This is a genomic window from Candidatus Melainabacteria bacterium (assembly GCA_003963305.1).
Taxonomy (GTDB): Bacteria; Cyanobacteriota; Vampirovibrionia; order Obscuribacterales; family Obscuribacteraceae; genus PALSA-1081.
The window spans coordinates 305,821-421,163 of the sequence record RXJR01000009.1 but is presented as its reverse complement, the minus strand read 5'-3'; the positions used below and the strand labels follow the sequence as shown (position 1 = coordinate 421,163).

Here is a 115,343-nt window from a genome sequence, read left to right as displayed (position 1 = left end):
GCATCCAGCCATGGCATTGCAAGCTCCGGGTCTACAGTACATCCAGACGATCAAAGAGCATCCAGACACCAAAATTGCCCTGCACAAAGATTTTGGCACTACTGTTGATTGGTTCGACGTCACTCTTTTCCATACAGACCGAGTGCCCACTCAGTTAGATAACGGTGAACAAATGACAGAGTTCTTGCTACAAAAAGACCCGGTCTACGTTATCGTTCCAGAAAACCGATTTGACGAATTGCCAGACGCCGTTCGCCAAAAGGTAACAGTCATTGCGAACAAACCTTACATGTATGAGAAAAACGATGTTGGCTTCCTGTTCAGACGCAAAGGACACCTGATGGGCAAAGTGCACCTCTTGCTGGTGACGAACATGTCTAAAGAGCAGTCCGACAAGACCGCCAGTCGATAAAGAACATTCTCCACGGAACATTCGAGCACTTGTGATGACTGAACATTGCTCAATGAACGGATTGGATCTGAGCATGCACTACTACCAGGAAGTAGTGAAACCGCTGTTTCAAAACCGCTTTCCCGGGATGCCACTTTCGGCCGCCCTGTTAGGCGACGGTTCGGAAGTGCTAGGCTTTGACACGGTCATGTCGCAGGACCATGATTGGGGTCCCCGCGTGCTGATCTTTTTGCGCGAATCGGACTACACAGATCTGGCGGGACAAATAAATGCGACTCTGCAAAGCGATTTGCCTGTTGAGTTTATGGGATTGCCAACCAAATTCACCACACCAAATCAGGTAGCTGAGGCTCGCACCGCCGCAGATAAAACGAATGCAGAAGGAACAGAGATCAGCCACACAGTCGAACTCCTGACGATTCAAAAATTCTTCCTGCGACAGCTAAACTTCTCTCTTGCTCAAAACATCGAACCGTCGGACTGGCTTACCTTCTCGGAGCAGAAGCTGGCCACTATAGTCCGTGGTCGCATATTTGACGACGAAGTAGGCTTACAAGCGGCGCGCGACCGGTTCAGCTACTATCCAAAAGATATTTGGCTCTATCTACTTGCCTGTCAGTGGACACGCATAGAACAAGAAGGTCATCTAATGGGACGGGCAGGCTATGTCGGTGATGAAATCGGTTCAGCAATAATTGCAGCCCGCCTGGTGCGCGATCTGATGCGTCTCTGTTTTCTCATGGAGAAAGAATACGCGCCTTATGCAAAATGGTTCGGCAGCGCTTTTTCACAACTCGAATGCGCACCACATATAACACCATCATTGCAGCAGTCTCTGCAGTCTTCAACCTGGGAGGAACGACAATCACACCTGTCTGCGGCTTACAAAATCGTCTCGGAGCTACATAATAATCTGGGAATAACTGCACCTTTGCCGACATCGGTTCGTCTCTTTCACGATCGACCATTCCTCGTCATTAGCACAGGTGAATTCTCCCAGGCACTATTCGCGCAGATCGAAACAGCTGCGGTACAAGAAATTGCGAAAAAACGCCCAATTGGAAGCATTGACCAGTGGAGCGATAATACAGACCTTTTGTCTGATTCTCGCTGGCGCCCAGCTCTTTGCCAGCTATACCAGTAAATACAGCCGCCCTCAGGGTGCTGCGGAATTATTCTGAGCCTTCAATTTCAACTCGCCAATGGTTGGATAATGAAACTGGGGAAGCAAACCATTCCATTCTATTGTGTCTTCCGTCAAAGCATCTTTACCGATAGCGAAAATCCAGTACTTGCCGGAATAACCAACCACTCTCGGCGATCGCTTGGTCCAGCTCAGCAAACTCAGGACTTCCTCTGGAATGAAGATCCAGCGCTTACCTGGTTGATCGGAATACGCCTGCAGATCCTCCTGATTTTTCAGAAGTGGGATCTTTTGGTGATATCGATACATGAGTGACGGATACTCGAACTGCACAGCCGCTAAATGCGCGCCAGAAGACAGACAGTAGGTAACAGCATTATCGATATTAGCTTGATACTTGTCGTGATATAAACAGAACAGCAAGGGCAGAAAGACTCCACAGCCAATCATTGTGCCACTATATATAGTACTGAGCAGACGACAGGAGTTTCCGCGATTGGCGATGACCGAGACTATCAATCCCAAAACCAGCACAACGGCAGTGCCGTAGCCGAGCAGACTCATAAAACCAGGACCTTGAGGTGCTTTCATGGTTGTCTGAGGATTCGTTGACTGAGGATTCGTTGACTGAGGATCGGTTGCCCGGGGATTAGTTGACTGCGAATTAGCTGACTGCGGATTCTTTGCCTGGGGATCAGTTGACTGCGAATTGGCTGACTGCGGATTCTTTGCCTGGGGATCAGTTGACTGCGAATTGGCTGACTGCGGATTCTTTGCCTGGGGATCGGTTGACTGCGGATTGGCTGAAGGAACAGGAAATGCAGAATGGAACTGATTTCCCAGTGTCTCGAGTGCGGCTTGAGTTGAACCGACATGAGAGACGTAAGACGAACCGTGCACAGGCTGACGCACTACGTCTGTATGATCGTTGAGGAAATACACAAAGAATGGAGCGCCGCAACTAATTATCAGCAGCGAAATCGCGGAAACGATAAATGCAGTTGTTCGCCTCAATCTCAGCAAAACATCGAGGTAAATTCCCGTGACAATGGCAAGCGCAGGAAAAATCGGCACTATGTAAGTTTGCAGCTTGGTTGGAATTGCACTGAAGAAGAGGAAACCGATTGTCGCCCAGCAGATACAGAAAAATGCCAACTTCTGACGAGGCGTAAATAGCTTTCCACGAAGCTTAAAGCACTTGATCAAAAATGATTTCGAGCTCAACAAGATAAGAGACCACGGAAAAAATCCGCCTAAAACAACAGGAATGTACCACCAGAATGGATTGACGTGATTGACCACACCGACCATGCGTCCTAAGTTTTGACGCAAGAAGAACGCATTCGTAAACTGACCGTCTGTTCCGATATGTGCCCAAACATAATATGGAACAGTTACTACCAGCAAAAAGGCGAGTGCCAATAAGGGTTGCAGCGACAATATGGAAGACAAAATTTTCCGCGGCGCCGTAAGCACTAGATAACCAAGAGTGATCAGACCGACAATAACGAGGGCCAGAGGTCCCTTACAAAGAGCAGCCATAGCCAGAGAAAAATAGCCGATCAGCAGAAACAGCGTTTTCTTGCGCACAATGAAGTTGATGATTGAGAGCAGCGAAATTGTCAAAAACAGAGCCAGAGGCTCGTCAGTCAAAGCGACATGACCGACAATCAAGAACAAAGGTGACGCCGCTAAAGTGAGGGCACCGAGAAAAGCCTGTCTGCGTCCAAGAAGCTGCCTTGTCAAAACGAAAGTAGACAGGACAATCAAAATTCCGCTCAACGCCGATGGAAATCTTCCGGCGAACTCATTCACACCAAACGTCTTGAAACTCTGCACTATAAACCAGAAGGCCAGGGCCGGTTTATCAAGCCAGGGCTCATAGTTCATCAGAGGTACGATCAGATTGTTAGTCTCGAACATCTCCCGCCCAGATTCTATGAAGAAGCTGTCTGTGGGATCGAACAATCCGGCAGCGCCTAAGTAAGGCAGAAACATTAACGAGGCAATCAACGCCAGAAGCCCAATCAGTTGCCAATCTTTAGCACAGAATGGTTCTACGGCAGAGCCCTGACCATTCGTAGCAGTGCCACCATATGTAGTTTCAGTAGTTCCAGAGGAACTCATTCTAGCTGCCAACTTTTTCGACAAAGAATTTGTTGTACCACCACTGGAACATGAGCAAGGTCCACAACTCCTTCCGCCTATCCTTCTGTCCACGCTCATGTTCTGTGCGCAATTGACTTATATAGCGCCACTGGAAAATATCTTGCTTATCCACAAAAGATTGGCAAAGCAATTCATCCAGGAGCGGCTTGAAGTCGTTATTCAGCCATTTAGCCACCGGAATACCGAAGCCCTTCTTCGGTCGATTTATTGTGCGCGCTGGCAAGTACGGGGCTGCCGCCTTCTTGAGCAGATACTTGGTGGTCGCGCCTTTGACTTTGAAATTCGACGGTAATGAAAGCGCAAATTCAACCAGTGGATAAGCTAGAAACGGCAGGCGAACCTCCAGGGAAGCAGCCATGGAAGCTCGATCAGACTTGACGAGAAGATCGTCGGGCAGGTATGTCCCGAGATCGAGTCGCATAATCGAATCGAGTAAATCACTCTTGCGGCGAACTTCTCCAAAAGAACGAACCTGGAGATCGTTAAGCAAATCCTCTCCGGTTTTCCAGTCTTTTCCAATACCTGACCGAATCCGAGCATTTATGAGTTGCTCGTGTTCCTTAACAGGGAAAGCTCCCATCCATTGAAGGTGGCGACTTCTCGGTGATTCCGAAGCGGCAGAGATGAAGCGCTTAACTTTATAGTCGAAGCTCAGGTTATTGTGAGATACAGGCAAGCTGTTTAATGTAGGTTCGAGAACATGTTGACGCAACACCGCCGGAAGCGTATTCCATATGCCGGCCAACTTGTGAGCCTGATAAGTAGGATAACCTCCGAAGAGCTCATCGCCGCCTTCTCCAGCCAGTGCGACGGTGACGGAACGCTTGGTCATTTTCGACAGGTAAAATGTCGGAATAATCGAAGCATCGGCCATGGGCTCATCGAGGACTTCCCAGAGCTCTTGCATCGTCTGCAAAGCAAGATCAGGCTGAAATGTGATCACTTCGTGCTCAGTGCCGAGATATGTTGCTACAGCCTGTGCATGTGCACTTTCGTCAAACGAGGCATCCGCGAACCCAACCGAGAATGTACGCAGCGGTTTGCTGGAATGACGAGAGGCAAGAGCTGCAATGGTGGATGAATCGATGCCGCCAGAAAGAAAAATCCCAAGTGGAACATCGGCAATCAATCGTCTCTTAATCGAATCGTCCAAAAGCGTTATCAGTTTGTCTTTGGCATCACCTTCAGAGAGAGTGGTCACACTTATTTCTGGCTGCCAGTAAGGCGCAATCTTCACTTCGCCGCGCTCGACGAGCATGAAGTGCCCTGGCATTAACTTGTTGATGCCTTTGAAAATAGAATTCGGAGCTGGCACATATTCCAGAGCCAGATACTTCTGCAGTGCTGCTGGCTCAAGCTCTCGCCTGGAATTCGGGTGCCTGAGAATGCCTTTCAGCTCGGAGGCAAATAGTAGTTGTCCATCGAAAATGCCCCAATGCAGAGGCTTCTCGCCCATACGATCGCGAGCGATAAAGAGTCGTTCCTTCGTGGTATCCCAGATGGCAAAAGAGAACATTCCTTCAAGAAAATTCAGGCAGTCTACGCCGTACTCTTCATAAAGATGAACAATAGTTTCTGTGTCGCTTTGTGTAGCGAGTCTATGACCTCGCTCAAGCAGATGCTTCTGATTATCCTGGTAGTTGTAGATTTCGCCGTTGAAGACGATCCAAATCGTCTTGTCCTCGTTGGGAATCGGTTGCTGGCCACTGACCAGATCGATGATCGCCAGACGCGTCATTCCGAGCGCCGCCGGGCCGATAATCATCATCCCTTCTTCGTCCGGTCCTCGATGCGTAATGCTCTTACACATGCTCTTGATCAGACTTTGGTCAGGATCAAGCGGTTTGCCGTTCAGGTTCAGATATCCGACTATTCCACACACAGGCTCATCCCCAGAGTTATGAACAACGCCTCATACAAGGCTAGCCGGTCCCAGACACGCTTACACGGAAATCAGAAGCGGCTCCGCTATAACTTATCAGCTCAGGAGCGGCTCTATCAATGCGGTTTAGTTAAGCGCAACTCTCCCTTCAAGCAGCGATTGTGTCGATTATTAAGCAATTAATCAACAACTGAAATACCAGACGAATTACCAAAAGAGTCCCGAAATATATGCAGTATCTATAACAAACGCCTACCAGATGCCACTTTCGGCTGTGTAAACTAATCCACTCGAAACCATGTCGAAAAGAGTCTTCATTAAGCAAACTGCCAGAGGGCGCGGTATCTGAATTAAGTTTCTTTCGATGAACCAGCTCAATCAGGCTCCGGCACTATAAACAGACCGCAACTTAAAAAGCATTCACCCGTGCTCCCGGTAATTCATGACTACTCCGAGGTAGACTAGGCACGTGCGTTAACAGGCTTTTTCTCGCCAACGCAAATTGCCATCACAGCTGGTGAAAATTCCTCCGGAGACAGCTCAAACTTATGCGCAGCATTCGCCATAAAACCAAACCAATCGATCTCGACTCGACAGACTGGTTAGACGACGAAAAATTCGGACGAAACCATCGCACGACGCCCAAACCAGAACTGTCGGTAGTGATACCTGTCTATAACGAATCGGGCAACATCGAACTGCTCTACGACAAACTGATCGTCGCTCTGACCGGGACCGGTCTGACCTGGGAAGTAATTTTTGTAGATGACGGTTCCATCGACAAATCCTACGAAGAACTGGAATCTGTCTCGAGAGAAGATAAGCGGATCAAAGTCGTAAAGTTCGTACGAAACTTCGGTCAAACCGCTGCTCTGGCAGCAGGAATCGACCACGCCAGCGGAAAAATCATCATTCCGATGGACGCTGATCTGCAAAACGATCCAGCCGACATCAAACTGCTTTTAGCAAAGATGGAAGAGGGTTACGACGTAGTCAGCGGATGGCGCAAAGACCGCCAGGACGCACTCCTGAATCGACTCATCCCATCCTGGATCGCCAACAAAATCATTTCTGTTATCAGTGGAGTTCGCCTGCACGATTATGGTTGCTCCTTGAAGGCTTATCGGCGAGAAGTGATCAAGAACATCCGCCTCTACGGCGAGATGCACAGATTCGTACCGATTTACGCCAGCTGGCAAGGTGCCCGCGTTACTGAAATCCCTGTAAATCATTATGCGCGCCAGATCGGCCAGTCAAAATACGGAATTTCGAGAACCTTCAAAGTGGTTCTGGACTTAATCACAGTCAAGTTCATGTCGTCATACTTCACCAAGCCAATTTATGTGTTTGGAACAGCTGGCATCGTCGCGCTGGGCATCTCATTTGCGGCATTCATCTGGATGGTCGCTCTCAAGTATGTTTTCCACACACATACTTTCATCGAAACGCCGCTGCCTGTGCTGATTGCTATGTTCTTCATGGTGGGAATCCAGTTCATCATGATGGGCTTGCTGGCGGAAATTCTCATGCGCACATACCATGAGTCGCAAGGCAAGCGCATCTACATCGTCGAAGAACGCCTGAATACACTTGCAGATGACGCGACGGACTAATACAACAGCTCCGGAATAATTGAACCGATCAATGGCGCTCCAGATTCCATCGAAAGAAAATGCCACCGAATTGCATTCGGACCGATTAACAGATGGAAATAGCAAGATCAGCGAAAACCAGTGGCTTTTCCTGGCAACCTTCGGATTCGTTTTTGCCTGCGCTTCTTTACTGATTTTCAGCAACCTGGGCAGCTTTCCGCTGTTCAATCCCGACGAGGCACTTTACGCAGAACCAGCACGTGAAATGCTTGAGACGGGCGAATATATAACGACCTTTTTGAACTACGCTGTGCGATTTACCAAGCCACCCCTTGTGATTTGGGCAATGGCTGCAGGTTACAGCATTTTTGGAGTGACCGAATTCGCAGCGCGCTATTTCGGAGCAGCTTGCGGTGCCATCCTCGTTGCCGTTACTTACCTTTTCACAAGGGCCCAGATCAACGGCAGAGCAGCACTGATAGCGGCTTTTGCACTTTTGACCGCACCACTTTTTCTTGGAGTTTCAAGAGAGGCTATTACAGATATACCTCTTTCACTGTTTGTGACAGGGAGCATGATGTGCGTGTTCCACAGCTACGAACAGCACAGACAAAGTGGCAAAAAGCAAGGCAATTTACTGGCGCTCTTCGCTGCCTACACGTCGATCGGATTAGCCGTGATGACCAAAGGACCGATAGGTATAATCCTGCCGGTCGCGATTCTGGGAGTCTACCACCTGCTCAAGTGGGATGTTCGTGCCGCTTTGCGCTTCTACAAACCATGGTTTGGACTGCCGCTGGTAGCACTGATTTCGATACCCTGGTTTGCTATCGAAATCAGTGTCACGAAAGGAGCCTACTATCGCGAATTTATCCTGCGCGAAAACTTTCAGCGCTTCACCGGCGTAGTCGATCATAAAGCCGCCTGGTGGTACCACATTGCTGCCATGTTCGGAGGCTTTTTCCCCTGGACACTTTTTCTACCGGGTGCCGTTCTAACCGTTCTCAAACCAGGCGATGCAGCAGGCGCTGACACGAAAAGCACAAACCCGATTACTCGCCTGAGAGATCTTTCAACACGTCAATCAACGATGCTCTTCGCCACTATAGGTAGTGCCATTATTCTGGCATTTTTCAGCGCCGGGGTGTCAAAACTGATCCCTTACACGCTGCCGGCTTTTCCGCTATTAGCGGTGCTGGTCGGCGGATACCTCGATCACCTGTGGACCGAAGGACGCAACAAAACGGGAGCTGTGATTTTCGCGGTACTGGCAATTGTTTACGGCGGAGCACTGGCTGCCGTTCCGATAATAGGCGCCAGACTGCATGATTGCCCGCCATCTCTTCTCAGCGCAGCTACTGCCATCCTCATTGTGCACGCGGCCGGAGCAGCAGTTGCAGCGATATTATGGCTAAAACGAAAATTTGGTGCGTCGCTGATCACCTTCATGTTGGCCACATACGTAGCATTGCTGACAATTGGAAACCAGGGAATGGAGGCAGTCTCAAATCAATGGGAGATACCGATTCAGAGCTTCGCTGAATATGCCGGGCCCACAAAAGCAACCATCATTGTTTATCAAATGCGCAAGCCATCGGTAACCTTCTACGCCAAAAGAAGGTTCCTGCTGCCAAAAAATCCGAAAGAACTTACTTACATCTTGAGCAAAACCGAAAGAGCTTATATAATTTCGCGTTCGCGCAGCGAGTCAGACTTTAAAGCCCTGCCTGGAATCAAACATCTTTGCCAGATGGGACAGTACGTTCTGAGCTCCTACATCAGTCCAGTCGCCTTGCAGTCAAGCAGATCCGAGCTGGAGAGTCCACGTTTAGACGACAGGGAACAGCTTCACAGTGACGAATAAAGCAAATTCGATTTTAGTTACCGGCGGGGCCGGATTCATCGGCAGCCATCTCGTCGATCGACTTTTGCGAGAAGGGAAACGAGTCACAGTTATAGACAATTTCAATTCGTTCTATTCGCCAGATAGAAAGCGAGAGAACGTCTCCGCCCATCTGGGCAATCCATCCTACGAACTGATCGAAGGTGATCTGCGAAATGTTGATGACGTTGCCAGAGCCTTTTCAAAAGGTCCGTTCGATGTCGTCGTACACCTGGCGGCCATGGCGGGCGTTCTACCTTCACTCCAAAATCCATCGCTGTACATGGATGTAAACGTACTCGGAACTCAACGAATCTTAGATGCAGCAACAGCTCAAGAAACTCTTCCTTACATGGTATTTTGCTCGTCCAGTTCTGTTTATGGAGAGCGTTCTACCGAAAAGTTTTCGGAAACCGATTTGACTGACAGACCATTGTCACCATATGCGGCATCAAAAATTGCCGGCGAGGTTGCCTGCTTTGCCGCTCATAAAACAAAAGGTCTCAATGTGATCTGCGTGAGACCGTTCACGGTATTCGGTCCAAGACAGCGACCAGATCTGGCTATTCATAAATTTAGCCAGCGTATTGAAAAGGGCGAGCCGATAGAACTTTACGGTGACGGCACGACAAAACGCGACTATACATTTGTTCTGGATATAGTCGCAGGCATTGACAGTGCTATTGAAATTCAGCCCGCCGGATTCGAAATCGTGAACCTCGGGCGCTCCAACCCAGTTACCTTACTTGAGATGATTGATACGATTCAGTCTGCACTTGGCAAAAAGGCTCAAATAGTCAGAAAACCGATGCAAAACGGGGATGTGCCATACACGTACGCAGACATCGAGAAGGCACGCAAAATGCTCAACTATACCCCTGCCACATCTTTTGAGGAGGGGATCAATGAATTTGTGCAATGGTTCCGCAAACACGAGCTGACTCTGTCAACAAAGTGATTTGTGCGCAACCAGGATTACTGAGCAGACCGATCAAAGTCAAAGCTCTTCACTTTTAATGTGGAGCGAGCTTACTGGCGTTCGCATTGCCAAAATCTCCTTCGAGAACCTGAATTTTTTCCGATATCGGAAAAAATTCAAGTCCGGACTTAGAAATTTTTTCCGATATCGGAAAAAATTCAAAACCTAAAAACCCTTGCAGTAAAAGCATTTTCGGTCGCCCCGAACCTGAAGACGACCTTCCTGTACACCTGCCCGCCAAAATTTTATAAACTCAATTCACACAAATGCAACTTTTTATGCATAATAGGTCGTAGCCCCATATTAATAAACGCCAGAGCATATGTTTGCCGTCCAGCAGTAACTAGCTGCAGAGACTCGGACTTAAACATTTCGCGAGGCATACGGATTTTACTAAGATGAACAAAACAATTCTCTTACTAATAGCCATGACGTTTTTCGCTCCTGCCTGCAATGCTCAGAGCGCTGCCCAACCTGATCGTCTCGTTAGAGTGACGACTGGTTATCATCAAGTATCAGGTTGGGAAAAGCCGCTTGTGGATGGAAACCCGAACCTCGCTCACTACCACTGGACTCCACAAGGAGGATACGACCAGGGATATCTGCACATCAGAAGTCCACAACGCCCTCAAGGTTCTGTTTATACCAAACCAATTCACATTTCTCCTGATGCCTACGTTCCAAAAACAAAGGAATCTCAACCCCTTGCAAATCACGTAAGCAGTCCCGACACAGCTCGCCGCGACAATCTGTTGGCTGGTCAGCTTTTGCCTGAACAGCGTGTCCAGGCGATGGTTGCACAGCCCCCTCGCGTTGCGACATATGCAGATTACGAAACGCGCGGACGCTTAGTGCCCAGAGCAAAGCACCACCAACAAGATGGTTTTGCCAACGAATCGGTTTCTGGCCAACTACTCTCGCGTGGATACAGGCGGGCGATGTAACAACTCGGACCAGTTTTACTCACTAATTGCTAATCGACAATTGACTTAGGAGCAATTTTCAAGCTACGACCACACTAAAGTACTCACCGAATCTCTGGGGAGTAAAACCTCTGCCACTCTGGCCCCTTGCTGGATTGTCACCTTACGCTCTGTCAGAGCATTGGCGATAACAAGAATCTTTTCGCCGTCCGGATTTTGAAAACAGACGTGATTCAACTCAGCGACAGTAGCCTTTGCATCCGAACCGATTCTTCTTGCTCCTCGTTTGATGAATTTGGACAGGTGTGCAAGAGCCCAATACTGACCACTCCTTGTAACAGCATTTGTTTTGGAATCGACGGTAACCATGCCGCCACATGAGAAGGGTCCGATGTTAGGCTTACCAGCTTCATCAAGCGCCAGGTTCCAGGCTGTAATTGAGCGGCTCCAATTTCGCAAAATACCGATAAAATTCCTAGCCCAAACAACATAATCAGTACTGTAATCTTTGGCCGTGTATTCTGGTCCACCCTCCGTCCAATACATATTCAAAGATGGATACGCATCGTGAACACGAGTCATCATCTCAGGTTGACCAACGTATCCGTGCCAGGCTATTCCATCTACGTATTTGCGCACGCCGGGCAAATCCATTTCGGATAGAGCTCTTCCCCACAAATTGTAATTGTGATCAATGATCCAGATTTTTGTTTTGAGGCCGGCCTTTTCAAGCGTCGGGCCCAGAAATCCCTGAACAAAATCGGCTTCATACTCCTGAGGCCAGATACAAGCCGGCATCTTTCCATCTTGATCAGTGTCTACTTCATTTTGAATCGTCACCGCCCGAATCGGAACACCACTATCTGAGTAAGACTGCAAAAACTTGGCGAAGTACTGCGCGTATGACGCCATAGCCCGCCTTTGCATGTTTCCACCCAACATGGAATTATTTGACTTCATCCATCCAGGAGGTGTCCACGGGCTCGAAAAAAGAAAGAGATCAGGATTGACTTTCAAACTCTGTTGCAAAATCGGAATTATGTATTCCTGATCGTGACTGATGGAGAAGCGCTTCAATTCTGGATCCGGCTCGCCCTCGTCGTATGTGTAAGCACTGGTTGAATAATCACTTGAGCCAATGCAGGTTCTACACATACTCAAATTCATTTCAGTTGGCGAGAAAAACTCGGTCAACAATTTCGACCGTAGCGCTTGAGGCATTCGTTGCATCGTATAACAGGCAGCATCGGTAAAAGCCGCTCCGAATCCCAATATTTCTTGATAGACAGACTGCACATCCACGACAATGTTTATAGAACTCGGAGAGGCATTCCAGCTGACGGAAGAAGCCTCAAGCGCAAATCTGAGTTCATCATGTGTACTCCACATTTTAATGGGACCGTCGTCACGCAGAATCTGGCTCTTTGAAGTGAGATGAAAACTGCTCGGCATCCAGGGAATTACCAATCCAGTTCCAAAAGCTTTCAAGAAATTTCGTCTTGTTTCCAATGAATGCATCATCTCTTCTCCAAAATTATGGAAATCTCGAATTTTATAGCCAGTAGTTCACTTGAGAAATTGCAGCATAACCGCCATTGTATTTAGTACCATGACTGCATGCGACATCCACAGCAAACCATCTGAATGCCGTGGTCACACTCCGATAGCAAACTTTAGCAGTTTAGAAATGGATAAGACAATGTTATTCATAAACCCCAGTATAGCCAGCGCCGTCTGTTGACAGCCTGATATAATCACTGTCTACGAATCAGAGACGTCCTAAATGCAACCGCAAAGCAGACTTACTTTTGTTTTCATTGTCGCAGTGCTCGTCAGCCTCTTCGCAACGTTCTCGGCATCGGCGCAAGACGACTCACAGGGTGGTGGTGGAAGCAGCCCGAACACCGGTACAGACGCCAGTGCGAACTCCAGCACAGACCCCAGTGCGAATGCGAACTTCAGCACAGATTCCAGTGCAAACCCCAGTACAAACAATGGTTCAAACACTAGCGCCGACAACAGTGCAGGCGCAAATGCAGACGCACCGATGGCGACAACTGCTGATTCGGCTTCGTCTGCACTCACTGTTCCAACTCTTAATCCAGACATAGCCTCGCTGGAGACCAGATTTTTCGACCACACGTATCCCGACGAGCCAATGGCTACTAGATTAGACCGACTTGAGCGCATGGTGTTTGGGGAACAGAAGACAGGTTCCGACCAGTCACGCCTGACGGCGCTGTTGTTGGCCGTGCCGGCTGAGCCTGCCGCCAGTACAACTCAAACCTCGCAAAACGGTACCGGAATACCCCGGGCAAGTACCCCTGACAGCCAGGCAGCTCAGCAGAATCCATCTGGCAGCGATCAAAACAGCACAGACAACACCGCATCTGGGATTGATTCTGGAGATGTTGGCGACTATCCACGCATAACCCAACTCGAACAGGAGATTCTTGGCAAAACATTCACCAACGAGCCAATTCAAAATCGTTTAGAACAACTGGAGCTCAAAGCTTTTGGAAAGGCCAATACCAGAGCCGACTTGAGCGATCGCACCGAGAAATTAGAAGATTACGCGGACAAGCACTTTCCGCAACAGCAGCAAAATTATGCCGACACCGCATATAGTGGCTACCCAGGCGGCGGTTATCAAAGTAACAACTATCCGGCAGTCGCGCCTCAATACCCTCAGCAACCAGGATATGGCTATCCTCAAGCGACTCAAAACGCAAATTTGCTACCACCGAATTCTACCCTGGACCAGAAAGTGACATGGTTGGAACAGCAAGTTTTCGGTGCCACCTATCCAACGCAACCTTTGTTGGATCGGGTTAACAAGCTTGCTAGCAACATCTTTCCGGCTGATTCACCACAACGTTCGCAGTCACTTGCCGATCAAGTCAACAGCATGATTGGTTCTATTGAATTGAATCCGAGACGGGGAGCACCGCAGATGGCACCGGCGTTAGCACCGACAATGGCTCAAGCACCAAACTACGGACAGTCAACTCAGTATTCTCCACCACCGTTCAGCCAATATCCGCAGGAACAGTACGGTGCAGCGCCAAACTATTCCTCCCAATACAATCAGTCAAGCGGCGGACTTTCAGGCACACAAGCAACGCAAGCCCCCTCGCAAAACCACAAACACTCATTTATTCATGGCTTAGAACACGTTCTCGGTACAGTCGGATCTATGGCGGCAGGTTCCATGATGATGAGCGGCATGGGCGGCGGCGGATACGGTTACGGCATGCCGTTCGGTCTGTAGAGAGCACCACATTCAGTGTCTTTCGAGAAGCTGGACAACGCCCGGGCAAATCGGCGACAGGAACCATATCCAACAAAAACTTTCAGCAAGCTTTAAACACAACAATTTAACGTCAATGCGTCGCTCCAGACGCGTAGAAAAATGCCTCGGACCATAAAGAAATTCGGTTTATAGCACCTTTTAATTTGCCGAGTCGTTATGATGAGATTGCTTGGATTATATGGATAATCACAGCGGTGAGCTATTCGACTTATTGATTCCGAAAGGAACGGAGGAACAATGAAACAGGTGCAAGCAGGCTTAATGGTTGCGTTATTGGCCATAAGCATTAGCCTGGGTGGCTGCTCAAGCCATAGCAACCGAGTCGAGCACTACAGATCTAGATCGGCGCAAGTAGAAGGCGAATCGGCCAAAATCAACTTAGACGAAGTACAAAAAGCATTCTGGGAGTCGAAAGGCAAAGACAGTAAAGATTTCGACGGCTGGATGCAAAATTTCGAAAAGCGCGTAAACGAGATATATGACGGAAACGATGTGGTCTCGATAGACGCTACACGCGAAAACGGTAAGCTGGTAGTGACCGGATACATCGACAAGCTGAAACAGGAAGGCTATAAGCCGGGCGACGAAAAACTCTTCTCAATCGAACAAACCGGAGACCCGGTTAACAACGAAGTGCCATACACGGTCAACACAGGCTATGGCACTCCATACTACGTCGGGCATCACAGTTTGCTTGACAGCCCGATCGTCCAGTACATGCTCCTCTCGCACATGATGGGCGGTTGGGGTGGTCGCTATTACACGCCGTACCCTCGCATCACAGTGCTTGGTGGATACCGCGACACGTTCCGGAGCTCTCCAACTTACAGCAGTCAAAGAGCCAGCAACAACGATTTCATGTCGCGCTTCAAGCAGAAATCTCTGGGCGGAGGATTCGCCAGTAAAACCGGATTCGGTGGCGGAAGCTTTTCATCTGACACTTCCAAGCGCCGATCGTTTGGATTCGGCACGAGCTCGACAGAGAGTTCCAGTTCATCGGCCTGGGGCGGTCGCAGGTCGTCCGGCGGCATTTTCGGAAGTTCATCAGGCGGATTCAGATCCCGGGGCGGTTGGGGCGGACGGAGGCGCTAGTACATGGAATACCTACTCAGCCTGAGTGACGATGCCCACAAACACATGGTCATCTTCACTTTGCCGGAAAACATCGTGCGCCATAACGCCATCGACGTAGTTATTGATGTGATAGGCGACGAAAACATCGACGAACTAGTGAGCAAGAACTTACTGGCACCAGGTTACATCGACGACTTGCAGGCGCTGCAACGCATCATCTTCGACAAAGACGAGCAGGGCATCTTTATAAGAGAAACTGTATCGTTCGCAGCCAACAATGATGAGTTAAACCCGGATGCTCCATTGATGCAAGCCTTCATTCCTGCCATGAGAGACGGCGTCAAATATTTCCGCACCGACATCATCGTTTCGGGTGGTTTAAAAACTGGAAGTTCCAGCACCTCCAGAGATGTAAGCGCCGGCGGTCTCGGACAGGGCGGAAGTGCAGCATCTGGGGGCTTAGACGCAAAAGATTTCAGCGACGCCTTTTTCTTGCATCAAATCTGCGTTGGACGGCAGCTCGATGTAACTAAAGACCACATCGAACTTGATCAGACTCTAAAGCATGCTGAAAAAGAGGGACTAGTGGAAGTGGACGTCAAACAAGCATCCTATCGCTCCACGCCCAAAGGTAAAGCCAAACATGATGCAATCATGGCGGAAGCACAGGACCTGATACGCCGCTACGATATTTTTTGCGACGTTGACGTAGACTCAACAGGCACAGCCCGATTCGACACCGGGTTGGGTCGCGACCTGCGCGTCCCTGTTTACGAGATGGAAGGAGTAAATCCTTTTAGAGCAAGGTTTTTACTTGGTCTAAACGATGGTGAATGGGACAAGATGGATGATTGGACAGACGTGGTCGAAAATCCAGACTGGTTCGCATCCATCATGGAGCCAATAGAACGTGCGCCGTCTGTCGATGAAATCGGACGCACGAAATTGCAGTCGATCATTGAACAGGGAAAAACAAAGCTGAGGCAGGAGTCTCAATTCCGGTAAGGTTTTGAACTCGGTAAATTCAACTTCGGTAAGTGCAACTTCTCTTAGCACGACTTCGTGATCGCCACTTGGGCAAGCACAACTCCGTGTTCGCTAATTGGGCGAGCACAACTCCGTGTTCGCTAATTGGACGAGCACAACTCCGTATTCGCCATTTGGGCAAGTACAACTCCGTGTTCGCCACTTGGGCGAGCCGACTTTGGCAAACGCAACTCGAATGCTTCTGATAATAATCCCACTCAACTGTATACAGCACTGGGCTGCGTACAATCTCTTCTGAAGACGGAAGGCGAAAAATAAGGTTGCTGAAAGGGAGTTTTAGAAGATTAGAATCGGGGTTTATATCTACTCGTCACCGCAACGCTTACTGGATTCCATGACCGAAACATTTTCGCTCTATATCATCGACGAAGAGAAACTGCCCAGCGAATTCACCGGGCACACCGACCAGGAGGTCTACGACCAGCTGGTGCGCGCCATCGAATCAGATGGGGTGCTGTGCACTTCAATCGAATTAACAGCCGATGATTTCATCGATGCCCTGGAGAGTATCGACAATCACATCGGGGGAAGCCGATTCCTGCCCAACAACGCGTTCAACAACTCACCGTACAATGTTCTCGGCAGCAACGGCGACTGTCCATTTATGGGCTACTTCAGCCCAGCTCAGGTACAGGAAATGTTCGCGCTATTTGAATCGCTGCCACCAGATACACGCGACACCATTGATAGTGTCTATAGTCATGGCGAAGTATTCGAGGCACTATTTACGGCATCCGAAGATGCTATGCAGGATAGCTTCGCTGTAGCAGTGCTGCATACTTGACCTTGGGTCAGTGACACAGAGATCGGCATCAACAATGCATTGTGTTAAGTCGGCAGCTGTGCAAACTGGACTGGAAAGCACCGGGAACTATTTGCAGAGTTTTCCGCCTATACGGGCAGTCAAGAGAAGCGTCGCCAGATAAGACGCACGAAGACAGCTAACAGCTGGCTTCGCTGTCCTGCGGAAACGAGCATGCATAAAAACTTCTGCCAACTAATTATAAGCATAATCAGCTACTTCCTCATCGCGCTGTATGCAGTTCCATCACTAGCAGCGGTGCAATTTACCGAAGAGTGCATGGAAGGCAAAGAGCTAAATCTGCCGGTCTGCAAATGGGAAGACACGGCTACCGGAGACACATCGCAGTCCAGAGCATTTTCTAACCGTGGCACTGTGCTCCTGATCCACGGTATCACCCAGCGCGCCTACAGTCTAAACTGTCTGGCCAAAAAGCTGGCCGAGGATGGTTTCACTGTATACGGGATCGACCAGAGAGGGCACGGGCGGTGGCACTTTCAGTCCACGAAAGAGCATGCCGGCTACAAATGTAATTTCAAACGGACTGTCAAAGATGTGGATCTACTGCTCCCAGTCCTGAAACAGACCAATCCAGATCAGCCAATCTTCTTGATCGGGGAAAGTGCGGGAGCAGGTGTGGCAATCCGGTCCGCAGGCGATATGCCAGAGTTAGTCCGGGGCTTGGTTCTGGCCGGAACGGGTTGCAAAACCGGTCATGTAAAACTCACCTGGTTCCTTGGAGATCTGCTCAGCAACTTCTATAGACTTGATCATCAAATCAACGTGGTGCGATACCAAAAGAGATACGGAACCGATGACCTGCCAGCTCTGGAAGAAAGTCTCAAGGATAGTTGGCAGAGACCGACAATGAGCGCCAGAGAGATGTTCAGAGCCGCAAAATTCATGAAGAAGAATGCGAAGTTCGCTCGCCGCATTTCGCCTGAGACCTCCGTGTTAGTTGTACAAGGTTGTGACGACAAAGTTTTGAAACCTCAGTCGGCGCAGAAAGTACTGGCAAACATACCATCTGCAGATAAGCGCATCGTCAATATTGCAAAATGCGGTCACATTCTGCTCGGAACCAATCGCCTCAAGCCCGCCGTCGTCAACTCGATTACAGCATGGTTAGAACGTGGAGTTGATGAAACAGCAGTTGCCAGTCTGGATGGCGTAGTCACACATTGAGCTGCCGTACTACATGATAGTTCGCACACGGATCAGCAGTAGATCAGGGAATCAAGTCGTCTCGTCCTGTTACATGGAGAAAATCAGCAAAACTTTTTCGCAAATTATGCTCCTTGAAGGTGTCTGTAGATTTGAAAGCTTCTATACGTTTATCTGCAGCAATATTCCTCTGAACCGTATATGGTGTGCCGTCTTCATTGAAGACCTTTACGGACATTGAAGTTTTAATCAGTCCATCATGCAACGGTCGGTATTTAGTAATCGATTCCGCCTGCGATGAGTGCATAATCACGTTCGTTTCCTTATTCACCTGCACCTCAACGAAAACATCACGAATTACGACCAGGTCTTCTGCGACGTGGAGGGGCTCTTGCGATTGAACGAAGGCAACAGCCAGATAGCTGCCACAGTCTGAGACACCTTTCGAAGCGAGCCTGTAGTGCCAAATCTTTCCTTGTTTGTCTCGCTGAAAACCAAACTCAGCTATCTCTCTTTCTGCGATAGTGCGCGGCTCATTCTGCTGGACTTTACTCTCAAAAAAATAAGTCGAGAGAATGGTTTCCTCCTCTCGCAACCACTTGCCCGCTAACCAGTCAGGAATCTGATACCAACCAACATCGTCGGCAGTTTTCGGTATGGATTTTTCATCAAAAATGGCTCCTGATTGCAGATTGGACGGCAAAGGACGCAACTCGTCAGAATGTTGCACACCACCTTGCAACGGAGCCCGTGCTCCCGTTGCAGAACCTTTAGGCACCAAATTCGATGCCGGCTGACTATCTTCTATCCAACCGGAAGGCGCAATTCTCTGTTGACTGAAAGCGGGTTGGGGAAAACAGCCAGGTGCAAAAGTCAGCAGAATAAGCAGACCAGCGCAGTGGGAAGTCCAATCATACAAAAAAGAGAATCGAATAATTCGCTTCAACTAGATTTTCCTGAACACCACTTGCCTGTTTTGAGCACGCCCCTGCGCAGTTTTGTTATCAGCGATTGGCTTGCTAAAACCATACCCTTCGGGCCTTAATCTCGCTGCTGCAACACCTTTCAAAACGAGATAATCACGCACGGCATTAGCTCGTTTCTGGGAAAGGACCTTATTGTATTGAGCCGAACCGACAATATCGCAATGCCCTTCCACTGCCAATTTCACGTCTACGCTCTTTGTGAGGTAAGTCGCAATGCCGTTAAGTATTTGCTTCGAGCTACTCTGCAATTTGGCTGAATTGAAAGCAAATAGAATTGCGTGTGACGTGGCAACACCATTTTTCTCAAGGTCCTTGATCAATCGTTGTGACTCGGCATCGGGATTGATGCCACTGCCCGCACCACCGCCTATTTGAAATCGAGGCTCACTCCACTTAAAAGGACCATCGCCCTGCACGATAATCGGGAACGAGGACTTGTCCATAATCCAGTAGTGCCATTGATTGTCGGTTTCGGTCTTGATTGCACGCACTCGTGCCTTTTTACCGTTGACGAAAATACCGACGTATTCGCGACCAATCATCCGAATTTTGCTCGGCACATCCTTCGGATCTTCCAAATCAATCTGAAATGGCAAGGAGCGCCCGGACTTCAAGCCCTTAAAAAGAGCATCTGAGATTCTTACCGTGTTCGTATACCCGCTCATAGTGAAGCTCTGACCATCTTGATAAAAGAGACTGACTAGAAGCGCACCTTTCTCGTCTTCAGGGGCTACAGCCCTGAATCCCTGGGCTTCTGCCGGTTTCGACATAGTCCACTTGTATCCGAAGCCCTCGGCATTGTTATCGTGAATCGTGGCAGTAAAGTCGTAGTTACCAATCTTATTTCTGCGAGTGTCAATGCCGTCGACAATTGGAAAAGTTATGACAACGCCAGGAACCATCTTGAGCTTGTCTGTGTAATCTTGAAGACCGTTTGCAGGTTTCGGAACTGCTTTCGGCGCCGGTCCTGGAACCGGAGCACCGGAAGGTGGCGGATCCTGTCCGTAAGACGGCATAGCCGCCAAACTTATCAGCGACAGTAACAATTGAATGAAAAGCTTTCTCACAGGGACACCATCTAACGTATATACATTTGAACCACTTTGCTCGCCTAAATTATGCCAGAAGCTTACCAACGGCGCTGAAGCGCGGCATGACTGGATAATAAACATCTTTCAATGAGTGAAAAAGTCCCTTGTGGCTTTGTATCATTTGACTCATGGCTGTTTCAGATTTTTTACTCGACTCGGTTTTACACGAAAGGTTCGGTCTGAAGGAATTTCGACCGAAACAACGTGAAGTCATCGACCATGTCATGAACGGGCGGCACACGCTGGCTTTGTTGCCGACTGGTTACGGTAAATCACTGTGCTACCAGGTGCCCAGCCAGATACTTCCAGGTGCGACTATAGTTGTGTCGCCACTCATCGCATTAATGCAAGATCAGCTTAACGGTCTGATGCGCCGCGGAATAACAAACGCTACGTTGCTCAACAGTAGCGTCTCACCAGATGAACTGGATATTCGTTTTGGCGGTATCAAAGCCGGTGTCTTCAAACTGGTTTTTGTGGCTCCCGAACGATTCGAATCACCTCGTTTCAGAAATCTGCTTGAACAAATCGATGTTTCGCTGCTAGTTATTGATGAAGCGCATTGCATTAGCCAGTGGGGGCATGATTTCCGTCCCCAATACAGAAATTTGAGCAGCTATATTCTAAGTCATTTAAAAGCAGCTTCAGTACTGGCATTAACGGCAACCGCCACACCGCAGGTGCAGCGAGATATTATTCAGTCACTAAACTTGTCCAACATGAATGTTGTAACCGGGTCGTTCGACCGTCCCAATATTCGCTTCGAAGTTGAACCTGTCACCAACGCAGTCAGCAAAGACAATTTTGTTTTTTCGGCGTTAAAGAGCACAAACGCACCGGCAATCGTTTATACGAGCAGCCGTAAAGAAGCAGAAGCGCTGAGCGAACGCATGAGGCAATCAGGTCTGACAGCAGCTTGCTACCACGCCGGGCTGTCGAGTGAACAACGCCAGAGAGCCCAGAAACTTTTCGAAGGCGACAAGGTATCGACAATTGTTTCCACTGTCGCATTCGGCATGGGCGTCGACAAAGCAAACATTCGCAGAGTGATTCACTACAATCTGCCAGGCTCACTGGAGAGTTACTATCAGGAAGCGGGAAGAGCAGGACGTGATGGAGAGTCCGCCACATGTACACTGCTCTACCAATCCAAAGATGTGCATACGCAACGTTGGTTGATGGATCGGAACTTTCCGACTGCACATCAAGTTGAAATCGCTTACAAACTTATAGTGTCATCGGGCTTGCAGCCGATGCGAATCAGCACGCTCCTCGATGACATGGACATTGCTGATTCTGCTCTAAACAGCGCGCTTGATCTACTGAAGCAGCTGCAGCTGATTGATACCACTCCTGACGGTTCATTTTTGGCCAGGGTCTCTGACGGCACAATCGAGATGAACTCACTCAATCAGCGCAAACTGCGGCACTCACAGCGCTTAGATCAAATGATTCGCTATGCACAGGATGCCATTTGCAGACGTCGGCAAATTCTCGGGTACTTCGGACAAGTCACAGAAGCATGCAGTGGCTGCGATGTCTGTGACCCGCAAGAGCGCACTCACCTCGAAAAACACAGACAGACTGGCCAGAGCGTTTTGGAAGATGGGAAAACAAGCAATCTTGCCGAGGCCATTCTGCAGATCGTAACTGATCTGAATGGAACCGTTGGTCGCACCACTATCGCTCAAATTTTGTCTGGCAGCGGCAACAAAAAGCTTAAGGAGAAAGGTCTGGATCGCGTGCCATTGTTTGGCAGGTTCAGTGTGTTCAAGCAAGATCAACTGTTAGCATCTATTGACGAATTAATTGGAAAAGGTGACTTACAGTCGATACCTGGCATGTATCCCAAAGTAGTCATCACCGCAAACGGTGCTCAAAAATTGGGTAACGCCAAGGCAGTCATCTCATCATCAGTGGTGGACCTGCGATGACGGACTCGGCTAAATATGATGACAGCGACATTATTTCGATGGCTCTAGAGGCACTGAGCACAAGCGATCCCAGCACATCGGAAGAAGCCTACAATCAGATCGTCCTGAAAGTTCAAAAGGCATTCAATAACAATCAACGCGATGTTGCCTCTGAACTGCAACGCTTATCGAAGTGTATTGAAGCCTCAAGAAACACAGAAGACTCATTGACATTTAAACAACGTACTTGCGAAAGCATGTTGAAAATCAGCATGGCTGAGAGACACAAAGGCAAACCTGCACCGGTGCTTGCTGTAGCGAAGCCTGCCCCCACTTTCCAAAGTCTCGATTATCTAATTCTTGAAAGCAACAATTTCGACGGTGACGTCAGATTCTATCGAGACACACTTAAATCCGAACTGCTATGGGCATTCAATAAAGCAGGAACGAAGCTGGCGGCGTTCAAGATGGCTTACGGTCCTGCGATTGTGCTTTCCGATAAGAAAGGAGCAAGCGCCTGTGAACAGGTCTACTCAGTCACTAATTTGGAATTGGCTGTAAAGGAGCTCAGGGAACGGGGCATTGAAGAAATCGCTGGACCAGTCGAAACTCCACTAGGACGTACCTACACCTTCAAAGATATGAGCGGAAATAGCTACTCTATTTTGCAAAACGGCACTGGGAATAGTCTCGAGCGCGCCTACCAAGATAGAAACAACACAGAGGCGATCCGGCTCGACTGAGATCAGGTCCCGACTGAAATGGCGGTCTTCTAATCAGGCGAGAGACCGTTTAACTATTGAATTTTTTCCGATATCGGAAAAAATTCAGATGCCGGGGAGTTCGACTGCAACTTACAAACGCCGCTTGCTGCAAGATTAAATCGTGCCTTTGACTGTAAAAAATACAGCGACCCAATGCAGTGCCAGGCACCCCAAAAATCCCAAAACCGCCAACCGTCGCGGCTTTAACGTGATTCTTACACAATCCATGCACACCTGGCAGGGTTTTCCAGATTGTGTTTCAATGTTTTTTACGTACACTTAACAGACCGCTAACAAACGAAAGAATCCCAGTTTGGCGCCACGGGGCGTTAAACCTAACCGTTCTCAACTGAGGTTGCCATGCTGTTCAATCGCAGCGTCATTGCGGCGCTAAGCCTGATTACAATCGCCGCCAGTGCTATGACTCCCGCCCATGCCATTGTCGGGCGTCTGGGCAGTCACTCAATTGGTGCGATACGTCGCATGCAGCAGAGCTCGTTGAGGTTGTCCCGTACTCATCGACATAGCCAGAGAACCGCGCGTAAAAATCATGGCACAGGACTGAGACTAGTTTCTCTCAAGCACAAACGCAAACATGGCAAAAGCGGCAAAATCAGCATCCACAGTCCTTCTTATTTATGGAATGCGCCCTCTCAGCCTGACGATGATGATTCATTTCTGGACGAAGAATCCAGAGCTGCAATTAGTCAACAATTTCGTAACGGCAACTCAGAAGCTTATTCACCCTCGAGCTTAATCCAGTCAGGTGTTTTTGCATATTGCCCACTTCATGGTGGTGTCTTCCAAAGACGTAACAGCGTTAAAAACATTATTCTGCACTCCACAGAAACAGCCCGAGAGGCTGATGCCCAGAGAGTAATCACAAGCTGGAATAACAAAGGGCTTCGTCACGCCGGAGCACAATTTGTAGTTGACCGAGACGGCACCATTTACTGCACAGCAGATCCGCAATATGGCACGACTCATGTCGACAATAGACGAACTCGTCAGGGAGTTAATAACGATAATTCTATTGGCATTGAAATAGTGCGCACCGGCTCTCAGGAATATTCTCAAGCTCAACTAGCGTCGGTTGTCTGCCTGGTGCGATACTTACAAGACCGGTTTAAAGTGACAGATAATCATATTTTTGGACATGGGCAGATCCAACCAAGCGACAGATCTGATCCTGTTAATTTTGACTGGCAGTCCTTTAAAGCCGATAAACAGACTCTGACGCGCACACCCGTCGCAACAAAACTCGACGAATAGGCTTCCTCGTTGCAAAACGGATTATTATGTTTTTGCGTCACGTTTAGCACAGTGCCGCCTCGGGAAAATTTCATAAAGCAACTTACTTAATGAGGTCCTTTTATGAGCGCTGGAGATGGTGAAGACATGTCCGTAGAAACCGCTGCGGATCCTAAGGCTCTGCGTGCTTCTTACATAGAAAACGTTAGCCACTCCATGAAGCACATTCAAGACGCCATCAACTCGGAAGGCAAGAAACTTCGCGGTTCTGACTACATCTCCGTTTTTATGGTACCGATAGCGTCTGTGATGCTGGCAATTTGTTCGGCAATTCCGGGAGGACTCGCCGTCCGACCGTTCCTTGTCACAGCCTTTGCACTGGCGCTTCTCTACTTTATTGGTGCACGCATCGGAATTTTACGTGCGCTGACTCATCGGCAAACACATCTGATAATGTCCATCATAAGTGCAACGTTCATGCTTGGTGCAACGTTTGCGTTACTTATGTACGAAATCATGCGCAACATCCACTAGTCGCTCACGGTCCTAACAACATATTGAGCCTTCCGACTCAAGCAATAGCTTTGAGCAATTCTTTGAGCTAGTAATTCCGTTGCGTCACACCCCACTAACTTCGTAGTTCCGTTCCAATCAAGTTCGGCAACGCAAAACGTAACTGTTAGTGTAGCGTCCACCATCTGGAGGAATTCTTCCGTGATGATCGTTTGCGCCCATGAGGTTACCACGACTGTCGCGAGAAGTGACCACGACAATATCACCCCAATTCCGTCCACGGTTTTGAGCGATTACATTTCGATTCCAACTCCGCACGATGACGTCGCCCTCACGCGCCTCGGAGAGAGGAAGTACGTCGAACTTTCCACTGCGCGCCATTTTCGCACCCATATCCCAGGCGTTGCCTGATCCCATGAATTGACCATGTCCAATTCGCGCCAATGCCACTTGCACTCCCGCGGCACAACGACCAATAGTTTGCATACCGCGAGCCGCCAGAAGAGCGGCTTCGCGTAAAGCCATCGAGAGCGGATTCATAGGTTGGTTGGCTGCATCCTGCCCGTAACCAGGCGGACGAGCATATGGATTGGAGTCGTATGGCCCCCGCCTATAAGGATTTTGCTCGTATGGATTTCTCTCATAAGGATTGCGCCCATATGGGTTCGGACTCCGCTCATACGGATATGGCTCACCGTTTCTGTCGTAAGGAATTCGTCGCCCGTAAGGATCCGTACCGTACTCGCGGCCAGACCAGTCTCCCCGACTGTGCCTGCGTCCTCTGAACTCACCTGGTCCCTCACCGTAGGGTCTTTGATATGCACCATCACGCTGATCAAAGTATGCGTCTCCGCCATCGTATCTGGTGCGTTGCTGACGCCTATCTCCGCCGAACTGATAGAGGTCGCGAGTTCCATCTGCTCTTGAGGCATCCTGTCCACCGACAGGAATCTTTAAGTGCCATCCATCGATAATCAAATTGGGATTATTCGCCAGCGACGGATGCTCGGCTTTGTTCGCCTCAACAATACTGCGAATGGCATTCATGATATCGCGGGCACTGGCCGGTTGACCGGACTCTCTTAAAGCATTACGGGCTATCTTCCAGAGGCTGTCGCCCCTTTGCACGGTATGATCGCGCATCTGACCATCTGGTGCAAAACTCTGGGAATCCAATCTTGGGTCGCGCCCGTTACGCGGATCCAATCGCGGGTCACCCCCGTTGCGCGGATCAAGTCTGGGATCACCGCCGTTGCGCGGGTCAAACCTCGGGTCACCCCCGTTGCGCGGATCAAGTCTGGGATCACCGCCGTTGCGCGGGTCAAACCTCGGGTCGCCGTTGCGCGGATCGAAACTTCGCCGATCTGCACCATATCTAGGGTCAAACTGATTCTGTAGATTGCGAGGATCGAAATTGCGATTGTTAACTTCGGTACCATTATCGCAACGACCATAAGCTGACCCGAGCCTCTGATCGATAGTCACATTAGGCAAGTAACGCTCCGCCGTCGGAGAAATATAGCGATTAATGGAAGCGCCTTCTTTCAGCAAAGCCACCCGATCGGTCGACTGCATTGAAGCCGAGCGTTCTCCACCGTCCCGATGGTCGATGCGTTCAGATCTTTGAGGGGTACAATCGCGAGTGCTCATGGGGATAACCGAAAATCGAATTGTCAGGAAGGAAGGGGGATCTGGTAAGTTGAGACTGTTACGGCGAGTTTGAGCAAGTCAGCTCGACCAGAGCCAACTGGAGTTTTCGTGGGGTCGAACAGTCGATTTTGAGACATGTCCGCATTTCACAGATTATGGAAACGAGATTACCGAAACATTACCAAGTCAGTTCAATTCAAAATTCCATGTTGCTGGACTAGCGAAAACCTTATTCGGTCTGATTACAGACGCCTTGTCAGTAGTAAATCCATTGGGTTTGAGTTCTTGAATGCTCGCTCCTGGTCTTGAATTTTTTCCGATATCGGAAAAAATTCAAGACAAAAAACCTGGCTGTGAATCATGGAGCCGCCGAGGGTTTCCAAACTCTAGCCTATACGATGAAAAGGGCTTTAACAGATTTTTCCTGGTCCTGCATGTTTAGGCAGTTAAGAGGGTAAACTGATGATGCTGCTATTGGTTTATACCGTTCGTGGCCAAGCCCGGATTTAAGCCTATAGCCTCGATCCCACAACCTCGGTCCAAATGCCCGGTGAACTGGTTGCTCCCCGAATCCTGTCCAAAACGGTCTCAATGGCGAAGATCTTACTAGTCGAAGACGATACCGAGCTGGCTCGAAGCTTAATAGATTGGCTAGAGCTTGAGCACCATAACGTCGAATACTGCGAACGCGGCAACGACGCGCTCGAACGATTGAAGTTCTTTGAGTTTGATGTGGTGATCCTGGACTGGAATCTACCTGAAGTTACAGGTATCGAGATTCTCAAAGAATTCCGAGACCGAGGTGGCATGACGCCGATTCTCCTCCTGACGGGGCGTGATGGTGTAGCTGAAATTGAAACGGGACTGAATGCCGGCGCCGACGACTATTTGACCAAACCCTGCAATGTCCGTGAGCTGTCAGCGCGTGTCAAAGCCCTGATGCGCAGACAAAACAAGGTGTACGAACAGATTTTCAAAATTCGCGGATTAGAGGTCGATATACCAAAACACCGCGTCTCCAGAGATGGAAAGGAAATAAAACTGCAGCCCAAAGAATTTTCCCTGCTTGAGTTTCTATTGCGCAATCCTAACGATGCCTTTAGCGTAGAATCGCTGTTGTCTCGTATATGGAGTTCAGACTCAGATGCCTCACCAGATACGGTGCGCGTTTGCATAACCAGATTACGAAACAAAATCGACGTACCAGATCAACCTTCTATAATTCGCACAGTCCACAGAATTGGTTATCAGATCGATCTCTTTGGCAACCCTCCGGCTGCTACATCTTAGATCGCCGTAGAGTCGGCGCCAGATAATGCCACTGAAATTCAGGAACCCTGATGGCAAGCCCATCTTACTGCGAGCATGGCACGCAGACAGCCACCCCTTATGCGTTTCAGGTTCGACCGTACAAATTTTTTCCGATATCGGAAAAAATTCGACTTTTAGGAACCCCAAACATTATCGTTCTTGTTGGCAGCAGCGGCAGTCTTAGCCAGTTCATCCAGCGCTTTTTCCTTTTCAGCGAACGCTTTCGCTTGATGGATCATATGCTTCTGGTTGAAGAGCTCAACAAAAGCGCGCACAAGTGGCAGCAGTTGTGGCTCAGTACCGGAACAGCGTGAGATGTTAGCTAATGCATTACCTGAGACCAGTGCAGCTTCATTTGTTTTGCCTTCGTGAATCAAGGCAGCAACCGTATGATAATCCACTAGCGCATTGTTCAGATGCTCGCTGGGCTTCTGCGGAACAGCCGCGCTGGTCTTCCCAAGTATGCTGTTGAGAGTATTGGACGGCACCGCCTGAACATGACTGCCAGCCTGGATCATCTGTTTTTCCAGAGACTGTCCGGTCGACATTTGCATGGTCGTTTCGGCGTCTACGGTATTGCGCATCTTGCCCATCAGTTTTGTAGCGTCTACGGGCTTACCTGGCGCGTTAGGATCGTTCAAATGTCCCGGTTGTGCGACAACACCACCTTTTTGTTGAACATTTGGATCCATCTTCGGATCTTTCTGGTTGGGCTTTACAGTCTTCTTGCCCATAGTGATATCAGAGAAGATCGTTCCCAGACCACGCTTCGGCATAGCAGGCGAGCCTGGTCCGTGAGTCGTTCGGTGCTCGACTTTGGGCTCTCCAAGCAGATTCTGTTGCGCGTTCGAAGCTAGAGCAGCAGCAGAAGCCAATTGAGCAACTGATTCGGTGCGCGGCTGACCGTAAACTGGAGTCCCGGCATGGCTCACTTCCGGTTGCTGAGCGTTTACAGAACCCTGATTGAGGACGGTTTGATCGTTGTCATACACCACACCCGGTGGCACTACATCAACCTGGCTTGTTGTGACAGGGTTGGTGTAGGTGCTGTCGCCATACTGAGGCGCATGTGTGACATAAGTCTGGTCCGCTGGCGCAGCATCGCGCATAGCTACTTGAGGCGCATCTGCTTGAGCAATATTTTCAGTTCCGGCACTTACATTGCCGACCTGGTGCGACATCACCGTCTCAAGGGATGGTGGCACCGAGAGAGAGTCATACTGGGGGTTGGCAATCGGAGTCTGGTCAAGCACAATCGGCGGCGCGATGTCGATATTGCTGGTCGTCACCGGCGTGGTGTAAGCCACTTCAGCTGTCTGCCCCTGACTGGAATTGTTAGCGGCATATGCACCTTGAATCTGCGCATTTTGAGCCAACTCAAGGGCAGCCTTATTCTCGCCCGCACCCTGAGTGCCGGCAATATCAACTGGCAATACCGTATTGGTCTGAGGCGTATTGTTCTGAGGAACTACCGCCGCGAAGTGATTCACATCTGGTGCAGAATCTTTGGACACAAAACTGCTGGCAGGCGGTCCCTGGGCATCACCGAAGTTGAATGTATTCGCCGTAGTATCAGATGTCACACTCAGTCCACCGACTTGATGAGCCATCTGGCTTTCCAGAGATGCTTTTGGCGCATTCAATTCAGCTTGCTGGTAAGACATCGGAGTGGAATCAAGCGCGATAGGAGGAGCAACTTCGACACTGCTTGTAGTGACTGGGCTGCTATAAGCGACCTCGGCAGTTTGACCCTGGCTTGATTGATTGGCGGCGTATGCGCCCTCAATTTGTGAATTCTGCGAAAGTTCGAGTGCTGCCTTGTTGTCGTTCAACTGCGTTCCGGCGATATCGACAGGCAACACCGTATTGTTTTGCCCGGCACCAGGAACTGGCACAGTTGCCTGGATGTCGGGCGCAGCTTCCCGTGCCACAAATCCACCCGTTGGCGGTGCGTTATTGTCGTTGAACGTAAATGACGTGGCAGAGTTATCGGCCGTTACACTCAAACCGCCCACCTGGTTAGCCATCTGGCTCTCAAGTGAAGCACTCGGCGCCGCCAATTCAGCTTGCTGATAAGCCATTGGCGTCGTATCGAGCACCTGTGGAGGCATGATATCGACAGATGATGTGACCACAGGATTGCTATATGCGACTTCGGCATACTGCCCCTGGCTGGATTGATTGGCGGCGTAAGCACCATCTATCTGACTGAAGTCTTTGCTGGATGGCAACTGTGTTCCTGCTATATCGACAGGCATCACTTTCGGTGCGTCGTTGCTGCCGGAGTTGAGTGCCGGTGCCTCGACTTTTGCCCACGTTTGTGGCGCCTGAGGAGTTGCATAGTCGATCTTTTGTTCGGCCATCGTCTTTGGATCGAACATCTGAGGCGGCACCACATCGACCTTGCCCGAAGTAAATGGCGTGCTGTAGTTGTTCGCAACTTCAACTTGCTGTGCAGGCGGTCCAACGGTGTAACCATCGGCAGACCGAGATGGAGTCGAGCCGAATACGTTGCCGTCAGGCACGACGCCCTGAGAGTAGCTGTTTGAGTACTGGCTGAGTGCGCTTACATCACCGCCAATAGATTGCATCTGTCGGTAATCCAACGGCTGACTCGACAGGAACGTGCCGGAATTGTCGAACTGGCTGACGGAGGCATTGCTGACATTTCCATCGACGAAATTAGCTGTGGTCAGTGAGTAGCCATTATCATCGTAAGATGTCTGCTGCATGCTTACTGGATTGCCACTGGCATCGAAAACAGTTTCTCTGAAACCGTCGTCGGTCATTTGATACATGTTGGTGCCGACGAGCGAATTATCGTCTCTATAGAAGTTGGTGACGGAGTCGCCGTTGTCGAAATTGTGTGTGTTGCTGTAACCGAGCAACGCCTGGCTATCAGGATTGTAGTAGGCTCGCTGAGTATCTGCTCCGAACATGGTTGCGGACTCTGTGCGCTGACCATTTTCGTTGAAGAGAGACGAGTGTACGGCACCATTGGCATCGCGACTGAGGGCGAGGCTGTTGATCGGATGATGATAGGGATCGTGCGTAGCATCGCCATGCGAGACACTCAATCCGGCATTGCTGGCTGACAAAGCATACAGATCGGAGCCATTGACAGAGAGCGTGGAGTAACCGTCTGGTCCGTCTTCCATATGCAGACTTCTGCCATCGGCAAGAGTGGCATCACCATTAGCATCAAAATTGATCTGATTATGATCGATATCGTACAGGGCACCGTTGCCGTTAGCGTCAGTGCCGTAGAACAACCCAGGTTGCAGCTCTGCTACCGGTTTACCATCCATCATCGACGCATGCATACCAGCGTCGACCGCTGCAGAGGAATGTCCGCTCAGGTGACCGCCGCTGTAAGAGACCAATTCACTATGGCCATGGCTTGAAGCGTGGTAAAGCTGACCACCGTGACTACCCTGCTGAATGTCGATGGAACCACGAGGCTTACCGGTAGTTGGATCAGGGTCGAAAGATATGGACTTGGAGCCGTTCTCCGGAATGTCGCTCAAACTGATCGGACCAAGATCTTTGCCGTCCATTCCTTTAACGGCATTTCCTTCCATGTCTGTAACAGTCAAGACAGGCTTACCGTCGACCATTGAACGCGTGAACATGTGACCACCGGAACCGCCGTCGCCGACGGTGAAGCTATCGCCAGGCAGTTGACGTACGGCCTTGTCGTCACCGTCGATTGGCGGTGGTGGCTGTTTGGCAGCAAGTTCACGGAAACCGGCATCAGGATCGAGTGAAGCGACCCGAATGCGACCGCCACGTTCATCGGCATCTTTGTTGAGAGCGACTAAACGATCATTGAGTGGCAGACCGGCAAGTTCTCTCTTGCCTTCTCCAGCATCGGTAACCTTCGGCCCACCAGGAAGGGCTTCACCGGCATGATGAGGATGATGCGGCTGATGTCCGGTGCCATGACCATGACCACCCTTGTGACCGGCATGTCCTCCTTTACCGCCGCCACCGCCACCGCCGCCGCCACCGCCTTTGGCGGCGTTCATGGCTTTCTCAGCCATCTGAGCAGCTTCTTGACCAGCAGCTTTAGCCAGACCAGCAAAGTCGAAGGCATATTTTACAGACGAAGTAGCAAGGAAATTCAAGGCGGTCAAAATCAAAGTGCCGGTTTCGTCGACGCCTCTGAAACATGCCATCAGCAAAATGGAAGTATTCCAGAAAAGTGACCAGAAACCAAGCGTGATTACACCTTCACACCAGCTCGGGAAGGCGTTGCGCAAAGTTTTCATCGGCCAGGCCCAGAGGGCTGCAGTAATCGGTCCGACAAACCAGAGATAGTAAAAATAGACCATCTGGAAAGCGCACAGAATGTTCCAGGCAATCATAAATGTCGCATTGGTACTATTGAACATGGTCTTCGCCATGATTGCAGAACTAGGAAGCGCTTCATCAGCTCGATCCATTGGCGCCTGATAAATTTTGGCAACCGGATCTTCGATCTTGTTTTCGATCATCTTGCCTTCGAACAGTGCGAAAGCGGTTTTTCCTCCCAGCAGCGGAGTCATCTTGGCGGTTTGCTGATCGAGAGCGTTACGATTTTCACCAGGTTGACGCGAAGGGAAAGCGCGAATATGAAAGGATATTGCATCCCGATACATATCCGAGCCAAAAAGACGCGTGTACTCCTCGGCAATCGAATAAGTGACCGAGTTGTTCAAATCGATACTGTAGTTGAGAACAAGATAAGTGCCAGGAATCAGGAAGATAGCAATCAGGGATCTCTGGATACCTTCAAATGGATTGGTTTCTTGCCCGAGAACAGGTGTACCGGCTGAAATAATCGCTTTCACCTGGGTCAAAATAGCGCCAGGAAGCAAGAGCAGAACAGCCATCGGCATGAATATGTTGTCGCGCAGCTTGTTCCACTTGTTGCCACCGTCTGTGGTGAAGTTGTTCAAAAAGCTGGAACAGAAGTCAATCGCCGACGCAGCTTGCTGCTTCTCAAGATCAGCCATACCGTTGGCGACCTCAGTTCCTTGCGCGTCAAGATTGGCTTTAGCAGAGTGCATCTGTTTGTCTGGTGCATTGGCACCAGCAGCCAGCGTGCCTGCAAAGTTAGCCAGATAAAGTTGCATTTCGGAGTTTGTCGGCAAGCGACCATCAGTGTTGGCCATGTTGCGTTTCATGGCTTCGGCAGCACCTTTTGGCCACTTCAGCTTGATCGCTGAGGCAGGCAAACCGGTCTGAGCGTCACCGATTGTAGACTTTCCAGCGCTCGCTTTTGCCAGGTCCGAATCTTCCAGCGGTTGGGCCTGGTCTTTCGTCTCGGCGCCGCCGCCCTGGTCAACAGGTGCAAGTCCTCCAACCGGTGCACCTACGCCACGGTACATCATGCCGTTCCATTTGGTCGGACCGCCGCCAGTATCGCCGATATCGCCGGTTGTTCTGGCTGCATTGGCAGGGAGCATCATTCCACACAAGGCAGAAATTACAAATACCAGAACTAGATTCGCTGAATTCTTCATTTGTGTGCCTTCTTTCCGCCCTTCGATGCGCCGGCATCTTTGAGTTGCTCGGCTTTGGACATAATTTGAGTCACCATATCTCCCGGCTTGTACTCAAACGGAGAGAACGGAACATAAAGCAGTATCACCATAAAAGCTGTGTAGGTAGCCATTTCCCATGTCGTATTAGGGTTATACATGCCGGCTTCCATCAGCCACTCTAAACGTGTCTGCATACAAAGGATGACCACACACCACCAAAATTTCCACAGAGAAACATTGATCAGGGCGTCAAGCCAATTCGCAAACACGGCTTTGAAAAGGGTCCCGACTCCGGAAGGCCAGGCGAAGAAAGCTGCAGCGATTGGTGCCATCAAATAGAGATAGCAAATCATCACAGTTTGAAAAGCATTCATCATCAACAGACCAACAGTCATTGCGGCGTTCATCATATTGAACGCCATTTGCAGCATACGAGTACCTGAGCCCTGTTGTTCAACGGTGGAGTTCTTTTCTCCACCTTCATCGATTTTTCCATTCATCTTGCCCTGAGTTGCTTCACTCAAGGCGTTCTTGGCATTCTTGACGGGAGCATTGAAGTTCTGCTCTTGCATCCACTCCATCAGTGCGGCGGGCTGAATGTGCTGTGCAACCTCGTATGTCATCGAATTACCGACGTCGATTGTCCAACTCGTGAAAAGTTGAGTGGCCGGAATCAAAAAGATGGCAATGATACTACGCAAAATACCGCTAAACGGACTGACCGCGTCTTCATCGTTGTGCGAAGCGATGATACCGCCTGCCAGATACCCTTTCAGATTGGTAAGGATGGCTCCAGGCAGCAACAACAATATGGCGAGCGGCACATAAACGAACTTGTAAATCTGCTGCACCATCCATATCGCTTGAGAATAAGTCTTGGTGGCAGCTTCGGCATCAGTGGGAGTGCCTGCAGCTTCGTTCGCCACATTAATCAATGGTTCCATGCTGCCATCAATAGAAGTGGCAAATCCATTTTCTGCAGTGCCGGCCGATGAGTCCGATATTTCCTGTTGCTGACCTGCCAGGTTGGCTTTAGCAGCCGCAGTATGGCGTTTGGGAGCGTTCAGCAGCTGCCCGGCAGCAAACGCAGTCGCCATATAGTTGGCCTGCATGACTGTATTGGATGGCATGGCGCTGCCGTGAGTCTTTGGCAGTTGCGGCAGAAATTTAAGAACAGCCATCGCAGCGGCTGCCTGTGGCTTTGCTTGAATTTGACGCGATGGAGGAAATGAATACCAATTTGGTCCACCAGGTGGAATCGGCTTAGCTATGTTTACCCCATTACCGATGTTCCAATAGGACCATTGCGTCAAAGTGTCTTGAAAATTTTGCTCTTTCACTTTCTGAGCTTGTATCTCAGGCTTTTGCGTTTCGATGTCCCGGCTACCGCTTCCTGGTGTTACACCACCCTGCGAACTGTTTCCGTACTTTACCGAAGTAGTCTCTGCTTTGTCGTCCTTCTGCAGTGTCTCCAATTTGTCGTCTTCAGAAGCAACAGAGTTCTGTTTGTTGTACATGCGACCGTGTTCGGTCTGAGAGTAATCTCTATCTCGCGGTTGAAGCGTGCTAAACGCACTGCTGGGCAAGCCGAACGCAGCCAAATTCGACCCGAGCAACATGCTAAAACAGAGAACTGCCACTTCCACCATCAAATATTCGACTGCTCGTCTTTTCATCTGTGATGCAGCTCCGATGCGGTAGGCACCAGAGCTTCCTTAAAAATGAGAGTAGTAAGGTCTGGGACCAGACAAAGTCGTTGAAATCGTAAGTAGTAATGCTATTTGTGCGTAATGATCACATGTATGCAAATCAGCAAAATCCCGACTAGGAGGCGGAGAGCGGAGGCAAGCCAACGCCGAAGTCATTCAATGCAGTTGATACCAGGCATGGTGGATTTTGAGCCGCTGCCGACATCATTGCTTCTTGAAGTGACCCTTCTATATACCCATTTCTCGTAGGAATGCTGCTGTGCAACATTTCCAGGCTTGGTTTCTTCTCAACGTTGTTTCTGGCAGCCGAGGAGAGCTTCTCAAAAAATGCGTGCACGTTCGATGGGTTATACACTGCTGTACTCCTCGCAATCTGTCTAAGTTATTGGGCAATTGCCGAGTGGTGGAACCTCTCTTGGCATGCTTAGAGATTACTAATCGAACGTTACCAATATATTACGGTCAACAATTTTTTCGACTTAAATGGGAATTTCACCATTGCCAAATTCTCTATCGATATTCAACCAGGCGCCAGAATCAGGTTGAAAGCCTTCCCTGTATTGCCAAAAGAGCCTTTTGCGATTGAATTTCTTCCGATATCGGAAAAAATTCAAAGCCTGAAAAGCGTTTTCACACAAAGAAAAACCCCAGGGCAGCGGCGCTCCGGGGTTTTTCGAGACCGAAATCGTCAAATCACTTTAGCAGCGTGCCAGGGGAGGGAGACCAACACCGAAATCATGCAACTCTGTGGCTACGAACACTGGTTTCGTCAGGGCAGCGGTTACAACATCTTCGAGGGAACGAGCCGCGACATGCGCAACGGATGCGGGCTGCTTGCGATGAAGCATTGTCAGCGAAGGTTGAACATCTGAATTACCGCGAGCGGCTGTTGCTAATTTGGCGAAGAAAGCATGCACATTCGAAGGATTATTCACCGCAGTGTCCTCGGCTTGGAAGGGTTTGGGGGTGGGGCAAGCCTTAAGGAACGTTTCCCCTTGGCATGATTGAAGAATACTTTTCAAAAGTTACCAAGACGTTACGAAAACAAATTTCTTGCCTTAATTGGGAATTTCACCATTGCCACGCACTAAAAATCACGTTCAAAACCCACCCGACGGCGCTTTAATGTCCAGCTCCGCCCAACAAATTAAAGCCGGACCGATCAAGTCAAGTCGGTCCAGAGCTGAAGTGCTGGGACGCCGGGTCTGGACCCACCAGGGGCACAGGTCCACGGGGCGCGTCGTCCCCCTCTGAGAGCATCACTTCTTAAAAGGCGCAATCAAAAAGTGCCTGGAAAAGAAGAAGACTGGATCGAAATCCAGCCCTCTGCCCCTTTTCCATAAATTTCGGTCTTGCCTCAGCTGCCGTTCCCTTCAGCACAGTTGCGGTGTCGACCGTGCTTACAAAGTAGTCAAGAGAACTTACCGAGTTGTTACTAAAAAGCAGAATCGACAAAATTCAAAAAATGTGTGGAGCTGGTTCTATATATAGGTGCTCGCGACGATAACAAAAAACAGTCCATCCTCTCCACGTCGATTCGCCACTACTGGTGGTGCGAGTACGACTCATCGTGATGTAAACGTTTGCATAGCGCAACACTCACCCCCGCTCTCTCACCTGAGCCGGAGTGGATAAATGCGGACCAAGCGCAATCAAGCTGGATCAGTCAGCAGCGAGCTCATGCGCCCACCATCGTTCAGCAGCTTAAGCACTGGAATGCCGCCTATCAATAACAGCAGCGCTATCGAGCACAACACAGCGTGAATCCGATCAATGTTTGAATTAAGACCTTATGTAGCGATTGCAGGCTCAGCCATATACCGAGCTGAAGCAGCTTGGTAAAATTGGCTTCCGCGCTTCAAACCCATTCACTAATTATTTGTTGAGTTGGGCGGCAAACAACACTCAGTGTTGTATGTAGAAGTTAGTAAAGGAAATTAGGAGTAGAAAATGGCAAAGGCAGTCGGCATAGATTTAGGTACGACAAACTCAGTAGTAGCAGTCATGGAAGGTGGAAAACCGGCTGTGATAGCCAATGCTGAGGGACTCCGAACTACGCCTTCAGTAGTGGCATACTCGAAAACCGGCGAAAGGTTGGTTGGGCAGCTGGCAAGACGTCAAGCAGTTGTTAATCCGCAGAACACCATATACTCCATCAAACGATTCGTAGGACGCCGCTTCGACGAGGTCCAGGGTGAACGCGACATCGTTTCCTACAAAGTTAAAGAAACAGCCGACGGTGGCTGCAAAGTTGTCATTCAAGACAAAGATTACACGCCTGAAGAAATCTCAGCAGTCATCTTGCGCAAACTGAAAGATGATGCGGAAAAATATCTCGGAGAAAAGGTAACAGGAGCAGTCATCACAGTTCCAGCTTACTTCAATGACTCGCAACGTCAATCGACAAAAAACGCCGGTGTAATCGCAGGTCTCGACGTGCTGCGTATCATCAACGAACCGACAGCAGCAGCACTCGCCTACGGCATTGACAAAAAGGCGAACGAAACCATCCTCGTGTTCGACCTGGGTGGTGGCACATTCGACGTCTCGATTTTAGAAGTAGGTGACGGAGTATTCGAAGTACACGCAACTTCAGGTGACACACACCTCGGCGGCGATGACTTCGACCACGTCATCGTTGACTGGTTGGCAGAAGAATTCAAACGTCTTGAGGGCATCGATCTTCGCAAAGACGCACAAGCTCTTCAAAGACTTACTGAAGCTGCTGAAAAGGCAAAAATAGAATTGTCACAGGTGAATGAAACCAGCATTTCGCTGCCATTCATAACAGCCAATGAGTCCGGACCAAAACATCTGGATATGCGCATAACCCGCGCCAAGTTCAATGAATTGACCCGACACCTGGTTGAGCGCTGCCGCAAGCCAGTCGAGCAAGCACTGAAAGATGCCAATTTGACTACAGCAGATATCAATGAAGTTGTGCTTGTCGGAGGTTCGTCACGCATTCCAGCAGTTCAAGAATTGGTGAAGAGTTTGACCGGCGGCAAAGAGCCGAATCAAACCGTCAATCCTGATGAAGTTGTAGCCATCGGAGCTGCGATTCAAGCTGGCGTTCTGGGCGGCGAAGTAAAAGACGTTGTACTCCTCGACGTCACTCCGCTCTCGCTCGGAATCGAGACTATGGGTGGTGTATTCACAAAACTGGTTGAACGCAACACAACAATCCCGACTCACAAGTCGCAAACCTTCTCGACCGCTGAAGATAATCAACCTGCTGTCGACATCCAGGTCTTTCAGGGTGAAAGACAAATGGCTAAAGACAACAAAATGCTGGGTAATTTCCGCCTCGACGGAATCAAGCCCGCACCACGCGCGGTGCCAAGAATCGAAGTGTCGTTCGATATTGATGCAAACGGCATTTTGAGTGTCACTGCCCGCGATGAACAGAGCGGCAAAGAGCAGAAAATCACCATAACTGCCAGCACCAACTTGTCAAAAGATGACGTCGGCAGACTCGTAAAAGAAGCAGAAAGCCATGCCAATGAAGACGCGAAGGTGCGAGAAGCCGCGGATCTTCGGAATGAGGCTGATAACCTCTGCTACTCGGTTGAACGGCAGATTCGGGACGGCGGTAATAAAGTAACCGAGACGAACAGACACAAGGCAGAGCAACTAATCGGCGATATCAGAACTCGTATAGAAAATCGCGCTGACTCTGACACAGACAAACTAAAGGGTCTCATGAATGAATTGCGCGGTGCGCTGGTCAATATCCAACAAGATGTTACGGCCAACGCCAGCTCCAGTTCGACAACTAACGAAAGCAATGGAGAAAGCAGCAGTTCATCGAGTTCGACTGCCGAGAGCGACGACATAGTTGACGCTGACGTGACTTAATTTGAATCGATCTGAATCCAAATCGATCTGAGTCCGAATAGAAACGGCGTCATAAAGCCCGGTCATCTAAAAACCGAATTGCATCTGCTATGGTAGTTCCATTAACTGGAATTGCCATATGCCTTTTTATACATACGTAATTGAATGTTCTAATGGATCCCTCTACACAGGGTGGACCAATGACGTTCAGCAGCGCATTGAGAACCATAACTCAGGCAAAGGAGCTAAATACACTCGCGCCAATCGCCCCGTAAAGCTTCTGTTTGCATGGAAATTAGACACGAAAGTTGATGCTATGAAGTTGGAATGGAAAATTAAGCGAATGAACCGCGCCGCTAAGCTCAGACTAATCGAAAATCCTGAGTCAATAGCCTTAATAAGCGAATCGAGCAATTGACGTAAGTAGCCAATACCGTGCCAGACGAAACAACTCAGCCCGAACAAAGTCAAGCGGAACCGGAATTTACCAGCGGTGGGCTGACGGCCGCGGCCAGGCGATTTCTCAAACCTGAAGATATTGACCCAATCGGAACCTTTGCAGATTGGCCAATCTGGCTTGTTTCCGGCACGACTCTGCTCGCCGGTCTGATTGGCACAGTGCAACCGCTATTGGTGCGCTTCGAAAAACATCCGAAACTCTTTTCCGCACTAGTTCCATTCGAACTTTATCACCTGAGCAAAACTGTAGAACTTGGTTTTGCTCTTCTATTGATCTACCTCTCGTTCAACCTTTGGCGCCGCAAGCGGACAGCCTGGTGGATGGCCGTACTGATCAACGGCTTGTCGGCGACATTGCAACTTCTGCGTATCGGCGGCGAACATTCAATTTGGCTAGCACGAAAAATCAGTGAAATAGACTTACCAAGCTATTCTGCCGTACCACCGATTTTAGGGTGTGGATTCCTTCTGATCTTGCGTAATCACTTTCGCGTAAAAAGCGAATCAAACTCCATACGGTTTGCGGTCCTAGTCAGCTCTGTGCTGATTGTAGTTGCGATTGGTTACGGCACACTCGGTTTCTGGCTGTTAGACAAAATCGACTTTGGAGTCAGTTTCAGCCTTCGAAGTTGTTTCGAACGTGCCATAAGTGGTATCACTCAGCTCGGAAATACTGATCTTACAGCGCATACCAGATATGCTCGCTGGTTCATCGAGTCATTACAAGTTGTCGGATACATCGTTCCAGTTTTTGTGATTGCCAGTCTGTTCAGACCAATCAATTATCAACTCAATACTCATCCCCGAGAGCGCCACCTGGCGGAAGAAATTCTCAACAAACATGGGCGCACATCACTGGATCGATACAAATTACTGCCCGACAAATCGTACCTGTTTTCACCTGATAGACAATCGTTTGTCGCATATAAAACAGAAAATGCAATCGCAATCAGCCTGGGAGATCCCGTCGGTCCGCCCGAAAAGATATTAGAGATGACCAGACAGTTTCTAAATTATTGCCACGAGAACGGCTGGTCTTGCGCATTTATGCAGGTGCCGGCAGAATTCTTACCGATATACGAAGAGCTAAAACTAGACGTATTGAAGATTGGCGAAGACGGTGTAGTTGATTTGGCTTCTTTTTGCAACGAAACTGTTAACAAGAAGACCTTCAAAAGCCCTATCAAAAAACTGGAACGCGACGGCTACAAAGTTGTTCAATCGCTGGCGCCCCACTCGGAGGAAGAACTAGCTGAATTGAAGGCAGTATCCGATGAATGGCTATCATTACCCGGAAGACGAGAACGCGGATTCAGCCTGGGACAATTTGATAAGTCCGAACTTCAACATGACACCACCTACAATCTTGTCGATCCAAACGGAAAAATCATTGCCTTCGCAAACCAGGTCAGGTCGTATCAGCCAGGAGAGGTGACCATTGATTTGATGCGACATCGCGTGGAAGTACCAAACGGTGCAATGGACTTTCTGTTCGCAAAAATGCTACTGATGCTGCATCAAGCCGGATTTACTCACTTCAGCCTGGGTCTGGCTGCCCTCTCCGGAGTTGGCACTGAAAGTGATGCAACACTGCAAGAACGTGCTGTTCACCAGATATATGAACATATGAACCGCTTCTTTTCTTATAAGGGATTGCGGAACTATAAAGCCAAATTCGCTCCAGCCTGGGTCTCCAGGTATCTAGTGTACGAAGGAGGTACACCTGGTCTGGTGCGTACGACAATCGCAATTGCAAAAGCAACGGAAGATTAGTCTTAAGAAGAGCTGAGTCTCAAATGATTTCAAACGGAGCTGAGTCTTAGACGGTTTCAAACGGAACCGAGTCTCAAACGGTTTCAAACGGAACCGAGTCTCAAACGGTTTCAAACGGAATCGAGTCTCAAACGGTTTCAAACGGAGCTGATTTCCCCAATCAACGTCGGCCCGGGATAGTTTCCTGATCTCCGACAACTGTCTTGAAACCGATTTGCTGTCCGTAATTTTGAGTGAATTGACCAACCTTTTCAACGCTCATACGTCGCGAGTTCGGTGGGAATTGCAAAATAGCCATGTTTCCGTTGAGAGATTGAATTGCCATAATCACACAGGCGTTATAGAGCGCGTTAGGGCTTTTCTGATTCAAATGCACATTGGAAATCCTTCCGTCACGCGAGACTGTATAGGCCGCAATTGCGCCAATAGGCGGACTGTTCGCGAATCCAGCGTTAGCCATAGTAGAGTATCGAATGAATACAGCCTCAGCCACACGATGATGCCAGGCATCCCACAACAGTTTCATTTCTGGCGAGCTGTCAGGGTCGTTCGGATTCGACATTTGACGCGGTTGTTGATCTTGCTGAGCGCTCAAGGCGTGAGGCGCATACTGCTGCTGGTCTAAACCCGGCACACCTTGCTGACCCTGAAAATCACTCTCACTCTCTGACTGCGCGTTTAGTCCAAAAGCCGGATTCGCAGGAGGTGCTGGGGGAGGTGCCATCAACGGAACCGAGAAACTAGCAGGCGCGAACACAGGCTCACCGACGTCGCCTTGCGGAGCAAACGAATCAGGCGCATTCGACGAAGGACGAACATCGCTGCGTTTCAACGAAGTATTCGCTCCGCCGGAATTGAGATCGCTGTACTGCGCACTGCCCCGAAGGACGTTTTGTGCGAAGACCGGATTTGCCAGGGTTAAACAAGCTACGAGAGCTACCAGGGTCTCAAGTCGTCTAACTTTCATATCTTTGCCCTTTAGTTCTGAACAGATCAATGATACTTACTGCTTCATTGATGTAAATTCGTGGTTGTACGTAGTTGGCAGCCAAATGCTCCAAGAAGAACATATTTTTCAGTTACTAGCGAGACTCATAAGCACGGCGACGAGCCCACCGGTGACTCTGCAGAGCCTGTCGGCATCTACCCGGCTAGAAACATCCTCAGCGGAATGGATAACGGGGTCCCGATCCGCCCCGGTGTCGGTAAACATGACGGCCGGATAGCCAGCCTTCCAGAACTCCACATGATCGACCCCTTCCATGCCCTGAGGATTTACCGAATCACGACAAATGATTCCCTCACTCGGAAATTTTGTGCTATTCCTGAATGACTCGACGGCGCCTCGACAAAACGATGCTGACTCAGCATTTCCGACCGCCATAACGAAATCACCAACAGCTGGATAGTAAGAAAAAATGTTCACCGGCAATTTCTCCGACTCTGGCGAATCGGAGTAATAGCCGAGTTCGTCCAGTGAAATCATGCCTTTGATTTTTGCACCGTAGCCCTTTGCTAATTGAGCATAGCGATGGCTACCTGAATCCGGAGTATTTGCATAAGGCGGCTCACCATTGGCAAAGGCGACAATTTTGATTTTGCGGTCAAACTGTTTGCCCCACAGCGCCCGCGACAATTCAAGCAAAGATGCGACGCCGGAGGCATTGTCATCAGCGCCTGGCGAATTCAAGGCAGAATCATAATGTGCGCCCACAATCAAAATAGCTGCATTTGGATCTTTACCTGCAATTTCTACCTCAATATTTTTGTAGGTTTTCCCATTCAGCTCATATGCCTGAAACCTCGGCTGATAGCCAATAATCTTGAACTCTTGAATTATGTATTCAGCCGCTTTATTCAAGTGCTCAAATTGAGTTGAATTGCGCTCTCCAATATCTTCCGCAAGAACATGGACGTGCTTAGCCAATGCATCACGGATGGTGACTTCTTTCTCACTCAGTGGCGGTAATGGACCATTGAATGTTTGACCTGGCATCGAATGCCATGTAACACGCCAATAGAACGCTACCGCCGTTGTCAGCACGATGGCTGCGCAAATGATCGAGTAAGTTCTCTTTTGGCTCATCAACGTGCTGGACTGGTTTGTTCTGTCGGCGTTGAGGCTCATCACGGTACTACGAATTGCGCTATTTATCTGATGGGCTCGAACCTGACTTGCCCGCTGAACTGGATCCCGCCTTGCTTGATGGACCTGAACCAGACTTGCCTGACGAACCAGATCCTGACTTGCCAGTTGGGGTCGCTCCCGGCATCACTTCACCATGAACTTTGACCTTTGCGTTTGGCATCAGCTGAGCGTCGGTCGAAGCCTCGCCAGTAAACTTCTGCTTGAACTCAGCCAGGAATTCATCACCCGGCTTGATAATAGCTTCATCACCTCGAATTATCGAGTCTGCCACCAGGAATCCACCCGGTAGACCGGAAACGACACCAAGTCCAAATCCCTTCAGCCTGCGGTGACGAACATTTTTTCCGACCGGATGCATAAAAGCGAAACTCGGGCTGATTGCGCCTGCGACTCCATATGCTACCGGAACGATCCCGAAACTAAACGGCCCCGCGGCTGAAGCGGCTGCGCGAATACCCAGGTGAGCGGCCTGCGACTTAACTTGACTGGATAAAGGTGAGACTATCTCCCCCTTGTGATTGACGCCGAGGACTCTTCCCTCTGCCATATTTTTGACGATTCGAGGCTGTCGTGCGGGTGTTGCCACAAGCGGTATGTGGTCACCACTGGCAGTGAGTATTTCGTCAAATTGCACACCTAAAGAACCGCTTGGCCGCATCCAACGTTTTGTGCTGAACTCAGCCTGAATCATTTTTCTTGCCTTTTCGCAAGTAGCAATGTGACCGATCACTTTGGCACCCTTTGGCGCGATCAATCTGCCACCAATTTTGATATCAACTTTCAGGCGAGCCTCAACGGGATCTCCAACCTTAGCTGTTTTGCTCGTGTGTGAAGTAACGACAGTGACGGGAAAGCGGCCGCCCGCATCGATGTGCATTTTTCCTTCACTATCAGGAATCTCTTTCCAGACGTATTCTGTTACCTGAATCTCTTTTTCGAGATCGTTGTCTATTACTACAGGACCATCACCAGTGCCAGCTGTTTGTGATTCCGATGCCTTGTCAGATTGATTGGAATTATCGCCAGCCTTAACGTCAGAATTGGTATTGGAAGTGGTGTCAGAAGTTGTATCGCTAGATTCGGATGCTTTCGCTTCGCCCTTCAACAAATTAGCGGGATCAGCTATTGGAAGCAAATATGCAGCATTCAACGGCATGTCCGGCGTCAAGTAAAACAACGGAGCAGACAGTCCGTCTCTCATTAACTCGATCGACACCAGGTCAGCGGGCGATGAGCCCTGTGACGAACTGGACATCGCCGCACTGTTCGATGGGTCAGACGCATTGGAGCTGTCAGAAGTACCGGTATTAACAGTATTTGCAGGATTAGGAGGACTTGCAGCATTTGCAGTACTCGCAGTACTCGCAGTACTTGCAGAATTGCCAGAAGTCCCAGAGGCACCAGCGTCACTGGCAAAAACAGGAACAACAAGTTGCACAAGTACAGTTGTCGCACAAGCAAAAGCGAGTTTTCTTCTACTCATTCCGTCTTCTCCAAAGCAAACGTTAGCCTGCAGATTGTCGATTATAAGACACAACAAGAACGCGCATTGTAAAACTTAGTTCCCGGCTCAGCTACCTTCACCAGAATTGCCTTTCTGGCTTTGGTTAACAATACCGCGACTGGCTGAATTTTTCACCGATAAAACCCCTTTTGCATCAACTCTGTGACCATTTTCCACTTGGCAAGTCAATTGCAAGCGAATTCATCCAGGAACGTCTTGACTTAAGCTAATTCCGGTACTACCATACATACCAATGGTATAAAAGTCGTTTTAATCCCCCACCACATACGGTGCCGACGACAGATGAAAAAGATAAACATTGGAGTGCGAGACTTCGCACTGCCATTGCCACGCACTGGCAGCATAGAAGTCAATTCGGGCTACGGCTCGTTACCGACCAATGGACAAGAACTACATGTCGCCTTGCAAAAGAAACGCCAGAGCGAGTTCTACAACTATCGTTGTGAAGTCAAAGTAAGTCACACCTTCGAGCGTGGCGGTTTCAAATTTATAGTCAGTGGACAAATTGACGGCATTCTGGACGGCACCGTCACTATAGTCGAGGAAATCAAGTCATCGTTCGATATCCAGGACTTGTTGCAGAAGCTCAAGGAAAATGCCGATCATCCCTACGCAATGCAACTCAAAACGTATATGTATCTGCTCATGCTTACCGAGAGAGTAAAGCCTCTCGGTCGCTTCGTACTTGTCTCGGCACGCACTGGCGAAGAGATAGAGCTACCGATACATTTCGACCAGACCAGCTACGAAACCTGGCTGGATAAACGGTTGGATGAATTGGTAGCTGAAGCAGAACTGCGCGAAGCTGACGCAGCACGCAGAAAGATGATTGCCCGCAATGTGACGTTTCCTTTTGCTACGCCTCGGCAAAGTCAACTCGAGCTCATCGATCACGTCGAGGCCGGTCTGATTAATAATGAACCGATGCTGATTCAGGCGCCAACCGGACTGGGAAAGACGATCGGGGTCATGTTTCCGGTTATAAAGGAAGCGTTTGCACGCGGGCAAACCGTTGTCTACGTAACGCCAAAAAACAGCCAGCATTCAGTCGCTGAAGACGCAATAAAAAGGCTGCAAAAAAAACAGCCCAAATTACGCTCACTGACTATCACAGCCAAAGCCAGGCTGTGCCCAAAAGCTGAACAAATCTGCAATCCACACTATTGCGAATATGCCAAAGATTACTATCAAAAGGTCTATGAAAACGACCTGGTCAACAAGGCAGCAAAACACAAACATCTCTCAGCACAGACTTTTCGCGATCTGGGCGAGAATTACAAAGTCTGCCCATTCGAACTTAGTGTCGATTGCATCGAACGTGCTGATGTAGTTATTGGAGACTACAATTACGTCTTTTCACCGCGCTCATTGCTAGGGCGTCTCACCAATCAGACCGCCGCGAAAAAGGACAGACCTAATCTGATCATCGACGAGGCGCACAATCTGCCGAGCCGAGCCACTGATTATTATTCAGGCAGCCTTTCAACATACGCTTTGCAATTGCTAAAAAATGATTTGACCACACAAAATCATAATTTCGTCTCCGAAGCGCTAACGCTCATTAACAAAGGCATCGAAATCATATATTCGTGCAAGCCCAATGGTACGAGACAGGCAAAACTTGAAGTAATACCGGATTCATTCAAGGACCATAACGAGCGCCTGAAAGATTTCGTCATGCGTTACCTTGGTGCAAAAATAGACATTGAGCAGAAAGACCCAATTTTAAAACTCTGTGGAGATTGGGCAGACTTCACAGCTGCCCTGGATTTCGAAGGTGACAATTTTTTCGCCACCTATAGCGAAAATTCACTCGGTGCTAGCATCAAAATAACTTGCTGCGATGCTTCAGAAAAGCTGAAGGCAGCGCATGACGCATTCTCAAACGTGGTGGCATTTTCAGCTACCCTGAAACCGTTTGAATACTACGCAAAATTATCCGGTTTCAAGTCGGCAAAAACAAAAACAATGGAATTTCAGACACCGTTTCCAAAACTAAATCGCAAACTTGTTGTAATCCCACAAGTGTCGACGAAGTATTCGGATCGGGACAAAAATTACCAGAAGATCGCTCAAGCAATCATGAAAATTACAGAGGTTCGCCGGGGCAACTATTTTGTCTTTTTCCCTAGCTTTGGTTTCCTCGATGAGGTCGCAAAACTATGTACATTTGACAAATTTGTTCTCATCAAACAGTCCCCTGAGATGCGCCCAACCGAAGTCAATCGTTACATCGAACAGCTGAAAGCGCAACAGGAGCCAACTTTAATCTTCGCCGTACAGGGAGGTGTTTTTTCCGAAGGAGTCGACTATCCCGGAGATTCGGTGATCGGCGCCATTATAGTTGGACCAGCCCTGCCGAACTACAATCTTGAACGCGAACTATTGCGCGGTTACTATGAAAAGTACTACGGCTCTGGCTTCGAATATGCATATACATATCCGGCAATGGCCAAGGTAATCCAGTCTGCAGGCAGAGTAATTCGCTCAGAAAACGATCGCGGTTTGATAGTGCTTATGGATAGAAGATTTGTCGAAACAAGTTATGTGGACACAATGCCAGACGACTGGTTCGACACTTCAGTCAACGAGTTAGTTTCGAGCAGCATTTTGTCAGATATCCAACAGTTCTGGAAAGAAAGCGAGCAACAAATTGAGCCAGCACATGAATCTATTGCGTGACCGCTTTTTGTTTCTGGATTGTCAGACAACAGCTGCAAATCCCGTATTGGGCAGCATCCTTGAAATCGCCTGGTGCGACTCAAGCGCAAGCGAACAGCAGCCGGGAAAGATTCAATGCAAACTAGTCAGTCAACCCGACAAAAAGGAAATTCCATTTCGAATTCAGGTAATTACAGGAATATCAGATGAGGAGATGGTCAATGCGGTGCATGAACGCGAAATATATTTCTCGCTGAAGAAACATTGTGCCGAAAACCAAATAAATGCGGCAGTGGTGCATTATGCATCATTTGAAAAGCCCTTTCTCCATGAACTCTTTGAAAAGCACGGTGACGAGCCGTTTCCGCTTGATCTGATATGCACGTATCAAATTGCCAGACGGCTGTTTCCTAATCTACCCACACGCGGAATACGCGGTCTTGGTGGCTTCTTTGGTGCATCAAACTGTGAATTGAAACGCTCTTCTCACCACGTCGAAATGACTTTTTCAATCTGGCAGGGACTTGTAGCCGAACTCGCCAAACAGGGCATCTACAGTGTCGAGGAGCTCCGCGATTGGCTTAAGGAACCGGTAAAAACCAAGCGCACAAAATATCAATACCCACTCGAAAGCGAAAAGCGCCTTTCACTACCAGATAAACCTGGCGTATACAAAATGATGAACGCCAGGGGTGAAATTCTCTATGTAGGCAAGGCAACATCATTGAAAAGTCGAGTCAACAGCTACTTTCGCGGACAACGCAATAAGGATCCACGAAAGCTTGAGATGCTCACTCAAACGCACAATATTGACCACATCGAATGCGGCTCAGCACTAGAGGCAGCGATACTGGAAACGGACGAGATAAAAAGACACGACCCACCTTACAACTACAGCTTGAAGCGGAAGCAACGGCAACTGGCTTTTTTCGATGAAAACTTATCCTCCATGTCTTACATACAATCTATAGATCACCCGATCGGTCCATTTTCGGGTCACTTTGCTCTTGAACAGTTCACGCGTGTACACACCTGGCTTACCACGGGTGAAGATGACCCGTTGATATTTTTCGATGAAGTGCCCACAGATCTAATTTCCAGTGGCTTTGAACTATTCTGCGCTGAGCACAATCTCGATCCAACTTTGCTTGCTACTCCCCGAGATCTGATGGCTTTCTGTATAAGATTTATCCGTAAGTCAGCCAGACTGTCACAGCAGTCCAATGGTGAAGCTACAAATCCCCTGGACACAGGCGAACCCGACGACGATGATCTCGAGGACGAAGATTCAGACGATTCACTGGTCGAATACACCCCCGAGGATGTGTCTGGGAAGTTTGGCAGGCTCTTCAAACGCATTGCCAAATCATATTTACGCGGAAAAGTTCTGACACGACTTCTCAATTCACGAATAATTTTCCAGGAGAAATCAAAAATCCGCAGACTAGAGGTGCGCAGTGGCGAAATCGTACACTCAGACGATTCCCTCGAACTGAAAAATGCAGCGAAAGAGCAGCTCTGGCAAAATCTGGACGTCATGACATACGACCGAATTAGCGTGCTTCTTTCGGAAATTATCAGAATGAGAGCTGCCGGTCAGAACGTCATCATCGAACCGGACATGCCTCTTTCGATAGTCAGTCACCAGATAATTTAATGCGATGCAAACCTAATGATGGTCGCCCGTCCAATGAGTGGCACGATACTTCTGCTCCTCTTTACGCGCCTCTTTGTTCGCCTGAGCGCGCATGCGTCGCCAGTAAGCTCTTCGTCCGCCTCTCCGCCCCCGCCCGGGCGTGCCAGCCTCCAACCCTGCCTCTGATCCAGCTGATGAGCTAGCCTCTGATTCGGCATGAGCGGGCAGCAGACAGCTTGTCAGCGGCCCGACAATCAGTGCTGCCAGCAGTAATATAATCGGCACCAGTCGCTTCGGTATAGATTTCATCGTCGTCACCTCATTGCTGACCTATGTCTTATATAACGTCATCCAGGGCAAAAAAGTTCAAATAATTTTGAAAATTCTTTTTTCCAATCTGTTGAGGATTACTGACCACAAGCTCAACTATCTCAACATCCCCGGAAGTCACACGCAGTCGCGTTCATGCGATACTTGAGACGGTACGTTTAGAAGTGCCTGAGAACACTCGATAAACTATGCTCAAGTCAAGACTCAGCACAGAACAACAGTTATTTGCCGGTTTCGCAGTTCTTTTCCTGGTCACCGGCACTATCTATTTGAGCGCCTACCTGACGATCTTTGACATAGTCAAACTCGAAAAATTTCTCGACCTCACCCATCAATATCGCGTCAGAATCGTCGACGTAATTTCGCTACTGCGGGACTCTGAAAACGGAGCACGCGGCTATGTGCTGACCGGTAAAACATCCTACCTGAAGCCATACAACGAAGCACTGAATAAGCTACCTGAGGCCATTGCTAAAATCGATATTTCGGCACAGACCGATCCCGCTCAGCAGGCGGCCGTTGCCGCTGTTAAAAAGGCCATCGATGCTGAGCAGATTTCGCTCAAGAAACTTGTGCAATTACGTGCTGATAAGGCATCCGCCGCAGAGATAGAAGAAGCACTGGATCGCCAAAAAGACAATATGGATAAAATCCATGAACTCTATGACCCGATAGACATCGCCAGTCTGAACAAACTCGATCAGTACCTGAGTCGTTCAAACAGCAAGACACTTTTCGCTAGAGGTTTATTCCCCACACTGGGTTTAGCAATGCTGGCACTGTTTATCGTTGTGTTTCGGCAACTGGTGGCAAACTTGAGATCGCAAAAGTTATTGCTCGAATCAGAGCAACAATTGAAAGACGCTCGCGACAAAGCACTTGAAGGTTCTCGGCTGAAGTCAGAGTTCGTTACGAATATGAGCCACGAAATTCGTACTCCACTAAGCGGCATCCTGGGGATGTCTGAATTGCTAAATCTGAAAGAGCTTGACTCAGAGGGGCAAGAAATAGCACAACACCTCCATGAATCTACCAAGCACCTCTTGGTCATCGTCAATGACCTTCTGGATTTTTCAAAATTGGAAGCCGGCAAAATGGTGCTGGAACATCATGAATTCTCTCCGCGCGAACTGTTGCAAGAAGTCCTCACGATAACCAACAACGATGCCAGCCGCAAAGGCTTGTTCATGAATACAGTTGTGGAACCGTCGGTAAGTGAAAGTCTCATCGGAGACAAAATTCGCATCAAGCAAGTAATACTAAATCTTGTCTACAACGCCATAAAATTCACCGCTCATGGTGGCATCACCATTTCCATAAAGTCAGAAAACGATCGCACTCGCATCCAGGTCACTGATACCGGCATCGGTATTGCGCCAGACGTCCAGGAGAAGTTATTTCAACCGTTTGTACAAGCCGACGGGTCCACCACACGCGTCTACGGGGGAACTGGACTGGGCTTGTCGATTTGCAAGAGCCTCGTCTCCCTCATGAGCGGCACCATGGGCGTCAGCAGCACTCTCGGAAACGGTGCCACCTTCTGGGTCTTACTACCGCTTGCGAAGCCACATAGCGAAACAGGTGCACCTGACAGAACGCTATTGACACATAGCTGAGTTATTCCAAACGAACAGGTGAGTGGTCAGGATCCATAGTCGAGTCATTGTAAACCTTATGTTTAGCGGCTCAAGCCGCTCGCTAAGCCATTTTGAAGAAAACATTTGTTCAGACTTTTGGAACACACATTCTTCACTCTCCGTCAGGTTTCCCACCGAGAGCAAGAGAAGAGGTGAGGACATGAAAACCAGACGCAACATTTTAACGTTGCTGGCACTTGTAGGCGGAGTAACTTCGCTTACCCCAGCAAACGCTGACTGCATCACGAAAACTACAACTTACGTCGAACCGGCAACTAACACGACAACTTATGTCGCGCCCGCACCAATGATGCAAATCGTGCCGGCGTCAAAAGTGATAGTAGCACCCACGACAGCCATAGTCGAACCTGCATATATCGCACCAGCAGCAGTTTTGCCGGCTCAGACAGTGAAAACGACTAAGACGACTGTGACGACTACAACACCTAATATCCAACCGACCATCGTTAGCGAACCTGAAACAATTCGCCGCAGTGTCATCATGATGGGCTCTAAACCAGCCAGCGTTTCGTCTGAGACGACTTCGGCGGCGATGATCAGTCCATTTCCCGTCTATGGCAACAGATTGGCGGCCATGAACGAACAAATCGATCGCTCGGTTGCAAATGGCTGGATAACCGCATATCAAGCCGAGAACTTGCGAGCGGACAGTTCACGACTGGGTCAGATGATCCTCAACCGCACTGAATCGAAGTCGGATATTGATACCATCGAACGGGGATTGACCGGACTCAACATCTCGATTCAAGAAGCAATGCGAGCCAACGGGCAGACGGCTGGTCTATCCAGTCCTACGTTCTAGCCGAAAGTCCGACAGTCCCAGTCGAATGTCCCAGTAGATAGTCCCAGTAGAAAGTCGAAGACTGCCGAAATAGGGTAATGCTTCCTGCGACGTAAAAAAAACAACCTGGTTCCCCAGGTTGTTTTTTGTTCCCACATTGACTGTTCGATGATCAGGCGACTTCTACATCGATGACATCATCACCTCCCGCTCCGGAATGCGCCTGATTGAACCCGCTTTTGTTGACGTTTCCGTTATGGAAGCGGACATTGTCGTTCGGACTGCAGTCATTATTCGACTGTTGTTGCTGTTGCGCATTGAAGGAAGACTGACTGGCTGCCTCCTGTTGCAGTTGCGTTGCAACACTTTGCAGTTCGTCCAAGAGCGGCTTCAATGTTGAAGCATCAGCACGAGCAGCTGTTTTTTCCCGAATTTCTGCAATCAGGGTCTCCGCTCTGGAACGATTCGGCGAGCTGGAAAGACCTGACTCTTGCACCTGCTTCTCGATCATGTAACACATCTGGTCGGCACGGTTGCGAGCATCCGCGTCTTCCTTCGTCTTAGAATCTTCAGCAGCATGCTCCTGCGCTTCCTTAACCATGCGAGCAATATCATCTTTTGACAAATTCGTGCTCGCTGTGATCGTAATCTTCTGCTCACTGCCGCTGCCTTTATCTTTCGCAGTCACATGCAGGATACCGTTGGCATCAATGTCGAACGAGACTTCAATTTGAGGCACTCCCCGCGGTGCAGGGCGAATGCCCTCCAGCTTGAAGTTTCCAAGCAATTTGTTCGCCCGAGCCATAGCTCGCTCACCCTGGAAGATCTGCACATCTACTCCCGGCTGATTATCTTCTGCGGTAGAGAAGACCTCAGATTTATGAGTTGGAATAGTGGTGTTGCGTTCAACCAATTTGGTGAAGACTCCTCCCATGGTTTCGATTCCCAGGGAAAGCGGTGTCACATCGAGCAAGACGACATCTTTCACATCGCCCGCCAGCACACCGGCCTGAATCGCGGCACCGATCGCTACGACCTCGTCAGGGTTCACACTCTGGTTCGGCTCCTTACCACCGGTCAGATTTTTGACCAGTTCTTGCACTGCCGGAATACGAGTGGAACCTCCTACAAGAACCACTTCTTGAAGGTCCTTCAAACTCAATTTCGCATCTTCCAGCGCCTGAAGCACGGGCTTGCGGCACCGTTCCACAAGATGCCTGGTCAATTCATTAAACTTCGCTCTCGTCAATCGCGTGTCCAGATGCTTAGGTCCGTCTGCATTTGCTGTAATGAAGGGCAACGAAATCGTTGTTTCGGTCACAGATGAAAGTTCAATCTTGGCTTTCTCCGCAGCTTCTGTCAGACGCTGTAGCGCCTGCGAGTCGTTGCGCAAATCGATACCCTCTGCCTTTTTGAATTCATCGGCCAACCAGGCGACGATGCAGTGGTCAAAGTCGTCTCCGCCCAAGTGAGAGTCACCCGCGGTTGACCGTACTTCGAAGACTCCGTCCCCGACCTCTAGAATAGACACGTCGAACGTGCCGCCACCGAGGTCAAATACAAGCACCGTCTCATTGCTTTTCTTCTCAATTCCGTATGCAAGAGCGGCTGCTGTCGGCTCGTTGATGATGCGCAAAACATCGAGACCGGCAATCGCACCCGCGTTTTTAGTTGCCTGTCTTTGCGAATCATTAAAGTATGCAGGCACAGTTATGACTGCAGATGTCACTTTCTCACCCAGGTACTTTTCTGCATCTTCCTTTAGCTTCCGCAGTACCATCGCAGAAATCTCTTCCGGGGTATACTCCTTGCCTTGAATCGAGACTTTGCAACCGCCATCGTTGCCATTGCGTACTTTATAAGAGACAGTCTTCATCTCTTCGCCGACTTCGTCGAAACGTCGACCAATGAAGCGCTTAATTGAATAAATCGTGCTTTCGGGATTTAGAACTGATTGGCGTCTTGCCAGCTGTCCGACCAATCTTTCGCCTGTTTTGGTGAATGCGACGATGGACGGTGTTGTTCTAGCACCCTCAGTATTGGCGATGACAATCGGCTTGCCGCCTTCCATTACAGCTACCACCGAGTTTGTCGTGCCCAAATCAATACCTACTGCCTTAGTCATCTACATCCCTCCTGGGGCGATTCTTAGGTGCCCCAAATAGTGCCCGAGAGCCACACGAACCCTCACAAATTCAATCTACAAAAACTTCAAAAGGCTCCCTGGCAAAATATATTTTTTCTTCAAACTTGAGTTTTATATGCCGCCTACACATTAATTCGTTCAGTTGAAAGACGTTTGAAAGACCAAATCGCTCGCAAAGTATATTAAAGACGACACGCCTTCCTTCACCGGACAGAGCGAAATCCGCTAAACGCAAGGCTAATCAGCTCTTCAGCAACTTACTGTCGAGATTTGCCAATTTGGCGGCATAAGTGTAGACTATGAGGTACTCAAGGTAGGACCTTAAAAAAACACTATCCAGATCTGGGAACTAATTCCATTTCGCCAGCATCTCTGGAACTCTACAAGACCACTGTGAAAAATCGAATTCGATCGAGAAAGCAGTTTAGTTACTATTTTTCGACACGTTCATCAATAAGGTTTTTTACGCTCCATCAAATTCTGGTTACCAAGCACCGCATGTGGTGCATAAGCCTGCGGAACGACGTACGGAAGATGACATAAACATTCGACGAGGTTCAAAAAAATGTCTTACGAAACAGAAAAACCAAAGAAGAGCAATCGCGGATTCGCTTCCATGAATAAAGACGAACAACGCCAGATTGCTTCCATGGGAGGAAAAGCCGCACACGCGCGCGGCACCGCTCACGAATTCACCTCCGCCGAAGCGGCTGAAGCGGGGCGCAAAGGCGGTCAGAGTAGAGGACGTAGCAGGGCAGCGCGCCTGGCATCTGAATCAGAACAAGTGCAGCAACAGCAAGCTTCTATTCAACAGCAAGCAGGCATGCAGGCAAGTCTGAACAGCTAAAACCTGAGCAGGTCTGAACTAGAACTAAGAGCTGCCGCTCGGTGCTTCTATCGCCTTTAAGGTGGTTTGAGTGCACTTCAAACACGTATCACCGACGTATGTTCGCTCGCAAACAGGGCAAACAGACGTCGGTTTTGCTGTGCGCTGACTGAACGGCGTCGATATCTTCGGCTGCGTACCGCTGTTGGTCTGTTCCTTAATTTCCAGCGCTCTCTGATAAAAAATCTGGGCCTGTTCGACATTTTTTTGCTTGTGGTACAGGGCAGCCAGATTCATCGCAATTTCCCCTACATCGGCATGATGAGGACCGTGAATCTGCTCGAATATGTTCAGTACGCGTTTACCGAGCGCTTCAGCCTCGGTATACTTGCCCTGCTCGTAATAGACGCCGGCCAGGCCTCTCAGGCTTATAGCCGTATTTAAACTGTCATAGCCGTCATATTTTTCTTTGATCTTTATGGCATCCCAGTATAGGTTTTGTGCCTGTCCGTATTTGCGCTGGCCGGAACAGGCAGCAGCCAGTCCGTCCAGTGTGGTAGCCAGGCGAGGGTCGCCTTCTCCATCAAATTCGACAATCTGCAGCGCCGCAAACCACAGAGACTCTGCATCAGGATAGTCTCCCGCCTGCATTGCCCTCTCAGCCAGTTCCTTATAGTGATCCCAGTCGCTATCCACTCGCAAGCCGCCGCCATCACGGTCCCATGACAATTTATCCCCATCGCGCAGCCCTCTCAAACGTCTAAAGGGCTTTGCTCAGTTTGAAAAAAGTAACACACTTCTAACTACGCAACGAACTTATTAATCATCCGCGGGTTGCTGTAAAGTAGTAAGTATGGCGAACCCCTCTTCAGTATCTGTGCGTGAACTGCCACTTTTTCCGTTACCGGAGGTGGTTCTTTTTCCTGACAGACCAATGCCGTTGCACATTTTTGAGCCCCGATATCGGCTCATGGTCAATACCATCCTGGATGGCGATAAGAGCTTCGGCATTCAGCTCTGGGACCCTGTCAATCACGAGCCGGCTCGTGTCGGATGCAGCGCCGAAATTACGGATTTCAGAAGACTAAATGATGGACGCCTGAACATTATGACGGTTGGTAGAAAGCGCTTTAGAGTGCTCGAATACATTCAGGAAACGCCCTACAAGATAGGTCTGGTGGAATGGTTGGAAGATACTGCACCAGGTCCTGAGGTGAATACGCTGGCAACCGAAGTATCACAACTTTTAAAAGACATAGCCTACCTGCTGGCAAAATTGACTGATAAAACAGTCGAACTCCCCGAGAACCTTCCGGAAACGGCAGAGAAACTATCGTTTTGGGTTGCCAGCAATCTGTACGACCTGGCCTCGGAGCAACAGAAATTGCTGGAATTGCAAGATACCTCTCTGCGACTAAAACGTGAAGTAGAGATTCTTACAGGCAGCCGAAATCAACTGGCTGCAAGAACAGCCTTAAAAGACGCAGTCGGTTAAACATCTTATTTAAAGCCGCACCCCTCCGCACTGCATATGGTGCGGACGTGATTACGGCACAGTCGCGTGCGGACGTGGTCAATGCGAACTAACGATACTAACCTAATGAGCAATGGGTACAGGATCTGAAGCAGCCGGTTTAGCTGCAGGAGCCATCGCCGGAGGTGCTCCGGGCGATGGCGATGCTGATGATGATGACATAGACGCCGCTGGAACTGATGTCGACGCTGCTCCCCTGGGAGCCGCCGAGCCCGAAGCGGCAGCACCGACTTCAGAAGACGTATCTTTTGCTACAGCCGTCTGTGCCTCTTCCACCTTCATAGCATTCAGGTTTTGCATTATCAAAGTTTTTTTGTTGGCTGGAGGATTATATTGCAGCGCCTTTGAGAATGCGTCTACTGCTTCTTTCGCCTTCTTCTGATGTTTATACACGCTGCCAAGATTACTCCAGCTCTCCCAGACATTCGGCTTCAATTCAATTGATTTCTTCAACGCTTCGGCAGCCAGATCAAGCTCGTTGTTCTTTTTGTAGGTCAAACCGAGATTGTTATAGAAGTCATAATCGTGCGGATATATGGCAATTGCCTCTTTATATTTCTCGATTGCCTTAGGGTAGTTGCCGGCACGATAGAAAGTAATACCTTGATTGAACGGAACACAAGCCTGTGACCATTTTGCCTCTTCACCTTTGCCGGGAAATGGACGGCCTTCGGCAAGAACCGGAACACTGAAAAGTGCGATCGCCGTAAGCGCAGCTAACATCTGCAGCAATTTCATGGTCTAACTCCTGTAGCGCTCGTCATTGCTTTGTACCACAAAAGGTTTGGCTCCCTTTGCCGAGAAATTTGGTTTAAGCGCAATCTTTTGTTAAACTACTGGCGGCCGATTATTTTCCTGAGGCGCAAGATCATGACAAATGCAATCACTATCATTGAACGATTGCTCGGCGAGTCCTCGGTGCAATCAAACGAACACGTGATTGAAACAGCCTCGCGCCACGTTTCGAACGTCGAAAGAAGATTTAGCGAGAGCTTCGACCTGCTCGTAAAAGAGATAACCAACGTCTGGGGCAAGCCGCAGTTCAACAGCACTGTGCCTGGAATGGACGACCCGGTAGAGGAAGAAGAGGAAGAAGAAGAATCGGCCGAAGAGCAATCTACAACTCAAGGTGGAGATGCGGTTCGGAAAAAGAAAAAGCTCAGGAACGTCGTACCACCATGGAGCAACGGCAAAAGCAAAACACCCGGTTGTACTTGCAAAGCCCTGAGACTGGCTTACTGGCGACGTACGACCATGGTGGCATACGTCGTTCTGAGAGCGGAGTTTGACAAGGAAAAAAACGTCGCCATCACATACGACCTGTGCCTCGGCGCCCGGCGACGCGGACAAGAACAAAGCAAGAGCTTCCAGCAACTCAAACACACTAACAAAGGCTGGTTTCGCCCCTTCATCAACTGGCTCTTCGGCAAAACTTGAACCAGACTCATGGCAGGTTGTGCGATATCACATGCGATACCAGTCACATACTAGTGACGTACCAGTCACGTACAAGTGAAGTACAAGTGACGTACCATTGACGCGCCAGTGACTGATTAGTCGCCCTTCTTAACCCATTCGTCCTGCTTTTCCAGAGGCTTAGCAGCAGGCTTTTTATCGGCTTCCGCAGCACTGCTTGAAGATTTATTCTCTGCGGTTCCGGCTTTCAGATCAGGAGTCTTAGCGTCTGCAGTTTTTGTCGCATCGACGCTGCTTGTTGCCGATTTGGACCCATCAGTGCTGCCTGAATTTCCGCTTGCCGTCTCCGGATTACTCTCAGACTTGGCTATTGGTGCAGGTTTCATGGTATTCAGCTTTGATTCTATGCGAGTGAATTCTTCCTGCTTGTTTTGTTTCTTCAGCACTGCCATGTATGCTTCCAGCAACTTAATCATCTGGGGCGAGCCAGCATCGTTCAACTTCGCATCAACTGTCTTGCCCAATAAATCTGCGGCACTACTTAAATCTCCTGACTCTGAATAGGCTCGCGCCAGCTCCAGAGCACTGGCAACGGTTTCGGCATTGTCTTTACCGAATTTGCGGGCGCGCTGAGTGTAGACTTGCTGCAAATAATTCTGGGCATCAGAATATTTCTTCTGAGCCAGCGATACCTGACCCATCTTCTCCAGAATCGGAACCAGCTCATAAGTACCAGCACCGTAATGTTTCAGCTCCGCCGTCAAAACCACACGATACCATTGTTCGGCACCGGCAAAGTCGCCCCGCTTGGTTTTGAGGGCGCCAATCTGTTCCATAATTTTCCAGACTGCCGGATCTTTATTTCCCCAGATAGTCTGCCGAATCGCTGCAGAACGCAGGAAAAGTTGTTCTGCCTCGGCGTTTTTGCCAGCCTTTTGCTTTTGTACCGCCAGATCATAAAGCCGATTTGATTCCTTGCCGGCTGTCACTACAGTCAAACGAGGATCAACAGGCACATTTGGAAAGTCACCAGTGCTGCCCAGTGCCATATTAGCGCCGGAGCCGCCGGCAGAGCCGCCGGAACCAGAAGCAGCCGCACCAAGTTGTTTGTTAAGGGAGCCGTACACGCTATTCAGCCCGCCTGAAGCAGCACCACTTTGAGAGTGCAGACCGGCACCCATAGTGGCGCTCATAGAATGAACAGCGCCCATCTCGGAAATGCCTTGCGCCATGGCAGGTAACGTTGTCACAAGCGAGATAGACATGCATAAAAGGGCTGCACGCAACGCTTTCCATTCACTCATGGCAGAAACTCCTATCCGATAGTAAAGGGGGGCACCCAACTCTAGTGTACCCTCTGCAGCTAAAGTAGTACCTCTAAGACCTAACTACGACCGGCAAAATTAACCGCATTGCCGCCCTGCTGCATGGCTGACATCAGTGCTTCAACACAGGCGGCAAACAGCTCTTCAACCACGTCGCCATCCTCAGGATACGATGCAGCACCCACGCTGACCGTTATCACAAGGGTCGCTTGCCACTGTTGTTGCACAGTCATCTGCTCCATCTTAGTGCGGATGCGTTCAGCCGCCACCTCAGCACCCGACACGGGAGTCTCAGGAAGGATTACGCCGAAACAATCTTCGCGACAGCGACCTGGCACATCGACATCCCGGATTGAGGCGAGCAACATTTTTGCAACCGACTCGACGACTGCATTTTTTGTTTCACTGCTGCACTTGAGACCGATCTTCTCCAGGTCGTCTATACCGACGAGGATGATGGAAAGAGGACGCTTGTAACGCCGGGCACGCTGGATTTCGTAATTAAGACGTTTATAAAATTGATTGAAACTGGAGGACAGTGAAGTCAAGTCTAAAAGCGCACGCCGCTCCAGTTCCGCGTCAGACACACCGGGCCCTTCAACCTCGCGATTGGCGAGCAACTTTGATTCCTCTTTAGGAATATCGAATTGAGGCAATTCGCCTGGAGTTGACCAGGGGAACTGAGCATTCTGGCTGCGCAAATCAGCCAGCCGTTGGTGAAACAAAGCCTCCTTGGCTTTGTTTTGAAACTGGTTTTTCTTTGGGTCGTTGTACATAAGTAGATGAGTTGCCCATGTAAAAGACGATCTCGACCTTCATGCCCTCTCCTGAACTGCCTTTAACGACCGCAGTCTAACTTTGTAATCAAGCAAACCAAATTGTTTCTAAGGCAGACACACCACCAAATACGATACTAGAGAGGAAGCGTCTATGACCAATTCGGAACATAACGTTATTCAATAAACATTGATCCCTGACCTGAGGCGCTTGATATGATTCACAGGTTAAGTAGCACATAGGCGTCCCGCGCGTGGTTTCGTCCACTAAGAAACTCAAACATCGACTAACGGCCTGGTTCCTGGAAGGAATGAGAGACCTTCCGCGCCGAACCGAATTTAGAAAAGAGCAAGACAGCTGGTACAAAGTCATGTGCTTGACCGGGGTCGACTACTTTTCTTCTCTCGGTTATGCACCGGCAATCGCCTTCATTGCTGCCGGAGTCCTGTCACCGATTGCCACGATTTTCCTGGTGCTGCTCACACTACTGGGCGCATTGCCGGTCTACAGCAAAGTCGCAGATAAAAGCCCGCAAGGATTGGGCAGCATCTTTATGCTCGAAAACCTGATTCCAGGCTGGCCTGGCAAGGTGTTCGTACTCTGCCTGTTAGGTTTTGCCTGCACAGACTTCATTATCACAATCACTTTGTCGGCAGCAGACGCCACCACACATCTTGTGCAAAATCCATTGATGCCCGTTTATTTGGAGCATCGTTTGATTCTTACCTTCACTTTGTTGGCCGTCTTGTGCGGCATGTACATGAAAGGCTTCAGAGAAGCGATCGGGCTTTCAGTCGTGCTGGTCGGACTCTATCTAGTCATGAATGCAATTGTAGTGGGAGTCGCCTTTGCTGAAGTAGCCAAACAACCCTGGCTGCTACTTAACTGGCAAAACCTCGTCTGGACGGACTATCGCGTTCACGGCTCAATTCTCAGCATGCTCGGATTTTCCTGTTTATGCTTCCCGAAACTAGCTCTTGGTATGTCAGGCTTCGAAACTGGTGTTGCAGTTATGCCTTACATCAAGGGAGACAAGGATGATGACCCGGAACATCCAAGAGGAAGAATTCGGTACACTCGCTGGCTTCTGCGAACAGCTGCGGCGATCATGAGTCTGTTCTTAATTTCGTCCAGTTTCGTCACAACGGTTTTAATACCTCAGGTCCTCTTTTTGCCGGGTGAAGCAGCCAACGGACGGGCACTCGCCTACCTGGCGCACATCTATCTCGGGCATCAGTTCGGCACGGCGTACGACATCAGCACCGTTTTGATTCTCTGGTTCGCCGGCGCATCAGCCATGGAAGGATTGCTCGTTTTAGTACCGAGATATCTGCCGCGCTTCGGTATGGCACCAGATTGGGCCCGCGCCACTCGCCCGCTGGTACTGTTTTTCACATGCGTTGCATTCGTCTTTACATGGATGTTCAACGCCGACGTTGATGCTCAAGCGGGTGCTTATGCAACCGGAGTGCTGGTGCTCATGTCATCGGCAGCAGTAGCCTGCACACTGAGCGTCTGGAAAAAGAAAAAAACTCAACGAGTACTCTTTTCCTGCATCACACTTGTGTTTCTTTACACCACTGTAGTCAACGTTTTTGAAAGGCCTGACGGGATACGAATCGCCTCCTTCTTTATAGCAGTGATGCTGCTTACATCACTTGTATCTCGTGTCAGACGCTCGACTGAATTGCGTGTCAAACAAGTAATGCTTGATAATGTCGCGGAAGAATTCATCAACGAGGCAAGCAAAAAAGCTATCCGGCTGGTTGCCCACCGACCAGGCGGCCCCTCCGATTACGCTACCAAAGCAGCCGAGTGTGTAAAGCTGCACAACATTCCGCAAGACCAGATCATCTTCCTGGAAATCAAAGTCAGCGACGCCTCCGATTTCGACGACGAGATTCTTTCTGTCAGCGGATATATCCAGGATTCATACAGAATCTTGCGCTGCGAAAGTCCGGCAGTACCAAATGCGATGGCAGCACTGCTGCTTTATCTAAGAGACAAGACCCACAAACAGCCGCATGTTTACCTGGGTTGGACAGAGGGAAACCCGATCATGTACATACTCAAATATTTGTTTGTCGGCGAGGGAGAAACGGCCCCTCTGACTCGCGAAATTCTGCGAGAAGTCGAACACGACCCGAGCAAAAGACCAAGAGTACACGTTGGTTAGCGCTGGTCTCACGCTACCTTTTCGCCTGAAACAAAAACGTGCTTGATCTTCAATGTCTCTCTGTCCCAGACCACTATGTCTGCACACTTGCCCTCGGACAGCTCACCAATTCTGTCGAGCCAACCCATGATGCGAGCTGGATTGTAAGTAGCCATGCGGATCGCTTCTGCAAATGTGGCAACCCTCCAGTCAACAACATTCCGAACTGCTTCACTCAAAACGATTGACGAGCCAACCAGCCCGCCCCCGGTCGTTCCTATCTGTGCCGCATCGGTCACCAGAATCATCTTTTCCGCGCCCTTCAACTTAAACAAAATTTTGACTGCCGCCGCGTCAACGTGCAATCCATCACAAATGACACAACAGGTGACTCTCTCGTCGAGCATCGCTGCTGTCACCGCCCCCGGTGCACGATGATGCAAGGGCGGAAGAGCATTGTAAGTGTGTGTCATTAATCGAACGCCCCGATCAAAAGCCAGATTCGCTTCCTCAAAAGTAGCATTGGAATGCCCCAGGGAGGGAACGACATTATTGGACAAAAGAAACTTCACCCCCTCGTCTGAACTATCCGATTCGGGAGCGATGGTCATCAAACGCACCGAGGGCGAATTCAACTGTTCGGCAATCGACCGGGAAAACGGTTTTATCCACTCGGGAGGGTGCACTCCAGGACGCTGAGGCGAAAGGCAGGGACCTTCCAGGTGAATGCCAGGCATACGAGAATCACATGCGGCCACACGACCGAAATCTTTGCCGATACCGCTCTCGCCCACTCCAAGCGACTCGAGGAACTTGACGTTCTTCATAATATGTTTGACGTCGTCAGTAATTATCGTAGGCAAAAATGCTGTTACCCCGGCTGCAACCTGAGCACGACAGAAAGCCGATAGTTCTTTGTCGGTCGGGTCGGTCCAGAAGTTACAAGCCGGTCCGCCATTGAGTTGCAGATCGATCAGACCCGGCGTCACATAACAGCCGCTCACATCTAAAGTTTCAAGTTTTGTTGAACCATGGTCCAAAGTGCCAACATTTACGACGAGGCCGTCGTCTACAATCAAATCAGTAACGCGCTCCTCGAGTGGAGTGATTACGGTGCCGCCAATAAGTGCCAGTGGTTTCATGTGTGTGATTTCTGCTTGCGCGTTCGATGAAATTTCTATAATATTTCATCGATAGAGGTGCTAGATGTAGGTAACCTGTGTCAATTCGATTGGTTAATTTGAACTCTGGGAATATTACTGTCTGAAATGGCGTGATCACAAGGCCTCAGGAGCCAATGCCCGAAGAAGATAAAAAAGCAGCCGGAAACGGAAATCTCATGGAGCGCGTGGTTGAGCTCCAGGACGAGCTCTTGCAGGCGCAAGAGAAAAACCTGCTTTTGTCGGCTCAAACCCGCGAGCTTGAACGAGTCGCTCGCGATGCAGAGGACATGAAGGCCGAACTCACCGCACAAACGCTTTTACTGACTGATAAAAGTCGCGAAAACAAACACTTACATCAGGAACTATCCCGCGTTACAACCGTGCTGGATACCAAGCTCAACGAAGTGGAAGAGTTGCGAGCAGCCGTAATGGAGTTGCAGCAACAACTGAAGATGCGCGAGTCGGAACGCGACTTGCTGGCAGTTATGCTCAATGAAGCAGAGAATGCTCAACGTCGGGCTGAAGAAACTTACATCAATGAGAAAGATCAACAGCAAAACAACGCCGGCTGGTTGCGTCCATTCAAGCCCAAGAAATAGTCCACCATACGGCTCGAATCGCCACCACATTTAGTGACATCAGAGAGTTTGCAAAGAGTCTGACTGAGTGTTTAAGGAGTGCTGAACGGTGCCGCTGTTGCACCTGTTGCAGCCGAGGCAGCTCCGCCCGTTGCAGACGAACCCGCACCTTGATTGCCGCCCAGGTTGAAAGCTGGATCAACAGCAAAATCGGCCGGGTTTGTTGTGCTCGAAGTTTGCGCACTCAGACTGTTGGGGTCGACCGAACCAAGAGTACCGCGACTGCCGCCGCCCATCTTACCGCCGACAAATGACTGCACAATTCCGCCCACACCGCTGAGGTTAACATTGGTTTGACGCCGTCCCAGACCAAACCAGGTCTTGCGGGACTGTATGCTGTCGCCCAACATGTCAGCCATTCCGACCTGAGTGCCACCGATCAACCCGTGCTTCCTTTGATACTTGTTGCCAAGAAAGTTGACATCGGTCTTATTGCTGAAAAGACCCTTTTCTTTCACATAGTGGTCGCCAAGTCTGTCTTGCACGCCCTTCTGCTCAGTTAAGCCGAACAATCCATGGTGAATGACAAATCCATCGCCGTAACCATCTGTGATGTTGTAATTACCGCCGCCTTTGGCCACAGCTGCTGACTGCAGGGCAACCAGTGCCGCCAGACTCAATGCGATCCTTAAACCTTTCATCACAGCATGTACCTCAATTTGGCTCTAGATCTGTGGACAGCCTGTGATTCCAATTGTTCCCTACTTACCCGGGCTTGCTAAGATCATGACCTTATAGTCAGGCAATATTGGAAATGGACTTGGATACCTTATCAACCGACCTTTTGTCCGGAAATCGGCGCGCCCTTGCACGAGCCATCAGTGTCGTCGAAGACGGCGGACCGGAGGCTACAAAACTTGTCAAAACACTCTTTCCGCACTCAGGCAAAGCGCACCTGATTGGCATTACAGGGTCGCCGGGAGTCGGCAAATCGACTCTGGTCGACGCTCTGATCAGCGAAATCCGTAAAGATGGACTGAAAGTCGGGGTTCTTGCCATCGACCCTTCGAGTCCATTCACGGGCGGCGCCATTCTGGGCGACAGAATCAGAATGCAAGGACATACGCTGGACAAGAACGTTTTCATCCGCTCGATGGCCAACCACAACCATGCCGGAGGGGTCGCCCTGGCAACATACGACGCAGTACGCATGCTGGAAGCGTCCGGATACGACGTAGTGCTAATTGAAACTGTCGGTGTAGGGCAGTCCGAGCTTGCCATTACACAAACCGCGGATACAACCATTCTCGTACTCATGCCGGGCTCAGGCGACGACATTCAGGCAATCAAATCAGGCATCATGGAAGTGGGCGACATATTCGTCGTCAACAAAGGCGACCTGCCTGGTGCAGACAAATCAGCAAGCGAAATCTCAAGCAGTTTGGAATTGACCACGTTCGCCACCGCATGGCGACCACCTGTGATTACGGCAGTGTCAGAGTCAGGCAAAGGCGTTGACCAGATCTGGAAGTCAGCAAAAGCTCACAAAGCCTTCCTTGACGAATCAGGTTTGATTCTCGAAAGACGCAAGTTCAAAGTGCAGGCTGAGCTCTCGGAACTGGTGGCCGCTATCGCCAGAGACAACCTGCGCACATCTATGGAAAAATCCCAGGAAGTGCAAAAAATTCTCCACCAGGTGGCATCACACGAACTCGATCCGCACACTGCCGCACAAGGGCTGGTGCACGATCTCTTCGGTCAACCTGCTACTTGAGCACCATGGGCGATACCGGCGCGACTGTTTTTTGAATTAAGGTATAACCGCCCGGAACAGCATAATTGCCAGGCTTATTCTGACTTGCCTTCTGCAGCGATTCGATAAACGCAAATGCAGTTTCAGTCAATTTACCTTTTAACTGCCCCAGATCCAAACCGCGCAATAGCGCGTTGGCATCAAATGTTGTAACTGCAGGCGCCTCCGTTTCAGCGACTGTCGAGTCGTTGACCGACTGAGTATCCAGACCTTGAGGTCCAATCGTCCCGCATGTTGCACCCTGCAATTTGGGCGCATTCGGCGCCTCAACCAGGGTAGCTGAATCAGCCGATGGTGGCTGATAAGCAGGCAGCACTGCAGCAGATTCTTGTGCCATGGACTGGAGGCAACTAATCGAGACAATTGATGTCATAGCAAAACTAACAGCCGGAGCTGCGATTCTTGAAATTCTCATTTTGGTAGCCCTGTTTGAATGAATTCGAAAGGTGAATTCGCAAATAGTAAGTATCGATATTTTGCGCCAAGCCGGCGCCAAACAACATGGTGTTTACCCTGAATGACAACCGCGGTATCTGCTCGTTTGCTTTCTGTCAGTACTCGTAAACCCCGGCCCTGTTTGTGGGTCGGATGATGCCGTAAGAAACGCCGCCAAGCAAGTCGATCCAGGAGAATCAAACCAGGTGCACACCGCCGTCTACTTTGATTTCAGCACCAGTAATCCAGCCATTGCGAGGATCGGCTAAAAAACAGATTGTCTTTGCCACGTCGTCCGGTTCACCGGCGCGACCAAGTGGGTAAATCTTTTTGCTCTTCTCCAAAATACGATCAGCGTTATCATGCCCCATCAAATTTTCCAGCATTGGCGTGTTCACGAGCGCCGGCAAAACTGCATTACAGCGCACCTTATGCGGTGCAAGCTCGACTGCCAGCTCGCGCGTCAGAGCCAGAACCCCGCCTTTAGCTGCCGAATAGGCACTGGAGGGCAAGCCGTGAAAACTTTGCATGGCCAGAAGCGATGACACATTGACGATCGAACCGGCAGTTTCTATTAGCGGGCGAGCGGCAAACTTGCACATGAACCATGTGCCTTTCAAATTGATATCGACGACATAGTCGAAATCTTCCTCGCTCATGTCAAGCAAACTTTGAGACTGGAAAACACCGGCATTGTTGACCAAAATATCAAGCCGACCAAACGCAGCGATAGTATCCCTGACAATTTTATTGGCGTAACCTTCGCTGGAAACATCACCGGCGGTAATACGCAATTTCTCGGCAGGATAACCGAGAGCCTCGGCAGCCTTTTTCAGTTTCCCCAGTTCGCGCCCGACAATCATGACGCGCGCGCCCATCTCCAGTAGACACCTGGCAGTGGCAAAACCGATACCCGAACCACCGCCCGTTACAAGGGCTACCAAATCGTCCATTGAGAACTTCCTTATTACTGCGCTTTATCCGTGCCGACACTAATTTTACGGCGCCAGAAGAGATATGCAGGAAGTCCGGAGAGGATTATTAATAGACCGAAGCCACTGTACTGAGGCGACGAGTAAATCTGTCCGATCATGACTACGCTAGCAAAGAGCACGTAAACAACCGGCAGGAGCGGATAAGCAGGCACTTTAAAAGGTCGCTCTCTGGTGGGTTCTTTCTTCCGCAAAACCATCAGCGCAGCAACCGTCAGAATGTAGAAAAGCACAGCCGCGAAAACAACGTATTCAAGTAGATTGCTGTAGGTGCCGGTGGTAGTCAATATCGCCGCCCAGACACCTTGAATGATCAAGCCAAATGTCGGCACTCCTTTTTCCACATGCAAAATCGACGCGGCTTTGAAAAACAGTCCGTCTTTGGCCATCGCGTAATAAGCGCGCGGACCAGACAAGATGCAGCCGTTCAATGCACCAAATGTAGAGATCATGATGGCACCTGCCATGATCTGCGCACCACTTGGTCCGAACAACATCTGGGCGACGGCAGTACCGACTCTATCTTCGGCAGCATATTGAATGCCTCTGCCAATCAGCGAAGAGACGATATCACCGCCGGCACCTGGATCAGAGTTACCATGCAGAGGCAGCACCAGAAGATATACAACGTTGCACAAAGCATATAGCAAGCCGACAAGCAAAGTGCCGTACATCAAACTGCGGGGCAAAACCTTCTCAGCGTTTTTCACTTCTTCTCCGGCGAATGTGACGTTGTTCCATGCGTCACTGGAAAAAAGCGGTCCAACCATAGCCAGTGAGAAGACTGCAACAAGAGGCAGCCCGGTCAACGCCTCTCCTTTGACATTTTGAGCCGACCAGAAATCGGCTCCGAAGTTGTGTGAGATTCCCTGCCATGCTCCCGCCATGCAGAGCCCGCACGCAATCAACAAAAATACCGCCGTCACTTTGGTGACTGTAAATACAGTTTGTATCTTCTTAGCAGTGCTGACACCCTGACAGTTGATATACGTTAGCAATGCAATTACCAGCAATGCCACCATTTGCAGTGCAGTAAAATGCCAACCACCAACCTCTAAGAGGATGGTTTTGGCAGAAACAAAAGGCACAAAAACACCAAGGAACTTGGCGAAAGCGACAGCCACGGCCGCAATCGTTCCACATTGAATAACGGCAAATAAAGTCCATCCATATAAAAAACCGAAGAGTGGACCATAAGCTTGACGGAGAAATATATACTGTCCGCCCGCTTGCGGATACATCGCTGCCAGTTCGCCATAGCAGACAGCCGCAGAGAAAGTCATCAGGGAAGCGGCTATCCAAGCCATTAACAGCCATCCTGGTGCACCGAGCAGCCGGGAAGTTTCAGCAGAAACAATAAAAATTCCAGAGCCTATCATTGAGCCGACAACCACCGCGGTGGCGTCCAGGAGCCCTATTTCACGCTTGAAATGTCCGGTCGTCATTCGCAGCACCTCTCAAAACAAAATCAATCACTAGTTTCTCTGAATACTCTTATCTTTCCGAAACACGGCATAGTACCAAGCAAAACACTACCTTACTGTTATGTCATCAAATTAGTATGCCGTTATATATCCGTTCTCTATCTGGATTGGCTTGACGTGCGGGTTTCCAGCTCATACGATGTGGCAATGGTGAAATTGCCTGAGCAGTTCGCCGACTATACAAGATTCTGGGCGGAGTTGATATCTGCATGTCTAAAATCGCTATTATCAGTCAACCGGATCAAGGCGTTCTGATCGACGTCGGCGGCTGCGGAAGCTTGCAAGAAGCCGTCTCGCATCTATCAAATACGTTGCAAGTTTCCAACCAGTTTTGGAAGGGTGTTGACGTCGCGCTCAATCTCGGAACACTGGAACTAACACCACCGCAGGTGGCACAGATCCTGGCCATCGCCAAAGGCGTGGGGGCCGCGCCGCGACACGTTTTTTCTGAAAACGAGCCGACCAGAGCATCGCTTCGCTCATTGCAAGTGAAAATTGGTCGAGGCAAGCCAATGAGGCTTCCTGAGATTAAAATTGATGCTCTTACTCAGCATGAGCTCGTGGAAGAGGAAGAGTCATCATCCATGCAAATGGGTTCGGCAAAGAAAGCAGAATCCGTAACTGTATACGAGACGGACGAAGCTGTTGAATTCGCGTCGACTTTAACTCATGAAAGCATCCCTGCGGAAGTTTCAGTAGGGGTCACAGCTGAAGCAGCTGCCGCCACTGCAGGCGATACTAAAAAACTGGTGAAGGTAACCCGGCAATCGTTCAATGAAACTGAAGACGGTGTTGCTGACGCAGCGGCTGAGGCTGTGACAGATACAGATGCTGTCGTAGATGCTCTTGCAGACGCTGATCAATCAGCCGACTCGCAAGTGGAGTCAGCTGCGGACAGCAGTGCAGACGATATCGACGATGAAGACGAGGAACGTCAATCTCCACCCAAACCGGCAGTGCCACCGGTACCGGCGGTCCTCTATTTGAGACAGCATTTGCGTTCCGGACAAACCGTCAGCCATAAAGGTCACCTCGTGATCATAGGCGACGTCAATCCGGGAGCAGAAGTGATGGCAGAAGGAGATGTCACCGTATGGGGTGCCTTAAGAGGCATCGCACACGCTGGAATCGGCGGCAACACTGACGCTGAAATAAGAGCGCTCAAGTTGCAACCAATCCAGATTCGCATCGCCAATGCCATCGCCCGGTCACCAGACAAACCACGGTACAAGTTCTCTCGCTTCGCTAATTCGGGTCCCGAAACGGCCAGAATCATCGATGGCAAAATCAAAATTGCGAAAAGCAGCATTGATTGATATTCCCCACCGATCGACTGGCAGCGATGTTGGAAGATCAACGGAAACCGGCGGCACTGCCACTGGTCCCCCTAGAAAGTCAGTAATCACACTCCAGCCAAACGGGTAAATTGAATGAGTGGTCGAGTAATAGTAATCACTTCCGGAAAAGGCGGCGTTGGCAAAACCACCGCCTCTGCCAACCTCGGTGTGGCTCTCGCCAACACCGGAGCGAGCGTATGCCTTGTCGACATGGACATAGGTCTGCGCAATTTGGACATTCTCATGGGTCTGGAAAATCGAGTCGTTTACAACCTTGTAGACGTCATCGAGGAGCGCTGCAAATTGCGCCAGGCTCTGGTCAAAGACAAAAAATTGCCTAATTTGAGTCTTCTGCCGGCCGCCCAGACTCGCGACAAAACTGCCGTAAACTCAGACCAGATGAAAGCTCTATGCAATGAGCTGAAAGCGATATTCGATTTCGTTCTGGTTGACAGTCCTGCCGGTATCGAAAGCGGCTTCCAGAACGCTGTCGCAGGTGCTGAAGAAGCAATCGTGATCACCACTCCCGAGATGTCGGCAGTCAGAGACGCAGACCGCATCATCGGCTTGCTCGAAGCACGCAAAGACGAAATCTCTCAATATCGCCTGGTGATCAACCGCCTTCGCCCGAACATGGTGAAGAACAGCGACATGATGAGCGTCGAAGACGTACTGGAAATTCTCTCGGTCAAGCTCCTTGGAGTCGTGCCGGAAGACGAAGACATCATCATCTCGACCAACAAAGGCGAACCGGTATCAGGAACGGAGAATGTTCGCTCCGGTCTGGCCTATCGCAACATCGCCAGAAGAATTCGCGGTGAAGATGTGCCCCTCATGGATCTGGATGCTCTCAACGGCACCTGGATGACACGTCTCGTCAAGTTCTTCAATCCCTCAGTGCGCGTTTAAGGAGGGCTAGGAAATTGCAAAAAGTAATTAACTGGTTCTTCCGAACCCAGACAGACACTGCTCGCGATACAGCCAAAGACCGCATGCGCAATATGCTCACGCATGACCGCCTGGAACTTCCCGCCGGCAGATTAGAATCTCTTGAAGAAGAGTTGATCGCAGTAGTATCTCGCTACTTCGAACTCGACAAAGACACAACCAAATTCGACCTCGAGCACTACGAACGCCGCGCCTCACTGGTAGCCAACTTCCGCTTGCTCCGTTCGAAATGTTGACCTACTGATTTTCACCTGACCATACAACAACTCTGCTTTGCGCATCCTCTCGGGGGTGCGCATTCGCATTTAACAGCGCCCTGAGAAGCGCAACCGGCTGAGCTTTTGTCAAAGATGTTTTAGCAAGCCCGATTGCGAGGCAACAAAAGGCTCACAAGTGCTACCATAAAGCCGTTCGGGGCGCGTATCGGAACTAATTTGAACTCGATCTTGCAAGCCTCTCCGGCTGGCTATTACATTCGAACAATTTACAACTTCCTGTCGGCAGTAGATTGGTATCTGGTTGGCGCGACAGCTTTTCTCGTATTCACCGGGCTGAACATCCTTCACTACTCACAACACACGCTTGATTATTACAACAAGCAGATGGAATTCATGTGGGCGGGAGTGGCGCTGGCTATCATTTTCGCCCGCATTCCTTACTATTTTTGGACCTCAAAATGGGTTGTGCCGGTAATTTACGTAGCCAATCTGGGTCTGCTTCTTGCGGTCATGATTAAAGGACATAGCGCCCAGGGCGCCCAGCGCTGGCTGGCGCTTGGTCCAATCACTCTCCAACCTTCAGAAATTGCCAAAATCGTCGTCATTTTTACAATCTCAGCCTGGCTGAAAAAATTTCCGATCAAAAGCTTTTTCGATATCTTCAAAGTTATCGGAATCATCATTCCGCCTGCCGTGCTCGTTTTTAAACAGCCTGACCTTGGCACATCGTTGACATTCGGCGCCGTCTTCTTGGGAACTGTTTTCTGGTCTGGTGGCACCATAACCGATATCTTGATTCTGATAAGCCCCCTGATTAGCCTCGTTCTTGATGCGGTCAATCCCCAGTGGTGGTTGTATTTCCTGCCCACACTGGGAGTGATTCTGCTGCTCTTCTGGCGACATAAAAACTGGCACTGGGCAGTAAGAATTCTGCTCATAGCCGTGGTGGTCGCTGCAAATTACGGCGCCGGGCTGGCCAGACCACACATGTGGAATCTGCTCAAAGAGTATCAGCAGAAGCGACTGACTAGTTTCGTCAATCCTTACGAAGACCCGAGAGGATCCGGTTATCACATTCTGCAGAGCCTGATTGCCATCGGCAGTGGTGGCATAAACGGCACCGGGCTCGGTAAAGGCAATCAATCGCAAGGAGCATTCATTCCCGAGCGGCACACCGACTTTATTTTTGCTGTTCTGGGCGAAGAGCTGGGATTCAAAATTGCATTTTTCGTTGTGCTGGCCTACGCAGTAATCTGCGCCAGAGGACTGATTATCGCCTACCAGAGCCGCGGTGATCCGGCCGGCAGTGTCATGGCTATCGGTCTGATGTGCATGTTTTTGTTTCACGTCTTCATCAACATCGGCATGACCATAGGCATCATGCCTGTTGCCGGAGTGCCCCTGCCCTTCCTCAGCTACGGGGGCACAGCTTTGCTTGTCGATCTCGTTTCGATTGGACTGATGGAGTCAGTCTATGCCTACAGCCGCAACGGGCGAGCTGAGAGCCGCAGATAGCCATGACTCACACCCGAGTCAGCCGGCTTCTGCTTGCCGAGGCAGTGTGAAAGCAAATTTGGTGCCCCTGGGGCTTACCCGCTCCGCCCAGATCTTTCCACCATGCAATTCGACAAAAGCCTTGCAAATGGTCAACCCTAATCCGGAGCCCTTAGCCTGATCATCACCTTGCACCTGATGGAAGCGTTCAAACACTTTGTCGAGTTGGTCCGCAGGAATCCCCGGTCCCTCATCAATAATTGAAACAGTGACCTTTTCGCTGTCGGCTTCAGCCGCTACTCTCACAGAGTCACCTGAGTTGGAGTACTTTATAGCGTTGCCTACCAGATTAATGATGACACGATCGATCTTATCGGCATCACCTGAAACAACAATGGATGTTTCGTCAGCGCTCAAGTGAACACCTTTGCCCTCTGCTGCCGGCGCCAGTGCTTCCAGGCAAGCCTGAAAACACTCATCGAGATGAACAGACTCGGTCTCGAGCACCATCTTGCCTGAGCGAATTTTTTCAATGTCGAGCAAATCACTGATCAATCTAATCAGTCTCTCGACATTGCGCTCACCAAGCTGAACATAGTGCGCTCGTCGCTCTTGCAATTGCGAATTTGTACTGGACAACACTTCGAAGACATGATTCAAAGTGGTAAGCGGTGTGCGCAAATCATGACTGACCATGTACAAGACTTCTTCGCGCAGACGTTCAGCAGCGCGTCGCTCGCTGATATCGTGAACGACACAAAATGCCGTGTGCTCATCTTCAGACCACTGCACAGACCAGGAAGTATCGATCGGGCGCAGATCGCGGTGACGCAACTTGATCTCAACAGGCTCACTTTGCTTAATCTTCTGCAACTGCTCGAGAAATGACTGAGCAACTTCCGGCTCCTCAGCAATTAAATTGATCAAACGAGCGCCAATCAGCTCCTCAGGTGTAAATCCAAGCATCTCAGTGCAAGCAGGATTGATGGCTACAATTCGACCGCTCTTCTCAATTGAGCAAATAACGTCGCGTGCTCCCTCTATAACGAGATGCTCTTTCGTGGCTGTTTCTTTCAACACTTTGACCATTTCGTGAAATGTTTGATCGATGCGCGCAATTTCATCGCCACCACTCATTGGCGCAGGTAGAGGCAAATTGCTAGCCATTCTCAAATTATTGTCGTCGAGCCGCTTTAAGCGCCGGGAAATATTTGAAGCTAACAGTAAAGCCAGAGTGCCAGAGACAATCAATGTAGCTGTGCTTCCAAAGAGCGCCACACGTTGAAATTTTTCGCGCAGCGCAGACTCAGTCAGCATGCCCTTTTCGGCCATAGCTTTCAGCTCTTTCTCAGCACTGAGAAGACCTCCGAAAATCATCTCTTTGACCGAGCCCCGCAAGCTTACCCACAGCGGCTTGCGCAACTTACCATCGGGAGTCGAAACGATCATTTTAAAAGTCTGCTGCACTTGCAAGCTGGCTTTTTCGGAACGCTCTACAGCCTTTTGCAGATCCGAACCGGGCTCGATTACAGTTTTGAGTTCTTCGTAGGCACTGCGGGTGCGCGACGTTATTTCCTCAACCGCTTTCAACTGAGAATCAGGATCATCAGCTGCATGCCTGGCTACGTCATAAGCCAGCGACATCAACTTGGATATGCTCTCGGCTATCTCTCGTTGTCTGACCGCCTGATTTAACTGCTGCTCAGCCTGCGACTGCAAATCAGCCATCCACAGAAGCAGCAAAAGCTGCATCACCAGAGGAACAATGGCTAAAATTAGAACTTGCGCCGCTACGGGAATTCTGCGCATCGAACCGCTACTTTGAGATCGAAGTTATAATTATAGGCGCTTCAATCCCTCACGCATTAACCATTGGCAAAAGTTCTACTGGTCGAAGACGATAGCGATCTGTCAACAACAGTGGTCGACGCACTGCGTGATGAGAGATATGTGGTCGAGTCTGTAGACAATGGCAATGATGGTGCACAGCTCCTGAAATCTGAAGATTTCGACGTGATTATTTTGGACTGGGATCTGCCGGGCAGATCAGGTGTGGATATTTTGCGCGAGTTTCGCGCCAGGGGCAAAACGACTCCAATCATTATGCTGACCGGCCGCACACATATCGACAACAAAGAAGAGGGCATGGAATCGGGCGCAGACGACTACCTCTGCAAACCTTTTGAAATGCGTGAACTGAAAGCGCGATTGAAAGCGCTGTTACGACGTGCCAGTGGTGCTGCCAGCAATAAGATTTGCGTGGGCGACCTTGAGCTCGACCCCGGCAAATATACAATCACAAAGGGCGGCGTTGATTTACATCTGGCGCCCAAAGATTTTGCCTTGCTGGAATTTTTCATGCGTAATCCCGACCAGGTCTTCAGCGTGCCGACAATAATGTCACGCGTATGGAGCTACGACTCAGATGCGTCTTCTGAAGGGTTAAGATCTGCAATCAGAAGAATCAGAAAAGTGATCGATACTGGCGAAGATCAGTCAAACTCAATGATCGAGAACGTCGCTCGTATCGGTTACCGGCTTAAAACGCCAAAAGCCAGGGGCTGAATAGCTCAGCCGGGCTTCATCTCAGACAGCCACGAACACTTGACTACCCAAATCAGACCTTATGAATAACGCCACCGAGCCGCTCAATCAATCAACCAGCCCGCCTGCTCGCGGGCTCTTCGCCGAATGGTCTGAGATGATCAAGCTCGAGCACACTGTCTTCGCCCTGCCATTCGCCCTTTCTGGACTGCTTCTCGCGTCGGCAGCCTGGCCTTCGCTTGCCACTGTCTTCTGGACGATAGCTGCTTTCGCCGGTGCACGAGCGGCATCAATGACGCTGAACAGATTGATCGACGCCAAAATAGATGCACGCAATCCACGCACCAAAGATCGCTCTATTCCAGCCGGTCGAATTACAGTAAAACAAGCAGTTCTGTTTACTATAGGCTCATTTACGATCATGGCGATTGCCGCTACCAGGCTGCCTTCACTTTGCGTGCAACTGCTGCCCATAGCCGTTATCTGGCTGAGCTTCTATTCCTTTACCAAGAGATTCACCTGGTTCTGCCACATTGTTCTTGGTATCGCCATTGGTGGCGCTGCCCTGGGCGGTTGGGTAGCGGCGGGAGGTGGTCTCGACGCCCCTGCCGCCTGGTTGCTAATGCTGGCTGTAGCGACCTGGGTAGGCAGCTTCGACATTATCTACGCATGCCAGGATGTAGAAATCGATCGCAATGAAAAGTTGCACAGCATTCCAGCTAAATTCGGCATCGCCAACGCCCTGATTATCTCTTCGGCGCTACACGTAGTGACGGTTTTAAGTCTGATTGCCGTAGGCCTGCTCTGTCAGCTTGGTGCATTTTATTGGATTGGTTTTGCAATCGTCGTAGGCATGCTGATTTATGAACACAGCATCGTCAAACCGAATGATTTGTCTCGCGTTAACGCAGCATTCTTCACTGTAAACGGTGTGGTCAGCATCCTCATGTTTGTCGCCATCTTGCTCGACAAACTGTTCTAGAGATGTTTCAGATTGAAGATATCTTCGGAGATTTGTCTGTCAAAACTCACATCTCCAAAGATCACTTCCGCTTTGTCGCCTGATTTGAATTCAATGATCATTCGTCGAAGCTTATAGCCAAGGCTGTCGATCAATAAATCGGCTACGTAAGAAGCTTCGGGATTGGTTGACTTAATGCGATGACACGATCTGTCGGCAATGGAAGTGTGCTCGATTTGAACGTACGGTGAAGCGTTGATGAGGGCGGCAGGTCCCGCGTAATCCGGCATCAACATCATTGGCACCAGATATGATGCCTCTTGAGCGGCCGTGCCGATTTCATCAAGTAATCTGGGAATATTGTCACAGGGAAGATGATTGAAATCATTGTTGTAGCTAGTGAAAAGCTCATTCCCGTCGGACCAGATAAATTCCGACAGTCCAGTTTCCTCAGCTTGATGGCTAAATTCGAATCTGAAAAGATTAGGGCGTACAAAATACGTCTTGAACGTCATTACACCCCGTGTTGCTTCGATTTTGCCCGAGTCTGAATAAGTACCGCAATCGCCGTACTTCTGAGCCATACGTTCGAATATTTCGTCGCCGTTCAACTGACTGGTGCACTCACTTTCAAATAGATCCAATCCTTCTCTTACAATGCACACACAGTTGTGCATTGCACCTGACCTGCTGACCAGGTTTCAATCCTGGTTGGCGCTGTTTCGATGATAGCGCTGAACAATGTTGGGATCAGGAAAGAGCTGGGTTTTGGGAGTATCTTTTCCAGAATAATCTAAAGTGCTCAACACATAGCGAATACTTTCCAGTCTGGCTTTTTTCTTGTTGTTAGCTTGCACAATGATCCAGGGGCTGAATGACGTATGCGTACGACTGAACATCAGCTCTTTATAATGGCTGTACTTTTGCCAGAGATCCTGCGCTTTCTCATCAATCGGGCTCAGCTTCCATTGCTTGAGCGGATTGACACGACGCGATGTAAATCTGGCCATCTGCTCTTCTCGCGTTATAGAGAACCAGAATTTTATAATCGTAATGCCGTCTTCGTAGAGCATGTGCTCATATTCAGTCACTTGCTGCATAAACCGATCGTACTCTTCTTCAGTACAAAATCCGTTCACAGGCTCGACTACAGCTCGGTTGTACCAGCTGCGGTCGAAGAAAACAATCTCGCCTGCACTTGGCAGTTGCACACTGTAGCGCTGGAAGTACCATTGCCCCGTTTCCACTTCACTTGGCTTAGGTAGTGCTACAACCCGCATGGAACGCGGATTCAGATGCTCGGTAAATCTGCGAATAGCACCGCCTTTTCCGGCAGCATCTCTACCCTCAAACAAAATTGCAATGCGCTTGCCGTTCTTCTGTGCCCACCGCTGCAATTTGACTAACTCAATCTGTAAGAGCACCAGCTCTTCTTCATAATTCATCTCATTGAGAACAGACTTGAGTTTAATGTTCTTGGATTTCAACAATTTGAGCAGACCACGCTGGGTGTTCACCCGAGCCAGATCATCAGCGTCAATTTTTCCCGTCTCGGGCTTTTCAGACTGAATCTCGGCGTCGTTGTCCCTGATACCGTTCCGTCCGTTCTTTTCGACAGCCGTTGATTTGACAGAGCTCCTCTGCGAGCTGGCTTTGCCATTTGCAGCACCTGCATTATCAGACATCAGGTCTGCACTGGTCTGCTCAATAACAGCATCGGTAACCGCTTTCGAGTTTCTTCTCCGGCGCGCGATACCCACCGTGCCTGTCCGTCTTGTCTGAGCCGCACGAAGGGATGGTGCACGACCTCGACCATTGTTAGTAGATTTAGCCATTTAAACTAACCTCAAGCCATCAAAGTCATTGTTCACCAGTCAGCAGTAATTCTCACGCTTTAACTGATTCTTGTAATCAAAAAATTGTCAGTCGGAAGAAGCTGCCGACTTACCTAGTTTTTTCAGGAGCTTGAGAAGAGTCTGACGCTCAGCAACGCTGAGTGGAGCTGCCATTTGCTCCATATCAACTTGATGCTTTTCAAACGCTTCCCGTATCACTCTCGTCCCTTCTTCAGTCAAACTCACCACCTTGGCTCGACGATCTTCGTCTGAGCTGGAACGCTCGACAAAACCGCGACGCTCGAGACGATCAACAGCTGTGGTAATCGAACCACTGGTGAGCGACACCTTCGTTCCAATTGCGTTTATAGTTTGCGAACCGCGATGGAGAAGACACTCCATCACAGCGAAGTCAGAGTAACACATGCCGAAAGTTTCGATACTACGCTCGGCCTGACTGTGGCAGGCATCATAAGCCTTCCAGAGAACTAACCAGGTGTGCACACCGCTTGTATCCATACTGTCTATTAAACCAAAAAAACAGTCCCTAGCACGACACTTGACTTCGTTTTTTCAAATTCGAGCCTGATATCACATCAAGTATCACGCTCACTGAAATCCGAATTCTTGCCGCAAAGCATCAGTCTTCAGTTTTACTTCAAGAAGCACCTGTTTAACCGCATCTTGAGTTGCCTCGAGCAGAAGTTGCTCGAGTTGCTCTTTGTTTGCCTCGGAAACTAGCGACGGATCGATCTTTACTGATTCAAATCTGGTGCCGCCGCTTAAGACTATGCGAACCGCCCCGTCTCCGGACACCCCCTCAACCTTGATAGCATCAAGTTCACGTCTGATCTTGAGCAGAAGCTGATGCATCCGGGGCAACGGATTTTCATTGGAGAAATTAGTCATGTCAATTGCTGCATGGTTATCAGAGCCCGAGCTGACCCAATTGCTGGTTCAAAACACTCTTCTTAGTTGCTTCCATCTTTACTCGCGTTTGCTGAGCTACATCGTTGAGCGCACACAGCACCAGGTCTTCCAGCATACCGACATCTTCAGCGTTAATTGCTTCAGGAGAGAGTTTGACGCCGGTAAATTGCAAGTTACCTTTACTGGTAATAACAACGGCACCACCACCCGAAGATCCCTTCACCTCGGTTTCCATCATTGCTTTCACATAATCATCAGCACCAGCTTTTGCTTTGGCCCAGGCACGCTGGAGCAGTTCGGGATCATTAAGCATGCTTGCCACAGCATTTTTGGTCAAATGAGATCCCTCGTCCAGGTCGACGAAACCTCGACCCTTCGACGAGCTACTGCCGGATTCAGGATCAGTGTCACCGGCTTGATCATTTGGTGCAGTTTCGATCAGATCGGCAACGACAAGATCGTCTGGAGTCTCATCTCTCTCCAGATACCCGAAGCCACTACCTACGGTGCAATATGGCAAGTTCAGTTTTGCAATAATTGCATCATGACGATTGGATTCGAAAGTATAATTCTTCCGCAAGATCTCTTCTAGAGCTTCCACCTCATCAGGTGCAGAATAAACCAGGCAGAGCTTTTCAGGGTCTCCGCCCGAGCTTGGTTGATCAACGCCCGAAAAATAACCAGGGCAGGAATTGTACTGATCAAGCAGTTTGCCCGAATCAAACAGCTTGTAAATGAGCAAGTCATCGTCATGAATCATGACTGCGAAAGCAGGACACTTTAGAAGCGCCGATAACTGTTCAGCCAATTCGAATAGGACTGAGTCGTGTTTTGGAAAAACGCAGATAAAGTCATCGATGGGATAGACGAACGTATGCCGTTTCTGCTCTATCAGAAAGTTGATGACTTTATCCCGTTCACCAGTACTGAGAGTTATGTTTGAGTAGAAGTTTCCCATATCTTCCCCTGAAGCTATTCAGCGCCTAGATAGACTGACACCGACAAAAGTGGGACGGGCGGAGGGAACCTAAGGTCCGTTCACTTTATAGCCGGCCGGCACCGTCATCGAAAACAAAGACGCATCCGGAGCTTTCGCTGCAAAAGTCTTCAGTGTCATTACACTTTTGCCGTTTGGAAGTTGAGTATTTGATTGCACCAACCAATCGATGTCATTACCTATCCAGACTTGAGTGACGGTTTTGGTTGCAGGTTGGTTATATTCCCAGCCGTGGCATGGATGTCCAGCTACCACTTTATTACCGATGTCCTTGGCGCCCTTCTTTTTCATATCGGCACTCTCGGACCCCTGATAACTGTCGGCTGTTAGTTTGCTCTTGATGGCCATTTTCTGAGCGTCAAGAATAGTAATGGAGACAAGGTTCGGATAATCAGAGATGGTAACGACTCTGGCGCCTGGGGTAACGGTCTCAGTTCTCATGCGCCCCTTGCCATCAGAACACATGCGCATCGTGTTGTTCCCGGTCGGGGCGGTCAGGTCATAAGAGGCGTCAAATGCCTTTTTAGGATAGTCAACAGCTAGTGCCGCGGAGCAACAAACCAGGGCCGTCACAAGCGATACGAGCCCAGCAACGATTCTTGTCATGATTCTTCCTTGTTAGTAATAAATCGAACCGCTAATTATACGAGACGCCCATCAATTAGCTGGTTAAATACAAGGTTCTCGCAAGAATCAAACGTCATGAAAAGAGTAGGCAGCCAGTTCACCTTCAACAGAGCCCATATAGAGCTTGTCATTCACCACAAGCGGTGCAGATTCAAGGCAGCGCTCGGTATCTTTCTGCCATTTTATTTCTCCAGTCTTAGAAGAGAATGCTTGCAGCCATCCTTCATGACTGGCGCTGAGAACAAGGTCTTTGTAGACAATGAGATTGGCTATCACCTTGCCGCGCACCGCACCCTTCCACTTCAAGCTGCCGTCATACTTCTCGCAGCAGTATAGCCATTTATCGTGGCTGGCAAAAATCACCGAAGTAAAAGCAATCACAGCGCGCGAGACAACCGGCTTATCGGTTGGATACTCCCAGATCAAATTGCCGTTGTCTGCCTCAAGCGCATAAAAGACTCCGTTAGAGGTTCCGAAATAGACACTGTCAACTGAAGCAGCAGGACTGGCGACAATTGCCGACGCAGTCTCAAACGTCCAGATGCTTTTGCCATTGTCGGCAGAAACTGCGTGGAAGTAACCACTCTTGGTGCCAAAAAGCAAAAGATCGGCGTGGCGTTGTGGAGCTGAAACTATCGGCTCATTCATTTGCTGCTGCCAACGAATAATGCCACTGGCTTGATCCAGACATACGAGACGACCCTTGGCTGTTGGCACAATCAAACAATCTTTGTAACTTACAGCCGTGGTGAGCAACTCATCCTCACAAGAGAAACTCCAGGCCTTAGCGCCAGTTTTTGCTGACAAAGTGACAACTTTACCGGTGGCGTTAAAGACAGATATCCTGTCTCCGCTAATCACCGGGCTCGACAAAATTGGACCGCCGCTATCGTACTTCCAGATTAGTTCTCCAGAATTGGCGTCGAGCGCATATACATGACAGTCAGAGGAAGCACAATAAATAATCCTATTGTCTTTATCGATGACCGGAGACGAAGACCAGCCAATTGGACCGCGAGTTTTAAAGGTCCAGATCTGGTCGATCGGTGCTCGCAATGATCCAGCCGGTACAGCCTTGAGCCCAGACGAGGAAATACGCGGCTGCGTCACCGACGGTATCGTCGGTGGTGCTCCAGCAGAAACTGGCGCCGCCTGCGATGGTGTTACAGGAGGTGCCCCGCTCCTGGGAGCAGCGAGAGGAGTTTTTCCTGACGGTTGATTAAAATCAGGCTGTCCATGCGTGTTCTTGCTGGCTGAAGTCGACTCCTTCGCAGCATTGACCACAGGCGCATTCGTTCCCGGCTGGTCGACACGGCGCTGATCTATGGGTGCAGCAGAGATGTTGGAGCTGTTCGGCTGCTTAGATATTCGCTGCGATACAACAAAATCTGTCTGTTTACGAGGCTGACGAACCGGCTCCGTATGCGGCTTGCCGGTCAATTTTTCAAGTCGCGCCTGCTCGGCAACGCTGCTTTCCAGTTGAGCCATCAACTCTTCCGACTCGGATCTGGGTAGATTCGACTGACCGGTGCGCACTTCTGCCACCTCAGGCAGTCTCAAATTTTGAGACTCTGACCGAGCCACGTCGCCAGGCGAGCGCGCCCACGTGCCATCCAGAGCAGTGACCGGGCTCAAACTGGCACTTGTCTCGACTTCAGCGCTTTTAGCCTGAATAAACTGCTGCTGCAACAGGGGGTCGACTTGCACCGGTCCTGAACGCAACAAAGGTCGATTGCCCAGCCCTAACCTGGCGACACGCAATTCAAAAATCAAGTCATCAAGAATGGTCAAAACTTCCGACATGTTTGAATAGCGTTCTTCAGGCGTTTTAGCCATCATGCGACGGATTACTTTGTCTAAGATGTCGGGGATAAGCGGATTGATCCGCTTAGCGGAAGGAATCGGCGCAGACGAATGTTTAGTTGCCATCTCGATCATTCCGCCCGCACGAAACGGCAACTGCCCGGTGGCCATTTCGAAGAAAAGAACTCCCAGTGAATAAATATCCGACCGGTGATCCTGAGGCTCTCCCCTGCACAGTTCAGGTGACATGTAGGCAGGAGTGCCCATGCCTTTGGTGGCCGAGTTGTAGTGAACCCGACCAACAAGAAGTCTGGCCAGACCGAAATCTCCAATCTTCAAATCACCTTCGGTGGTTATGAAAATGTTGTCAGCTTTGATGTCCTGGTGAATCACCCCGCGCTTATGGGCGAAAGTAAGCCCCGAAGCCAATTGCTTCATCCAGTTGAGACAGTGCTCGACAGCTAGAGGTCCACTCACGACACGATTGGCGAGGTTTCCGCCCGGCAAATATTCCATTGACACGTAATGGTGTTGCTTCTTTTGCCGCTCCTCTACACCAATTTCGTACACCGTAACGATATTGGGATGTTCTAATTGCGCGGCAAGCCTGGCTTCCTGTCTGAAAATTTCAACGTTTGACTTATCGGTCATCAACTCGGGCAGCAGCATTTTGATAGCCACATCCCTCATCAGTTGCTCGTCTCGGCAATGGTAGACAACACCCATGCCGCCCACGCCGAGCTCTTTGACTACCGTGTAGTGACCGTTTTCTAGCTTGTCGCCACGCGAAAAAATGACAGCCATCAGAGTTATTCAAATTCCTTTATTTATCTTGGACACTGAAAAGGTTCACTGCTACTGGCTTCATACCCCATTATTTTGCTCAGGTACCGGCACCTCCGCCCAACCTGAATATTTGTCAAGAAAACGATGAGCCATAAAAGCTAGAATGCCCATGTTCGACAAGACGGCTTGTCAAGAATCAAAGAGACCAGGATGCCTAATTCTAAAGAGTCAGCACAGGAAATTCCAACGCCAGCGGTCAATTTCGAACCCAGCCACGCGCCGACAGAATCGGCCTTAAGAGCCCAGGGCAAAGCTGTGCTCGAGATGGAAGCACTGGCGATTGCAGCGGTAGCCCAGAGACTCGACGAACAGTTCGACCTGGCCGTTAAGCTCCTCAGCGCCTGCGCGGGCAAGGTCGTTGTTACCGGCATGGGCAAGTCTGGGCATATAGCTACGAAACTTGCCGCCACTTTCGCATCAACTGGCACTCCGGCATTTTTTGTTCATCCTGCCGAGTTGCGGCACGGTGATTTCGGCATGCTCGACGAGAAAGATATCGTCGTTGCCCTGTCTGGCTCCGGTGAAACTAGCGAAATCAAACTGGCTCTGGACCCAATTAAACGTCTCGGTATTCCCATCATTGCTCTGACCGGCAACAAAAACTCCACCCTGGCGAAACACAGTAATGCAATTCTAGATGTTGGTGTGGCTCGAGAAGCTTGCCCACTCAATCTGGCACCCACCTCTTCCACGACTGCAGCTCTGGCGATGGGAGACGCACTAGCTATGGTGCTGATGTCGCAAAAAGGTTTTAGAGCCGAAGACTTTGCTCGCAGCCATCCCGGCGGAAGTCTTGGGCAGCAACTCATTACGGTAGCCGACATCATGCGTCCGGAGCAGGAAGTTCCAACTGTGCATATATCTTCCGGCTATACAAACGTGCTTCAGGAAATTGACAAACGTCGACTGGGCTTCACTTCGGTATGTGATGACGACGGCAAACTACAAGGCATCATCACCGACGGTGATTTACGTCGGGCCTTAGTCAATCACGCTGCCGCTGCATTTGAAAAAACTGCAGAACAGATTATGACCAAAAATCCGAAAACAATCTCGACCAGGTCACTGGCAGTCGAAGCATTGCGAGTCATGGAAAAGCACGCTATTTCAGACCTGCTCATTCTAGATGAGAAAGAACGACCGACTGGTTTGATTCATTTGAAAGATTTGCTCAAGGCTGGAATCATTTAAACGCGGTAGTTATAAGCGGTTCTAAGCTCTGATTTCCAAGCTCTGATTTCTAAGCTTGTGGGTTCTCAGCCCAGCACTCCGGCATGTCCACCAGATATACAAGGACCCTACCGACCCCTGAAAATCGACAAAAAGCGGCCGCTCACCCAGTTTGTCACTAAATACTCACGACGTGCCGACTACAATCAAACCTGAGCGTCGTGCGCGATTTGAGGATTTCGAACTCGAAAGGGCACGAATCTGTCGCCACCACTTCCGGTATCGATTATTGGAAAATTTTGCGTATTTGCCGTAGTGACAAACCCTTGAAAACCCTTTAAATTAGTCTGCATCTACCCCTTGGACATAAACTAATGAGCGAAGAGCACTCGCCGGACTTTGCGATAGACGCCAGTCTTGAACAGCTCCAGCAGCGTTATCCACAACTGGCTGACCTGCAAAATTTGCGTTCCAGCAAGAATCAGGAGCGCGCCAAACGATTCAAGCTGGCCCAGGACAGCAATACACAAAGCGCAGACATAAGTGGCGAAGAACAGTCACTGGCAGGGAAGTGGCTGCAATCTTACTATGAACGCCTTGCCCAGAAGCTGCATAAGTTCGACCCAAATTTTCCTGTCTAGACTTTCAAGACTGCTTTCCCAAAACTTTCATTGCTCTCGAGAAATTTGTGCGCTGCCGCCGCATCTTCGAGCGGGAACGTTTTATCGATCACGCCTTTCAGCTTGCCTTCTTCAATCAATGGAACTAGAGAACGACTGAACGTTTGAGCTACCGCAATCTTCTCTTCGAGAGGACGAGCGCGCAATGAAGTACCACGCAGCTCAATGCGCTTGCTCAGTAACAGCCCCAGATTCAACTGACAGGAAACCCCGCCCACCAGACCTACCAGCACGATTCGACCACGAGACGCCACACACTTGAGATTTTGAGAGATGTAGTCGCCACCGACCAGCTCCAGCGCTACATCCACACCAGCACCCTTTGTCGCTTTCAGAACATCGTCTGCAAAATTGGAATCGGCGCTTACTATCACCTCTTCCAAACCTAATTCTCTGAGACGCTTGGCTTTTACTGCACTTCTTGTAGTGCCAATCGGACGTGCGCCGATGGCATTGGCAATTTGAACGGCAGCCGTGCCGACACCACTGGCGGCGGCACTAATCAACACAGTCTCCCCGGCACTCAGGCGACATTGCGACACCATGGCATCATATGCGGTGATAAAAGCCTCAGGATATGCGGCTGCTTCTTCATATGACAGATGCGCTGGTATTTTGCTCGTGGCGCGAGCATGCACGACCAGATATTCAGCATATGCGCCGCCGCCAACAAGCCCGAAGACCCTGTCTCCGACTTTGAGATCAGTCACGGCATCTCCGACATCCTCCACCTGTCCGGCATACTCCAGACCAGGGATGTTGGCCGGCACTCCTGCCGGTGCAGGATACCGCCCTTCACGCTGGACGATGTCGGCACGGTTAACGGCAGTGGCGTGTACCCTGACGAGTACTTCGCCTCTCTGGGCAACCGGCTTCTCTACGTCGGCGCATTCAAGCACGTCCGCGCCACCCCTAGCAATCACAATCGCCCGCATAGATAAGCCTCCAAAAAGATTCAGTTAACCGAACAGATCGCAAAGTTTACACGGTCTGAACGATGCAATCACTTCACACATTTACATACTTACGAATCGGCAAACGCAGCCTGCGATAGCAAAGATCAGCGATCGATAGATCGAAATTTTTGTTTGCACTGATGTCAGCAGCGTTTTATACTTTTGTGGTGACGAGTGCCCCGACATAGAGCGCAAGCCACTTTCACAGAGGTAACATTGTAATGGGCGTAGAAACGGTAACTAAAATTGCTGAGAACAACAGTCGACCTGATTCAGAAAAAAACAAACCAGCGAAACTGATAATCGACGATCGAAATCTTTCAATTAAAGAGCAGCAACCTTTACCAACCAAAACAGCCTCTGTTGCGACCACAAGCAGCGATAACAACGCTGCAAGACCGATAGTAAAAGACAACTGGGACAAGATCGCCGCTGTAGCGCCGATCATCTCAGGCATGTTGATATTCTTGATGGGAGGCTACTTCACGTACGCCTTCAACCAACAGCAGCTGCGATTGCAAGAAATTCAGACCATCGAAAAATTCATTCCCCACTTGATGGGCAGTGAGCAGAGCAAGAAAGCAGCTATTTTAGCCATGTCTCAGCTGACCAATCCGGAACTAGCCGGCAAGTTTGCCAACATTTTCGCCAGCACAGGCACTGTCTCAGCTCTGCAATCAATGGTTGAGAACGGCAACGCGCATGAACGCGGCATCGCGACGAAGGCTCTTTCAGATGCTCTCGAAAGTCTGGCGGCGCGGGAAACAAAGCTGACAGCCATTCAAGCTGAGTATCAACAAGCAATTCAAAACAAAGCTTCTGCTCCTGAAGGCGATCAGGACTACATGCACAACCTCAGCAAACTGGGTGAGGTCTACAAACTTCAGGGTCAATCAACGCTGGCTGAGCCACTTTTGAAAAAATCTCTGGCCGCGCGCGAAAAGCTCTACGGACCTGAAAACCCTCAAGTAGCTGATGCACTGCGAAGTCTGGCAGAACTTTATCAGATGAACGGCAACTCTCAAGAGGCTGCAAACTATCTGAAACGCGCTCACGCAATAGAGGCGAAATACGCACCGAAAGTTACAGCTGAAACCGAACAAACCGCATCTCACGCTCTGGCAGCGAGAGAAACAGTGCCGCTCTCCGAGCCTGAAAAATCTCGCGAAATTGCAGAGAAGGCGGTTTCATCAAATCCCGGACCCAGCGCAGCAGCTGCTGCTGCCGAGAGTCGACCTGCTGAAGAAAAGAAGATTCGCTACGTTGAAGCCGTTGAAGAATCGAAAACCAAAGCGGAATAACGCCACCTCTACTCTTCGATAAAACTCTCCCAGAATTCGGTGCGCTCTTTCCATGCGCAAGGCTTGTTGCCGCAGATCAAAGTGACTTTGGAACCTTTCGTTTCGAGCCCGGAGTCTCCGGCACCATCCCAGACTGAAGCAGTCATCTCAACAAACTTCTCAAACTCTTTGATGGGCTTCTTGCACTCGGGGCAAGTCATTTTCTTGTCCGCAATCGCTTGTTTAATAGTCTGTAGTGACATGCAACCTCCGAAACTGTACTGCCCGAAATAGCTGGGACCAACAAGCAGCCATTCGCTCCACGGGAGTCACAGACTATCGCAGTTGAAGCGGCAGAATCAATATATTGAATCTTCGCACTACATGAACGCCCCACATACCAGCTAAAATAAGGAAAGTATTGAATTTCGCGATCCACTGTTGACAAAGTCGCAACTTAGACTTATTCTAAGTACAGAAGGAGTCCAACCGGATATGACCAGTCACATAGAAGAGCTATTAACTACTCATGGCGTCAAGCCAACCGCTCAACGAGCTGTGATTGCTGAGTATCTTGTTGGCACTGATTGCCACCCGACTGCCGACGAAGTATTCCAGGCTGTATCAACAAAACTGCCTGTATCGCTTTCCAGAGCAACTGTTTACAACACACTGAACGCCCTGGTCGAGGCCGGAGTAATCAAGGAAGTCATCACTGACCCCGGTAGGGTTCGGTATGACGCGAACGTTTCCGATCACCATCACTTTGTAGATGTGAAAACCGGACAGGTGTACGACATAGACGCTCACAAAGTTTCAGCCCTGAAACTTGACCTGGCACCTGAATTTTCGGTCAACAGCTATCATGTGACGATTTTCGGCGAAGTCAAAAAGTAGCCAATTAAGTCAAAAATTTTTGCCCAGCAGTTAGATTGAATCTAACTTTGGACAGAGTTTACTGGAGTGAAATCATGAAAAAACTGGACAATTCAAAAACTGCAGACAATTTGCATTCAGCGTTTGCTGGGGAATCAATGGCAAACCGAAAATATCTCTATTTTGCAAAAGTAGCCAGAAAGTTAGGCAATGAAGAGATAGCCAGGCTATTTGAAGAAACAGCACATCAAGAAACCGGACATGCCTTTTCTCATCTTGAACTTCTCTACCCATCCAAAGACCTGACTATTGAACGCATCCTGGAACTGGCAATCGAGGGCGAGCTTTACGAAACGAATCAGATGTATCCGGAATTCGAAAGAACCGCTGTGGAAGAAGGAAAACTAGATGCAGCAGAAGAGTTCGTTGAACAAGGTGCAGAATCTGCGGAGCATGCAAAAATTTTCGAACAAGCCGCAAAACGTTTCAAGGCGCTGACCCTGGTCGAACGGTATCATGCCAACAAATATCAAAAAGCTCTGGAAAAGGTGCAGCAATCAACTGAACCAGAAGTGACAGCTAAAGCCTCGTAAGCATCAAAGGAGAGTAACTAATGAAGTCCGAATATCTGGTTATCAGTTGCAGTTTGAATCCGGAAAGTAACAGCCGAAAAATGGCCCTTTCTGCTTTCGAAATTCTCAACCAGCGCGGCGGTGCCGAATGGCTGGATTTGCGAGAATACGAGCTGCCCTTATGCGACGGTGGTTCCGCATACAGTCACAAAAATGTTGAAGTGGTGGCACAAAAAATAAGAGATGCAAAATGCATCCTGCTCGGCGTGCCAATCTATAACTTTGACGTGAACGCGGCAGCCAAAAATCTGATCGAATTGACAGGTCGAGCGTGGACAGAAAAGGTAGTAGGTTTCCTCTGCGCTGCCGGCGGTAAATCAAGCTACATGTCTGTAATGTCTCTCGGGAACAGTTTGATGCTGGATTTCAGATCGCTTATCATTCCCCGCTTCGTTTATGCCGACGGTTCTTCATTCGACGACAATGCAGTCAGTGATGCTCTGGTTAAAACTCGCATCGAAGAATTAGTGGAGACAGCAATCGGACTGACACATCAAGTGAATGAGCAAGCCAACAGAGCAAACCCGACCTCTAAGTCGATGTAACCAGGTAGAAGCAAAGGAACGTAGGCAGTTCGAACCAAATCGAACTGCCTTTTCCTTGCTTCGAGCCAACACTGCGTCGGCCAGCACTGATAGTGCCACCATTTTTCCATCAAGAATTAGCGAATGGCCGGACGGCCTTATTTCAGTTGTCCGGCATACTTGAGTTCAAGTTCATGCACTTTCGATAAGCGTCGAACATGTCTTTCGAGTCCCGAGAATTTCGCATTCAGAAAAGTTTTGACAATTTCCAGAGCGAGTTGATGACCAATTACTCTGGCGCCCAGGCACAGAACATTTACATCATCATCTTCTCGGCCCTGGTGAGCCGAAAATGTGTCATGACAGAGCCCAGCGCGAATTCCGGGCATTTTATTGATAGCAACGCAGGCACCAACCCCGCTACCACAAATCATGATACCAAGATCCGCCTTGCCATCCAGAATTGTCTGACCGACCTTCGCAGCGTAGTCAGGATAATCGACAGAATCAGCACTGAAAGTACCGACATCAATCACGTCATATTTCTGCTGTTCGAGAAAATCGCGAACGACATCTTTCAGCTCGTACCCGCCATGGTCGGCACCTATAACAATTCTGCTTGCCATTGCTCCTCCAACATCAAGATGCCCGACAATCATAACGCACCGGCTCCTCCTCATGTAGACTAAGAAGCGCCCCACACTCCAGCTTGTCGAGGGATAACAAATGGAAACTGCCGGCTACCTTGGCATTCAGATGAAAATAAAGGTGAGAACATATGACATCGACTCTGCTGGTCACGTGTCAAACATCGTCTATTTTCGCTGGCTTGAAGACCTCCGTCTCCAGCTCTTCGAAGAACACTTCTCCTTTGAAGAGTTCGTCGACCAGGGCTACACTCCTGTGATAGCCGCGTCCAGCATCGAGTACAAAAGGGCAATCAGATTGTTCGACAAGCCAGTTGGGCACATGTACTTGACCGAAATTCGCGCAGCAAGCATCAAGTTTTATGGCGAAATTTATGTTGACGACCAGCTAACCACCAGAGCAACTCACACGGGAGTCTTTGTCGACAGTGAAACGATGAAGCCGCGCCGTACCCCGACGGTAGTCATAGACAAATTCAGAAGAGCTCAAGAAGAAGAAGCTAAGAACAAAGCCTAGTGCCGATCTCATCAAAACGATTTGATAAAATCTTGCCGACGATTCGGACAGAATGTCTCGACCGTGACATACTTATTGAGAAGAATAAAAGTGCAGTAATCATTGGAAACCGTCATAACTAAGCGCCTTTCAATAGTATTTTCATTAATTCTGTTAATCGTCGGCTCAGTCCCCTGCCGAGCGACCACAGCAGCGCCACAGACTCTGGAAGGCGTGCTAGGAGGCTGGCTCAAAGCGCAGACTCTGCAGCACTCGAACGTCGGCGTAGAAGTAATGGAATTGCCATCAGGCAAAGTTCTTTATTCATATAACGGTCGCAAGCGATTCGTACCTGCATCTACAGCAAAGGTATTCACTACCGCTTGCGCCTTTGAAACACTTGGCGGTGCCTATACATACAAAACGCAGCTATTGTCAGCGGGCACCACAACTGACGGCAGGTTGCACGGTGACCTGGTGATCAATCCCTCACAGGATCCAAGTCTGTCACGTGACGACATCAGACAACTGGTGTCAAAAATTGATACGAAAAAAATACACACGGTTGACGGCCGCGTGCGGCTAGCTAAGACGCCGGGCGGCTTCGAACAATATCTGCCCGGTTGGCTGGTGGAAGATTTCGGTCAGATATACATGCCGGTGTGCTCCAACTTCGTCATCGATCACAACATCGCTCAGGGTGTTTCAGCCATGAAAGGCATGAAAGTTTTCGACATGAGCTCTACATATGAGATCAATGCCCTGACGCGCAGCCTGATGAAAGCTGACGTAGCATCGGCATGGTTGACTTATGATCCTGGCAACAAAACAATTCGCACATACTGCGGGGATGGGACCAGTCAAAAAAGCCCTCTGATGATTGCAGACCCAGATGAATATAACGTCGCCATCGTAGAGCAAGCGCTTGCCGATCGAGGCATCCATGTTGAGAAGAATGCACTCATGTCACGAGACAAGAGCAATACCAGTGATGGTGCGACAACATTGCTTGCCGAGCATGTTTCCAATCCGCTCTCCAAAATCTGCACCATCACACTGCATGAAAGCGACAATCTCTACGCGCAGCAGCTCTTAAGAACACTGGGCATGCTGACGCCGGAGCAGATGGAAAAAAGCAAAAACAAAGAAGACGACACGACTCTTGAACAACGAGGACTGTATCGACTGACGACCTGGCTGGCGTCAGTGGGCGTGCCGCCAAACGAAGCAGTCATATTGGACGGGTGTGGTTTGACACGTAAAAACGGTATCACGCCGCATGCACTTAATACGGTGCTGAAACATATGGCAGGACCGACGCTGAACGGACCGTATCTCTCATTGCTGAAGAATGGTGATAATTACAGATACAAGACGGGCTCGATGGACACGGCAAGGTCAATTACCGGTGTCGTCACGACTGCAGGCGGACAGAGCCTTGCAGTGACGATCATGGTCAATAATCACACTCCATCCATCAAAGATTTGCGCAGCGCACTGGGCGAATTGGTAAACATCGTGGGTCGCATCAAAACAATCACCATTAAAGAGCCGGGAAAACCCGAAGTTACGGAGATGCCTACTTCTGATGTAAACGGACCGGTTTTAATCACTATGGCAAGCCCGGCTCCTGCAGCACCACGTCACGCCACCCGACATTCCTCTCATAAACGGCGCAAGCACTAAATCAACAAAATCGCGCGATAAAAAAGTACGCAGAAAAAATGCGGATGATAATCCATCCGCATCTCTCAATATTCACTTAGTTCAAGACACTAGCGAATCAGCCATTGAGAATGTTTCTCCCTCAAGCAGTTCGCTGCCTGAGTTGCTTAAGCTGGGAACAACAACGGCACCTTCGGGAAATCGTTTTCTGTTTTGGCGATCAAATTGAAGTAGTTCGTGAATACATTCAGAGCGGTATTCGCTATCAATTCAGCAATTTCACCATCTGTGTAACCGGCTGCATGCAAATCTGCAATGTCTGAGTCCTGAACATCAGCTTTGCGCAAAAGAATGTTACGAACGAAGGTCAAACCGACGTCTGCTTTAGCATCAGCAGACTGTGATTGGCGAGCCTTAACCTGCTCATCGTCACTCAAGCCAACACTCTTCGCAATGGCTGTATGTGCAGACAGACAATATTCGCAGTGGTGAATTTCTGCCGCACTGATTGCAATTCTCTCGCGCATATGAGCATCAAGAGCACCGTGGGACAACGCTTCACTCATCGCCAGGTAAGCGTTGACGGCGGCTGGTGAATTTCCCATCAACGCGAAAATATTAGGCACTCTGCCCATCTTGGCCTGAATCTTGTCTAACGCTTCTTTCGTAGCACCTGACGCGGTCGCCTGGTCAACTGGTTTCAATCGAGTCATTTCATTTCTCCAAAGTAAGTACCTTCGCGGACGCGAAAGTCGATGATAGGCAGAACAAAAGCGTTCCGCACACCGTTTCGAGAACCAATAATACAAGTTCCTCAAATTGGGTTAATTAAGCGACGGCAGAAATTTCTACTTTATTCAACAAAACGTGTCCAAGCTCGGACTGAGCCGGGACTACGCATTCTGAAAAAGCTAGAGTATAATTCGACAACACTATGGAAGCAGCGAGGCACATCTGATGGCACCCGGCCCTAGAGATCAAGACCAACCCGTAATGGGCAGAGAGTCAATTTTCCGTAAGAAGCTCAATCAGCTTCGTACAGAAGGGCATTTGAATGCGCTGCCGAGCTCAGATAGCGTGCGGCGCACACGGGAGCTCGAGAAAAGTAATTACCTCGACAACCTGCATAACACCTTGATTCAGACGGATCCGGTAGAAATGGATCGCCTGACTCTGCTCGACCAGGTAACAGAACTCTACAATCACAAGTCAATTGTGAGAATTATCAAAGATGAGCTGAAGCGCTCGCGCCGTTACAAGTACGGCACGACCGTGGTCATGCTACGCGTCGATGGATTCGACGAAATTGCCGGCCGGTTCGGTAATTTGGCATCCAACGGGGTTCTCAAGGGAACGGCGAACTTCCTCATGAATACTATTCGTGACGTAGATATCCCCGGTCGCTTCGATGGCAACACTCTCGTCATCATCTGCCCCCAGACAGACTTGGCTGGCGCCTCCGTCCTTGCAGAACGTATTCGTTCGAAGATCTTCACTGAAAGAATTTCGGATATCGGGCAGAACTGGACAGTCACTGTCAGCATGGGACTGGCGGCTTATCCAGTCAGCGGTCAGAAAGAAGAAGAACTCTTCAGAGCCGCCACTAATGCTATGCATGATGCGATCCGACGCGGTGGAAACACCTATTCACTGTCTGAATTGCAGCAATAAGACCTTGCAGTAAGCCTTTCAGGCTCACCAGGGCAACCGAAGGGTTTACGTCCAGCCGAGGCTCTTCAACATTTCGTTGAAATCGCCGCGGGTCCATAGCCAGCTGTGAAGTGCGAAGATTGCCTGTTCAGCGCTCATCTTCTGCTCTCCTAGCATCTCCAGGGTGCGTTCGACGGCTGCCAGTGTGGGCTTATCGATCAAATTCTTAGATAGAAGCACCTGAGGCAAAGGGTTGCCGGTGCTGTGACTGAGTGCGCGCGCTATAGTCATTTCCTTGCCAGGAACTATGCCAACCAGCCTGATCAGCTCAGCAAACTCCAGCGTCGGTGGCGGCGCTTCCTTCTCGTCCTTTTTCTTGACTTCAGCAAGCGCCTTAGCAATCGGAATATCGTGCAATCGAAGCATTTTCACAACCTCGGCACCCTGCTTTGGCGTGATTTCGAAAGTATTGACCATGGCTTGCATTTGCAGTGCTTGATCAAGAGTAGCCTGGGTGATCAATCGAGCATCGACCAGAACCTGACCAATAGGAATGTCATCAACCAGACCCTTTTCGACCGAGGAGAGCAAATCGATGTCGGAGACCATCTCCGCCATCATCAAGAGTTCGCCCAGTCGAACTGTCTTGGCAGTCTTCTGTTGTAAGAATCCGTGGAAATCTAGAGATTCTTCAATGCTGGTATGACGTTCTGCTGCAGATTTAAGCGCGGCGACGGCCTGGTCGCGGTTGATTTTCTTATCCCGCACGAGGATCTGCGAAGAGACAGCGGCGTTTGCCACTGAATCGGAGATGATTCCCTTCAAAACCAAAATGCGACCCAGAGGCAGCCCAGTTGAAAAGCAAGTCTGTAAAGCTTCGTCGATGGTATCGCCATTGACCAAACCAGAATCTTTCAGCAGCTGCCCCAGCCTGTTTGTAAGTTCATAGTATTCTGAACGCCATCCTAAATTGGATAGAGCATCGTCCAGCGAGGCACCAGTTGTCGCAAGCGCTTGCAACGCCTTGATTGCCATATCAACGGTAAGGAAGTTATCTCGAATCAGCGACTGAGCACGAAGCGCCGACTGAAGCTTTTCGTCAGTCAAAAAGCCAGACCCTACAAGAACTCGCCCGACTGGCAGCCCAGTTTTAGTAGAAATCGGAATGGCATCAGCGAGATCTGCCAGTTCGATAAGCCCCGATTTGACCAGCAAATCGCCAATGAGAATTTTAGGAGTTCGTTTGTTTGTAACCATAACCCGTGTTCCGAACGAATTGCGTAAGCATAGCAATTCTGCGCACGAGATGCATCACTACAAAATATACTGACATCACTTGTCAATTACACCGTATTCGGTGCGCGTGGAGAGAGGTAAACTTCGCCGAAGCAACTTTATCGCACCATATGCGGTGCCTGAAAAGACAACCTCAGGGTACAGCTGGACAGACCAGCTACAGCCGTTGGAGCCGTTGCCAATATCTGCCGTCGGTTGTACGATTAGAGTGGCGATGGGAACATCATACAAACCAGGTCACGATTGCGTGATTGAACAAGAACTTCAACCGAAAACCGAGTTGGAGCGGGCGTTTGTGCAGGCCCGCAGTTGGGAACCGATGCACTCATGGCGTCGCGGAACGTCTGATTTGCGTTCCGGGCGATTGAGTGCGGCGACCGGCATCTATCTGGCTCTTGTGCGCAGTTACGCCCTAATTGGACAAACTGAAGAATGCGAAACGACTCTCAAATGCCTTGACCAGTACCTGTCATCGTTCACGGCCACAGACATTTTAAGCGCTATTCGCGTGTTGTGTAGCATCATGGTGGAGTTGCAAGATGAAACAGAAGAATCCTTCAAGCGAGAATTATTGCAAAAATGTCTGACAAAGTCTGCAGTGGCTTTTACTGCACAGATTAAAGAGAACAAGTTAGCCGTAACAGACGCCCTCTCATTAATAAAGAAATCTTCTGACCTCGACGTGATCAACGATCACTTGAATAGTCAAAAACTTGCAAAACTTTCCGAAGCAATTGAGGCATTCAAAAGCAAGAAGAGCAATAAGCGAATGCCCACCGAGGCTTGCAATTCTGAATCTGAATCTGAATCTGAATCTGAACCGGAACCGGAATCGGAATCGGACTCGGACTCTGAACCTGACTTAGAATCAATGGCAGACCTAGAAGCTATATTCAAGGCAGCACAGTTTGAGCACAGTCCAGTGGACGGTGTAAGGATTCTAAGTGATTTAGCTGTGACCTTACTGGATGAAGGAAAGATTTGGCAAGCCAAAATTGTTTGCCAACAAGTACTTAATAGTTTGCCAGCCTCTTCTAGAACAGGTACATCCAGCTCAGACGGCCTCATGATGGAACTTCTATCCGCGCTCGGTTACAAACTGTTTGTTCGAGACCTCAAAGAAGAAGCCTGCGAATTTTTCTTTGAGGCAGTTTGCGCAAGTATTCGAGCTCGGAGATTCGAAAAATCAACGAATGAAGAAATCATGGAGATGGCAATTCAAGGACTAACATCGAAACAATACGCTCTTTGGGCAGCAAAGCTAGAGGACGTTTTGAAATTACTTGCCCTACAAGCTGACGAATCGGACGCATTTGCTATTACTCACAGTCAGACGACATTGCATCATCGATTGCTTAGTGCGCTTGCCAACGGAGACGAAAAGCTTGATCTGCAGTGCATAGCAAGCATGAATACACTTGTCGAGCTCTGCCGAAATTCGATCGGTTCGCCGTTCTTTATCGACATATTGCCATACATTGCTGAATTGCTTCAGGCACGCATCAACAAACAGTATGTGCCGGGTGTACTGGATGTTCTCTGGAACGGTGCCTTCAATTCTCCACTTGTAAAAATCTATAATCACTACATACAGCCACTATTAATCATCACAGAGCAGCAGCTTGGAAGCAGCACACCAAAATCTTACAAGTACTATTCGCACATCTTCGAAGAGCTCAAAAAATCCGGACTGGAAAGTCAGCAGCTGATCGTCTTCTGGCGAATTTTAATTGGACTAAGAGAATCAGTCGATGGTCACAACTCGCCCAGTTTGCTTCCACTTTTATCAGCACTCGCGTCACAGTATGCTCGCGTTAACGCTGTCAGAGATGCGCTCGACATTATAGAGCGAGTTCAGCTCATGAATCTGAGCGATTTGAGTGGCATCAACTGCGGTGCCAGCACCATCCCAAGCTACGTCGAAGCTTTAGTAAATCTAACAGCAATCGATCTTCGAATGCCGCACGTCAATCGGGGCAGGTTGGTCTTTTATGACGAGATCAAAAATATAGTCAAAGCAAATGCGCAACACGAAAGAGTAGCAGAAGAGATAAGACTCGTTCTTTGCGAGGCAATCAGCAAATTCTCCAAACCAAACAATTTTTGGGCGCACTCAAAACTTTTACCTGCGTTAGACACAATACTGGCCGAATCAAGCAACTAGCATTACGGATTTGCTTTGCTACGAATATTTCTTGCACGTTGCTCCAGAGCAGATGCCTCAGTGCCCCGGTTTTCCTTACGCAGAAAGCGCGCATAATCGTCGAGCGCTTGCGCGACGCGTTCGTCATCAGCACCATAAGCAGACTCCTTGATTTTCAGCGCACGTTTGAAAAGTACTTCCGATTTATCAGGTCGACCATGACCAAGATACATCCAGGCGAGGTCCGGCATCCAATCTGCAAAGCGTGTGCTGTTCGGTCCAGCTAATCCTTCCATTGTTCTCATAGCTAATTCGTACAGGCGTTCTGCTTCGAAAGAGTTGTGCTTTTTATCGTTGACCAGAGCAAGCTTGCAAAGACAAGTTACCATGCCTGGCTCGACCGCCTTACTTGATTCTGCCTGCTTGAGAGCTTCCGTCCACTTAGTTTCCGCTTCATCAAAATTGCCGCTATCGTATGCCTGTTGAGCATCAGAACTGATTTGCGCCCAATCTCCATCGGCCCAGACCAACTGTGCACCGCCGACAATGGCAATGGAAAGCAAAACTGTTGTCAGTCGAAAGTCGAACATCAAAACCTCTACATAGTTTTTACCACCTCATCAGAGGTTGTGCATCCCTCACTCCTTAATCGGAACCGTCGCAGGGCGTTTAAGGCATCAAATGAAAAGGGTAAATTTTGAGAGTACCAGTGTGACCTGTATGCGCTCTGCAATTTTCATTTCTGTTGCTTTATCTCTATCCGTGGTCCTTTCGTCGGGACTGCTGGTCGGAGCACAACAGCAATTTCCAAGTAGTAGGCAACAACGGCAAGGTGTGCCGAGTTTGCCGGGTCGAAGCCAGCCCGACATACGATCTGCCAGCGCACAAGCCATGCCGGGCGGCCCTGGACTAAGCCTGTCAGGCTCATCATCTGCCGCAGGGCAAGCCGCTCGACAGGAGCTCAGCCAGATTCTCGGCAATTCGGTCCAGATGCTCAAAGCCGGTCGACCAATGGACGCTGTCACCTACTTGCAGCAAGCAAGAAGTCGATTTCCAGAATCTGCAGAAATTCAGTTCCAGATTGGCAACGGCTATTCGGATGCCAAAAACTATCCCGCAGCGATCAATGCATACACAGACGCCTTACGTCTTCAGCCGCGCTTTCCAGCAGCCGTCCTCAATGCCGCTTACGCATATGTCAACGCCGGTGAATACGACAACGCAATGCCCTGGTTTAATCGATACTTACGCGAATATCCCAACGCAACAAATTTAGCCGAAGCTAAATCGCAAATGCTGAAAGCGCAGGCAGCCCAGGCATCCAAAGCGAAACGCTTTTATGACGCTAAAAAACTTCTGGAACAAGCCTGCCAGATCAATCCAACCTCTCACACTATGCACTTCAAGCTGGCTGGGGCCTGCGACGAACTCGGCGACACACAGCGAGCCATTCGTGAATACGAAACTTGTTTGCGGTTAAAACCAGATTTTTCCCCCGCAATATTCAACATGGCGGGTTGTTATCAAACCTTAGGGCGCACCGATGACGCCGTCGCGTGGTTCCAAAAGTATCTGGTTGCCGAACCGAATGCAGCTGACCGGCCCACGATCGAACACATGATCGCCAAACTGCAAGAAAAAGGTTCGCAGCTCAGCGCAGATCCCCACACTGCCGACTACATGGAATCCATAACCGAAAACGGCAAATACTATCGCTGGCCGCTCAACCGTTTACCACTAAAGGTCTTTGTTGGGAGCGGCTCCACGGTTCCAAACTTCAAAGAGGGATATCGAAGCGGTTTTCTCGAGGCTCTCAGTTCCTGGTCCACTGCGTCCCAGAACAGATTGACATTTTTGCTGGTTCCAACGCCCGATGGTGCGGACATCACCTGCGATTGGACGGCTAACCCTTACGAGGTCAGACAGACCGGCACAGACGTAGAGCAAGGCGTTTGCTTTATGCAAGCATTTACGAACAAGCGCACACGCACGGGCGACGAGTTCATTGCAACAGCGCGGTTGAGAATCTGCACTATCGACCGGGAAACCGAAAAACCGCTCGGCGAAGACGATATGAAGAAGACCTGCCTCCATGAGCTGGGGCACGCTCTCGGTCTGAGAGGGCATTCGAGCAACAATCACGACATCATGTTTTACTCGGTCTCGCCCACGGTCTGGCCAGTCCTATCCAAGAGAGACAAAGCAACTTTGCTCAGGCTCTACGAATCCTACCCACAACAGAGCGCGGCTGCACCAGCGCAGCCAATATGACTGAGATTAGAGCCACCCTGCCGTCAGTTTGCTGTCGAGCGGTTGCTCGACCGAACTGTCGTAATGATGTCTGGGTCGCGGTCGGCTCGATTTGGAGTCACTAATCAAATCAAAATTGCCGGAGGGCATGCTCTCAGACACAAGCTCATTCCTGCCGGTAATTTCGCCCACCAGACGGGAACTGGCGGAAACAACGGCTGGAGCGGCTGCGGTTAATATCAACGCGATTGCCAGTCTTTTCATAATCAAACTCCACTTATAGCGGCACGGAAACCGCAGTTCGCCGGCATCAGCTATGTCGTCAAACGATGTCCTTTGGTTCCACAATCCTGGAGGAATGCTGAAAACCAATCCAGACAGCCTCTTCCGGCACAGACTTAATCTCGCGAAGGTTATTCACGGGGGGCAAAATGGGCAACTATTGAGCAAAGGGTACATATTTACTAGTTTGAAAAATACCAGCTCATGACCGACTGCGTTGGTCCGGCGGACGTTCGTTTACCCCTGGCAGATGTTTATGGACCACGAAGACCCAAAATCGGAACCTGAGCCTGAAAAAAACGATAACGACGCAACTATCGTCGAAAGCGACGAGGTTTGTCCGGAAACAGACACGCAAGGGCTGATAAATGAGAATAACAAACTCAAGCAACTCATCTCGGAGCTAGAAGCGCGCGTAGCCGAGCAAGAGCGCACAATCGCTATTCACAAGCGAGTCGAGAATCAGTTCACCCAGTTACATGTGCTGACGGCTGAACTGAAGGCATCCAGTCAGAGGCTGGTGAAGGCGCGCGACCAGGCAGTAGAAGCTTCGAAGTTCAAATCTCAGTTTCTCGCTAACATGAGCCATGAGATTCGCACTCCCATGAATGCCCTGATCGGAGTCAGCGATCTGATGTTGCGCACACATCTGACACGCGAGCAGCAAGAATATGCAAACATGATTCGCGACTCAGCCGCGGCTTTACTCGCTATAGTCAACGATATTCTGGATTTTTCAAAAGTCGAAGCGGGAAAAGTTCAGCTCGAATTATGTGATCTAGACCTCGTGCAACTCGTCGAAGGCGCCGCAGAATTACATGCGGAAAAAGCGCATCAGAAAAAACTATCGCTGATGACATTCATCCAGCCGCAGTTGGAGCGCTCCTTACGCGGCGATCCGACTAGACTGCGGCAGATCATCCTGAATCTAATCAGCAACGCCATCAAATTCACAGATAGTGGTGAGGTGTTCATACACGCTATGGCTGAATCAAACGACGGACATGATTTCGTCAAGATTCTCGTCCGTGATTCAGGCATCGGTATGTCGCCAGAGGTCCAAAAGCAAATATTCAGCCCCTTCACACAAGCGGATAATTCTGTCAGCCGCAAATATGGTGGCACCGGTCTGGGGCTTTCAATATGCAACAAACTGGTCGAGCTGATGGGCGGCACAATTGGTTTGGAAAGCCAGGAAGGTAAAGGCACATCAATCTGGTTTACCTTTCCTCTAGAGAAAGCAAATGAGCAGGCGAAACTGGAAATTCCAGAAAACATTGCTGAAATTCGCATGCTCATAGTAGACGGGCCGGGCAGTTCCACAAAAGTAGTTAGCGCATATGCCAAACACTGGGGCATCAAATGCGATACCGCTGAAAGTAGCGGAGTTGCACATGCCTTGCTGAAATCAGCTTTTGACAAAGGGCAGCCATACAATGTTGTATTGATTGAAAGTTCTCTGTCTGACATGAAAGCGGACGAGTTCGCCGATAGATTCGTCAATGAGAAATACGCCGGCGACACGAAAATCATCCTCTTCAATTCGACCGGACCGTCTGCAGCGCCCAACTCATTCCACAATTTCTCCGGCTACTTAACTGCACCACTGCGCCAATCAATGCTGCTCGAAAGTATTTTGAAAACGACCGTAATTGCACGCGAACCCGAGCAAAAGATTGAAAGCAACAGCACAAGCGCGCCGCAGAGGGTCGACTCATCCAGCAGACGTATTTTGATTGCCGAAGACAACCACGTCAACCAACGTGTGGCAGTGCTGCAACTGCAACAAATCGGCTTCCATGCTGATGTGGTGTCAAATGGTGAAGAAGCGCTCGCGGCAGCAGTTAACAACAAATACGACCTTATCTTCATGGATTGTCAGATGCCTGTCATGGACGGGTTCCAGGCAACACGCGAAATACGCAAAGCTGAAATTCGCACCGGACGGAAAGTTCCAATTGTTGCGATGACCGCACATGCAATGGAGGGCGATCGCGAAAAGTGCCTGGCTGAAGGCATGGACGACTATCTGAGCAAGCCCGTCAATCCAACGGTATTAAGCGAAATACTACAAAAGTGGTTGCAAGTTCCTCTGGTTCAGCCCGAGCCAGCACCGAAAGAAGAATACATTCCAAGGCGGTATTGGGATCCTGATTCTGAGCCGCCGCTCGATATCGAAAAGCTCAAAGAACTTTGTCCAGAATACGACGACACAAAACGAATGATCGAAATGTTCATGACGAGCGCCGAGCGATTGCTAAAAAACTTGAACGCGGCTATACAAGACCATGACCCCATCAAGATCCGCTCAGTCGCATACGAACTCACAGGTGCATCCAACTCTGTAGGCGCAGATGAACTGGCTGCGGTAGCTGAGTGGCTGCAAAAGGTGTGCCTGGAGAAAAACTGGACGCAATGCAAAATCCTTTTAGAAACCTTTCGTCAAGCCCTTGAAGTGATCAGCGACTATTCAGAACACCAGGAACCTGTGGAAGCACAGGTCTGATTGGAGATTTATGGCGTATATTCCGGTAGCAAAAACAGATGAAATAGCACAGGGCAAAGGCATTTGCGTTAAAGTCGGCAGGAAAAGTATTGCCCTCTTCAATGTGGACGGCAACTTTTATGCACTCGACGACTTTTGTCCACACAAAGGTGCACCGCTCGCCGGAGGATACTTGAGCGCAACAGATGTGACATGCCCGTGGCACGGCGCTTCATTCGACTTAGCCACCGGCAATGGTGTTGCCGGTCCATGCGGGGGAGGCGTGACATCGTATCCGGTGAATGTCAATGGCGACGATATCGAAATTTCCTTTGAAGAATCATCAGGAAAATTCTCGGACGACGAAGATGAATATGATTTTGAGCAAGATGAAGACGAAGAGCCGGTTGAAGACAGCTTCGAAAACGAATAGAGAATAAGGCTTAAGATTTCAGCGATGGATTTTAATAATCCGGCGAGCAGAAGAAAGCTCCGAAACGCCTACTCTCAGCACGTTCCAGATAGTTTACGGCTGTGGTTGACGAACTTAGACCGACCGGTCTAATATAGTGCCAGCGAATTCAAATGAGACGTCCAGGAGGACACATGACACTAGTTCAAACACAACCAAAAACGGCAGGAAGCAAGCGCCTGGAAGGCAAAGTAGCAATCGTTACAGGCGGCTCTCGCGGCATTGGAGCAGCAATCGCTCTTCGTCTCGCAGCAGATGGTGCAGCAGTGGCGCTCACTTATGCAAACAGCAAAGACGCCGCAGATAAACTCGTCAAACAAATCGAAGAAACAGGTGCCAGAGCCATTGCAGTGAAAGCAAATGTCGGCACCGATGCCGACAACGGCAACCTCGTCAAAGAAGTGAGCAAAGCGTTTGGCAAAATCGACATACTCGTCAACAACGCAGGCGTATTCGACGGCGGAGCAATCGATCGGGTGGAACTGGGGCAGTACGACAAAATCTTCAACGTTAATGTGAAAGGATTGATTGCCACTACAATCGCTGCGCTTCCTCAATTTAACGATGGCGGTCGCATCATCAATATTTCATCGGGTGCGGCGACAATGACCATGCCAGGCTATAGCATCTACTCAGCATCGAAAGCGGCTGTCGATACTCTTACGCGCATCTGGGCTCAAGACCTGGGCAAACGTCAGATTACCGTAAACACAGTATCTCCCGGCACCACCCAGACAGATATGTTCGAGGCTGCCATTCCAGCGGAAGCAAGAGCAGGCATGGCAGAGAAAACTGCTCTGGGCCGAATCGGCACCCCGGAAGATATCGCTGATGTGGTGGCATGGCTTGCTTCTCACGAAGCGCGATGGATCACAGGAAAAGTAATTGGCGTCGATGGTGGCATTGCTGTCTAAAACACGCTTTCAATAGCTGAGTCCTCTAAACGTCAAAACCGCAAAGCAGCCTCAAATGGGGCTGCTTTCGCATTAATGCCGCAAAGGCGAGACCTTTCTAAAGCGCATCGAAGAGCGGTAGGAGTGCCATTACGTTAGTATTATTGAAAGACCGGAAACGATTGCAGTACTGACCGGAAACGATTGCAGTACTGACCAGAAACACTGTACGATTCAGCCGCGCTTTCAAAGATGGTGACACACAAATACGCACTACACTTCAGGCAGTATCAATAAGAGATGTGGAAATCTTGAAGATCTTGAAGTCGGTTCTGAAGCGAAAATCTTGCTTGATGCTAGTTGCGCTGAGCCTCTCACTCATGCAACGGGTTTGTTACGCCGCGGATTCGCAGTGGGATGCTGAACGCTCTGCAGGACAAAAAGCCTATAACAGCAACAACTATGCAGAGGCCAGTCGAGTCTTCGAAGCAGCTCTGAAACGGTTGGAATCTTCGAATTCCGATACCGCCGAAACAGATGTGGCGACCTGCTGCATGTGGCTAGCCAACGTATATTTAGCGCAAGCTCAATACACAAAAGCTGAACCCCTGTACAAGAGGGCTCTCTCAATTGCCGAAAAGATATTCGGTGCCGGCGACCCCCGTGTTGCAACTGCGTTGAACAACCTGGCTTGGCTCTACGCCTGCGAAGGGCGCTATATAGACGCGGAACCCCTTTATGCAAGAGCTCTTTCTATAAGCGAAACGGCGCTTGGTCCAGACAACCCGCGTTTCGCAACTTCACTGAATAATCTGGCAGCGCTCTACACCAGCGAAGGGCGCTATTCCGAAGCCCAGTTCCTTTATAAAAGGGCGCTCGCCCTCCGAGAAAAAAATCTTGGTCCGGAGCACGCGGATGTCGCTGCCTCATTGAACAACCTGGCTTTGCTTTATTCGATTCAGGAGCGCTATCCGGAAGCTGAACCACTGTACAAGAAGGCTCTCGCTATACAAGAAAAGGCTCTCGGACCAGACCATCGCCATGTCGCCACCTCCCTCAACAACCTGGCTGGCATATATGCCAGTGAGGGGCGCTATGACGAGGCTGAACCTGTATACAGAAAGGCTCTCTCTATTTGCGAAAAATCCCTCGGGCTAGACCACCCCTATGTCGCCAACTGTCTTAACAACCTGGCATGGCTCTATTCGAGCGAGAGGCGCTATGCAGAGGCAGAGCCGCTTTACAAAAGGGCCCTGGCTGTTCGAGAAAAAACACTCGGTATTGCTCACCCAGATGTCGCCACAGCGCTCAATAACCTGGCCTTGCTCTATAGCAATCAGGGCCGCTATCCCGAAGCAGAACCCTTGCTAAAAAGATCTCTTACCATTCGCGAAAAGGCACTCCGTCCAGACCACCCTGATGTCGCCACCGCCCTGAATAATCTGGCTGACCTGTACGCCAGTCAGGATCAGTACCAGGAGGTTGAGCCCCTCTATGAGAGATCTCTGGCTATCCGTGAACATAGGAATGGCAGACAAAAGGCGATAGATCCTTTTCTCGTAAATGCTGGGCGAGAACGATTCAACATACTGGTGCCCCTTGCGACTCTAAATCTCGCTGATGAAGTTGAATGCCTCAAACAGTTGCACGCCAATCCGCGCGCCAGAGTAATGTCAAAGCTCGGTACTATCTTCGCAACGCGAAAAAAGAACTTCGGCAAGGACGATCCCAGAACGGCTGAAGTACTCATACAGATTGGCATCTTGAGTGAATCTCTCGGTGGAAATTCAAAGAAACAAGCTAATTCAGCATATGATTCTTTGACTAAATTCGCCGGAACACTCAATTCAAGCACCACGCCTGGTGCGCAAAAGTGGCAGCGCAAAAGAACGACAGCCGTAGATATTGAGTCAATGAAAGGAGACAAAAACGCTGAGAGTTTTGCCGCGAATGCTCTGCTGTGCCTCGGTGATCTTCTGGCAGCTAACCATGAAGTAGCAAAAGCAAAAGAATGTCTTCACCTGTCAGAGAAGTGCTTTCTCGCCCAGTCAAGCGCCGCTGAAACTGACCTCTACAAAAGGATACTCAGCCTCGCCGAGTCCTGGATAAATTTAGGAGACTATTCGAAAGCTCAAGATCTGGCAGCCAAGGCTTCGGGTTTTGCCAGAACAAGTATCGCAAAATATGACTGTGCAGTTTTTGACGCGAGAGTAAAATTGGCGGAAGCTGACTACACTGGCGCATTCACAAGTGCAAAATCAAGCCTCCAATCTGGAAACGAAGCGGTCGCTTCACTCGGATCAACCGCAGACAAAAGCGAGGCTATTCTGGAATCGTACAAAATTATCATCCAGTCGGCTTTGTCGATGGGCAAACTCAATGATGCAGCCGCATATGCAGATCAAGCCCTGAACCTGCGCGACCTGAGCAATCAGGGACGAGTTTTCCTTTTAATCGCTAAGGGCACCATCAAATTCCAGGATGGTTCATTCGAAGATGCACGAAAGATTCTGCAAGAAGTAGCTGGCATGAACAATGGTACCAACGAAATAGATCAGGCTATCTTCACACAGGCGGCTTGCATCAGAGGACTGGTTCTTGCACAAATGGGCGACTTGCCGCAGGCTCAACGTACTCTCACGTGGGCCCTGCAATGGGATCAAAACAACCCAAGTCCAGAAGGTTTGCTTGCAACAGCAAGAGACTACGATGGCCTCGCGCTTGTCGAAATCTCCGCCAAAAACAAAGATGGCGATCCAGGAAGGGCGAAATATTACACTCTTGCAGGTTCCGAGCGCATCGACAAATACCTGAAGTCCGCATTTCCAGGTTTATCCATCGGGCAGCAGTGCGCTTTCCTTGCTGTCGCAAAACAACAACGCGATGCCATTCTGACGACATGCCAGACCAGAGAATCAATTGGACCGGCCTACAGCACGATGATGCGCTGGAAAGGTCTACTGCTCGAATCGCTGCGAACCAGGGGAGCTATTAAAGCTGCTATTCAAAGCAATCCTGAACTCAAACAGAAGCAAGAGCAACTCGAAAATAAAATTCTCCTCCTCTCGTCTCTTGCAAACAGACACGCCGACACCGAAAGTGGTGCCAATACTGCCCACGGTACCGATCTAAGCGAACAGTATCGAAGAGAAACGGCAGAAAGAGAACGGCTGGAGCGTGAGATCACGGCCGCTTCAGGCGTAATATTGAAAGACCCTCTTTCTGATACAGATGTGGACTCCTTCAGAGCTTTGCTGAAACCAGACGAAGCTTTTATCGATATTCTGCCCTACAGACCGCTCAACGAGAGTTCGGAGCACTATGCAGTAGTCGCCATGAAAAACGGACTTGGCGGCGATGCGCAGTTTTTCGATCTGGGGAAACGCGACGATATTGACCAAATTATACGAAAGTGGCGATTCGGTGCGACCGGCGCAAAAGCAGAATTAGAAAGAGATATCCATCAGGACAATGAAATAACCACAACAAAAATGGAACCCAAAGAGTTTGATGACCTCACCGCAAAACTCTCGGAACTAGTGCTGAGTAACGCAAAATTGCAAGAATATTTGGGCACCAGCGTAAAACATCTCTGGCTCTCCCCAGAAGGCGAGTTCAGCAAAGTGCCCTGGTCCGCAGTAGCGACTCTACGCAACAGTATGTACCAATCCATTTCCCAGGTCGACAGTCCAAGAGAGTTCGCATTCCTTCGCATGCAAAAAAACGACACCATGGCTGCCGTCAGAGAAAAGAATCACATCACTTACCCTCAACAAAAGAATTCAAGCAAAATTTTGCTTGCCGGTCTGAGCGACTTTCGAAAAGCTGGACTGAACAATCTGGACGGCGCACTAAAAGAAATCGAGTCCTTAAAGAAACTGGCAGATGCGCTCCACAAAGACGTCGATTACCTCAGCGAATATGACGCAACCAGAGAAATTGTCACGTCTAAATTGACTAAAGTAGCCTGCGCACATATAGCCACGCATGGGTTCGCTGGAAACAACAATGCAGAATCGGAAAATACCGAGACAAACAGATCGGTCAGACTCACCACCGGCGATGGCGGAGGCATCAAACTGGCAACTGCGCGCAACCCCCTTAGCGACTGCGGAATCTATCTTGCTTTTCCAAAAGACAACAAGAAAAACGCAAGATGCGACCTGGCACCAAATATTCTCACTGCTGATGAGATTATCGGGCTTGACCTGAGCCGCTGCGAAATTCTAACTCTATCTGCTTGCGAAACCGGACTGGGAAGAACGTTAAGTGGACAGGGCGTGATTGGATTGCGCTCGGCCATAATAGGAGCCGGAGCCAAAGCAGTTCTGATGTCACTGTGGAGCGTGCCTGACGAGGCGACCCAGGAGCTAATGAGACACTTCTATTCAAACCTCTGGGAGAAAGGTATGAATAAGCAAGACGCTCTCGCCAATGCACAGAGCTACATCCGTCGGCAGCCACAATGGGCAGATCCTAAAAACTGGGCGGCCTGGGTTTTGGTAGGAGAATGACGCATTTCAGATAATCACTCTCCAAAAGCCATCTAGCTCTCTAAACCCCGATCGAAATCATGCTTTGAATACCACTTAACATCGGATATTGCGAGCTCACTACGCAAAGCCTGATCGATTGCAGAAATCGCGAGCGGATCGATGTTTTTATTACGTCCACCAATTAGCGCCTCAAAAAATCCAGTCGACCGCTCAATCCAGCCCGCCCATTCACCTGGATTATTGTCTTCGCCCTCGCGGAATCCACATACGAAACAGTATTCCTTTCCATTCACCTGAAAAGTGAAGTACCAACCGAAGTCCTCCTGACCAGGCTCTTTAGCACAGGTTATGCCATCAGCGGAAAGCTTCGCTATGAGCCAATTACAGGTATCGTCACCGAAGCACGTTGGATTTATGAAGTAGCTCTTGTGCTCGGTCGTGTTGAATTTGCTTGTCTTAAAAGTGACGACAGTTTTTAAGTCAGTAGGCATTATGTGACGATCTGAATGCTAATGAGTCGCAGCAGCAGGAGAAGCACCAATTGCAGCACCAGTTCTTCCGGCACTCTGAGGCGTTGAAACAATCGAAGGCGCTCGATACGCTTGCGCCGATTTGACCAGATCGTCGATATGATCCATGAGTTCCATGGGACCTTTGCCGGGGTCGAACTTCAATTCCCGATTCAGCAGCGTCAAACGTTCAGCTAAATGCATGTTAGGTGATGTTCTTCCGAACACATGCATTTCGCACCAACCTACTCTTATTGCCAACCTTGCACTGGCAGGCGGTGGATCTTTTGCTCTCACCATAGGGTCTTCAATTGGTCCGGTTGGCTCATCTGCAGCCGAAGGTTCATCGGCAGGTGCCTGTCGTCTGCGCACTCTGATGCCACTGAAGCCGGTGCTACCCGGACCCATCATCCCCATCCCCGGAACAGCCATGCCACCAGGACCCATACCACCTGTGCCCATTCCCAGAAGAGAATTCCCAACCATGTTGAGCAACTTCATTCCTTTGCTTTCAGGAGGTTTTCCTGCCCCGGCGCCGCTGCCATCTGCTGTTTCATAGTTCAGATCAGCACCATAGGGCTTCTTGTGCAGTGTTTTCTCTGCATATTTTTCCAGCGCATCTGTTCGCCCACTTAAGTCGTCAGATTTGGAAACCGCTCCGAACGCTTTGATCTCCATTGCGCTGATTCGCTTTTCCAATGGCAGCGATGGTGAAGCCTGTCCTAATATTGAATTTTCCAGCGCAGTGACGTGCGGGTAGTCACTCTGCAGGTGAGTTGAACCACCGCCGGACTGCGACTGTTCAGGATAAGGCGTGTCTTCAATAGTAGCATCTGCTGTTTCATCAGCTAAGAATGGCTTCTTGTGCAGTTTCTGCTCAGCATAGCTCTCTAAATTATCGGTGCGCTCTCCAAGATCATCGCTCTTTGAGGCTGCACCAAAGGCTTTAGTCTCCATTCGAACGATACGCGCAGATAACGGTTGACCGACGTAAGTTGCACCGAGAATGTCTTTTTCAAGCGCAGTGACGTGAGGATAATCATCCGCGCCGGGTTTACTGACAGGCGCGTCATAGTCATCATTCAGTGCTGCAGACTGCCCGGATTTAGTAGACAGTGCTGATGGCGACACAGAAGGCGCTTTAGGGGTTGGACTGGATGCAACCGGAGCCGAGACAGGAACGGGAACCGGAGCAACAACTGGAGCAGGCACTGGAGTGGTTGTCGCAGCCTTCGGTTGGGGTGTCGACGTCTCGAGAGGATCTGGTCTTGTGTCGAGATAGGTAACTGAAGCAAGTTTCTTGATACGCACCGGAGCTGCGCCCTCGCCTGCACTGCCCAGAATCAATTTCTCTATACGCTCGGTGCGTTCTTCGTCGGTTTCGTTATCGTACGTGTGTCCGAAGAATTTCTGTTCGAGCATAGTCAACTGCTTCAAAGTAGCTGCGTCTAGCTGGGACTTTGCCAGCACGGCCTGACAGAACAAAAAACATATGGAGATTATGCTAGAAAGCAGCGCTGAGCGCATATACAGCCCACTCGAGTAGTGCGGCTGAGAATTGTACTATGACATCCAATTACCTTTATTGGATTGCTCTCATTGACAACGCCACGTGCCCGAATGCCAATCAGGCGCCGAAAAAACGGTTAATAATTCGACGTCCCATCGATGGCTTGTTTGGCTTTGGGGTGAGGTGCTCTATCGTTTGCAAAAGTGCGGCGTTTTCCTTCCTCAACTCAGCGTTTTCAGCTTCGACAGCAGTCAGAGAAAGAACCTTGCTGAATAGTTCCGGCAAATACTGCAACTGATCTTCTTTCGTAGCCAGCTCCAATTGCAGCTGACGATATTGAAACTGAAATTCCTTCAGTTCTTCTTTCAACTCAGTGAGTTGCTTACTCAAAAGCTCATTGCGAGCCGAGTCTGCAGAACCAACTTCAGCCACATAAAAGTCTACGTGAGACTGCCTGGATGTAGACGTAACATTTAGGTCTGAAACACTCTCAGTCTCAAACAACGTGGAATGAGAAGTGGCATGGGACGTCGCTTGTAGACGATTAGATTGCAGATCGTTAGTGCGTTCAAAAGTGCTGATGCCCGGTGCAAATTCATTTTGAACTGCTGGAGCGAATATTTGATCCAACAGCGGCTCTAATCCATCCAGACTCAAAGGGTCTGATAAAGAGGGCTTCGGTACTGCGGACATAGCGACTCGCTTTCTAGTGCGTATCACCATAGTACCGGATTAAGTATCACTTGCACATACCATATTTTTCGACGGCACTTTTTAATCAATGCCAATCAAAATAACAACCGGAACCATCAGTGTTAGTGCGGCTTCTAAAAACTCGGCTGCATCCGACGGAAAGCTTCAGCTTGGCTATTTATCGAATGTGCCACTGACAACGGTGACGGCTTTTTCTGGATGGAAGTATTTCTTCATCGCGGCATCTACCTGCGGTTTCGTCACTGCGGCATAATTCTTGGACATGTTATCCAATTCTTCAGGTCCCAGATTCAAAAACTCGAATTCAGTCAGCGCCCGGGCAATGCCCAGAGAGGAAGCCAGACCGACAGTGAAAGCACCTACAGCCCGACCAGTCTCTTTAGACAACTCTTCTGTAGAAATTCCATTTTCAATATAGTCCGATAATACTTGCGACACCAAATCTAGTGACTTCTCAACATTCTTTGGATTGACCGACAGGCTCACCGACCATGGTGCACTACCAAATGCAGTGTCAGAAAATGCTGAATAGATGCCGTAGGTTAAACCGGCCCGGTCACGCACTACATTACCCAGACGAGAGGTGATGGTGTCCTGACCCAGAGCAGCATTAGCCAGCTTGGCGGCGTAAAAGTCTTTACCGGTGCGCATCAAATCGGTCGGATGAGCAATGACGATATCGGTGCTCTTTTTCTCGGGAATCGGAACATCGATTCTGGTCCGCTTCGCAGGCAGGGATGCCTGTGGAACATCGACAGATGGCGGTTCATCTCCGTGCCAATCGCCGAATTTATCAGAAATGTGCTGGAAGGCCTCGTCGAGATCGGTGTCACCAACAACTGTAATAATCATTCCCTTCGGGGTGAACAGCTTCTTGTGCGCTTCTCGGACTGTCTCCAGAGAAACTTCCTCGAGGTCAATCATCTGCTCTTCAAAGGTCTTCTCGTAGAACGGATGGTTGGCATCGAATATAGTGCGGCGCATCTTATTCCATGCCATGCTGCGCGTGTTATTGAGTGCTTCAGTGAAGCGAGAGCGCCATTCTATCTTGGTCTTAGCCAGCTCTTCAGAAGATAGTTCCGGATTGCGAATCAGATCGGCCAGTAAATCGAGATACATGGGTAAATCGTCGGATACGACATGGGTGCCAAATCCGAGTCTATAATTGTCGACAGAGAACTCCAGACCGCCGGCGATACCCATACTTTCCAGAGCTTGTGCGATCTGCATCTTGCTGTATCTGACTGAACCTTTCGGCAACAGATCTGCTACCAACTCAGCCAGATTGCTATTTTTGTAACCCTCAGTCGTAAAATATTTGCCAGCTTTCAAAATGCCGCAGACACCGACTGATTCAGTTCCCGGGTTCTGCATCAACAATACAGTCAATCCATTTGGCAGAACCTTTTTCACCAATCGCGATGCAAAAGAGGAAGTATGAATTTTAGGCTTCTTCACTTTTGCTTTGGCTACTGCAGGTTTATTAGCCATCAATTCTGCGAGATCGTGCTTTGCGTCCAAAACGCTTTCAATTTCAGCTTGAGCCTCAGCAGCCTCCATGGCTGCTTGCATCTGCTCGGGACTCATCTCGATTTCTTTGGGAATAAAGGTGCCGACTGTGCGATTCGACTTATTGAAGTAAGTTGCTACAACGCGACGAACGTCTTCAGGGGTGACCTGATCGAACTTATCGTCGTACTCCATAAGCCAGTGCCAATCAGCCTTTGACTCAGCTTCACCGAGCATGAAAGCAAGACTGCTCGGGTCTGCTTTTGCAAGTATGGTGCCCTTGCGATTCGAACTCTTGGCTCGATCTAATTCTTCCTGGGTGACCAGTTCACGACTGAGGCGCTCTAATTCTGAATAGATGGCTTCTTCTACCTGCTTCACTTCAACATCTTCGGTAACGGTTGCACCAATGATGAAGAGTCCGGGATCACGCAAGTCATCGTGCCGAGCGAATGTCTCTGCAGCCAGACTGGTATCGATAAGAATTTTGTACAGGCAGCTCGAGCGCTCATATGTGCTGCCCAGGATGTGTCGCAACGCAGCCAGCGCGTGATTGTCTTTGTGCGTGGCTTCTGGAACGTGGTATCCGATCAAGATACGAGCCAGATCGCCGGCTCTATTTATTTCAAATCTTCGCTCGCCTTCTTGCGGCGGCTCAGTCGTATAAACTTCCGGAATCGGATGTGGTGCCGCGGGAATTTTTCCATAGTGCTTCGCAACAACAGACAAAGCTTCATCGCACTTAAAGTCACCGACTAAAACGACTGTGGCATTGTTCGGCCAGTAGAAGGTGTTATAGAACTCACGCAGTCGATCCATTGGCACACCTTCAACATCGGTGCGCCAACCGATGGTCGGATGGTGATAGGGATGCTCTCTAAACGCCAGAGCATACAAATCTTTCTCCAGCGCTTCCTCGGGATAATTCTCGCCGCGCTCGAGTTCATTGCGAACAACCGACATTTCTGAATCGTGATCGATTTGGCGCAACAACAAATTGCGCATGCGGTCAGCTTCCAGCTCGACACACAATTCTAGATACTCGGCCGGCACCACTTCAAAATAACTGGTTCGATCGAACCAGGTAGTGGCATTCCAGTAAGCTCCAATCTGAGTGAGCAAGTCATCGATGCCATTGCCCTTCTCGGGGTTATGCTTCTTCGTGCCTTTGAATAGCATGTGCTCCAGAAAGTGCGTAGATCCTGTATATCCCACACCTTCGTTGCGGCTGCCAACTTTGTAGAGCACTAGAACAGTCACCACAGGTGCAGTGTGATTCTCAAGCAGTAAAACTTTCAGACCATTGGGCAGACGATACTCAACGACGTTCTTGTCCTCTGAAACTTTGGTAATCGCAACTTGATTCAACGGTTCAGTTTCGTTCATAGTGTTAATCATTTTTCTCGCTGTTGGCTCCGAGATCTGGCAAGAACAGTAACGATACAGGATCGGCACAGCTAATCCCAGTGTTTTTGCCGCTCTCGCACATAACATTACGCGCCGCCGGTTGTCATTAGCCACAACAGGAAGTCGACTCTCACCGATGCTGGTAAAGTATGCCAGAGCGAGCGACAGGGTAACAGGATAACGACCTTGCTCGACATCCATCGCTGAGTTAGGCTAGTCGTGCAATAGCGATTTTCAGGTGCAAAAATGATCGTTGCAATAACAGGCGGAACAGGCTTCCTTGGGGCACACCTGGCGCGAACCCTGGTTGCCAATGGGCAGTACGCGAAAGTACTGGCACGCGGCATCAACAATCGCGACCCGGAGATCCGCAAAACACCGAACGCGGCGTTTACGCCCATCCAGTACACCGATGACAAAAAACTCTACGCGGCATTCCAGGGATGCGATGCGGTCGCCCACCTGGTTGGCATCAATCGAGAATCTCAAAGCGGCGATTTCCATCGCATTCACGTGGAGGCGACTAAACACGTTATCAACGCGGCTCTGCGAGCCGGAGTCAAAAAGATCCTCTATGTCAGTTACTTAAGAGCAAGGCCTCGAGCGTTTTCGGCTTATTACAAATCAAAGTGGGAAGCCGAAGAACTAATTCGCAATAGTGGTCTTGACTACACAATACTCAAACCTGGAATTATTTACGGCAGTGGCGACAGCATGCTGACCAGCATCAAAAGGACCCTCGACATAGTGCCGGGTGTCGCGGTGTTTCCATCTGTCGGATTGTTGGAAAAAAAGATGAGCCCGATCGCAGTCGAAGACATGGTGCGGATCATTATTGCCTCATTAACAGATGGAAGACTCTCTAAACAAACTTGCGCAGTAGTAGGACCAGAGGAAATCACGCTATCGAAAGCGGTCAAACGCGTAGCGAAAGTAATGAAAAAGCCTGTCCTGATTCTTCCGGTGCCGGCACTAGCTCACTATGTGGTCGCTGCAGCATCGGAAAAATCTATGCGCAATCCGCTCACCGCATTTGCCCAGATCAGAATGCTGTCTGAGGGAATCAGTCAACCTCTTGCCGATTCAGAGATGCTTCCCTCTGATCTCGTGCCACACAAAGAGTTCAACGAAGAAACAATACGAGCGGGGCTGAAAGAACCCGGACAAATTTAATAGTTGCAGAAGCCTGTTGTATTGGCTTTCGATGCACCTTTATATGCAATTTAGATAATCAAATTTTGTTTGATGAATTAACTCATAATGCGATGTCATGCAGAACGCGCTAGAATTAGCACAGGAGCAAACGCCGTGACAAAGCCATTCTTGTATATGCGATCTACATTTGCCGCCACCTCACTTACCGCTGTGCTTTGTGCGCTCACAGCGCAAGCATCATTGGCAGGAGAAGAAGAATGGAACAAGTACAGTACGGAAGGGGCTAAAGCTTACGACCAGGCCAGCTGGGGACAAGCCGAACGTTTGTTTAAACAAGCTTTGAAGGAAGCCGAGGGCTTCGGTGACAAAGATTTGCGTCTTGCATCGAGTTTGACCAATCTCGGCGTTTTGTACAACTTTCGAGGACAATCGGCGAAAGCAGAGCCTTTGTTTGAACGGGCAATTGCTATCAAGCAAAAGGCGATGGGTGCAGACAATCCAGAAGTTATCGCCAGTGTTGGAAAGATGTGCCACTTCTATTTGAAAGCGGGCAA

Annotated in this window: 95 protein-coding genes (2 of these 95 only partly in view); 52 read left to right on the top strand and 43 right to left on the bottom strand. The window is 49.5% G+C overall.

Going from position 1 to position 115,343, the window contains the following annotated elements; genetic code table 11:
- A protein-coding gene (locus tag EKK48_11830; GenBank protein RTL42670.1) for a glycosyltransferase family 39 protein crosses the window boundary here: on the top strand, positions 1–412 show its end. It extends 1,367 nt beyond the left edge of the window; the window shows 412 of its 1,779 coding nt (coding positions 1,368–1,779); the start codon falls outside the window, past its left edge; the stop codon is at positions 410–412.
- Between the two features lie 34 nt (positions 413–446).
- The gene (locus EKK48_11825) at positions 447–1,556 is read left to right on the top strand and encodes a DUF4037 domain-containing protein (GenBank protein RTL42669.1); all 1,110 of its coding nucleotides are present in this window, start codon (positions 447–449) and stop codon (positions 1,554–1,556) included.
- A gap of 12 nt (positions 1,557–1,568) precedes the next feature.
- Here EKK48_11825 and EKK48_11820 read toward each other — a convergent pair whose 3' ends face one another.
- Both EKK48_11820 and asnB read right to left on the bottom strand, forming a co-directional pair.
- Positions 1,569–3,782, bottom strand: coding sequence for a hypothetical protein (locus EKK48_11820; GenBank protein RTL42668.1), 2,214 nt, complete (start codon positions 3,780–3,782; stop codon positions 1,569–1,571).
- Complete coding sequence (gene asnB / locus EKK48_11815; GenBank protein ID RTL42667.1) at positions 3,685–5,607, bottom strand: asparagine synthase (glutamine-hydrolyzing); 1,923 nt, start codon at positions 5,605–5,607, stop codon at positions 3,685–3,687. The genes EKK48_11820 and asnB overlap by 98 nt, the downstream gene beginning before the upstream one ends.
- A gap of 548 nt (positions 5,608–6,155) precedes the next feature.
- Between asnB and EKK48_11810 the strand changes: the two genes are divergently transcribed.
- The 4 genes from EKK48_11810 (at position 6,156) to EKK48_11795 (ending at position 11,004) form a co-directional block, all read left to right on the top strand.
- Complete coding sequence (locus EKK48_11810; protein ID RTL42666.1) at positions 6,156–7,220, top strand: glycosyltransferase; 1,065 nt, start codon at positions 6,156–6,158, stop codon at positions 7,218–7,220.
- Between the two features lie 31 nt (positions 7,221–7,251).
- Complete coding sequence (locus tag EKK48_11805) at positions 7,252–9,063, top strand: glycosyltransferase family 39 protein (protein RTL42665.1); 1,812 nt, start codon at positions 7,252–7,254, stop codon at positions 9,061–9,063.
- Positions 9,053–10,039 carry an NAD-dependent epimerase/dehydratase family protein gene (locus EKK48_11800; protein ID RTL42664.1) on the top strand — a complete coding sequence of 329 codons (987 nt, stop codon included), beginning with the start codon at positions 9,053–9,055 and terminating at the stop codon, positions 10,037–10,039. The genes EKK48_11805 and EKK48_11800 overlap by 11 nt, the downstream gene beginning before the upstream one ends.
- Before the next feature lie 419 nt (positions 10,040–10,458).
- On the top strand, positions 10,459–11,004 hold the full coding sequence (locus EKK48_11795; GenBank protein ID RTL42663.1) for a hypothetical protein: 546 nt from the start codon (positions 10,459–10,461) through the stop codon (positions 11,002–11,004).
- Positions 11,005–11,067: 63 nt separating this feature from the next.
- Here EKK48_11795 and EKK48_11790 read toward each other — a convergent pair whose 3' ends face one another.
- Positions 11,068–12,504, bottom strand: coding sequence for a hypothetical protein (locus tag EKK48_11790; protein ID RTL42662.1), 1,437 nt, complete (start codon positions 12,502–12,504; stop codon positions 11,068–11,070).
- A gap of 262 nt (positions 12,505–12,766) precedes the next feature.
- On the opposite strand from EKK48_11790, the gene EKK48_11785 reads away from it, so the two are divergent.
- The 5 genes from EKK48_11785 (at position 12,767) to EKK48_11765 (ending at position 18,404) form a co-directional block, all read left to right on the top strand.
- Positions 12,767–14,254, top strand: a complete 1,488-nt coding sequence (locus EKK48_11785; protein RTL42661.1) for a hypothetical protein — start codon at positions 12,767–12,769, stop codon at positions 14,252–14,254.
- A 279-nt stretch (positions 14,255–14,533) separates the two neighbouring features.
- On the top strand, positions 14,534–15,388 hold the full coding sequence (locus EKK48_11780; protein ID RTL42660.1) for a hypothetical protein: 855 nt from the start codon (positions 14,534–14,536) through the stop codon (positions 15,386–15,388).
- 3 nt (positions 15,389–15,391) lie between these two features.
- Positions 15,392–16,375, top strand: coding sequence for a hypothetical protein (locus EKK48_11775; GenBank protein ID RTL42659.1), 984 nt, complete (start codon positions 15,392–15,394; stop codon positions 16,373–16,375).
- 376 nt (positions 16,376–16,751) lie between these two features.
- Positions 16,752–17,201: a hypothetical protein gene (locus EKK48_11770; protein RTL42658.1), complete on the top strand. Its 450-nt coding sequence runs from the start codon at positions 16,752–16,754 to the stop codon at positions 17,199–17,201.
- Positions 17,202–17,393: 192 nt separating this feature from the next.
- Positions 17,394–18,404 carry an alpha/beta fold hydrolase gene (locus EKK48_11765; protein ID RTL42657.1) on the top strand — a complete coding sequence of 337 codons (1,011 nt, stop codon included), beginning with the start codon at positions 17,394–17,396 and terminating at the stop codon, positions 18,402–18,404.
- Positions 18,405–18,447: 43 nt separating this feature from the next.
- Here EKK48_11765 and EKK48_11760 read toward each other — a convergent pair whose 3' ends face one another.
- A complete protein-coding gene (locus tag EKK48_11760) occupies positions 18,448–19,329 on the bottom strand; it encodes a hypothetical protein (GenBank protein ID RTL42656.1) in 882 nt (293 codons plus the stop codon).
- The gene (locus tag EKK48_11755) at positions 19,330–20,541 is read right to left on the bottom strand and encodes an OmpA family protein (GenBank protein RTL42655.1); all 1,212 of its coding nucleotides are present in this window, start codon (positions 20,539–20,541) and stop codon (positions 19,330–19,332) included.
- 47 nt (positions 20,542–20,588) lie between these two features.
- Here EKK48_11755 and EKK48_11750 point away from each other — a divergent pair, with 47 nt between their 5' ends.
- From EKK48_11750 to EKK48_11735, 4 genes are all read left to right on the top strand, one after another.
- Positions 20,589–22,394, top strand: a complete 1,806-nt coding sequence (locus EKK48_11750) for an ATP-dependent DNA helicase RecQ (GenBank protein RTL42654.1) — start codon at positions 20,589–20,591, stop codon at positions 22,392–22,394.
- Positions 22,391–23,116 (top strand): hypothetical protein, encoded by a 726-nt coding sequence (locus tag EKK48_11745; GenBank protein RTL42653.1) that lies wholly within the window; start codon positions 22,391–22,393, stop codon positions 23,114–23,116. Before EKK48_11750 ends, EKK48_11745 begins: the two co-directional genes overlap by 4 nt.
- 381 nt (positions 23,117–23,497) lie before the next feature.
- The gene (locus tag EKK48_11740) at positions 23,498–24,409 is read left to right on the top strand and encodes an N-acetylmuramoyl-L-alanine amidase (protein RTL42652.1); all 912 of its coding nucleotides are present in this window, start codon (positions 23,498–23,500) and stop codon (positions 24,407–24,409) included.
- A 102-nt stretch (positions 24,410–24,511) separates the two neighbouring features.
- Positions 24,512–24,922 (top strand): hypothetical protein, encoded by a 411-nt coding sequence (locus tag EKK48_11735; protein ID RTL42651.1) that lies wholly within the window; start codon positions 24,512–24,514, stop codon positions 24,920–24,922.
- A 117-nt stretch (positions 24,923–25,039) separates the two neighbouring features.
- Here EKK48_11735 and EKK48_11730 read toward each other — a convergent pair whose 3' ends face one another.
- Positions 25,040–26,551 (bottom strand): LysM peptidoglycan-binding domain-containing protein, encoded by a 1,512-nt coding sequence (locus EKK48_11730; protein RTL42650.1) that lies wholly within the window; start codon positions 26,549–26,551, stop codon positions 25,040–25,042.
- Between the two features lie 543 nt (positions 26,552–27,094).
- Between EKK48_11730 and EKK48_11725 the strand changes: the two genes are divergently transcribed.
- Positions 27,095–27,841 carry a response regulator transcription factor gene (locus tag EKK48_11725; GenBank protein ID RTL42649.1) on the top strand — a complete coding sequence of 249 codons (747 nt, stop codon included), beginning with the start codon at positions 27,095–27,097 and terminating at the stop codon, positions 27,839–27,841.
- Between the two features lie 155 nt (positions 27,842–27,996).
- On the opposite strand, the gene EKK48_11720 is transcribed toward EKK48_11725, so the two are convergent.
- From EKK48_11720 to EKK48_11705, 4 genes are all read right to left on the bottom strand, one after another.
- Positions 27,997–33,369, bottom strand: a complete 5,373-nt coding sequence (locus EKK48_11720; protein ID RTL42648.1) for a hypothetical protein — start codon at positions 33,367–33,369, stop codon at positions 27,997–27,999.
- Complete coding sequence (locus EKK48_11715) at positions 33,366–35,066, bottom strand: hypothetical protein (GenBank protein RTL42647.1); 1,701 nt, start codon at positions 35,064–35,066, stop codon at positions 33,366–33,368. Before EKK48_11715 ends, EKK48_11720 begins: the two co-directional genes overlap by 4 nt.
- Before the next feature lie 148 nt (positions 35,067–35,214).
- The gene (locus EKK48_11710) at positions 35,215–35,454 is read right to left on the bottom strand and encodes a hypothetical protein (GenBank protein RTL42646.1); all 240 of its coding nucleotides are present in this window, start codon (positions 35,452–35,454) and stop codon (positions 35,215–35,217) included.
- A 343-nt stretch (positions 35,455–35,797) separates the two neighbouring features.
- Positions 35,798–36,034 carry a hypothetical protein gene (locus EKK48_11705; GenBank protein ID RTL42645.1) on the bottom strand — a complete coding sequence of 79 codons (237 nt, stop codon included), beginning with the start codon at positions 36,032–36,034 and terminating at the stop codon, positions 35,798–35,800.
- A gap of 1,015 nt (positions 36,035–37,049) precedes the next feature.
- Here EKK48_11705 and dnaK (EKK48_11700) point away from each other — a divergent pair.
- The 3 genes from dnaK (EKK48_11700) to EKK48_11690 all read left to right on the top strand — a co-directional run bounded on the left by dnaK (EKK48_11700) (position 37,050) and on the right by EKK48_11690 (position 41,168).
- Positions 37,050–38,957 (top strand): molecular chaperone DnaK, encoded by a 1,908-nt coding sequence (gene dnaK / locus EKK48_11700; GenBank protein RTL42644.1) that lies wholly within the window; start codon positions 37,050–37,052, stop codon positions 38,955–38,957.
- 118 nt (positions 38,958–39,075) lie between these two features.
- Positions 39,076–39,354, top strand: coding sequence for a GIY-YIG nuclease family protein (locus tag EKK48_11695; GenBank protein ID RTL42643.1), 279 nt, complete (start codon positions 39,076–39,078; stop codon positions 39,352–39,354).
- Positions 39,355–39,371: 17 nt separating this feature from the next.
- Entirely contained in the window at positions 39,372–41,168 is a 1,797-nt protein-coding gene (locus tag EKK48_11690; GenBank protein RTL42642.1) for a DUF2156 domain-containing protein, read from the top strand.
- Positions 41,169–41,328: 160 nt separating this feature from the next.
- Here EKK48_11690 and EKK48_11685 read toward each other — a convergent pair whose 3' ends face one another.
- From EKK48_11685 to EKK48_11675, 3 genes are all read right to left on the bottom strand, one after another.
- Positions 41,329–42,135 (bottom strand): hypothetical protein, encoded by an 807-nt coding sequence (locus tag EKK48_11685; protein ID RTL42641.1) that lies wholly within the window; start codon positions 42,133–42,135, stop codon positions 41,329–41,331.
- A 108-nt stretch (positions 42,136–42,243) separates the two neighbouring features.
- Positions 42,244–43,296, bottom strand: coding sequence for a M28 family peptidase (locus EKK48_11680; GenBank protein ID RTL42640.1), 1,053 nt, complete (start codon positions 43,294–43,296; stop codon positions 42,244–42,246).
- Positions 43,297–43,315: 19 nt separating this feature from the next.
- Complete coding sequence (locus EKK48_11675) at positions 43,316–44,800, bottom strand: hypothetical protein (protein ID RTL42639.1); 1,485 nt, start codon at positions 44,798–44,800, stop codon at positions 43,316–43,318.
- A gap of 324 nt (positions 44,801–45,124) precedes the next feature.
- On the opposite strand from EKK48_11675, the gene EKK48_11670 reads away from it, so the two are divergent.
- Both EKK48_11670 and EKK48_11665 read left to right on the top strand, forming a co-directional pair.
- A complete protein-coding gene (locus tag EKK48_11670) occupies positions 45,125–47,524 on the top strand; it encodes an ATP-dependent DNA helicase (GenBank protein ID RTL42638.1) in 2,400 nt (799 codons plus the stop codon).
- Positions 47,508–49,160 (top strand): excinuclease ABC subunit C, encoded by a 1,653-nt coding sequence (locus tag EKK48_11665; protein RTL42637.1) that lies wholly within the window; start codon positions 47,508–47,510, stop codon positions 49,158–49,160. The genes EKK48_11670 and EKK48_11665 overlap by 17 nt, the downstream gene beginning before the upstream one ends.
- Before the next feature lie 12 nt (positions 49,161–49,172).
- Here EKK48_11665 and EKK48_11660 read toward each other — a convergent pair whose 3' ends face one another.
- Complete coding sequence (locus EKK48_11660) at positions 49,173–49,448, bottom strand: hypothetical protein (protein ID RTL42636.1); 276 nt, start codon at positions 49,446–49,448, stop codon at positions 49,173–49,175.
- A gap of 209 nt (positions 49,449–49,657) precedes the next feature.
- Between EKK48_11660 and EKK48_11655 the strand changes: the two genes are divergently transcribed.
- Together EKK48_11655 and EKK48_11650 are read left to right on the top strand one after the other, a co-directional pair.
- On the top strand, positions 49,658–51,085 hold the full coding sequence (locus tag EKK48_11655; GenBank protein RTL42635.1) for a hypothetical protein: 1,428 nt from the start codon (positions 49,658–49,660) through the stop codon (positions 51,083–51,085).
- Between the two features lie 181 nt (positions 51,086–51,266).
- Positions 51,267–51,929, top strand: coding sequence for a hypothetical protein (locus EKK48_11650; GenBank protein ID RTL42634.1), 663 nt, complete (start codon positions 51,267–51,269; stop codon positions 51,927–51,929).
- Between the two features lie 151 nt (positions 51,930–52,080).
- Here EKK48_11650 and dnaK (EKK48_11645) read toward each other — a convergent pair whose 3' ends face one another.
- The gene (dnaK, locus tag EKK48_11645) at positions 52,081–54,033 is read right to left on the bottom strand and encodes a molecular chaperone DnaK (GenBank protein RTL42633.1); all 1,953 of its coding nucleotides are present in this window, start codon (positions 54,031–54,033) and stop codon (positions 52,081–52,083) included.
- A gap of 586 nt (positions 54,034–54,619) precedes the next feature.
- Here dnaK (EKK48_11645) and EKK48_11640 point away from each other — a divergent pair.
- Complete coding sequence (locus EKK48_11640; GenBank protein RTL42632.1) at positions 54,620–54,901, top strand: hypothetical protein; 282 nt, start codon at positions 54,620–54,622, stop codon at positions 54,899–54,901.
- Positions 54,902–54,925: 24 nt separating this feature from the next.
- Here EKK48_11640 and EKK48_11635 read toward each other — a convergent pair whose 3' ends face one another.
- Positions 54,926–55,609, bottom strand: coding sequence for a tetratricopeptide repeat protein (locus EKK48_11635; GenBank protein RTL42631.1), 684 nt, complete (start codon positions 55,607–55,609; stop codon positions 54,926–54,928).
- A 124-nt stretch (positions 55,610–55,733) separates the two neighbouring features.
- Between EKK48_11635 and EKK48_11630 the strand changes: the two genes are divergently transcribed.
- Positions 55,734–56,375: an ATP-dependent protease gene (locus EKK48_11630; GenBank protein ID RTL42630.1), complete on the top strand. Its 642-nt coding sequence runs from the start codon at positions 55,734–55,736 to the stop codon at positions 56,373–56,375.
- Positions 56,376–56,477: 102 nt separating this feature from the next.
- Here the strand turns inward: EKK48_11630 and EKK48_11625 are convergent, their stop codons facing one another.
- Positions 56,478–57,152, bottom strand: a complete 675-nt coding sequence (locus EKK48_11625) for a tetratricopeptide repeat protein (protein RTL42629.1) — start codon at positions 57,150–57,152, stop codon at positions 56,478–56,480.
- Positions 57,153–57,284: 132 nt separating this feature from the next.
- On the opposite strand from EKK48_11625, the gene EKK48_11620 reads away from it, so the two are divergent.
- Entirely contained in the window at positions 57,285–57,851 is a 567-nt protein-coding gene (locus EKK48_11620; GenBank protein RTL42628.1) for a hypothetical protein, read from the top strand.
- Between the two features lie 116 nt (positions 57,852–57,967).
- On the opposite strand, the gene EKK48_11615 is transcribed toward EKK48_11620, so the two are convergent.
- Together EKK48_11615 and EKK48_11610 are read right to left on the bottom strand one after the other, a co-directional pair.
- Positions 57,968–59,134: a tetratricopeptide repeat protein gene (locus tag EKK48_11615; protein ID RTL42627.1), complete on the bottom strand. Its 1,167-nt coding sequence runs from the start codon at positions 59,132–59,134 to the stop codon at positions 57,968–57,970.
- Positions 59,135–59,214: 80 nt separating this feature from the next.
- Positions 59,215–59,931, bottom strand: a complete 717-nt coding sequence (locus tag EKK48_11610; GenBank protein RTL42626.1) for a diguanylate cyclase — start codon at positions 59,929–59,931, stop codon at positions 59,215–59,217.
- A gap of 239 nt (positions 59,932–60,170) precedes the next feature.
- Between EKK48_11610 and EKK48_11605 the strand changes: the two genes are divergently transcribed.
- On the top strand, positions 60,171–62,108 hold the full coding sequence (locus EKK48_11605) for an amino acid transporter (protein ID RTL42625.1): 1,938 nt from the start codon (positions 60,171–60,173) through the stop codon (positions 62,106–62,108).
- An 8-nt stretch (positions 62,109–62,116) separates the two neighbouring features.
- Here the strand turns inward: EKK48_11605 and EKK48_11600 are convergent, their stop codons facing one another.
- Positions 62,117–63,229, bottom strand: a complete 1,113-nt coding sequence (locus EKK48_11600; GenBank protein ID RTL42624.1) for a hypothetical protein — start codon at positions 63,227–63,229, stop codon at positions 62,117–62,119.
- Between the two features lie 155 nt (positions 63,230–63,384).
- On the opposite strand from EKK48_11600, the gene EKK48_11595 reads away from it, so the two are divergent.
- Positions 63,385–63,849, top strand: coding sequence for a hypothetical protein (locus tag EKK48_11595; GenBank protein RTL42623.1), 465 nt, complete (start codon positions 63,385–63,387; stop codon positions 63,847–63,849).
- Between the two features lie 71 nt (positions 63,850–63,920).
- Here EKK48_11595 and EKK48_11590 read toward each other — a convergent pair whose 3' ends face one another.
- Positions 63,921–64,529: a hypothetical protein gene (locus EKK48_11590; GenBank protein RTL42622.1), complete on the bottom strand. Its 609-nt coding sequence runs from the start codon at positions 64,527–64,529 to the stop codon at positions 63,921–63,923.
- Positions 64,530–64,642: 113 nt separating this feature from the next.
- Here EKK48_11590 and meaB point away from each other — a divergent pair, with 113 nt between their 5' ends.
- Positions 64,643–65,602, top strand: a complete 960-nt coding sequence (meaB, locus tag EKK48_11585; GenBank protein RTL42621.1) for a methylmalonyl Co-A mutase-associated GTPase MeaB — start codon at positions 64,643–64,645, stop codon at positions 65,600–65,602.
- On the opposite strand, the gene EKK48_11580 is transcribed toward meaB, so the two are convergent.
- The 3 genes from EKK48_11580 to EKK48_11570 form a co-directional block, all read right to left on the bottom strand.
- Positions 65,595–66,056 carry a hypothetical protein gene (locus EKK48_11580; protein RTL42620.1) on the bottom strand — a complete coding sequence of 154 codons (462 nt, stop codon included), beginning with the start codon at positions 66,054–66,056 and terminating at the stop codon, positions 65,595–65,597. The genes meaB and EKK48_11580 overlap by 8 nt on opposite strands.
- A 217-nt stretch (positions 66,057–66,273) precedes the next feature.
- Entirely contained in the window at positions 66,274–67,029 is a 756-nt protein-coding gene (locus EKK48_11575; protein ID RTL42619.1) for an SDR family oxidoreductase, read from the bottom strand.
- Positions 67,030–67,043: 14 nt separating this feature from the next.
- Entirely contained in the window at positions 67,044–68,513 is a 1,470-nt protein-coding gene (locus EKK48_11570; GenBank protein RTL42618.1) for an amino acid permease, read from the bottom strand.
- 248 nt (positions 68,514–68,761) lie between these two features.
- Here EKK48_11570 and minC point away from each other — a divergent pair, with 248 nt between their 5' ends.
- From minC to rodA, 4 genes are all read left to right on the top strand, one after another.
- Positions 68,762–69,868, top strand: a complete 1,107-nt coding sequence (minC, locus tag EKK48_11565; protein RTL42617.1) for a septum site-determining protein MinC — start codon at positions 68,762–68,764, stop codon at positions 69,866–69,868.
- A 114-nt stretch (positions 69,869–69,982) separates the two neighbouring features.
- The gene (gene minD / locus EKK48_11560; GenBank protein RTL42616.1) at positions 69,983–70,798 is read left to right on the top strand and encodes a septum site-determining protein MinD; all 816 of its coding nucleotides are present in this window, start codon (positions 69,983–69,985) and stop codon (positions 70,796–70,798) included.
- Entirely contained in the window at positions 70,750–71,073 is a 324-nt protein-coding gene (gene minE, locus EKK48_11555; protein ID RTL42615.1) for a cell division topological specificity factor MinE, read from the top strand. Before minD ends, minE begins: the two co-directional genes overlap by 49 nt.
- Positions 71,074–71,205: 132 nt before the next feature.
- The gene (rodA, locus tag EKK48_11550; GenBank protein RTL42614.1) at positions 71,206–72,570 is read left to right on the top strand and encodes a rod shape-determining protein RodA; all 1,365 of its coding nucleotides are present in this window, start codon (positions 71,206–71,208) and stop codon (positions 72,568–72,570) included.
- 18 nt (positions 72,571–72,588) lie between these two features.
- Here rodA and EKK48_11545 read toward each other — a convergent pair whose 3' ends face one another.
- Positions 72,589–74,358, bottom strand: a complete 1,770-nt coding sequence (locus EKK48_11545; protein ID RTL42613.1) for a PAS domain S-box protein — start codon at positions 74,356–74,358, stop codon at positions 72,589–72,591.
- A 63-nt stretch (positions 74,359–74,421) separates the two neighbouring features.
- Here EKK48_11545 and EKK48_11540 point away from each other — a divergent pair, with 63 nt between their 5' ends.
- Both EKK48_11540 and EKK48_11535 read left to right on the top strand, forming a co-directional pair.
- Positions 74,422–75,114 carry a response regulator transcription factor gene (locus EKK48_11540; GenBank protein ID RTL42612.1) on the top strand — a complete coding sequence of 231 codons (693 nt, stop codon included), beginning with the start codon at positions 74,422–74,424 and terminating at the stop codon, positions 75,112–75,114.
- Positions 75,115–75,250: 136 nt separating this feature from the next.
- Positions 75,251–76,075, top strand: a complete 825-nt coding sequence (locus tag EKK48_11535) for a 4-hydroxybenzoate octaprenyltransferase (protein RTL42798.1) — start codon at positions 75,251–75,253, stop codon at positions 76,073–76,075.
- Here the strand turns inward: EKK48_11535 and EKK48_11530 are convergent.
- The 7 genes from EKK48_11530 to EKK48_11500 form a co-directional block, all read right to left on the bottom strand.
- Complete coding sequence (locus EKK48_11530) at positions 76,072–76,698, bottom strand: hypothetical protein (protein RTL42611.1); 627 nt, start codon at positions 76,696–76,698, stop codon at positions 76,072–76,074. The two genes, EKK48_11535 and EKK48_11530, sit on opposite strands and share 4 nt — an antisense overlap.
- A 57-nt stretch (positions 76,699–76,755) precedes the next feature.
- A complete protein-coding gene (ppk2, locus tag EKK48_11525; GenBank protein ID RTL42797.1) occupies positions 76,756–77,739 on the bottom strand; it encodes a polyphosphate kinase 2 in 984 nt (327 codons plus the stop codon).
- A gap of 237 nt (positions 77,740–77,976) precedes the next feature.
- Positions 77,977–78,408, bottom strand: coding sequence for a MarR family transcriptional regulator (locus tag EKK48_11520; protein RTL42610.1), 432 nt, complete (start codon positions 78,406–78,408; stop codon positions 77,977–77,979).
- A gap of 90 nt (positions 78,409–78,498) precedes the next feature.
- Complete coding sequence (locus EKK48_11515) at positions 78,499–78,798, bottom strand: YbaB/EbfC family nucleoid-associated protein (protein ID RTL42609.1); 300 nt, start codon at positions 78,796–78,798, stop codon at positions 78,499–78,501.
- 19 nt (positions 78,799–78,817) lie between these two features.
- Positions 78,818–79,777 (bottom strand): YbaB/EbfC family DNA-binding protein, encoded by a 960-nt coding sequence (locus tag EKK48_11510; protein RTL42608.1) that lies wholly within the window; start codon positions 79,775–79,777, stop codon positions 78,818–78,820.
- Between the two features lie 69 nt (positions 79,778–79,846).
- Positions 79,847–80,422, bottom strand: coding sequence for a hypothetical protein (locus EKK48_11505; protein ID RTL42607.1), 576 nt, complete (start codon positions 80,420–80,422; stop codon positions 79,847–79,849).
- A gap of 87 nt (positions 80,423–80,509) precedes the next feature.
- Complete coding sequence (locus tag EKK48_11500) at positions 80,510–83,050, bottom strand: serine/threonine-protein kinase (protein RTL42606.1); 2,541 nt, start codon at positions 83,048–83,050, stop codon at positions 80,510–80,512.
- Between the two features lie 192 nt (positions 83,051–83,242).
- On the opposite strand from EKK48_11500, the gene EKK48_11495 reads away from it, so the two are divergent.
- Positions 83,243–84,283 (top strand): KpsF/GutQ family sugar-phosphate isomerase, encoded by a 1,041-nt coding sequence (locus tag EKK48_11495; GenBank protein ID RTL42605.1) that lies wholly within the window; start codon positions 83,243–83,245, stop codon positions 84,281–84,283.
- Positions 84,284–84,636: 353 nt separating this feature from the next.
- Positions 84,637–84,903 (top strand): hypothetical protein, encoded by a 267-nt coding sequence (locus EKK48_11490; protein RTL42604.1) that lies wholly within the window; start codon positions 84,637–84,639, stop codon positions 84,901–84,903.
- Here EKK48_11490 and EKK48_11485 read toward each other — a convergent pair.
- A complete protein-coding gene (locus EKK48_11485; protein ID RTL42603.1) occupies positions 84,900–85,877 on the bottom strand; it encodes an NAD(P)H-quinone oxidoreductase in 978 nt (325 codons plus the stop codon). The two genes, EKK48_11490 and EKK48_11485, sit on opposite strands and share 4 nt — an antisense overlap.
- A gap of 242 nt (positions 85,878–86,119) precedes the next feature.
- On the opposite strand from EKK48_11485, the gene EKK48_11480 reads away from it, so the two are divergent.
- Positions 86,120–87,199 (top strand): tetratricopeptide repeat protein, encoded by a 1,080-nt coding sequence (locus EKK48_11480; protein RTL42602.1) that lies wholly within the window; start codon positions 86,120–86,122, stop codon positions 87,197–87,199.
- An 8-nt stretch (positions 87,200–87,207) separates the two neighbouring features.
- Here the strand turns inward: EKK48_11480 and EKK48_11475 are convergent, their stop codons facing one another.
- Positions 87,208–87,441: a hypothetical protein gene (locus EKK48_11475; GenBank protein RTL42601.1), complete on the bottom strand. Its 234-nt coding sequence runs from the start codon at positions 87,439–87,441 to the stop codon at positions 87,208–87,210.
- A 232-nt stretch (positions 87,442–87,673) separates the two neighbouring features.
- Between EKK48_11475 and EKK48_11470 the strand changes: the two genes are divergently transcribed.
- The 3 genes from EKK48_11470 (at position 87,674) to EKK48_11460 (ending at position 89,231) form a co-directional block, all read left to right on the top strand.
- Positions 87,674–88,075 carry a transcriptional repressor gene (locus tag EKK48_11470; protein RTL42600.1) on the top strand — a complete coding sequence of 134 codons (402 nt, stop codon included), beginning with the start codon at positions 87,674–87,676 and terminating at the stop codon, positions 88,073–88,075.
- A 74-nt stretch (positions 88,076–88,149) separates the two neighbouring features.
- Complete coding sequence (locus EKK48_11465; GenBank protein RTL42599.1) at positions 88,150–88,647, top strand: rubrerythrin; 498 nt, start codon at positions 88,150–88,152, stop codon at positions 88,645–88,647.
- Between the two features lie 20 nt (positions 88,648–88,667).
- A complete protein-coding gene (locus tag EKK48_11460) occupies positions 88,668–89,231 on the top strand; it encodes an NADPH-dependent oxidoreductase (protein ID RTL42598.1) in 564 nt (187 codons plus the stop codon).
- Positions 89,232–89,368: 137 nt separating this feature from the next.
- Here EKK48_11460 and rpiB read toward each other — a convergent pair whose 3' ends face one another.
- Positions 89,369–89,836, bottom strand: a complete 468-nt coding sequence (rpiB, locus tag EKK48_11455) for a ribose 5-phosphate isomerase B (GenBank protein RTL42597.1) — start codon at positions 89,834–89,836, stop codon at positions 89,369–89,371.
- Between the two features lie 100 nt (positions 89,837–89,936).
- On the opposite strand from rpiB, the gene EKK48_11450 reads away from it, so the two are divergent.
- Positions 89,937–90,374 (top strand): acyl-CoA thioesterase, encoded by a 438-nt coding sequence (locus EKK48_11450; GenBank protein RTL42596.1) that lies wholly within the window; start codon positions 89,937–89,939, stop codon positions 90,372–90,374.
- A 102-nt stretch (positions 90,375–90,476) separates the two neighbouring features.
- On the top strand, positions 90,477–92,039 hold the full coding sequence (gene dacB / locus EKK48_11445) for a D-alanyl-D-alanine carboxypeptidase/D-alanyl-D-alanine-endopeptidase (GenBank protein ID RTL42595.1): 1,563 nt from the start codon (positions 90,477–90,479) through the stop codon (positions 92,037–92,039).
- Positions 92,040–92,185: 146 nt separating this feature from the next.
- On the opposite strand, the gene EKK48_11440 is transcribed toward dacB, so the two are convergent.
- On the bottom strand, positions 92,186–92,731 hold the full coding sequence (locus EKK48_11440; GenBank protein ID RTL42594.1) for a carboxymuconolactone decarboxylase family protein: 546 nt from the start codon (positions 92,729–92,731) through the stop codon (positions 92,186–92,188).
- A gap of 244 nt (positions 92,732–92,975) precedes the next feature.
- On the opposite strand from EKK48_11440, the gene EKK48_11435 reads away from it, so the two are divergent.
- A complete protein-coding gene (locus EKK48_11435) occupies positions 92,976–93,689 on the top strand; it encodes a GGDEF domain-containing protein (GenBank protein RTL42593.1) in 714 nt (237 codons plus the stop codon).
- Positions 93,690–93,734: 45 nt separating this feature from the next.
- Here EKK48_11435 and EKK48_11430 read toward each other — a convergent pair whose 3' ends face one another.
- Positions 93,735–94,925 (bottom strand): hypothetical protein, encoded by a 1,191-nt coding sequence (locus tag EKK48_11430; GenBank protein ID RTL42592.1) that lies wholly within the window; start codon positions 94,923–94,925, stop codon positions 93,735–93,737.
- Positions 94,926–95,139: 214 nt separating this feature from the next.
- Between EKK48_11430 and EKK48_11425 the strand changes: the two genes are divergently transcribed.
- Entirely contained in the window at positions 95,140–97,128 is a 1,989-nt protein-coding gene (locus tag EKK48_11425) for a hypothetical protein (GenBank protein ID RTL42591.1), read from the top strand.
- 2 nt (positions 97,129–97,130) lie between these two features.
- Here the strand turns inward: EKK48_11425 and EKK48_11420 are convergent, their stop codons facing one another.
- Positions 97,131–97,697, bottom strand: a complete 567-nt coding sequence (locus EKK48_11420; protein ID RTL42590.1) for a tetratricopeptide repeat protein — start codon at positions 97,695–97,697, stop codon at positions 97,131–97,133.
- 91 nt (positions 97,698–97,788) lie between these two features.
- On the opposite strand from EKK48_11420, the gene EKK48_11415 reads away from it, so the two are divergent.
- The gene (locus EKK48_11415; protein RTL42589.1) at positions 97,789–99,378 is read left to right on the top strand and encodes a tetratricopeptide repeat protein; all 1,590 of its coding nucleotides are present in this window, start codon (positions 97,789–97,791) and stop codon (positions 99,376–99,378) included.
- A 6-nt stretch (positions 99,379–99,384) separates the two neighbouring features.
- On the opposite strand, the gene EKK48_11410 is transcribed toward EKK48_11415, so the two are convergent.
- Positions 99,385–99,621, bottom strand: a complete 237-nt coding sequence (locus EKK48_11410) for a hypothetical protein (protein ID RTL42588.1) — start codon at positions 99,619–99,621, stop codon at positions 99,385–99,387.
- A gap of 235 nt (positions 99,622–99,856) precedes the next feature.
- On the opposite strand from EKK48_11410, the gene EKK48_11405 reads away from it, so the two are divergent.
- From EKK48_11405 to EKK48_11390, 4 genes are all read left to right on the top strand, one after another.
- On the top strand, positions 99,857–102,145 hold the full coding sequence (locus EKK48_11405) for a sensor histidine kinase (GenBank protein RTL42587.1): 2,289 nt from the start codon (positions 99,857–99,859) through the stop codon (positions 102,143–102,145).
- A 10-nt stretch (positions 102,146–102,155) separates the two neighbouring features.
- Positions 102,156–102,557 (top strand): Rieske (2Fe-2S) protein, encoded by a 402-nt coding sequence (locus tag EKK48_11400; protein RTL42586.1) that lies wholly within the window; start codon positions 102,156–102,158, stop codon positions 102,555–102,557.
- A gap of 173 nt (positions 102,558–102,730) precedes the next feature.
- Positions 102,731–103,510: a glucose 1-dehydrogenase gene (locus EKK48_11395; protein RTL42585.1), complete on the top strand. Its 780-nt coding sequence runs from the start codon at positions 102,731–102,733 to the stop codon at positions 103,508–103,510.
- 290 nt (positions 103,511–103,800) lie between these two features.
- Positions 103,801–108,003, top strand: a complete 4,203-nt coding sequence (locus EKK48_11390) for a tetratricopeptide repeat protein (protein ID RTL42584.1) — start codon at positions 103,801–103,803, stop codon at positions 108,001–108,003.
- A gap of 32 nt (positions 108,004–108,035) precedes the next feature.
- Here EKK48_11390 and EKK48_11385 read toward each other — a convergent pair whose 3' ends face one another.
- The 4 genes from EKK48_11385 to EKK48_11370 all read right to left on the bottom strand — a co-directional run bounded on the left by EKK48_11385 (position 108,036) and on the right by EKK48_11370 (position 113,835).
- Entirely contained in the window at positions 108,036–108,476 is a 441-nt protein-coding gene (locus EKK48_11385; protein RTL42583.1) for a hypothetical protein, read from the bottom strand.
- 18 nt (positions 108,477–108,494) lie between these two features.
- Positions 108,495–109,916, bottom strand: a complete 1,422-nt coding sequence (locus EKK48_11380; GenBank protein ID RTL42582.1) for a hypothetical protein — start codon at positions 109,914–109,916, stop codon at positions 108,495–108,497.
- Positions 109,917–110,121: 205 nt separating this feature from the next.
- Complete coding sequence (locus tag EKK48_11375) at positions 110,122–110,697, bottom strand: hypothetical protein (GenBank protein ID RTL42581.1); 576 nt, start codon at positions 110,695–110,697, stop codon at positions 110,122–110,124.
- A gap of 174 nt (positions 110,698–110,871) precedes the next feature.
- The gene (locus EKK48_11370; GenBank protein ID RTL42580.1) at positions 110,872–113,835 is read right to left on the bottom strand and encodes an insulinase family protein; all 2,964 of its coding nucleotides are present in this window, start codon (positions 113,833–113,835) and stop codon (positions 110,872–110,874) included.
- A gap of 45 nt (positions 113,836–113,880) precedes the next feature.
- On the opposite strand from EKK48_11370, the gene EKK48_11365 reads away from it, so the two are divergent.
- A complete protein-coding gene (locus tag EKK48_11365; GenBank protein RTL42579.1) occupies positions 113,881–114,807 on the top strand; it encodes an NAD-dependent epimerase/dehydratase family protein in 927 nt (308 codons plus the stop codon).
- 87 nt (positions 114,808–114,894) lie between these two features.
- Positions 114,895–115,343, top strand: the start of a protein-coding gene (locus tag EKK48_11360; GenBank protein ID RTL42578.1) for a tetratricopeptide repeat-containing protein. The gene runs 805 nt beyond the window's last position; 449 of the gene's 1,254 nt are visible here — the first part of the coding sequence; its start codon is at positions 114,895–114,897; its stop codon lies beyond the right edge, outside the window.

Excerpts from the sequence above, each read along its gene's own strand:
- EKK48_11510 (RTL42608.1), bottom strand. The coding sequence starts at position 79,777 with ATGGGAAACTTCTACTCAAACATAACTCTCAGTACTGGTGAACGGGAT.
- rpiB (RTL42597.1), bottom strand. The coding sequence starts at position 89,836 with ATGGCAAGCAGAATTGTTATAGGTGCCGACCATGGCGGGTACGAGCTG.
- EKK48_11505 (RTL42607.1), bottom strand. The coding sequence starts at position 80,422 with ATGACAAGAATCGTTGCTGGGCTCGTATCGCTTGTGACGGCCCTGGTT.
- EKK48_11780 (RTL42660.1), top strand. The coding sequence starts at position 14,534 with ATGAAACAGGTGCAAGCAGGCTTAATGGTTGCGTTATTGGCCATAAGC.
- EKK48_11660 (RTL42636.1), bottom strand. The coding sequence starts at position 49,448 with ATGAAATCTATACCGAAGCGACTGGTGCCGATTATATTACTGCTGGCA.
- EKK48_11630 (RTL42630.1), top strand. The coding sequence starts at position 55,734 with ATGGCGAACCCCTCTTCAGTATCTGTGCGTGAACTGCCACTTTTTCCG.
- EKK48_11695 (RTL42643.1), top strand. The coding sequence starts at position 39,076 with ATGCCTTTTTATACATACGTAATTGAATGTTCTAATGGATCCCTCTAC.
- EKK48_11735 (RTL42651.1), top strand. The coding sequence starts at position 24,512 with ATGAGCGCTGGAGATGGTGAAGACATGTCCGTAGAAACCGCTGCGGAT.
- EKK48_11470 (RTL42600.1), top strand. The coding sequence starts at position 87,674 with ATGACCAGTCACATAGAAGAGCTATTAACTACTCATGGCGTCAAGCCA.
- EKK48_11730 (RTL42650.1), bottom strand. The coding sequence starts at position 26,551 with ATGAGCACTCGCGATTGTACCCCTCAAAGATCTGAACGCATCGACCAT.
- EKK48_11490 (RTL42604.1), top strand. The coding sequence starts at position 84,637 with ATGAGCGAAGAGCACTCGCCGGACTTTGCGATAGACGCCAGTCTTGAA.
- EKK48_11440 (RTL42594.1), bottom strand. The coding sequence starts at position 92,731 with ATGACTCGATTGAAACCAGTTGACCAGGCGACCGCGTCAGGTGCTACG.
- dnaK (RTL42633.1), bottom strand. The coding sequence starts at position 54,033 with ATGACTAAGGCAGTAGGTATTGATTTGGGCACGACAAACTCGGTGGTA.
- EKK48_11400 (RTL42586.1), top strand. The coding sequence starts at position 102,156 with ATGGCGTATATTCCGGTAGCAAAAACAGATGAAATAGCACAGGGCAAA.
- EKK48_11480 (RTL42602.1), top strand. The coding sequence starts at position 86,120 with ATGGGCGTAGAAACGGTAACTAAAATTGCTGAGAACAACAGTCGACCT.
- EKK48_11775 (RTL42659.1), top strand. The coding sequence starts at position 15,392 with ATGGAATACCTACTCAGCCTGAGTGACGATGCCCACAAACACATGGTC.
- EKK48_11610 (RTL42626.1), bottom strand. The coding sequence starts at position 59,931 with ATGTACAACGACCCAAAGAAAAACCAGTTTCAAAACAAAGCCAAGGAG.
- EKK48_11755 (RTL42655.1), bottom strand. The coding sequence starts at position 20,541 with ATGTTTATTATCCAGTCATGCCGCGCTTCAGCGCCGTTGGTAAGCTTC.
- EKK48_11595 (RTL42623.1), top strand. The coding sequence starts at position 63,385 with ATGCCCGAAGAAGATAAAAAAGCAGCCGGAAACGGAAATCTCATGGAG.
- EKK48_11750 (RTL42654.1), top strand. The coding sequence starts at position 20,589 with ATGGCTGTTTCAGATTTTTTACTCGACTCGGTTTTACACGAAAGGTTC.
- EKK48_11450 (RTL42596.1), top strand. The coding sequence starts at position 89,937 with ATGGAAACTGCCGGCTACCTTGGCATTCAGATGAAAATAAAGGTGAGA.
- EKK48_11680 (RTL42640.1), bottom strand. The coding sequence starts at position 43,296 with ATGAGCCTCAACGCCGACAGAACAAACCAGTCCAGCACGTTGATGAGC.
- EKK48_11790 (RTL42662.1), bottom strand. The coding sequence starts at position 12,504 with ATGATGCATTCATTGGAAACAAGACGAAATTTCTTGAAAGCTTTTGGA.
- EKK48_11430 (RTL42592.1), bottom strand. The coding sequence starts at position 94,925 with ATGGTTACAAACAAACGAACTCCTAAAATTCTCATTGGCGATTTGCTG.
- EKK48_11410 (RTL42588.1), bottom strand. The coding sequence starts at position 99,621 with ATGAAAAGACTGGCAATCGCGTTGATATTAACCGCAGCCGCTCCAGCC.
- EKK48_11520 (RTL42610.1), bottom strand. The coding sequence starts at position 78,408 with ATGGATACAAGCGGTGTGCACACCTGGTTAGTTCTCTGGAAGGCTTAT.
- EKK48_11650 (RTL42634.1), top strand. The coding sequence starts at position 51,267 with ATGAAAACCAGACGCAACATTTTAACGTTGCTGGCACTTGTAGGCGGA.
- minD (RTL42616.1), top strand. The coding sequence starts at position 69,983 with ATGAGTGGTCGAGTAATAGTAATCACTTCCGGAAAAGGCGGCGTTGGC.
- EKK48_11740 (RTL42652.1), top strand. The coding sequence starts at position 23,498 with ATGCTGTTCAATCGCAGCGTCATTGCGGCGCTAAGCCTGATTACAATC.
- EKK48_11380 (RTL42582.1), bottom strand. The coding sequence starts at position 109,916 with ATGCTCGAACAGAAATTCTTCGGACACACGTACGATAACGAAACCGAC.
- EKK48_11465 (RTL42599.1), top strand. The coding sequence starts at position 88,150 with ATGAAAAAACTGGACAATTCAAAAACTGCAGACAATTTGCATTCAGCG.
- EKK48_11590 (RTL42622.1), bottom strand. The coding sequence starts at position 64,529 with ATGAAAGGTTTAAGGATCGCATTGAGTCTGGCGGCACTGGTTGCCCTG.
- EKK48_11485 (RTL42603.1), bottom strand. The coding sequence starts at position 85,877 with ATGCGGGCGATTGTGATTGCTAGGGGTGGCGCGGACGTGCTTGAATGC.
- EKK48_11375 (RTL42581.1), bottom strand. The coding sequence starts at position 110,697 with ATGTCCGCAGTACCGAAGCCCTCTTTATCAGACCCTTTGAGTCTGGAT.
- EKK48_11625 (RTL42629.1), bottom strand. The coding sequence starts at position 57,152 with ATGAAATTGCTGCAGATGTTAGCTGCGCTTACGGCGATCGCACTTTTC.
- EKK48_11500 (RTL42606.1), bottom strand. The coding sequence starts at position 83,050 with ATGGCTGTCATTTTTTCGCGTGGCGACAAGCTAGAAAACGGTCACTAC.
- EKK48_11395 (RTL42585.1), top strand. The coding sequence starts at position 102,731 with ATGACACTAGTTCAAACACAACCAAAAACGGCAGGAAGCAAGCGCCTG.
- EKK48_11620 (RTL42628.1), top strand. The coding sequence starts at position 57,285 with ATGACAAATGCAATCACTATCATTGAACGATTGCTCGGCGAGTCCTCG.
- EKK48_11670 (RTL42638.1), top strand. The coding sequence starts at position 45,125 with ATGAAAAAGATAAACATTGGAGTGCGAGACTTCGCACTGCCATTGCCA.
- EKK48_11685 (RTL42641.1), bottom strand. The coding sequence starts at position 42,135 with ATGAAAGTTAGACGACTTGAGACCCTGGTAGCTCTCGTAGCTTGTTTA.
- EKK48_11515 (RTL42609.1), bottom strand. The coding sequence starts at position 78,798 with ATGACTAATTTCTCCAATGAAAATCCGTTGCCCCGGATGCATCAGCTT.
- EKK48_11615 (RTL42627.1), bottom strand. The coding sequence starts at position 59,134 with ATGAGTGAATGGAAAGCGTTGCGTGCAGCCCTTTTATGCATGTCTATC.
- EKK48_11420 (RTL42590.1), bottom strand. The coding sequence starts at position 97,697 with ATGTTCGACTTTCGACTGACAACAGTTTTGCTTTCCATTGCCATTGTC.
- minC (RTL42617.1), top strand. The coding sequence starts at position 68,762 with ATGTCTAAAATCGCTATTATCAGTCAACCGGATCAAGGCGTTCTGATC.
- EKK48_11495 (RTL42605.1), top strand. The coding sequence starts at position 83,243 with ATGCCTAATTCTAAAGAGTCAGCACAGGAAATTCCAACGCCAGCGGTC.
- EKK48_11365 (RTL42579.1), top strand. The coding sequence starts at position 113,881 with ATGATCGTTGCAATAACAGGCGGAACAGGCTTCCTTGGGGCACACCTG.
- EKK48_11720 (RTL42648.1), bottom strand. The coding sequence starts at position 33,369 with ATGAAGAATTCAGCGAATCTAGTTCTGGTATTTGTAATTTCTGCCTTG.
- EKK48_11770 (RTL42658.1), top strand. The coding sequence starts at position 16,752 with ATGACCGAAACATTTTCGCTCTATATCATCGACGAAGAGAAACTGCCC.
- EKK48_11725 (RTL42649.1), top strand. The coding sequence starts at position 27,095 with ATGCCCGGTGAACTGGTTGCTCCCCGAATCCTGTCCAAAACGGTCTCA.
- EKK48_11715 (RTL42647.1), bottom strand. The coding sequence starts at position 35,066 with ATGAAAAGACGAGCAGTCGAATATTTGATGGTGGAAGTGGCAGTTCTC.
- EKK48_11545 (RTL42613.1), bottom strand. The coding sequence starts at position 74,358 with ATGCGCAGAATTCCCGTAGCGGCGCAAGTTCTAATTTTAGCCATTGTT.
- dnaK (RTL42644.1), top strand. The coding sequence starts at position 37,050 with ATGGCAAAGGCAGTCGGCATAGATTTAGGTACGACAAACTCAGTAGTA.
- EKK48_11820 (RTL42668.1), bottom strand. The coding sequence starts at position 3,782 with ATGAGCGTGGACAGAAGGATAGGCGGAAGGAGTTGTGGACCTTGCTCA.
- EKK48_11665 (RTL42637.1), top strand. The coding sequence starts at position 47,508 with ATGAATCTATTGCGTGACCGCTTTTTGTTTCTGGATTGTCAGACAACA.
- EKK48_11535 (RTL42798.1), top strand. The coding sequence starts at position 75,251 with ATGATCAAGCTCGAGCACACTGTCTTCGCCCTGCCATTCGCCCTTTCT.
- EKK48_11370 (RTL42580.1), bottom strand. The coding sequence starts at position 113,835 with ATGGATGTCGAGCAAGGTCGTTATCCTGTTACCCTGTCGCTCGCTCTG.
- meaB (RTL42621.1), top strand. The coding sequence starts at position 64,643 with ATGGACTTGGATACCTTATCAACCGACCTTTTGTCCGGAAATCGGCGC.
- EKK48_11785 (RTL42661.1), top strand. The coding sequence starts at position 12,767 with ATGCAACCGCAAAGCAGACTTACTTTTGTTTTCATTGTCGCAGTGCTC.
- EKK48_11580 (RTL42620.1), bottom strand. The coding sequence starts at position 66,056 with ATGAGAATTTCAAGAATCGCAGCTCCGGCTGTTAGTTTTGCTATGACA.
- EKK48_11795 (RTL42663.1), top strand. The coding sequence starts at position 10,459 with ATGAACAAAACAATTCTCTTACTAATAGCCATGACGTTTTTCGCTCCT.
- EKK48_11765 (RTL42657.1), top strand. The coding sequence starts at position 17,394 with ATGCATAAAAACTTCTGCCAACTAATTATAAGCATAATCAGCTACTTC.
- EKK48_11675 (RTL42639.1), bottom strand. The coding sequence starts at position 44,800 with ATGAGTAGAAGAAAACTCGCTTTTGCTTGTGCGACAACTGTACTTGTG.
- EKK48_11745 (RTL42653.1), top strand. The coding sequence starts at position 22,391 with ATGACGGACTCGGCTAAATATGATGACAGCGACATTATTTCGATGGCT.
- EKK48_11475 (RTL42601.1), bottom strand. The coding sequence starts at position 87,441 with ATGTCACTACAGACTATTAAACAAGCGATTGCGGACAAGAAAATGACT.
- EKK48_11460 (RTL42598.1), top strand. The coding sequence starts at position 88,668 with ATGAAGTCCGAATATCTGGTTATCAGTTGCAGTTTGAATCCGGAAAGT.
- EKK48_11805 (RTL42665.1), top strand. The coding sequence starts at position 7,252 with ATGGCGCTCCAGATTCCATCGAAAGAAAATGCCACCGAATTGCATTCG.
- EKK48_11600 (RTL42624.1), bottom strand. The coding sequence starts at position 63,229 with ATGAAACCACTGGCACTTATTGGCGGCACCGTAATCACTCCACTCGAG.
- EKK48_11570 (RTL42618.1), bottom strand. The coding sequence starts at position 68,513 with ATGACGACCGGACATTTCAAGCGTGAAATAGGGCTCCTGGACGCCACC.
- EKK48_11415 (RTL42589.1), top strand. The coding sequence starts at position 97,789 with ATGAAAAGGGTAAATTTTGAGAGTACCAGTGTGACCTGTATGCGCTCT.
- EKK48_11640 (RTL42632.1), top strand. The coding sequence starts at position 54,620 with ATGTCTTACGAAACAGAAAAACCAAAGAAGAGCAATCGCGGATTCGCT.
- EKK48_11655 (RTL42635.1), top strand. The coding sequence starts at position 49,658 with ATGCTCAAGTCAAGACTCAGCACAGAACAACAGTTATTTGCCGGTTTC.
- ppk2 (RTL42797.1), bottom strand. The coding sequence starts at position 77,739 with ATGTCTGATAATGCAGGTGCTGCAAATGGCAAAGCCAGCTCGCAGAGG.
- EKK48_11385 (RTL42583.1), bottom strand. The coding sequence starts at position 108,476 with ATGCCTACTGACTTAAAAACTGTCGTCACTTTTAAGACAAGCAAATTC.
- EKK48_11575 (RTL42619.1), bottom strand. The coding sequence starts at position 67,029 with ATGGACGATTTGGTAGCCCTTGTAACGGGCGGTGGTTCGGGTATCGGT.
- EKK48_11825 (RTL42669.1), top strand. The coding sequence starts at position 447 with ATGACTGAACATTGCTCAATGAACGGATTGGATCTGAGCATGCACTAC.
- EKK48_11810 (RTL42666.1), top strand. The coding sequence starts at position 6,156 with ATGCGCAGCATTCGCCATAAAACCAAACCAATCGATCTCGACTCGACA.
- EKK48_11435 (RTL42593.1), top strand. The coding sequence starts at position 92,976 with ATGGCACCCGGCCCTAGAGATCAAGACCAACCCGTAATGGGCAGAGAG.